This is a genomic window from Desulfoluna sp. CLI2B (genome assembly GCF_056847375.1).
Genome location: NZ_CP186557.1, coordinates 228,738 through 344,080, shown reverse-complemented (window position 1 = coordinate 344,080; position 115,343 = coordinate 228,738). Strand labels below are relative to the sequence as shown.

Genomic DNA, 115,343 nt, shown 5'->3' with positions numbered 1-115,343 from the left:
CCGACTCGTTTATACGGCTTCCGGGCTCAGGCAGGCGGAGCGGATATACGAAGCCAGGGAATCAATGGCCGACACCTCGGCATGGCAATACAGGGTGCGGCTGTTCCGCTCCTGGCGCAGAAGGCCTGCAGATATGAGGCGTGCAATGTGGTGGGACAAGGTCGAAGGCGGTACTCCCAGGGCTTTCTGAACCTGCCCCACCGGCACACCTTCCGGCCCTTCGTTGACAAGATACCGAATGATGGCAAGACGTGTTCCGTTGCCCAGTTCGGCAAGACGCTTGGCTGCCACGTCATGTTCCGTGAGCACGCTATGTGCGTTGAGTTCCATGCTCCCCCCTGTGATTAAAAAAACCTCTCCTTACATGTTTGATGACGTCCATTCAGGGCGCTTCTCGCTGCGGTCGCCCCCGGCCCTCCGCGCGAAACCTGCCCTGTCATTAACCATGTTCCCGCTAAGTTATCATTGTTTACACTTCAAGCATAGACCAGGTCAAGCAATTAAAAGAGCCGACGCCTTTCAGCCCGTCACCGTGACACAGGCATGCGTCTCCCTTCGGGGCGTTCAAATACACTTTCTACCCGGTCAATTATAGATCAATGAACTTTTTATTCAATGATTCATTTAAAAATAGGGTTCCGCCTCTCCAGTGAGGCAGGCCCTGCCGAGCTTGACCTGTTTTGCCCTGGCGATGTTTGCGGCAATTCCCGATGTCGCAGGTGACCGGAGATGACGGCACGACTTGCCGGGTAAAGGCCGCCCGGCCTCCTCAAGGGACATCACCAGGCCTGGCAACAGCCGCCACCTGCCGGAAATGATGAGAAGGGCCGTGGTACGCGCTGCGGCAGAGCGGGCGACCTCAGCCCGCCGTCGCGGCCACGGCTCACCGCGCAATCCCTAGAGAGCCGTGGCATCGGACTCCATTTCGGCACTCTAACAGACCGCATCGTCAAACATCACCACAGCATGGCACCTGACGCAAACCACGAGGCACTGTCCACGCCAGTCATCATGGCATCTTCGAAGCGCCTGAAGGGAAGCACAAGCTCACGGTAGGCGTTTCCCGGGTTGCCCAGCACCGAGCCCGTGCCCAGGGCCACCCCGTCGAGGCGGATATTCCCGTGAAGGGAGGGCCGCAGAAAAGGCAGGGCCATGGCATCGGAGCGCTCCACACCCGGCGTGTCACAATTGCCAGTCAAGGCACTGAACTGCTTTCGCCCCTTCTCCTCCCCGACCACGGCAACCATCACCGCAAGGCCAGCCAGGGGCCCATTGGAGATGTACGATTTCATGCCGGTGAGACGCCACCCATCGTCGACTCTCTCGGCGTAGGTGGTGAGCTTACCCGGATGGGCCCCTACTTTGGGTTCGGACACAGCAAAGGCCGAAGGGAAGCGCCCTTCAGCCATGGGAGGAAGCCAGGCTGCTTTCTGGGAGTCGCTGCCCAGGGCCCCCAGCATAAAATGGGCCACCAGCTGGGAAATCATCAGGGCAAGGGGAAGCCCCAGGTTCCCCGTGGCCAGGGTGAGCCGCCGTACCATCTCGGAAATCTCCGGCCCGGCCCCGCCCCTTCCACCGTAGGCCTCGGGGATGCCCACACGGCACAATCCGGCCCCGGCCGCAAGTTTCCAGAGGCGGCCGAACAGGACCTCGTCCCCAAGCCCCTCCCCATCGGCCCACAACCTGGCTGCCTGTTCTGAAAAACGCGTGATGCCCTCATCCATCCACATGGTCATGCCTTTCCCCCCGTTGCGTCATGGCGGCTCCCCCCTTTTTGCCGGAGTCCGCAGATTGATACGATATGATGATGTTGCTGCACCTACTCATTACACATATGAAATAGATTCAGGGTACCTGCAACACCGCTCCTTAGCAAGGCCCATCCTCTGCTCATAGAGATGTATTTCGCCCGTTTCTCTCAAAAAAACACCCGTATGCCAACCGGATCGCCATTAAAATCACCAATCATCCCCGGCCCATTCGCCCCCGCGTTTCCCTTTGACCCATGTTGCGGTTCAGGCTAAAATAAATGCCATCTCCACCAACAACATGTCTGCACACAGGTCGCTTGCGCCGTGTCCTCATTTGGACGCAGCGATCTCACCGCCACGCACGTCGGGGTCGAGGCCATATCGGCACATCTACTCGGCCTTCCCGGGTTCAGCCTGCGCCGTCCCTTACCCGGGATAAATCACAAGGGGCCCCATGGGTATTCGCCAGAAAACAATTCTCTCGATTCTCATCGCAGTGGTGATCTCCATCGGCCTCTTTTACCAGCTTGCCGATCGCACCATCACAACCCGCTTCAGCACCCTTGAAGAGCACAGGGCGCGTAGCCGCCTCAGCTTTGTTTTTCGTCTGTTGGACAACAGCCGAAACAACCTGCACATGCTCACCAGGGACTGGGGTTCCTGGAACGACACCTACGCCTTTATGGACCACCAGGCCCCGTGGTTCATGGAGAGCAACCTGATGGCAGACACGTATGTGGACGCCAGCCTGTGCTACATCGGTTTTTTTCCCCTTGAAGGCGAACCGCGGTGGGAAGGCTTTTACGATCACTCAGCACAAACCATGGCGCCCCCGCCACCATTTCTGGCCCAAACCATCGGCGACCTGCTCCGGGAACTCAGGGGCCTGAGGGCGGACGCCACACTGCCCCCGGTTTGCGTTTGAGAAACCACTTCCATTCATCGCTGGCACCCCGATCCTTCGAAGCGATGAAACCGGCCCGTCCCGTGGCTGGCTCATCATGGTGCAGAAACTCAGCGACACCTTCTTTGCCGACCTTTTTCCCGAACCGGACACCAGGATCACCGTTGCCGCCCACCCGGCCTCCACGGCGTCGGCCACCATCCGGTTCGCCTTCACGGACAACCGGTCCCACTACTTCTGCACCGGCTCTCTCCCCGGCAATACGGGCCGGGACGCCGTAACACTGACCCTGACGGGCAGCGCCACCATCGCCCTTGCCGGCAGGAACCTTGTCAACCTCACCGAAGGCGGCATCCTTTTTACCGGCCTGATGCTGAGCCTTCTCACCTACCTGCTCATCCAGCGGACCCTGCTCAAACGACTCCTTTTCCTGCGCCACCAGGTGGCCCCTGTGGCGGCACCGAGGACCCCGGTAGAAAACGTCCAGCCACGTGGAAACGACGAACTCTCGGCCCTGGCCATGGACATCAACGAGGTCTTCAAGCGCATCGTGGAAGAGGAGAACCTCAACCAGAACATCCTCACCGCCCTCAATGTGGGGATCCTCATGATTGATGCCCGCTCCGACACCATCCATGAGGCCAACACCTGCATGCAGAAGATGACGGGAAAAACCCGGGAGGAGCTGGTGGGACACCGAGCCGACGAGCTGTTCCACCTCTCGGGCAGCGGAGAACACAGGCCCGGAGGCCCTCACCAGGAAAAAGGCATTCTCCGGGGGGACTCGCCCCGCCACGTCCTTCGGGCCACCACTGCCACCAGTTACCACGGCACACCGTTTCGCATCGAAACCTTCACGGACATCCAGGCCCTGGAGTCGGCCCTGGAAGACGCCAAACGTTCCGAATCCCATTACCGCACCCTGTTTCACAACTCCGCCACACCCAGTGTCCTCTTCTCGGCCACCGGCCACATCGCCAAGCTCAACCGGGAGTTCCTCCGGTACTCCGGAGCCGGAAGCCCCCTGGAGCTTCAGGGGCAGCACTGGTCTGAATTTCTCAACACCGAAGCCGCGAAAGGATCGAGGCCTACCTGTCGGAAAAAAAAACGGCATCTGCTTTTTGAAGACGACGTGGTGGTTTCTTCCTACTTCCACGACCTGCCGGGGGGACGCACACGGCAGCCGCATCATGCGCCTGCCGGGGACCCGAGGAACACGTCTACGGTAGCTGAACATCGCCACAAAAGGCAGAAGAGATGCTGCGCCGCCAGGCGTTCTACGACAGCCTCACGGGCCTTGCCAACCGGCGCTTTTTTGAAGAGACCCTCACCCACGCCCTGGACGTGGCCCGGCGCAAGCAGCGCCCCATCGCCCTGTTCCTCATCGACCTGGACGGTTTTAAAAGCGTCAACGACACCATGGGCCACCCCTGCGGCGACAAGCTCCTCACCCTGGTGGCCCAGCGGCTGGTGAGCACCATGCGCACCAGTGACACCGTGGCCCGCATGGGGGGCGACGAATTCATCGTCCTGTCCGAAGAGATCCGGGGCACCCAGGACATCCTTGCCATCCTCTACCGCCTGGAGGACGCCTTCGGAGCGCCCTTTGCCCTCGGCGCCACCCAACTCCACGTCACCCTGAGCATCGGGGTCTCACGATTCCCGGATGATGCGGAAGATGCAGAAACTCTCATCCGGAACGCCGACCTTGCCATGTACCGCGCCAAGCAGCAGGGGGATACCTACAGCTTCTTTACCCACCGCCTGGACCGGGACGCCAGGCAAAGCTTTGAGATGGAACAGGACCTGCGCACCGCCGTGGAAAAAAAGGAGTTTTCCATGTACATCCAGCCACGGGTCGACATGGTGGATCACACCCTCCTCGGCATGGAAGGGCTCATTCGGTGGTGCCATCCCCAGAAAGGGATCTGTTCCCCGGCGGAGTTCATCCCCTGTGCCGAACGCAACGGCCTCATCGTGCCCATGGATATGTGGATGCTGGAAACCGGGTGCACCCAGGTGGCGATATGGAACAAAGAGCGCGAGGCCCTGGCCGGCAAGCCCCCGTTGCGCCTTGCCCTCAATGTCTCGGCGTGGCACTTCAGGGACAACAGGCTCCCGGACAGGGTGATGGAGATGTTGAAAAAGACGGGCTGTGAGCCCGGGTGGCTGGAACTTGAGGTGACGGAAACCGCCATCATGAAAAATCTCTCCGGGGCTGTGGCCGCCCTGGATCGGCTGCGGGCCATGGGCATCTCCATCGCCCTGGACGACTTCGGTACCGGCTACTCCTCCCTCAACTACCTTCGGAACATGCCGGTGGACACCCTGAAGATCGACCGTTCCTTTATCGCCGCCCTGGTCCCCGAAGACGAAAAAAGCCGGTTTCTCCTTGCCACCATCGTGGAAATCGGCACCCACTTCGACATCCACGTGGTGGCCGAGGGGGTGGAAGAGGAGTGGCAGCGGGCTTACCTGGAATCCATCGGCTGCCCTTCGGCCCAGGGCTATCTCTGGTCACCGCCGGTTCCCGTGCCGGAATTCCCCCACCTGAAGGACACCCTGCCGCCGGGCTAAGTTGCTGCCGGACGCGGCGGAACCACCCTGCAGGCAAGGACATCGCCTTCTTTGACCACGGCGTGCTCAAACAGGCCGGGCGTGTCCGCCCCCACCCCCACGGACCGCAGCCTCTCCCCGAACCGGATCTCACTCTTGAACTCCAGCTCCAGGCGGGCCAGCGCGCCGTTCATCAGCACCTCCGGGGGCACGCTCTCCAGAATCCACTCGGCGTAACGCACGTTGTTCACATGCCCGTTGATGTCCAGGTCCCGGAAGCCCGCCTGCCAGTGCAGTCCTTCCTCGGGTACCTCCATGGACCCGAGGCGTTCCGGCACCAGACCTCGTCGGCCCCCAGCTCACACACAGGGACCTTCACGGGAAAGGCCGAGGTCCTCACCATCCTGCGGGTCTCAAGGCTCACCAGGGCAAAGCTGCTCACGCCAGAGGCCAGGGGCCTTCCGTCATCTCCCACGGCTTTGAAAGCGCGATAGAACAGAAGGGGTCCCCTGCCGCCGTGCCAGGTGGTGATGTGCACCGACTCTCCTCGCATGGGAAGGGTCTCGAACTCTACCCGCATGCCGGCCATGACCCAGAAGAGGCCAAATTCGCCCACCCGGTCAAAGGCCCCGTGGACGGCGTCCGAGTGGCGCATGGCCCCCTCCTGAAAGTAACGCAGCATGGCCGCAGGAACCATGCGCCCCGTTGGACCGCAGTCCCACGAGGGAACCTGAAATGAGATCTCAAACCTCTTTATCTCACTGCCTGTCAAGGAATCCTCCTTACCAACTCTCGAATACGCCCGGAGGCAGATGCCTCCAGAAATTGCTCGCCCAAGACCTTTCCCATGGCAACGCTCGTCTCCCAGAAGGAGACGCGCTCGTCGTCCCGGCCCGCAAGACGGTTGAAGTCCCGCCTGTCCGGAATCCGCCCCAGGGGCAGGGAAGCCACAAAGGAGGGCGAAGGCGCCAGAAGCACCACATCGGACAACAGAGCCCCCCCTGCCATGCGGCTGGGACGGTTCCTGTCGAACCAGCCCAGGGTCACGTCGCTGTAAAAGTGGGGGTAAAGCACAAGGCCCTTTTCCCCGTTCATAAAATCAAAGGCGGGGTGATAGTGAAACAGCCCGCCGTCCCGGTACACGCCCTTGGGCCCTCCGGGAATGTCCCGCACCCCTTCCATGATGTAGGGGATGGAACCGCTTGCCAAAAGGGCCTGCCGAAGATTCTCCGGCGTCAGGGCCGAAGCACCGCCCGTGAATTCGCCGTTTTCCGAAAACGGCGGCACATCCCGGGGATCAAAAAACAAGGTGGGACGGCACTGGGCCCGGAACAGCTCACGGGAGATCCGATTCGCCCCCCAGGCCCCGGCAATGCCTGCGATCATGGCCAGGGGGTGGTCCGAGGCAAGGGGCCCCCGGCAGCGCACTGTGGAGAGGTGGAGCCTGCAATAGGGATGGGCCAGGATCTCCTCGGCCTTTCCCGGCCCCAGGCAGGTGTCCATGATGCGGTGGGCCTCGTCGCTCACCTGCCGGGGCGTCACCTTGCCCGAGTAATACTGGTGGATATAGGCCTGGGCCAGCCTGTCAAAGGCCCCTTCCGGGTGGGTGCGGGCGGCCAGGCCCGCTCCACACACCCATCGAGGTGCCCCGAACAGGTGAAGGGGTTTTGTTCGACCGTGAAACCACCGGCCGAAAATCGCCGACTCCAGCCCGTGCAGCACCAGCCACTTGGCCGCCCCGGATGCCCCCACCACCATGGAGATATCGTCCGGGGAGAGCCCCTCCTCCCGGATCCGCCCATAGGCCCTGTGGCCCGCCAGAATCAACAACTCGCCTGCCATGTGTTCTCCTTTCACTTAAAATCATCCCATGGATGCTGCCATGGTCTCCAGCTCCTCATTGGACATGATGCCCATGGCCCCGAACTCCTCCTTGGTAAACAGCACAAATTCTCCTTCGGACGAGGCGCACACGTCCCCCTCTTCATCGCGGATCTCAGCCACCACCCTGGCTTTTCGCTCACTGAGCCGCTCTTTGATGATGCCGCTCAGTGCCAGGGGCGTCCCCACGCGCACGGGCTTTTTAAAGGCCACGTTCATCCCCTTGGTAAGAATGAACCGCTCGGTCAGGTGGATGGCGGTCCAGCTCATCGTCTGGCGTCACGTGGTGAAGATCCCCCCGTGCACCAGGTTGCTCCACCCCCTGAACCGAGGCCTCACCGTGAGAAAGGAGCGAAGCTGCTCCCCGTTGGACTCAAAGCTCATCTTCAGGCCGTGGGGGTTCTCCGTCCCACAGGCAAAACACTCCCGATCCACCCCCTCAAGGGACTTCCACTGTGTCTCTGTCATTTTCTCTCTCCCAATTCCAAGTACAGATTCATCACGTTGGTTATATTGTTCAGCCGGTGCCATGGCACCGGCAGGGTTAACGCATTAAAAACGCCTCCGGCGGCCCTGCCGGGGGTCAACCTTTTAAAAAGGTTGATAAACAGGTTTAGCCGAAATTCCCCAAAACCTTGGCGGGTGTCCTCGCCCTGAGGAACGAAGGGAGAGGACATCCGCAACCTGGGGTCCAGGGGATCATCCCCTGGCCGCCGGAGGCCTGCTTTTTGAACCGACTTTAGCCATAGGAGGCTGCTTTTCCCTCACGTGGCCCCGAGAAGGAGCCTGGCCGATCGAATCATGTGGGCGCAGTGGGCATCAAAGGTCCCGGCCTTGAGGTGGTACTGGCAGAAGTAGTGGGACCCTTCGGACAGGGAGATCAGGGCCTCGGTGGTGGCCTGGGGGTCATCAACCCGAATCACCCCGGCTCCCGGAACAGGCCATCTGCTTGGTGAGGTATCGCCGGTAGTTGCCGTAGAGGTTACGAACCCGCTCCATCACCTCGGCGTCCCGCTGGCTCAGGGCCAGAAATGAAAACACCACGGAGAAGCTGGCAGCCTCGTACCACTCCCGGCTCCAGATCAGCGAAAGGAGGCGCTCCAGGCGCTCTTTCGGGTCCCCGCCTTCTGGGAGCCGTGCAAAAAGGGCCGCGTAGGTCCGCAACACCTCGTCCACCAGGGCCATCACCATCTTCTCCTTGGAGCCGAAGTAATGAATGATGAGGCTGGCATGGACCCCGGCCTGTTTGGCCACCTTGGCCACGGAGGCGTTTTCAAACCCCTCGGCCTCGATCACCTCGTAAAACGCCTTTAAAATGGCCGGTTTTCTCTCGTCTGCACTCTGTCGTTTCCGTCCTGTCATACCCATCCTTTGCGGTGCCTTCAGCGTCGCCTGCTTATTTATTGAACATTCATTTAATAAGCAGACACACGCCTGCTGTCAAGGCCAATGACCACGGCCAACGGCATGTAAAAACTCAGTTGCCTCCGGCGGGTCGCTTTTTGAAAAAAGCTCCGCAAAAAACTTTCCGGTAGCCAAGGCTCTTCTCTTCAGCCCCTGCGGGCCTGAAGAGACGTGCCTTGGTAAACGACAACAACAGGGACAGAAACAGTAATGAGGCCCCCAAAAAAGCGCAACATGTTTGTCAAACGTTTCAAAAACTTGGTCCCCGTCAGGGCCGCCGGGAGTTCCTGGAAACCCCATGGCGAATGCATGGAGGAAGCCATAATTTACGGGCGGAGCCCGTCAGCAAATGTGTAGGGGCTTTAGCCCCGGAGCATTTGCGAACCTGAAGGCCTGTTTTTTTCACCCATTTTAACGATAGAAGGCGAACTGAATAGTCATAAACCGCCAATACATGCGTTCCTGTCAGCTGAAATGCACCGCCACCCAGATGGTCTCCCGGTCCTCGGGAGTCCAGGTGACCCGGTGGCGGGCATGGGCCGGAATCAGGAGATGATCCCCTTCCCGGAGATGGATCTCCTCTTCGCCCTCAAAGCAGAGGCGCGCCTCGCCCTTGGCCACCATCACCCACTCGTGGGTCTCCTGGTCGTACCAGAACCCGTCCGGGGAAGCGTGGCCCTTGGAGACGATGCGCTCCACGGTGACCCCGCTGCCCGATGCAAGGGTTGTGATGAGCTCTTCGGGAAGCTCGGCCGGGATGCCCTCGAACAGGGATGCACGCACCGAACCTTCCTCTTCTTTTCGTTGCCTGTCCATTGTTTCTCCGTAAATTGTTTCCAGCCATCAGCCGGCTGTGTTATGACCCCATCGGAATTTTACCATGCCCGGACAGGTTCCACCCTTTTTCGGGCCCTTGCAACCTTTTTTCAACGGATGAACCGGCCAGTGACACATTCCCGAGGCACCACCCCACCCGACATGCTCTTTATCTATCCCCCCGCAGCCAAGATCAGCGAGCCCCCGGCGGGCATCGCCCGGCTTGCCGGGGCCCTGAAGCACCACGGGATTGCCGTGAAATCCGTGGACATGAGCCTGGAAGGCTTCATGTACCTCTTTGACAGCGCCTCGGAAGCCCACGACAAGTGGAGCACCCGGGCCCTGAACCGAAAAGACCGAAACCTGGGGCTGCTTACCTCCGGGCAGGGGTACGAAAACATCGACCGCTACCGCAACGCGGTACTGGACACCAACCGGGTGCTGAAGGTGGCCTCGGAAGGCACCGGTGCCCTGGCCTCCATGGCCAACTACAAAAGCGACACCCTTTCGCCGGTAAAAAGCGGAGATCTCCTCCAGGCCGCCCGGAAGCCCGAAGAAAACGCCTACTTTCCCTATATCAAGGCACGGTTCAAAGCGCTCGAAGAAGAGTGCGGGGGCCTCACCACCGTGGGCATCTCCATGAACTACCTCAACCAGGCCCTCACCACCTTTGCCATCATCGGTCACCTCAAAGCCGCCTACCCCCATGTCCGCATCGTCCTGGGAGGCGGCCTGGTCACCTCATGGATGCGCATGCCCTCATGGGAGAATCCGTTTAAACACCTGGTGGACGAGATGATCGCAGGGGAAGGCGAACACCCGCTCCTCAGGCTCTTCGGCAAAGAGCCCGACCAGAAGCACTACCTGCCCGACTACGACGATTTCAAGGACCTCCCCTACCTGGCCCCGGGGTTTGTCCTCCCCTTCTGCGCCGCAGGGGATGTCGGTGGCGGAGCCACCTTCTGCCCAGTGGCGGCAAACCCCTACACCCCGGTGGAGACCACCACCGCCGTCGCCCACCTCAACACCCTGGTGGAGGCCCTCAAACCCGCCCTGGTCCACATCGTGGACAACTCCGTGGGACCGGCCTTCTTGAAAAAACTCTTTGCCAGCGGGTTCAACACCCCCTGGTACGCCTTTGCCCGGGTCACCCCCCACCTCACCGACGAAGCGTTCTGCAGGGACCTCAAGGCCTCAGGGTGCCGCATGCTCAAACTCGGCATCGAGTCCGGCGATCCCGCGGTCCTTTCGGACATGAACAAAGGGGTGCCCCCGGAGATGGTCTCCCGCGCCCTTGCCACCCTGCGCAAGGTGGGCATCAACACCTACGTCTACCTTCTCTTCGGTACCCCCACGGAGACCGAAGCCGCCGCCCGGAAAACCCTGGACTTCGTGGCCCACCACCACGACGCCATCGGATTTCTCAACCTCTCGGTCTTCAACCTCCCCTACTTCGCCCCCGAAGCAAAGACCCTCAACACCAGCACCTTCTACGACGGCGACCTCTCTCTCTACAGTGAATTCAACCACCCCCTGGGATGGAACCGCTCCCTCATCCGCCACTTCCTCGAAAAGGAATTCAAAAAACACCCCCGCATCGCCCCCATCGTCCACCGCGACCCCCCGGTGTTCAACTCCAATCACGCTGCCTTTTTTTAAAAAGCATGCCTCCGGCGGGCAGGGGCTAAAGCCCCAGGTTCGCGAATGCTCCCGGCCTTCGTCCCTCAGGCCGCTCGCATTCGCTGACGGGCTGCGCCCGTAACCAGCGGTGTGAGAATATTTATCTTCACGGTTTTTCTCGCGCCAGGGATCTGCCTGGGAGTGTGGGTTGCAAGGCTCCGCCTTGCGGGGCGGGGAATAGCCGATTTATGGGCAAAATGTACAGGGTGACGGGACCTCACCATAGAGGCAGAGCCTGGGAACGAAAGGTACTCTGGTCCAGAGGCTTGCCCCTTACACTCGGTACTCAACACGGGCGAAGCCCGTCAGGGAATGTGATGAGCCTGGAACCAAGGGTAACAGCCCCATGATGTCGAGGTAATGCACTTAAATCGGCAGTAGCCAACTGGCAACAACGTATCCTGAGACCTCGAAGCTTGTGAGCCAGCCCGCATAAACCATCAACGTTTGCGTCGGGCGAAGCCCGAGCCGAAGGCCCTTGCGCGTTGCCCTTCGTTCCTCTGGGCAACGCGCAAGGGCTATATGCTTTCGAGGTGTTTTCGCTATTGTGGCTTCGCCACCCTCGCCGCCGGAGGCATGCTTTTTCCATATAGAAGGCATTTTTACTCCCCACGCAAGAAACCGTCGATGTGCTTTTTGGCGGTGCGGCGGTCGAGGCCGGTTTTGCGGGCCACTTCGCCGATGTTGTGGCAGCCGCTCCAGAGGTGGTGGCAGTAGGCCTGGAGGAGTTCGGTGGCGGTGAGGCGGCCCTGGGCCATGGCCTGCGCAAAATCGGGGGTTTCGGCTTCGGGGGCCTGGGTGGTATAGCGGCGTTTGAGGAGGATGCGACGGACGCATTGGGCCAGTTCGCGGACGTTTCCGGGCCAGGGGTAGCCTGTGCCGGGGTCTTTCTGGATGGTGGCGGTGACCATGGCGGCAAGGTCCGGGGCGGGTTTTCCGATGATGCGGGCAACGGTGAAGTCCACCAGGGCCTTGAGTTCGTCCGGGGATTCCCGGAGCCGGGTGCGTAAAGGGGGCATGACAATGAGGTCCGAGCAGAGGCGGTAGAAAAAATCGTCTCGCATGCGGCCTGTGGCAGTGAGCTCTGAGGCCGGGCGGTTGGTGGCGGCGATGATGCGGCCGGAGAACCGCTTTTCCGTGCGGCTGCCCACCGGGGTGTAGGTGCGCTCTTCCAGCACTTTTAGCAGCTTGATCTGGAGGCCCGGGCGCACCTCGCCGATTTCGTCTAAGAAGATAGCCCCGTGGGGGCTGCACCCGGCAAAAAGCCCCTCGTGGTCTTTGACCGCGCCGGTGAAGGAGCCCTTGGTGTGGCCAAAAAGTTCGGACTCCACCAGGGTTTCGGAGAACTGGGAGAGGTTCACCGAGACAAAGGAGGCGGCAAAGCTCTCGGTAAAGCGCATGGAAACGGGATCAAAAGGAATGAACCCGGACCTGCCGATGGCCTGGGCCGCGCTGCCTTTGCCGGTGCCGGTCTCCCCCAGGAGCAGGGTGGAGAAATCCTCCATGCGGTTCACCAGCCAGGACTCGTAGAGGTCGATGTCGCTGGTGAAGACGTTGTTCCACAGATCCTCCCGCAGAGCCACCATGGAGGGGCTCAGGCCGGGAAGTCCCCGGTCGATAAAGAAAAACGCCCGCCGGATCTGGAAACTCAAGGCAAAAAAACGCAGGGCATCTGCCTCGGTGAACCCCGAGGAGACGAGCTCCTTCAGGGCATCACCCGCAAAGGGCACGGGAAGCACCCGCGCCCCTTCTGCGGACTGGGCAAGGATATGGGCGTCAAAGGCCCCCATGTGGCGATGGAATAGGGCAAAGAGGTGGGCATACTTTAAAAGCTCCTGATCGGCATGGCCATACCCTGAAAGATCCCCCCGGCCCCCGGCCTTCATCTCAGCCATGCGATGGTCCACGTCCGCGATGGTCCGGGCCAGGGCATCGTCCTCGCCGCCGTAAACCCCTGCAATGCGGCGGTTGATGGCCTGGCGCTCCTCGCTGAAGGGGTTGGCCCGCACCGCATCACGCACCAGGGAAAAAAAGGTTCTCTCATCTTCGGTCAAGCGATGGCTCATCGACGAATACCTCCATTCAGATGGTGCCTTCTTATGGGCAAGGCCAGTTCAAAAAGCGTGCCTCCGGCGGCGAGGTGGAGCCACCTCGAAAGCTGATTGCCCTTGCGCTTTGTCCCTCGTTCCTCGGGCCAAAGCGCAAGGGCCTTCGGCTCGGGCTTCGCCCGACATGGACGCTGATGGTTTGTGCGAGCAGGCTCACAAGCTTCGATACAACAGGATACGTTGTCGCTACCTGTCCATTGCGGGTTGATTTAACCCAGCTGCCTCCGGTGGAGACTCAAAATGACAACCCAAAACCTGTTTATCATTTTTTGTATACACACATATCATAAATTCACAAGCCCCAACACCACATCTATACACCAAGCAGCCCCATAATAGCCCTTACCGTCGAAAATCAAGCCGTTACCAAAACACGGTAACTCTGGCACGGCTTTTGATATACATGTCCCCAAGAAAAAAACATCCGGCGAAGATCCACTCGCTATGGTATGCATAGTCAACCGTTACGAACCCCAAGGAGCCCCCATGACAACCCATGAGCACAGCCCGTTGAGCCTTCTGAAGGCACCTCGCTTCGCCCCCTTTTTCTGGACCCAGTTTGCAGGGGCCTTTAACGACAACATCTTTAAAAACGTCCTCATGCTGCTTCTGGCCTTTCGCGCGGCCCAGCCGGGCCAGACCGATATTCTCATGAACCTGGCCGCAGGGCTTTTTATCCTCCCCTTCTTTCTCTTCTCGTCCCTGGCCGGCCAGATCGCCGACAAGTTTGAAAAGGGGCGTCTCATCCGCATGATCAAGGTGGCGGAGATCGGCATCATGTGCGCGGGGGCCGCGGCCCTCATGCTGGGCAGCACCGCCTCCCTTCTGGCCCTCCTCTTTCTCATGGGGACCCAGTCCGCCTTTTTCGGGCCGGTAAAATACAGCATCATGCCCCAGCACCTGGATCCGTCCGAGATCGTGGGGGGCAACGCCCTTGTTGAGATGGGAACCTTTGTGGCCATCCTGGCCGGCACCATCGCAGGGGGGCTTTTGATCCAGCTTCCCAGCGTATACGCCGCCCTGGCCGTTGTGGTCACGGCCGTTGCCGGGTGGCTCGCCAGCCGCAAAATCCCCAAGGCCCCTGCCGCCAGCCCGGACCTTGCCATCAACTGGAACATCTTCAGCCAGACCCTCCGCACCCTGGGGTACGCAAAAAAAGAGAAGGTCGTGTTTCTTTCGGTTCTGGGCATCTCCTGGTTCTGGTTTCTGGGGGCCTGCTACGTCACCCAGATTCCGGCCTACACCAAAAACGTCCTGCACAGCACCGAAGGGGTGGCCACCCTGCTCCTGGCCATGTTCTCCATCGGTATCGGCGCAGGCTCCATGCTCTGCGAGTACCTCTCCGGCAAGAAGGTGGAGTACGGTCTGGTGCCCATCGGCTCTCTGGGCCTCAGCCTTTTCGGCATCCACCTGGCCGCTGCGGGCAGCCTGCCCGTGCCAGAGGCACCCCACACCCTCATGGGATTCCTCGGCGCAAAAGGGAGTTTTCCCATCCTCCTCGACCTGGTCCTCATCGGCATCTTCGGCGGGCTCTACATCGTGCCCCTGTTTGCCATTGTCCAGACCCGAAGCGAGGAGAGCCACCGATCCCGCGTCATCGCGGCCAACAACATCCTAAACGCCCTGTTCATGGTAGGGGCCGCCATCCTGGGCGGGGTCTTCCTTGGTCCCATGGGCCTCTCCATCCCGGCCCTGTTTCTCACCATCACCCTCATGAACATCGCCGTGGCCGTCTACATCTACACCCTGGTGCCCGAGTTCACCATGCGCTGCCTGGTCTGGGTTATTACCCACCTGTTTTACCGCATCCATCACGAGCACCTGGACAAGATCCCTGCCGAAGGCCCGGCGGTCATCGTCTGCAACCACGTGAGCTACATGGACGCCCTCATCATCGGGAGCTGCTGCAGGCGCCCGGTGCGCTTTGTCATGGACAAGGGCATCTTCAACATCCCGGTCCTCAACTTTATCTTCCGCACGGGAAAGACCATCCCCATCACGGCCAAGCGCAAAGACCCGGAGGTGTACGAGGCGGCGTTTCAGCGCATCGCAGAAGAGCTGGAAGACGGCCAGGTGGTCTGCATCTTCCCGGAAGGCAAGCTCACCCGCAACGGCGAGATCGACACCTTTAAAAGCGGCATTGAAAAAATCATCAAACGCACCCCGGCCCCGGTGATCCCAACGGCCCTCAAAGGCCTGTGGGGCAGTTTTTTCAGCCACAAGGACGGCACGGCCCTTGCCAAGCGCCCCAGGCGACTCTACTCCAAGATCCACTACACCGTGGGGGATGCTGTGACACCGGAAGAGGTCAGCGCAGGCGGCCTGCACAGCCTGGTCTCGGAATTGCGCGGCGATCACGCCTGATCGGCGGAATCCTCTGGAAGATTCCGTTGAAATATGTTTTGCTTAAAGGTATCGGAGGCAGGCACGCCCGCGGTCCGTTTGGGGCCGTCGGGTGCCCCTGGCCTCCACAACCCATCAACGAGAGGTAAAGACCCCACCCATGATTGAAGGCATAACCTGGGCGGGCATTGTGTTTTGTATTACACAGTCCGCCATCTTTTCCGGCCTGAACCTGGCCTTTTTCAGCATCAGTAAACTCCGACTGGAAGTAGAGGCCACCCAAGGCAACATCTATGCAGCCCGGGTCATCAAGATCCGCAAGGACTCCAACTTCCTTCTCACCACCATCCTCTGGGGCAACGTTGGCATCAACGTGCTCCTGGCCCTTTTGGCCAATTCCGTCATGGCGGGCGTCACCGCCTTTCTCTTCTCCACGGTACTCATCACCTTTCTGGGAGAGATCATCCCCCAGGCCTATTTTTCACGGCACGCCCTGAAAATGGCTTACGGGTTCACCCCCCTGCTCCGGATCTATCAGTGCCTCCTCTTTGTGGTGGCCAAGCCCACGGCCATCATGCTGGACCAGTGGCTGGGCAAGGAGTCCTTCCACTTCATGCGTGAACGGGACATGCAGCAGCTCATCACCATGCACATGAAGTCCGACCAGTCGGACATCGACGCCGTGGAGGGCAAGGGTGCCATCAACTTCCTGAATCTCGACGACATCCCCCTTAGCAGAAGAGGTTGCATGACCTGAGCATCATCCACCTCCCCTTCAAAAACAACGTGCCCTGCTTCCCCCCTGCGGGCACCCCGGAATTCGAGGAGTTCATCAACCAGATCCAATCCTCGGGTAAGAAGTGGACCATCCTCATCGACGACATGGGGTATCCCGGCTTTGCCCTGAACTCCGACAGCTTTCTCAGAAGCGTCCTCTTTGACACCGCGCCCATCCATCCCATGGCCCACTGCCACCGCCCCATCATCACGGCGGACGCCACCACGCCCCTGGGCTCGGTGCTTCCCAAGCTCAAGGTCCACCCGGAGCGATCCGACGACGACGTCATCGACGACGACCTGATCATTTTATGGGGAAAAACAAAGAAAGTGGTGACCGGTGCCGATATCCTGGGAAGGCTCTTGCGGGGCATTGCGGAGCGGCCGAAGATGACCTAGGGGTTTCCCAAGCCGAAATATAACGATTCTTCTCAAAATGCCTCCGGCGGCCCTGCCGGGGGCCAAACTTTTGAAAAGTTTGACAAACAGGTTTCAAAAACAGATCAGGTAAACTGAATCAATGACCTACATCCTTTTCCCCGAGGTATCCGCCTAGGCCGATGTGTTTGTGCCCCCACCTGGCCGCCGGAGGCTGTTTTTTTGAAGCGGAATAATTCCAAAAAAAATGCCGCTGCCCCTTAACCCGAGGTACAAGGGCTAAGGGGCAGCGGCAACCAGCTTTTGAGGTGTCTCACCTCGCTGCCGGGGGCATTGCTTGTCTACGTTTTTTCGGCCTTAGTTCTCTGCTTCGGGGGTTGCGGCGTCGTTGCCCAGCAGCTCCCGGGTCAGACCGTTGATATCGTTACCCTTGAGGCCGATATCGGCCAGCAGGGAGTCCACCAGGGGGGCCTGGCCGCGGTAGCGCAGGGCGCTGTTCACCAGCTGGTCGGACAGGCTGGCGTCCCCTGAGGCTGCTGCGGCGCTGCCGTTTGCAGACGCCCCGTTGAGACCGTCCACCTGGATGATCTTGATGCCGTCGATGTTCTCCATGGGCTTGACGCTCTCCCGGATAATCTCGGGGAGGTACTTGATGAGGGCCATGCGGATCTGCATGGCAACCTGGGCTTCGGACAGGGTGTTGTCCGCGTCGTTCAGGGCCCGCTTGCCCTCGGCTTCCACGGCGTAGCTGCGCTCTTCGGCGTCGGCCTTGAGGATCTCGGCGTCGGCGGCGGCCTTGGCTTCGATCATGAGCTTGTCGGCTTCGGCGGTGGCTGCGATGCGAATGGCCTCGGCCTCGTCTTCGGCGGCAAGTTTCTGGGTCTCGGCGGCCACCTTGATCTTGATGGCGTCTTTCTGGGCGGCCTTTTCCGCTTCGATGAGTTCCACGAGCTTGTCTCGCTCGGCAACCTGGCTCTCACGGACGGTGACCACGCTCTCTTCCTCTTTAACGGCCATGGCCCGCGCCTTGTCCGCCTCGGCCTGGGCTTCGGACTTGGCCTTGGATTTTTCGGCGATGGCGATGGAGCGATCCTGCTCGGCCAGTTCAACGGCTTTTTCCTGCTCGATCTTGGCCGTCTCCAGGACCTTCTCCTTGGCAATGTCCTTTTCGCGTACCTGACGCTCCTTGTCGATCTTGCCCTCTTCCACGGCACGATCCGCTTCGATGGTGGCCATGTCTACCTTCTGCTTGGCCTCGATCTTGGCCTCTTCGGCGTCACGCTGTTTCTGGGCGCGCTCCCGGGCGATTTCCGCGGCCTGGTCTGCCTTGCGGATCTCGATCTCCCGCTCCTGCTTGAGGCGGGCGTACTCCTCTTCCCTCTGGATCTCCAGCTGCAGCTTTTCCGCTTCCAGGTTCTTGTTGGAGATGGAGACCTCGGTGTCCTGCTCGATGGCGTTACGCTTCATGCGGCGCACCTGGATCTCTTCGGTGAGCTTGGTGAGACCCTCGGCGTCAAAGGCGTTGTCCGGGTTGAAAAACTCCTTGCCGGTCTGGTCCAGGCCGGTGAGGGAAACGGTTTCGAGCTCCAGGCCGTTACGGAAGCCCTTGTCGACCACCTGCTGCACCTTCTGCACGAAATCCACTCGCTTTTCATGGAGTTCGGTCATGGTCATCTCGGCGGCAACGGACCGAAGGGCGTCCACGAACTTGCCCTCCACCAGTTCCTTCAACTCGTCCGGGTTCATGGTCTTCATACCCAGGGTCTGGGCCGAGTTGGCGATGGACTCCTCCGAGGGCTTCACCCGCACGTAGAATTCGGCCATGACGTCCACACGCATGCGGTCCATGGTGATGAGGGCCTGGGTCTCGGCACGGCGCACCTCAAGGCGCAGGGTGTTCATGTTCACGGGGATCACCTCGTGAAGCACCGGCAGCACCAGGGCCCCGCCGTTCATAATGACCCGCTGGCCGCCGAAGCCCGTCCTTACAAAGGACGTCTCCTTGGACGAGCGGGTATACAGCTTGGAAAAAATAACACCCACACACAGCAAAGATATGAAAACAATACCAGCAATAATCAACATACTGCCCATTCCTCCCATCTCAATCATGCATTTCTCCTCGTTTAATTCGGCTGTGCCCATGGCACAAGCCACACACTCGTATACGTTTAGTCTTCAAGTTCTTCACAGGTATTTAAAATAGCACGAAACACCGCGCCCTTCTGCTCCACGATCAACACCGCATCTCCCTGCTCCAGGGCCTGGCCCTCCTCATCGGGTTCCACCATGATGTAATGGGTGGTGCCGTAGCGGTCTTTCAATTTTGCCTGGGCAGGGCTCGATACCTCGGCACGGCCCAGGGTGATCCGGGCCACCTTGCCGATGTAGCTCTTCTCCGAGATCACCTCGGTCTCGTCCCTGGGAAGAAACCGCGCGCAGGTGCGGCCAAACACCTTCACCACGGGAAGGGTCCCCAAAAGGGCCCCCACCGCCGCCAGGACAGAGGGCAGATAGCCCCCGGTCAGCGTCTCAGCCGCGGACTGGATGCCCAGGCCCAGGAGGCCGAAGGAGGTCAGCGAGACCACCAGCAGGATGAGAAACGGCACCCCGCGAATCTGAAGCCACCCCAGAAACCGGGTAAGGCCGGAATCGGCCACGTCCGGGGCGTCTATATCCACGGAGGCATCCACGTCCGGGAACAGGCTGTCCAGAAGATCGGAGATACCGAATCCCAGCAAAATCCCTACCCCTTCCATCACGGAGATACACAGCATCACCCCAAGGGCGACGGTGAACGGAAGGTTGGCGGGATGCAGGATCAGCTTAACCATGGGCGCCCTCACCCTTGAAGGCGGCCAGACGCTCTCTCACGCGGTTGCTCCGGGCCATATCTTCAAGCTCGGCAAGCTTCACCGCATCGGCACGCCCAGTACTTGCCGTTGCTGGAGAGCGTTCCCATGCCGCTGGCCTTGGCCGTAACCCGTTCAAAGGTCGCCTGGGCTTCGGCCACGCGCCGCGCCACATCCCCTGAAGCTGAGGCTCCCTGGGGGGCGTCGCCTGCTTCCCCTTCGGCCCGGACAGCTTCCCGGTACTGGGCCAGGACCTCGGTCATCTCCCGTTTCTGGGCCTTCAAGGCATTCAGGTAGCTCTCCAGCTCTTTTTCCTGGGCGGCGTTGTCGGCCACGGCAGTCTCCAGGATGGGAATCTGGGCTTCGATGTCCATCTGCTTGCCGATGGCCGCTTCGGCCAGGTCGTCACGGTTTTCCCGCACGGCCAGCTCGATGCTGCCGGTGAGCTCTTCGTAGGTCCGGTTCATGGCCATGAGGCGCTTGCTGGCAAGGTGCTTGCCCGCCACCACCTTGCCAAGCTCTTCACGCACCTCGTCCATGGCGCCTTCCACGTCGCGGATGGTCTCTTCCATGACGCTCTCCGGCACCGCCCCTTCCAGGGCAGAGACCACCGAGTTCACGCTGCCGCTGACGATGCGGCGTACCCGTTTCCAAAGCCGTTCACTACTCATCACTGATCTCCTTCTTGTTTTCGAGTCATGATTTCCTGCATCAGCGCCGACAGCTCCATGGTGGATGCGATGCGCGATTTCACAGCCTCAGGGTCGTAGCAGAGGCGAAAATCCGATGCCCCCATCTGAAGCGTTACGTCCATCATTCTGGATACGCGTTCGGTAAGGCCGCGCTCCAGTCCCGACAGGTCCTCGGCGCCTTCCGCCTGGTCTGCGGTATACGACAGGAAAAACGCGAGCAAATCCGGAAGCCACTCAAAGGAGCGCGTCACGAGCTCCGAGGAGACCCCGGCCCTTTGCTCGTCGGCCCGGACCTTCCGCACCGCAGGCCCCATGAGCCGCGTTATCTCGTCAAACCAGTCCTGATAGCCTTCGATCTCATTTTCGGCTGCACGCCTTTCGGCAATGAGCGCCCTGAACCGGTCACTGGGCGTCTTGGCCCCTTTAAAGTCGAGCCGACTTAAAAACTCGGCGTCATCTTCTGTGATTCGCACACTGAAAGGTACGGTTTTTGGCGGCATGTCCTCCCCCGTTGTCTTGAATTGTCCATCGGTTTTCAACCGAGTCCGTCAACATAGTTACGACAGATGAATTCATTTGTAAACATTTATTGTCAACCAATGGACAACAGCTCCAGACACACAATATTGTTATACCATCGCACCGTTACACGTCCGCCGCCCCACGTAGCCGGTCACAGGAAATCCCGTTGACACGCGACACCGGACCATGTGAGCATACATCCGCTTCACGAAGCCGACCGGCCCACGGGATGTGTTGACACGGCATCGGGAAACAGGCTAAGGCCTGATGGAGATGAAAAGACCGGAGGGCTGTTTGGCACCTTAGTGTCGACAGCCCGTACCTGAAACATCAAAAACCCTGGAACCAGCCCATGCACATATACGGACTTCACGACGCCAAGCGGGTCATCAGCACCATGCTTCCCCTTGTGGGATACATCCTCGGCTTCATCGGCCTGACCCTGTTCACCGACATCTTCTTTGCGGGAATGCGCACCGGAGAAGAGGCCCAAAATGCCCTTGCTGCACACGTCGCCGTCTCCACCGCCCTCAATTACCTGGTGATGACCTTTTTCCTGGGCCGCATCATCGAGCTGATCTTCGGCCTCCGGCCCCTTCCGGTACTTTTGCTCATTCGCAAAAAACTCCCGGGCTACCTGCTGACCACCCTGCTCCTCACCCCCGTCATGATCCTGGTGTCCGCCCTGTTTTTCCCGGGAAATCCCCAGGCCCTGTTCTACACCGTCATGGTGACCCTGAAGGTGCTGCCCATCTATGTTTTTCCCCTGGTCTTCATCACCGGCCAGGCCAGGCATGCGGTGTTCACGGGCATTAAGTGCCTTTTAGGCAACGTCTCGGACTCCCTTTTCCTCATCATCCTGAGCGTTGTGGCCTTTCTCTTTGAGGGATACATCCTGCCGGTTCTGCTCCCGTCCCTTGAAAGCAACACCCTGGCCTCCGCCGTCACGGTCAGCTGCAACATCTTCTTCAGCCTCTACATCTTCACGTCAGCGGCCTGGGTCATGAAGGAGAAAATCTACAGCGACGGGACGCCGGACGAACCGGTGACCCTCCATTAAAAAAGTGGAAAGACAGTCAGGTAAACGTGGGGCACAACAGGATGGGTGGAAGGCACTCGGAGTCCGGGTCAGGGCTTGAACCGGACAAACAGGGCACCGGAGAGGATCAGGAGCAGTCCTGCACACATCAGAACCACCGACCTGGCGTTGGTGGTGACAAAGGCCTGAAACCCCGCCGCTTCTGCGGGGTCGTAAAATGAGATGGCACCGATAAAGGCGGGAATGGCAAAGGCAATGCAGATCCAGCCGAAAACCTCAAACCACTCTTCCCTGATACTCGGCACCAGGATAACAACGAGCAGCACCCCTCCAAGGGCAGCCACAATCCCCCCGGCCCTCTCCAGGCTTCCCTGGAAGGCCCCTTCCCAAAAGAGATTGTAAACCACCCCGCACAGCAGCATCAGCAGGTGATAGTACAAAAAACCGGCAAGGGCACACAGGCCGATGGTTATAAGTTTTAAGGCGAGCCCTCCAGTCTTCCGGGGCTTTAGCGTTTGCGGAGCTGGCTCCTCCTTTGCGGCTGCGGGTTCTGCGGTTTCCTGCTTGCGAGGCTCTCCGGCGGGGGGTCCCGGCGTCGGCACGGCAACCCGGGGAGCGGGTGTTGGCTCTGCGGCCCCAAAGGAATCCACCACAGACTCCACGCGGATCCGGTCCTGAAACGTGTCTGTTTCGTCCTGGGACACCAGCACCACGACGGGCTGCCGCCCTTCGGCTGCGGGAAAGGCAAGCCCCAAAGCCACCGGCATCACCATGGCATCAAGATCCGGGATGATAAAGGCGTCAAGTCCCCGGCTTTTGCTCAGGGTCATCATCTTCCTGGCAGCGGTGTCGCCGTCCCGGCTTCTGGCATAAATGTACTCCACATCGATCCCGTCGGAAAAATCCGGAATCAGGGTACGCAGAATCACGCAGGCGAACTCTTTGTCAATGGCCTCATCGCCGGAAGAGGAGTCGATGCCGTGGCAGATCAGCACCACCTTTTCATGCTGCACACGTTTTCCGGAAGCCGGATCCATAACACTCAGTGCGTGTTTTATCTCCATTTCGCCTCCACCATTCGCCAGAAACAGGAAAAAAAGTCCGTTCCGCCTGCAGGATGCACCAGAGCGTGGCTCACCATGGAAAGGACGGCATCCCAGAGGATGTTGACCGATGAAAGGGGACTGATACCCGCCTGTGTCGTGGGAGGGGTCGAAGGGAACGAACCGACGTCAAACGGGCAATGCGGCGTGAGCGCAGGGTGCGAACCCCGCGCCTCAACAGATTGAAATTTTGCTTAAAATCCTACAGCAACACCCCCATATGTTCAATAAAAAATCATCCTTCGCCCGCCCGGCCCAAAACCGAAGGGTCGCCCCGACCCCTGCCGAGAAAAAATGCCCACCGGCAGGGTGACAGGCCCCGCAGGAGACCCTGCGGCTTCGCCCCCCGGGGGCAGAAGGGTTTGCCGCAAGTCATCCACCGGGGCCCGCTGCCTCCTTACACCCTGAAGCGCCCCACCAGGGCACTCAGCTGGTCTGAAAGGCCGTGGAGCTCCCGGGCGTTGGTGCGCACCTGGGCGCTGACATCGGACATCTCCCCGGCTGTGGTATTGACGTCCGCGATCTCACGGGCCATGTCCCGGGAGACCCCGGTGCTTTCGGAGATTTTGTCGGAGACGGTCTGGATCCCGGAGGAGGCCTGGTTGATATTTCCGGAAATTTCAGCGGTGGTCACGGACTGCTCTTCAATGGCCGCGGCAATGGTAATGACAATCTGATTCACCTGGTCCACGACCTCTGCAATGCCATCAATCTCGACCACGGTCTCTTCGGTGGAGGCCTGGACGCCACCGATGCGCTCTCTGACCTCCTGGTTGGACACCGCGGTCTGCTTGGCCAGTTCTTTGATTTCATCGGCCACAACGGCAAACCCCTTGCCCGCGTCCCCGGCCCGGGCCGCCTCAATGGTGGCGTTCAGGGCCAGCAGGTTGATCTGCTCGGAAATCTCCCCGATGGTCTCGGTGACCTTGCCGATGGCCAGGGCCGCCTCCCCAAGGTCTCCCACCTTCTCCTTGGCCTGCCGGGCCTGGGTCACCGCGTCGCCGGTGATGGTGCGCGCCGACTCCGAGTTCCGGGAGATCTCCCCGATGGTGGAGGTCATCTCCTCGGTGGCCGAGGCCATGGTGTTGAGGCTGCCTGCGGAGTGCTCGGTTTCACGGGCCACATCCTCCATGTTGCAGCTCATCTGCTCTGAGGCCGCTGCCACGGTGTGAGCCTTGGAGGAGGATGCCTCGGACCCCTGGGCCATGCGGCCCGCAAGATCCGTCAGCCCGGCCGAAGAGCGGGAGAGGGTCTCGGAGTTGCCCGCGATCTCCCGGATCATCTGCTGGAGCTTCTCCACAAAAAGGTTGAACCAGCGCGCCATCTCCCCCAGCTCATCACGGCTGGCAACGGCCAGGCGCTGGGTGAGGTCACCGTCCCCTTCGGCGATATCCCGGAGCATGTCACCGGCCTGCTTCAACGGACGCGTAATGGAGACAATAAGCACCAGGGCTGCCCCCACGGCCAGGGCTCCGCCGATGAGGATAAAAATCACGATGACGGCCTTGCCCGAGGAGGCCGACTCCACAAAGGCCTTCTTGGAACGCTCTGCCATGGTGTGTACCGTCTCGGAGGCCTCCTCAATGAGCCCCCGGGCCTCGGCGCCGGTTGCCAGCTCATGTTTGTCCTGGGCCACGTAATCGTCCCAGGTGGCCCTGTACTCTCCGGCCGATGCCCGGATGGCCTCGGTGGTCGCCTCCATCTCCATGAGGCCGTCCAGAGCCTCGGTCACCTTGCCGGGATCGGTGCGGAAAGCCAGGTAGTAAAGGGCCCCCAACCGCGCATCCACAAGGGCCTCGTTCACCTTTGCCACCTGCTCCAACCGGGTGAAACCGTTTTCGATGACCCCACCAAGCTCCCGCCCGGCTGTCTCGATGTCATCCACGTACACCCCGGCGCAGATCACCAAATCCCAGGGCTTGAAGTAGCGCGCCACCGTTACCTTGGGGAACACTGCGTCCCCCATGCCAGGCTTGGTCCAGTAGTACTCGGTCATGGACGTGCCGTCCTTGACCGCCCCGTTGACCACATCAATCATGAAACGCTTTCCGGTCTTCTTGTCCTGGATCTTGGAAAAATCCATGCCTTCCAGGCTGCGGTCCGCGCCGTGGGCCACCAGGGCAAAATCCGGCTGCATCACAAAAAAGTAGTTGCTCCCCTCAAAGTGCATCTTGCGCACCACGGAAAGGGCCGCCTTCCGGGAACGAGAGGCCTTGTACGTCCCATGCACCGCGCCACGTCCACGAGGTTTCGGACAGAGGCAAAAGCGGTCTTTTTGAGGTAGTAGGTGCTGTTCTCCAGCACCTCCCCGCGAATGGCCGACTCAATGCGACGCGCCTCTTCCTGTGTGGTGGCTCTCACCTCGGCGGCGCTCGTCAAAAGGTGTCCGCGCAATTCGGCCTTCTTATCCTTGGCAGCTTTCAGGGAGATGAGGTTCTTCTCGTAGAGCGTTCGCCCGGTGTTGAGCGTGTCCACCTCCCCGGTGGTACCGGACACCCGACCCAGCTCTTCCAGCATGGCCTTTACGATGTCCAGCCCCCTGCTCAAGGCCTCAAACTGCTCGGGTTTCCCCTCTTTGGCGTAGGCCACCTGTTCGCTTAAGGTTCCTTTAAGCTGTGTATCAAGTTCCAGGGTCATGTACCCCTCGTCCGCCTGGCGGATGACCCGGTTCAAACTGAGATAACCTGTGCCCCCAACCACAAGGAGCACCCCCACCAGCAGGGCAAACCCTGCAATCAGTTTTTTCCTCAAACTTACCGCTGCAAACATCCACCATCCTCCGTTGTCCATGGTCCGCGCCAGGGCCACATCACACACCGCAAAAAACCCTGACCGCCGAAAAACGCACTGATACATCACGTATCGACCCAGTAAACAGGGAACTTTAGGCGATTGTGACGCTGAAAAGACAGCCGAAGAATCACATTGACAAACTGTTTATAAAACGAGATGGCATGGCGAAAGACTCACAAAGGCTGCCTTTACGACGGGCCTGTTGTGAGGTAGAAAAAAGCAATGGACCACAACCGGAAGGAAAGGTGAAAGGATTGGACACCCTCAATATCGCGTTTACCGACGAAGCAGGGCACGCCCTGCGCAAACGGGGAGGGGCCGTGACCCTCCGTATGGTGAAGAAAAAGAGCTGCGGCGGCTGACGCCCCTCAGGCCGGGCACCCGACCTGACCCCGGCAGTTCGCCGGGGCGTCCCCTTTAGGAAAAACAGCTTTCGCAAGGCCCTGGTGGACGGCATCCCCGTCTGGTACACCCCGGAGGTGCTTGCCCACACAGGCCCCATCATTGTCAGTATCAAGCGATGGTTTTTTTTGCGTCGTCTCTCCGTGGAAAACCTCTGGCTTTAACCGGCCACTGCTTCAGGGCGAAAGCATGGCAAGGCAGACCTTGGTCCCCTGGACAAAATCCCTGCCCCCGGACAATTCCACCACGGGCACTCCCGCCAGCAGGTCGGCATAGGCGGAGAGGGTCGGGGCCCTGGTGTCCTGCCCCTGAAACGGGCCGTAAAAAAGGCCGGTGTCCTTGGCAAAGGCGGAGAGCAGGCTGGCGTCCCGGGGCATCTCAAGGGGCCGTGCCATGGTGGGGGAACCTCCCCCGGACCAGTTCAGGATCACCAGGCCGCAGAGGGGGGCTGTCAGGACAAAACGGCCCGGCCCGAAAAACCGGTGTATGGGCACGTCGTGCTTTTCTTCCACATCCTTAAGAACATCCCGGGGCAATGACCTGAACCGAGCCCTCTCACCGGGGGCGAGCAGGCCGGACAGCCCGGGCACGGTCAGGGCTGTCCCCGGATTGATGCGGGGGTGCTTGGCCACCCCGCACATCTCAAGGCCTTCCCCACGTCGCATCACCATCAGGCGATCATTGCTGACAAACCTTGCCCCTGCCGCCATGAGATGCAGGGCCAGGGTGGATTTCCCCGATCCCGATACCCCGGCCACGGCAAGGCCTCGATTGCCCGTCACCACCCCCGCCCCATGTCCCAGCAGGCTCCCCTGACCTAGCTTCCACTCGATAAAGCGATTGTTGATGAAGTTGATCACCTGGTTGGTGTTGGCAAGGCAAGGCCCCACCGCAAGGTGCTCGCCGCCGCCAAAGAGAAAAAGCATGCCCGTGAGCCGTTTACGCACCATGCGCCCGTCCGGGAAATCCACCCACTCCTCCTTGGTCACGGTCTTGCCGGGGGACGGTGGCTTCGGTGCAAAGGCAAAGGGGACAGACAGTACCTCGGATTCGTGGAGGCTGATGCGCACGGCAGGCGGGCCGCCGTCACAGAGGAACTCCTGAAAGTAATCGGCCAGGACCTCTTTCAAGCCTCGAGAACTTGAGGTGACCTGCACCAGGCACCCGGCAAACCCCAGCGTCAGCCCGTGGTTGGCCGGAATGCGGCTCCGCACCCGAGCCAGGAGTTCTCTGCAGGTTCCGCCGGAAAGGATCATGGCATGATCCTTTCCATCACATGGTCCACGTATCGGTCCGCTGCGTTGATGCCGGTGGTCTCCAGAATGCCCCGAAAACCACCGAACGCCGAAACTTCGAAGACAAAGGGGCCCTCGTCTGTCAGGGCCACGTCCACACAGGTAAAGCTCAGGTTGAACAGGGCCTGGGCCCTGTGGGCCAACTCGATGACCTCGGCAGGAGGGTCAAAGGCCCGGTACCTGCCCCCGGACGCCGTGGTGGTATTCCATGATCCCCCTTGCCTGCTGCGGGCGTAAGTGGCCAGGTACTTCCCGCCCACAAAGGCGATACCCAGGTCGCGGTCCCCTATGGCAATGGATTTCTGAAGATAGAGGATGGGATTTTTCGCCTTGTAGGCCCGAATAATCTCCCCTGCCCCGGGCCCGTCCTTCAAATGGACCATTCCCCGGGCCTTTGAGGTGTACAAAGGCTTCAGGATGGCCGTGCCGTAGGCCTTCAGGGCCTCCATGGCGTGTTCTTCACTCTCGGTGACAGTGGTGGGCGGCATGGGAATCCCGGCCAGTTGAAGGGTGATGGTGCAGGAGAGCCGGTCCAGCACGCGGATCAGGGACAACGGAGAGCTGAACACCTTCACCCCCCGCCCCTCCAGGTACCGAAACAGCTCCAGCCGGTCCAAAAGGTCCGGGGAGTAGCGCGCGCCGATCTTTTTAATCATCAGGGCATCGAACCCTGCAAGATCATGGGGACCGCACCGGGCCCTGCCCGAGGGCAGATCCAGGCGGATCTCGTCCGGGGAGATGAGGACACGCCGCCCGGTCCGGGCAGCCACCGCATCGGCAAGCTGTTCCGAGGACCACCCTCCCTGATTGCCGATCACGCCAATGTTCACCGCATCCCTCCTGAATCTTATGATAGGTCAGATGACGAGTTCGCCGGACACTCCGCCTTCAGGCCCCGTCAGTAGTAAAGAACCTCCTCGGGAAACCGAAACGCCGCCCAGTCCCCGCGTTGACACCCCTGGACCTTCTCCAGAAGAAACAGGGCCCGCTTGTACATGGCCCGGGCAAAGTCGGCATTAAGCTCAAAGCGGGTGGAGGTATAAAAAGACCGGGCCAGGGCAAGGGCCAACCGAACGGAAAAGGAGGCGTCGCCGCGATCCATAGAAAAGGCTTCAACCCCCTTGTGGAACCTGTGAATGGCCCCGTTGATCCGCCGACGGCGGTCGGCCTCGAACACCGGGGTGCGAAACAGGGAGACCAGAAACACCGAGGCGTCCTGAACGTAGTCGAAATCCCGGGATCGGTGCAGGTCGATGAAGTGCACACGCCCTGTGTCGTGGTTGTACACCACATTGCTCGTATTGAAATCCCCGTGGATAAACACGGACACCGGGGCTGCCAGCCCCTGTTCCATGGCCGCACACCGCGTCAGGAGTTCCTGCACGGAGTGGGCGGCGGCGCGGCCCACGTGGGTGCTCTCCCGGAAAAATGCAGGGTGCACCGCCAGCACATCGGCAAGGCGAGTCTGGATCTGATGGATGTAGTCCGTATTCCGGGGCGCTGTAACGGCAGTGCGGTCCCACACGGCAAACAGGGTACGCTCAAGGGCGTCAAGGGCGCTTTTCGCCGCAGCGTCCCCTGCCGACCGGATCACCGTGTCCAGGGTATCCCCGGGAAGAAACTCAAGGAGCAGGGACCCGTTCTCCCCCTGAGCATGAAAACTGTAGATCTCGGGCACCAGGCCCGGGCAGCAGCGCTGCCACCGGCTGTTGTTCTCCTTTTCCCGTTTTATTTTTTCCAAGGGCCCTTCTTTGTAGATCCGGCTCCCGGTCTCGGGCCGGGTGCCCGGCCCCCTGACCTCCCCCACCCGGCACCCGGACCGCGTCCCCTTAATGGCCCGGTAATCGATGCTTTCCACAGAATCGGCACTCCCTGACTTGGACAGGGTTTTCTTCAGCGCATGGAACTGCTCGATGTCGATGTGCTCACCCAGAATGGAAAAAAGGATCGCCTCCCCGATGTTGAGGAGTTCGTTTCCCACCCGGCCTAAATCCCTCAAGACGCAGAGGACGGAAACGAGGTGCCGCGGGTCGCCCCCCTCCTGCAGCGCGGCCATGAGCTTCTCCGCACCGTCCGCGCAGGCCCGGTCCAGCTCCGATCCCACCCGGCAGATGGAGAGACCGGCGTCCATCTTGCCCTTGGCCAGGGCCCTTTGAATCGGCGCAATGCCCCTTACAATCGGTAAAAAGGCCCCCTCCACATCCATTGCCGCCTGGAGTTCCCGGCAGCTATGGTGTGCGGCCTGCTCCGCAACGTCTACGAGGGTGTCCCCGATACGTGCCAGGCTGTCGCAGATTCTCTGGGCGGCACGAACCTTGTTCACAAGGGGGCGCGACAGGGAGCTTCGGCTGTGAATGAACCCGAAGCACTCGTTGTCCACCACCGTTTTCAGGTTATCGATGTACCTCTTGCGGGAGTGAAGCTTGGCCATGCCTTTCCGCACAGGGTCCAGAAAGAACATCCGGGTCCCCCGGGCCTGGGTCTCCACGGCCAGGACAAGGAATCGGAAATGTTGGTCAAGGCCCTCCGGAGTCGCCATGGGCTACCTCACCTGCAACGGGGGGTACCCTTGCCCATCCGGCGTCTCCCCGTCTCGCCAGCTCACGGTGATACTCAACTTGGTGAGGCCTGCTTTGTTTTTGGCTTTCACCGTAAAGTTAAGGAGCCCGGACGGGTGAAGGTCGATGGCGGCTCCGTTGGTGGACAACGCGATGGCCCCCTTGCGAAAACCTTCGGCAAGGGAGGTCAGAAAGGCCGTGATGGTGTCGTTGTCCTGAAGGGAATCGAAAAGGAATTTTTCGTCGGACATGGAAGGGCTCCTGAAGGTGTGAATGGATTTACCGGGCAGGCCGGAAACCGAAAACGACTCACGCTGTCCGGCATGTGGTGCCTGTTGCGCACTATTACGGTTACCCCTTGAGGCGCTCCCTGTACTCACGGATGACGGAGCGCCTGCTGACCCCGTGGATCACAAGCTTCTTCCGGATGTTGAGGTTGTCCCAGGCAGGCTGATAACCGATCTCCCGGCTTGCCTTGGCCTCGTCCTGAAGTTCCCTGGCTTTGGTTTTTTCTCCCATGTGGCAGTCATCGCCCATAAAGATGAGCTGCTTTCGCCGCGTTGCCGGGCTCTTCCGGTTCTGATCGTTCACAACGGAAATAAGAAACTCGGTGTAGCGCTGGGACTGGGGATTCCAGGTCTCGATGCCGTCCACGTCGTAGCCTGCAAGGAGGATGGGCCAGAACTCCTCCGGGTGGGGAATCACCACCCCTCCCCCCAGGGCGCGGACCTCCTCGATGACCTCGGAGGCCCGATAGAAATAGCTCAAGGGGAAATGGGTCTTGACGATCTGCTTCACCGCCTGCAGGTAAGCCTGGACCCGTCCGATGGCAAGGTCCCCCACCTCGGGGCGCAGGGTGTCGAACCAGTTTTTGAGGAGCTTGTTTTTCACGGAGATGGCCGGAACCTTGGGCCAGTTTTCATCCAGAAGGGTCTGAATCCGGGTCACCTGGGCCCGGGTAAAGGCGACCACCTCGGCATCGGCACCTGTGGCCATGGCCGCCTGGTTGATCCTCTCCTCCCGGGGCTTGATGATGGTGTCCATGAAATCAAAGAGCTGGGAAGAGCGGTACTTTGCGGTGAGCTCCAGCATGGACTTGAGCACATGGGCTTCCTGGACCTTCTCGTCGGTGAAATGGAGCAGGAGCTGCACCTTGCTGTTGAATTTTTTGGCGTAGCAGTCCACCTCCACACCGGTGTAGCCGCCCCAGCTCATCATCTGGTTGTGCTGGGTAGGAATGATCAGGGCTTCCCGGATATTGGGAAAAGCCGCCTTCAATCGCTGCTTGATCAAGGGCATGGGGACAAATTCAGGGTGCCAGTGAACCGCCAGGAGGGCCTCCTGACGATGGTGCACCACAGGGGGCCGCGTGACCTGCTCCACCTGCCAGGGGGCCAGCTCCGTGGCCACGAGGCCTAAGAAGCGCTCCAGGTCCCCTTCGGCGACTTCGGCGGAAAAGCCCTGCCGGGGAAAAAGCCTACGCCCGACCTCTCCGGATGACACGGTCTTGTCTGTCATGGCCTCTTTCCTTTGCCCTGCCCGGAGCGGGCACGGCGGCCGGTGTCCCAACAACGGGATCCCCCTTGCGGGGCATGATCCGCGGTCAGGTAAACGAGAGCAGGGCCCGGGTCAGGTGTCCTTTGTCGATGCCAGCTCCGGGGCGGTCCCCGATGAGGGGCACGTCGATGACATCGACCCCCATGGCCTCAATGGCCTGTGTGTCCAGCCCACCGGGGTATTGCCCTTTACGGCTGTCCACAAGCACGAACTGCAGGGCGTCCCGCCCCCGGGGAGCCCCGCTCTCAACAAGGTAGGCCTGCAGGGCCGCCACCTGGTCTCCCACGCTGTAGCCCAACAGTTCGGGATCTTCGAAAGGGTTGGGAACAAACACCTTGGGGCAGGGATTTGCGGCAACGGCCTTGCCCACACCCCACGGAAGGATGTTGGCGACCACACTGGTAAAAAAACTGCCGATGGGAAAACAGATCAGCTCGGCACCGGCGATGCGGTCGGCGGTCTCCCCGTCGATGGAGATCTTGACAGGAGAGGTGTCGTCCAGGGAGGGAGTCAGCCACACCCGGGTAATCCTGGACTGGATGGCCCCGCCCTCTTTGCCGGTCAAAAGGTGCTGGCCCACAACCACGGACCCGTCGGCCAGGGCCGCGGCGATATGCATGTCCTCGGCCACCACCGGATGCACCTCGCCATGGCCCCCCACAAGGGCTGCCACCAGGCTGATCCCGGATGCCATGCCGTGGCTTGAGGCAAGATAAGCTGAGGTCAGCACCAGGTTGCCCATGCAGGCGCCCCTCAGGTCGAAGGCATCGGGCATGGACTCCAGAAACCGCCGAAAGTGGGGGCAAAGGGCCTCACCTGTCCGCAGGGAGAGCCCTTGGAACAGGTGATGGGTTCCCCCAGCCAGGGCGGCGAGCTCCGAGGCCGCTTCGTCCCGGGGCATGTCCCGGGAGAATCGGTGGGAAAAAAGTGCGGCGGCGGCTTGTCCTTCACCGGTGGCCGAGTCCGACAGAGCAAGAAGGCGGCTTCGGATATCGCCCATGGCCGGTATGTGAAACCACCGACGAAGCTCCCCGCTGCTCCCGCCGGAATCAAAGGGAGTCATGATATGAATGGTGTTGTGGGTATACCGCGTCAACTCCCGGGAGACCTCACCCAGGGCGGTTCCACCACTGAAAAAGAGAATCCTCGGCCCTGTGTGTGGAGAGACTGGAGAGCTGATTTCTTTGAATCAGGGATACACATCTCGTCCTGTATTGCGTCCTGTAAGGGGGTATCAGCACTCTCGGAACATGGCCCGAATCCCTGCTGCGATGCGAGAAAGGACCACGGCAAGCCATTGGCCGGGGACCGACAGGGCACGCTCCGGCGCCTCCCGAAACCACAAGGGGATAACGCCGGTCATAGGTTGGGTAATAGATCTTAAATATATCCCAATCGGTCATGACGTGGAATGAAAAAAGGGACAAAACCCAATGCTGAGAGCAGGTTCTGCTGGCGAAGGATTTGACACTGTCGTGTATTTTGCGGTAATTCTAAAAAGTTACTTCTCGCGCCACATACAGATTGCCCGTCACCCATTGATTGCCTCCCGGCTCGCCTGCCCGAACCCGACCACCATGGCGCATCCGACGTGCCCCATGCCCCGTTGGTCCATGGGTAAAAACGGCTCGACCCTCACGTAAAGGGGGATCCATGATTGAAATCACGAAATCCATTGCCGTTCGAAGGCCCATCCACGAGGCCTTCCGCGTCATCAGCGACTTTTCCTTTATCCAGCACTGGGATCCCGGCGTGGTATCGTCCCAAAAGGTATCCGACGGCCCCGTGGGGGAGGGGACCTCCTTTGCACTGGCCCTCAGGTACGGGATCTTTTCCATGCGGATGGTCTACACCATCACAGAGTACCGTCCCCCCTTCCGGGTGGTGCTCAAGGGAACCGGAGACTCCTTTGCCGTCACCGACACCATTGTGATGAGCGAAAACAGCTCCCGAACCACGGTGACCTACACGGCCTGCTTTGACCTGCCCGATATGCCGCCCCGGCTTGCGCCGGTGGTGCGGCCCCTTCTGGAGCGCATCGGCCGGGCCGCCATGGACGGCATGAAGGCAGCCCTCTCCCCCTGCCCGGGCCCGCCCCGGTCCGTGGCCCTGTTTCACCGGGGGGTCCACCCCGTTGATGCCGTGGCCGACCGCCTGGTGCTGCCCGGCGCCTTAAGCTTCAGCAAGTGGGGCCACAACCTGGCCCAACCCTTCTGGAGACCCGGCACCGAGCTTCTCACCGGCAAAACCGTGGTCCTCACCGGCCCCACATCGGGCCTGGGTAAGGCCGCGGCACAGGCCCTGGCCCTGCGGGACGCCCGGCTCATCCTCATCGCAAGAAACCGACAAAAGGCCATGGAGACAAGCCGGGAGCTTACCCGCATCACGGGCAACCATAAGATCAACGTGGCCACCGCCGACCTGAGCATCATGGCCGAGGTTCACCGGGTGGCGGACGAAATCCTTCACGAGGCGCCCTGTATCGACGTGCTCATCAACAACGCCGGGGCGCTGTTCCCCCAGCGGGAGACCACAAGCGAAGGCCTGGAGCGCACCTTTGCCATCAACCTGCTGGGCGTGTTCACCCTCACCCGGAGGCTCCTGCCCGCCCTCTGCCGGGCAAAGGAGCCGCGTATCCTCAACGTGGCCTCCGGCGGCATGTACACCCAGAAAATCCACGTGGACGACCTGGAGAATGTGCCCCCACCCCTACGGGCCCACCGCCTACGCATGGGCCAAGCGAGGGCTGGTGATCCTGACCGAGCACTGGGCCGAGGTGTTTCGCCACCGCCCCTTTGCCGTCCACGCCATGCACCCCGGATGGGTGGACACCCCGGGTCTTGCCGCCTCCCTGCCCCGATTTCACAAAGCGATCCGGCCCCTGCTTCGAACGCCTGCTCAAGGGGCCGACACCCTGGTCTGGCTTGCCGCGGCCGAACCACCGGGCCGGTGCTCGGGCCTTTTCTGGCTCGACCGAAGGCCCCATGTCACCCATGTATTTCCCGGTACCCGTGAGACCGAAGATGAGCGCAGGCAACTTCTCACAGCCCTTGAGCACCATGAGCATGATCTGCGCCGTCAAAGGATCCATAAACGCGAGACCTAAACACCCACCCCTTTTTGCCATGTCCGGACCGTAAAAGAGAAATCGGGTCCAAGGAGAGCCATGTTGCCCATTAAACGCACCATCCTGCTCCTGATCTGCTGCCTTTGGGTCCTTCCCGCCCACAGCCTGGAGCCCACGGCCACCATCGACGGGGTCCGCTTTGACCTGGTCTACCCGGACGCACCGGTCACCCTTCACCTGCGGGGTGTTGCCACCCTGCGTTACCTCCGGTTCATCAGGGCTTATGCCGGGGCCCTCTACATGCCCAAGGCCATCCCCTCCAGTGAGGTGCTCAGCGATGTGCCCAAGCACCTGGTCCTCGAATACTTCCAGACCATCGACGCCGAGGACTTTGCCGAAGCCACCCGCGCCATGGTGGAAAGAAACACGGATGAGGCCACCTATGCCCGCATTGCCCCCGAGCTGTATCGCCTCTGCCGCGCCTTCCGCTCCGTTGGCCCCACCGACCGCTACGCCCTGACCTACGCACCGGAATCGGGCCTTTCCCTCACCCTCAACGGCATCCTGCTGGGGACCTTCCAGGGGCCTGACTTTGCCCGGGCCATGTTCGCCGTCTGGCTTGGCGACGCCCCCATCGACAAGGCCTTTCGAAAGCGGCTCCTGGGGGCGAAGTGAAGCCGGGGAACGAAAGGCTGCCCCGTCCGGTCAAGCTCGCCTACGCCCTGCCCGCCTTTGCCATGGCCGTGGTGGGCATCCCCGTCTACATCTACATCCCCAAGTTCTACACCGACGTCATGGGACTGGACATTGCCGTGGTGGGGGCGGGCCTTCTGGGGCTGAGGCTCTTTGACGCCATCACCGATCCGGTCATGGGCATGCTCTCCGACCGCACCGCCAGCCCCTTGGGCAGGCGACGCCCCTATATCGCGGTGGGGGCCGTCATTCTCTGCCTGGCCATCGCCTGCCTCTTCAACCCACCCCAACTTGGCGTCCCCTGGACCACGGCCTGGTTTTTCATCTGGCTGGCCCTGGTCTTCGTCTTCTGGACCGTTGCGGTGGTGCCCTACGAAGCCCTGGGCCCGGAGCTCACCTTTGATTACCATGAACGAACGGTTCTCTTCGGCTATCGGGACGGGTTTCTCATCGCCGGCACCATGATGGCGGCCATCGTCCCCGTCATCATCCGCACCGCCCTGCGATCCACCGGGACTTCATTTTCCGACCACACCGTCTTTTTCATCATGTCCCTTGTCTACATTCCCCTGATCCTGGCCTGCTGCGGCATCTGCGTTGTCAGGGTCCGGGAACACACCACCACCGCTTTGCCGGAGCCGTTTCATCTCAAAGAGAGCCTGGCCCCCCTCCTGAACAACAGACCCTTCGGCATTCTGGTCGTGGCCTTTGCATTCAGCGCCATCGCCGCCCAGATGCCCGCCACCCTGATCCTTTTTTATGTGGAACACGTCCTTGAATCCAATCGGGCCGAGCTGTTCCTTCTCCTCTATTTTGTCTCGGGGGTCGTCTTTCTCCCCGCATGGGTGCGGCTTGCCAGGCGAATCGGAAAAAAGGCGGCGTGGATGGCCTCCATGGCCATCAACACCGGAGCCTTCTTCTATGTCTTCTGGCTTGGGCCGGGTGACGAAGGGGTCTACGGGGCCCTGGTCTTTGTCTCGGGTATCGGCTTCGGCGCCGGCCTTGCCCTCCCTTCCGCCCTCACCGCCGATGTCATCGACTTCGACGAATCCCTCACCGGCAAACGGCGCGAAGGCCAGTACATCGGGGTCTTCTCCGTGGCAAAAAAAATGGCCGGTGCCACAGGGGCAGGCCTCGGTCTCTGGGCACTCGGTTTTTTCGGCTACGAGGCGGGCCAGCGCCAGGGACCAGAGGCCATCTTTGCCTTACGGACCCTGTACGCCCTTGTCCCCTGCCTCTTGAGCATTGTGGCCCTTGCCGTTGCCGGTTTCTACCCCCTTTCCCAAAAGCGCCATCAAGAGATCATGGCTCAACGTCCCTCCCCTTAACCCACAGATGTCATGCCTCCCTTTTTCTTCGCCCCGGCACGTCAGATAAGGTTGACATTTCTATTCTTTTCGAAATATCATACCAGAAAATTCGCCTGCGAATCATACAAAACAGGTGCTATTACAAGATGTTTCCCAACGGGTTGCCGGACACCTTGCTTCGAACCGCTTCAACGCCTCTGTGATTAAGCGTTTTATTTGCCTACCGGAAAAGTTTTTCTGATGGCCCTCCCAACTGTTGTAACCTGACGTGCCAAAGAGAAAGGAAGTTCCATGTCAAAAATTATTAAAATCTGCTCATTGATTCTCGTGGGCATTTTTTCCATTGCCCAAGCACACGCAGCCACAGGCAAAGCCTTCATTCAGCCCATCGTCACTGATTTCCCCCAGATCCAGCTGAACGTGAACATCCTGGACAGCAACGGTCACCCCGTTTACGGCCTGAAGCCTGAGCAATTCTCCCTTATGGAAGATTTAAAATCAGTTGAAATGACAGGATTCGAAGCAAAAAAAACGGAGGAGATGAAACGCAACAAGGTGGATATCGTCTTCGTCTTTGACGACACCGGCAGCATGGCATACGAAATCAAAGGACTCAAAGAGAAAACCATTGAGTTTGCCGATATCATCCAGTCATCGGGGTTTGACTATGAGTTGGGCCTGATCACCTACAAAGACACCATCAACAACCCATTTAAGCGCACAAAAAACGCCGAGGACTTCAAAACCTGGGTCTCCTCCCTGCGAGCGGCCGGAGGCGATGATGAGCCGGAAAATGCACTGGACGCCATAGAGGCCGCTTACCGTCAGCCCTTCAGAGATGATGCACGGGTCATCTTTATCCTGATCACCGACGCAACCTTCCATGCCCGGGACGCCATAAGCCCCCTCTCCATGCAGGAGATCATCACGAACCTGGCGGAGCGAAACATCCAGCTCCACGTGGTGGGCCCCAACATCGACCAGTACAAGGCCATGACCTCTGAGCTGGGCGGTACCTTCTACGACAAGGACTCAGGCCAGTTCAAGCGCATCATCACCCAGATTGCAGGGGGGAGCTCCGGCAACTACACCCTCACCTTCGCAAGCCGCCGCCCGTCCTACGATTTCACCTGGAGATCTGTCGAGCTGACCCTTGCAGGCCACTCCCTGGCAGACAATGTCACGCAATACCAGGCCCCGAGCTGGGTGACCGCATCCAGTCGACGATACAGCCTGAAGGGCAACGAAAGCCCCTACTCTCCCCACTTTGTGGTTGATGGGGACAAAAACACCTGTTGGGCCGAAGGCGTAGCCGGAAGCGGCGTTAAAGAATGGATCGCCCTGAACTTCAATGAGCCGGTTATGGCCGACCATTTTACCATCCACCCCCCGAAAAACGGCGTACACATGCCATCAAGCATCTCCGTAACCCTCAACGGAGACGACAAGCGCCACTACGAAATTGATCCCGGAAGCGGCCTTATTTCCGGGACCTTTGAAAAAGACCTGCCCATCACACAGTTCAAGGTCACCATCGAAAAGGCCAGCGGAGATACCGTCGGCTTCTCCAAGATCGAACTCTCCGGCGGAAAGCCCAGGGCATTGGTCGGCCCCCTCAAAAAGGCCCAGGAGATCCGGTTCTCCCGTAAAATCTCACGGGACATGAACAAGAAGGGCGAAGAGCTCTATCACAAGAAAAAATACGATGAGGCCATTTACTACTACAAAGAGTCCATCGAAAAAGACCCCACTTATGCCCAGGCCTTCAGCAACCTCGGGCTGGCTTACCAGCGGGCAGACGACTACCCCAATGCCATCTGGGCCAACAGAAAGGCCATTGCCCTGGCAAGGGGAAAACACAAGAAAACCGTCAGCGCCAGCTCCTACTACAACATCGCTCGAATCTTCGAGGCGCAGAACAAGTACGAAGAGGCGCTCCAGAACTTTATCTGGGCCAAGTCATTCAAAAGCCACAGCGCTTACGATTCCGGCATCGCCCGCATGAATGAGAAGCTCGGGATGTAATCCCTGCCTGCCTCCGGCGATCCTGCCGGGGGCCCTGTTTTACCTGTTCCGAAAGAGTGGGGTGTCCCCGCTCTTTCGGCACGCCATTAACATCGCTTGCAACGGTCTTTCCCTTACGATGCCAGCAGGTCCTGAGGGGAAAGGCTGTTGCCACGGAAACATGTGCGGGGACCCTTGTCAAAAAAGCGGCCCGCCCGAGGCAAGGGAACGCCCCATGAGATACATTCTGATTCTTTTACTCATCTTCACCTCCGCCGCCCATGCCGCGGGTCCCGAAAAAATAGCAACCTATGACAGAAAGACCTGGCCGGAAGCCATTGACAGCAATGCCGCCTTTGACCGGGCCTCAGCCTTCGAGGGCTATCATTTCCTCGATGTGCTGAGCACCGTGGACACAGGCAGTGCAGAGACGATCCGGGCATTCACCGGCGTCAAAGAGCCCGACATGGCGTCTGTAGGGAGGTGGGTCCGTTTTGCCCGGGACGAGCTGGTTAAAAATTTCAATGCGGCCCAAAGGCAGGACGCCAAAGGGTGGGGCGGAGGCTCAAAAATTGATTCCGCAGACGCCGCCGCCGCCACCAGGCCCCACTACCTCACCCTTCCTTCCGAGTACGATCAGTGGAAAGAGCGTTCCCGAAAATTCCATACCCGCTACGTGTACGAGCAGCTGCGCCTGGCGGCCCTCTTCCCCCGGATCACAAGTGAAATTCTGAAACTGGACCAATCCGAACGCAACGGGTTTGAACTCAGCGACAAGCAATTCATCCTGACCTTTGATGACGGCCCCAGCCCCAATGGGGTCACCGGGAAAATGATCTCTGAGCTGAACAGCAGACACCTTAAGGCGGCGTTCTTTCTTCTGGGGGAGCGCCTGGAAACATGGCCCCCTGAAAAAGCCCAAGCCCTTTATGCCGGACACTATGTGGGTTCCCACGGGTATACCCACAAGGCCCACCCCGGGTACGCCCAGTGGCAATCATCCATAGACAGGACCCATGCCCTGATCTCGGCTGTTTTTTCGACCCCTTCCAGCCGCATCGGATTTCGCCCTCCGTACGGTCAGCGAACCCCGGAGATGATCGCGCACCTTCGCACCGTACACCACAGCCACGTGGCCCTCTGGAATATCGACAGCCAGGATTGGAACCGGAAAATCGGCCCTGACCAGCTCTCCGACCGGGTGACCACCCTGATCCTGTTGTGGAGAAAAGGGATCATTCTCTTCCACGACCTGTACCCGAAATCCATTGAGGCTGTCGGGGCCCTGCATGACTTTTCACGGGAAGCCAACATTGAGTTTGTTGACCCCGGATAACAGTCGGATCGTCGACGGCCTTCCGGAAGGTCCAAACAATTCGCAAGAGCTGTGTGGCAAGCTGTTTAAACCTTTGACCCCGGAACACGACAGATCAAAACCTGCATGGATCCCGGGACGTCACCGACACAGGTAGAGTTCGTCCAAAGTTTCGAAAAGGGCGTTTCGGGCCTCTTCAAAGCGGGCCATCTCGGCCCGGGCTTCGTCGGTTTTCCCCTGGGTGTGAAGGGCCACCACCGCCTCTGCGCGGGTGTGGACCTCCTCATGGCAGGCCCCCACGGCCCGGTACTGGGGAAGGGCGGCCACGGAATCGTCCACCGAGGCATACCAGCGGCCAAAGGCGCACGCCCCGTGGCCGGGCACCTCGCCGGGCTCCATGGTCCGGATGCCCTGGAGGGCGGTCTCGATGCCCATTTTCCAGTCAAAGTGGGCATTTTTCACCTTGCCCATGTCAAAGGGGGGCGCAGAGACCTTGAACCGGCCGATGACCTCCTGCAGGACAATCCCGATATGTTTCTGTTCTCCGGCAAACCCGCCCACCTCGATGCACCGGTGTGCCGTGCCGTCGGCCGCGCCCTTCACCGACGAGATCTCCCGGGAGACCAGGTCGTTGACACCTGAGGCGCTGACCACATGCTTGTTTCCCTCCTGCATGGAGTGGGAGACGTCGTCGGCTTTGGAGACGATCTCCCGGCTGGCGTCAGCCTGCAGGGCCACGGCCGAGGCAATGGTGCTCACCATGTCGCTGACCCGGGTGCTGCTCTGGGTGATGCGGTCGATCACCTGCACGGTCTGGGTGGTGGAGTCCTGGACCCCGGATACCCGGTCCTCGATCTCCAGGGTGGCCTCGGCGGTCTGCCTGGCCAGGGCCTTGATCTCATCAGCCACCACGGCAAAGCCTTTGCCCGCCTCTCCGGCCCGTGCCGCCTCGATGGTGGCGTTCAAGGCCAGCAGGTTGGTCTGATCGGCGATCTCCTTGATGGTCTCGGTCACCAGGGTGATCTGCCCCGCGGCCTTGCCCAGCGCTTCCACGCTGGTGTTGGCCAACTCCGCCTGGGCCACGGCCTCGCGGGTCATCTCCTTGGCCTGCTCGGATTGATGGGCCACCTCCTTCACACTCGCGGTCATGGACTTGGCCGATTCGGCCATGCGCCCCACCAGGCGATCCGACTCATCGATGGCCGTTGCCATGGCATCCATGCTGGCGTTCATCTCCCCGGAGGAGGAGGCCACCTCTCCTAAGTCCGCCGACATCTGGCGGGCTCCACCGGACATCTCCCCTGCGATGCGGTCCATGTTCACCGATGCATGGCCGATGGTCTCGGCGTTGCCCCGGATGCTGCGCACCAGGCGCTCCAGATTGCCGATAAAGGTGTTGAATGCAAGGGACAGGGCCCCGATCTCGTCGGGCTTTCCCCGGCCGCCGGCCATGGGCAGCCTGGCCGTGAGATCCGCCTCCCCGGTGGCAATACCCTGAAGCATGGAGACCACCCGGTTCAAGGGACGCACGATGCCGTTGCCCGTAAAGAGCCCCAGCCCCGCAGCCACCAGAAAACAGAGGATGCACACCACCACCATGGCCACAAGAAACTCCTGCCTCACCTGAAAAAACTCATCTTCCGAGGCCGAGGTGAGCACCTTCCAGGTGAAGTCGCCGAAATCTGCGGTGGCAAATCCGTACACGGTGGCGTGCCCTTCGGTGGCATCGCTGAAAAAACCCTGGCCCACGGTCTCTAAAATGTTCAGGTTGTCCGAGCCTTCCCCCAGGCTCTCCCGGATGTTCCCGCCATATCCCGCGCTGCCCTCTTCATGACCGATGACCGTGCCGTCGGAGCGCACCACGGTCAGGGTCTTGGTTGCCCAGCCGAGATCCCGGAAGCTGCTTACCCTGCCCTCCAGCCACTGCTGCACCAGCTGCCACTTCACCCGCGCGCTCAGGGTACCCAGCACCCCGCCGTCCGCATCACGAATCACCGTGGCGATGACCATGGTGTACCGGGCATCCCCGCCAAAGGGAGGCTGGGTGAGAACCGAGCCCTCGGGCTGCTCGTGCCAGTCCGACCAGTAGGTCCCCCGGGCCAGGGTCTGGCGGTACCATGCCTCCTCCCCGTGCCGGGCACCGATGAGCCCGGGTTCGCTGGCCGACACACAGGTGCCCTCCTGATTTGTCACCATGAAAAACGAAAAGGGATTGTCCTTGTCCCGGACCAGGCCGGTGAGCAGGGTGTCCACATCCCCGTAATCAAAATCGGTGATCAGCGACTGGCCCAGGATGGGATTTGCCAGGAGCAACCGGATATCCCGGATACGATGGTCCAGAACCTCCTCCAGATATTCGGCTGCGATCCGGCTGTCCGCCACCATCTGCTCGGACTGCCGCGACTCGATAAACCCTGAAATCCTGTAGCTGGCATACCCCGCCACGAACAACGCCGGCAGGATCCCCACGATGATCATGGACAGCAGTTCTACCTTGAGTTTCACTCTCATCCCCCTCGCATCTCACGGTGCACACGCCACCGCGCAACGCCCCGCACCGAAAGGGGCATTGCGCACCTGACCCGGAACGGACCCTGTCGGCCTACTGCTGCTTCATGATGGCCTGGATGATCCGGTAGTCCCCGATGGTTGCCCTGGCAAACCCGTCGTACTTCTTGTTGATGGCCTTTATCTCCGGGGCGTCGGCGGACAGTGTTTCCAGAAGTTTCTGGAGCGTTTTTGCCTTTTCCTTGCCCAGGGCCTCGATGTTGGCGCAGATGGGAAAGTTGGGGATGGGCTTGGGAGACGGCGGTCCCAGCAGCTTCTTGGCTTCTTCAGGACCAGTTTCCCTGACACCCCTGTTGGCCTCGCCGTCCAGCATGGCCGCCACACGTTGAAATGAGCGTGAGCAGGTGGTCGTCAAGCGCGTCCAGGGTCACGCCCTGTTTGGCCAGAAGGTACCTCGGCACCAGGTAGGAGGAGGTGGAACCTTTGTCACCAAAGGCAAAGACCTTGCCCTTGAGGTCGGCAACCGATGCCAGGGGCGAGTCCTTGGGGGCCACCACGTAGGATTTGTAAAAGGGCGAGCCCTTCTTCACGACCTTGACGATGGGGATCACCGTCTTTTTCTGAGCATTCACCTTCACCGCGCCCACGGGGCCGATGTAGGCAAAGGCCAGGTCGCCGGAGAGCAGTGCAGCCTCGATGGCCTCGTAGTTCTCGCCGACACGCAGGGCCACCGGCTCTCCCAGCTCCTTGCTCAGGTACCCGGCAAGGGGCGTGAACTTCTCCTCCATAATCTGCTTATCTTCCAGGGGAATCACCCCGAAGGTCAGGGCGGCCTGGGCGGCACCCGAGAGAAAAAAAACCATCATAGCAGTGAGCAACAGGGACTTTTTCATGTCTCATTCCTTTTGGATTTCGTTGATAGAAAAGGCGCACGGGCCCTTCAGGGTGAAGACGCAACCCGTTCCCACGGATGAAGGGCACTCACACCTCCCGTTGCTCGCCACAGGCTGAAAAAGGGGGGGGGACGCAAAACGCTCACTTCGGCGGTGAGGGGATACATCATTCATTAAGGATAGCGAGTACTGGCTGATACAGGAAAAGGCGGTGATGCGGGGAACACCCGACAATAAGGAATATTCAGGGTTGGTTTCCGAATTTTTATTTCAAATTGAGCAAATAAAACATCAACAAAAAACACTACCAATTTCACCTGACAACCACGTAATACAGGAAAATCATAAGCACAAGTATATTACATGTAAAGACTTTTATATCTTTCATAGTTAGAAAAAGTAGTGAAACTGATCCATAAAGCAATCATGGCCGCCCCATTTGATTTAAACAATCAAAGCCTTAGTGGCATTTGCTCATTCATCGCAGGAAAGCAGCAAACAAACCCAGAATGGCGATACAGAAGGCGCCTCGGTGTTTCGCCGAAAACCAAAACGCGATGTCCCTGAAAAATAGGACCTGTACACAGCAGGCCCTTGAAGCACCGCCAAAGGGCAGGAATAAGAAAAGTACCTTTTTCAGAACTTGGTTGCCTCATTTATCGCTAAAAAGACAAGTCACGACAGCCGGAACCTTCTTTAGCGGCCCTTGATCAGGACCTTCATAAAATGCTCGGTGGGGATGCTCAGGGGGCTGTTCCTGTTGGTGACGATACCGATGGAACGGGAGGGAAGGGTCTCCTTGAGGTCCAGGACGCGCACCATGGGGTCGCCCTCGGGGATGGCGTCGGCCATGACAAACCCCACGCCAAGGCCGATGCGGACAAAGTCCACGATAAGATCGATGCTCTCCAGCTCGAACTCAGGGGTCAGCACCGCTTTCTGTGCCCGAAAAAAGGCGTCCAGGTACCTGCGGGTGTTGGTGTTGGAGGTGAGCGTAATCAAGGGCACGTCCTTGAGGTCCTTGATGGAAGGACGGGCCGGAAGCCTCTGGGCATAGGCATCCGTTGCAATGGCCACCTCCTGAAACCCCTTGATCTCCGTGATGTTCACCCCCTTGACGGCCATGGATTCCGGCAGGTTCACCACCCCGAAGTCCATCTTGCCCCCGGCGATCTCTTCCAGGGTCTGCATGGAGGGCTGGTTGGTGATGCTGATTCGGATGTTGGGGTAGTCCTCGTGGAAGCGCTTGATGTAATCCAGGAGAAAGTAGCGGCAGATGGTGTCGCTGGCCCCGATGGTCACCTCGCCGTAGCCCAGGGCCTTTGTGTTTTCGATGTTTCTCTCCCCGGCCTTGATCAGGTCAAAGGCCTCGGAGATGTGGAAAAAGAGCATCTCCCCTTCCTTGGTAAGCTGCATGTTCCGCCGGTTGCGAATAAAAAGAAGGGCCCCCAGCTGGGTCTCCAGCTGTTTGATGGACTGGGAAACAGAGCTCTGGGTCACAAAAAGGGCCTCGGCCGCCCGGGTGAAGCTCAGGAGCCTGGCCGCATGGTAAAAGACCTTGTACAATTCAAAATTAACGTTCACAACCCATCCTTATATTAGCCAAGACTATTATTGACGTTACAATTATTAATTACATTTATAAAACCACCTATGGTAAGTCAAGGGTGTCATCAGGAAGCGAGCCCCCAGGGCCCGCCCCACATTGAGGCGATACCGGTTCACGGTCCCCCGGGATCCGGCGGAACCGTGAACGAGAAACACATACATTATTCAGGGGTCTTTCCATGCCAAACAGAATCAGACGGGTCTTTGTTGAAAAGAGAGATAACTTCAAGGTCGAGGCCGACCACCTGCTTTCGGACCTCACCCACAACCTGAACATCGACGGGGTCTCCCATGTGCGCATCATCAACTGCTATGAGTGCACGGGCTTTGACGACGCCACCTTCGACCTGGCCAAGGCCAATGTCTTCAGCGAGCCCAACATCGATGAGGTGTATGAGGACCCCTCCCGGTTCACGGGGTGTGATTTTGTCTTCCGCATGGGCCTGCTCCCCGGCCAGTTCGACCAGCGTGCAGACTCCGCCATGCAGTGCGTGCAGCTCTTAACCGCAGGAGAGCGCCCCCTGATCCGGGCCTCCAAGGTCATTGCCGTCAACGGCAGCCTCTCCGATGCGGACAAGGCCAAGATCAAGACCCACATGATCAACGTGGTGGAGTCCTGCGAGCTGGACCTGGAGCTGCCCGAAACCATTGAGATGGACGCGGTGGTCCCCGAGGACGTGGCCGTGTTTGAGGGTTTCACCGAGTTTTCCGAAGCCGAGCTGGCCTCCTTTAAAGATGCCGAAGGCTTTGCCATGAGCATGGGGGACATCCTCTCCTGCCAGGCCTACTTCAAAGGGACCGAAAAACGAAACCCCACCATCACCGAGATGAAGGCCATCGACACCTACTGGTCGGATCACTGCCGCCACACCACCTTCATGACGGAGATCGAAGAGGTGAAGATCCGGGAGGGGAAATACGCCGAGGAGATCCAGAAAGCCTACGACCTCTACCGGGCAGACCGGGCCGCCTGCGGGGCCAAAAAGCCCGAGTGCCTCATGGACCTGGCCTGCATCGCCGCAAAATCCCTGAAAAACGACGGCTACCTCAAGGACATCGATGTCAGCGAGGAGATCAACGCCTGCAGCATCAACGTGGATGTGGACGTGGACGGCTCCGAGGAGAAGGTCCCCTACCTCGTGATGTTCAAGAACGAGACCCACAACCACCCCACGGAGATCGAGCCCTTTGGCGGGGCCGCCACCTGCCTGGGCGGCGCCATCCGGGATCCCCTCTCAGGCCGATCCTACGTCTACCAGGCCATGCGCATCACCGGGGCCGCCGACCCCCGAACGCCCTTTGAAGAGACCCTCCCCGGCAAGCTCCCCCAGCGCACCATCTGCAAGCGGGCCGCCCACGGCTACAGCTCCTACGGCAACCAGATCGGCGTCACCACCGGCTTTGTCAAGGAGTACTACAACGACCGCTTCGTGGCCAAGCGCATGGAAGTGGGGGCCGTCATCGCCGCCACCCCCAAGGATCAGGTAATCCGCGAGGTGCCGGAACCCGGCGACATCGTCATCCTGGTGGGCGGCAGAACCGGCCGTGACGGCTGCGGCGGAGCCACCGGCTCCAGCAAGGAGCACACCGAAGAGTCCCTGGCCACCTGCGGGGCCGAGGTCCAGAAGGGCAACGCCCCTGAGGAGCGAAAAATCCAGCGCCTCTTCCGAAACGAGACCGTCTCCAAAATGATCATCCGCTGCAACGACTTCGGCGCCGGCGGCGTCTCCGTTGCCGTTGGTGAGCTTGCCGACAGCATCGACATCTACCTGGACCGGGTTCCCAAGAAATACGACGGCCTGGACGGCACCGAGCTGGCCATCTCCGAATCCCAGGAGCGCATGGCCGTTGTGGTGAGGCGCGAAAACGCCGAAGAGTTCATCCGCCTGGCAGGGGACGAAAACCTGGAAGCCACGGCCATCGCCGACATCACCGACACCGGCCGCCTGCGCATCCAGTGGCGTGGCAACTGGATCATCGACGTCTCCCGGGCCTTCCTGGACACCAACGGCGTGAGCCAGTCCACCAAGATCGAGGTGGAATCCCCGGAAGCAGACGCCAGCGTCTTTGAAAGCAACAAAAGCGGTGATGACGCCGCCCTCTGGATGGAAACCCTGTCGGACCTCAACGTGGCCAGCCAGAAGGGCCTGGTGGAGCTCTTCGACAGCACCATCGGGGCGGGCTCGGCCCTCATGCCCCACGGCGGCAAGACCTACCGCACCCCCACCGAGGGCATGGCCGCCAAGATTCCAGTAGAGCACGGCGACACCAGCACCGGTACTCTCATGGCCCACGGCTACAACCCGGAGATGGCCATCTGGTCCCCCTTCCACGGCGGCCTCTACGCCGTGGTGGAGAGCGTGGCCAAGGTCGTTGCCATGGGCGGCGACTACCGCAACATCTACCTCTCCCTCCAGGAGTACTTTGAAAAACTGCGAGGCGAGGCCATACGCTGGGGCAAACCCTTTGCCGCCCTCTTGGGCGCCTACCGCGCCCAGAAGGAGTTCAAGATCGGCGCCATCGGCGGCAAGGACTCCATGAGCGGCTCCTTTAAAGACCTGGACGTGCCCCCCACCCTCATCTCCTTTGCCGTGGCCGCAACGGACCTGAACCAGCTCATCACCCCCGAATTCAAGCGGGAAGGCTCCCGCGTGGTGATGGTCCGGGCCAACCGGAACGAAGCCGACGTCATCGACTTTGACGACCTCAAGGAAAAATACGACCGCATCACCAGGCTCATGGATGAAGGGCACATCATCAGCGCCCACACCGTCAGCAAGGGCGGGGCCGTGGCCGCCATCGCCAAGATGTGCTTCGGCAACACCCTGGGCATGGAGATCACCCCCGAGGTCACCCGGGAGATCCTCACCGAAGAGGCTATCGGTTCCCTTGTCCTGGAGGTCAGCTCCGAAAAAGAGCTTGCAGAACTTTTCACTTCGGCCTATGTCGATCTTGGGATGGTCACCGGCGAGCCGACCATCTCCCACGGCGAGATGACCCTCGCCCTGGACGATCTCATCACCGCGTGGGAAGCACCCTTGAACGATATCTTCGACATCAAGGAGGACCACCACGGTCCCATCGAAACCTTAAGTCACACGGCTAAAACCGTCCATGTGGCCAACACCCGGGTTGCACGCCCCAAGGTGATCATCCCCGCCTTTCCCGGCACCAACTGCGAACTCGACACCCAGCGCGCCTTTGAACGCGCCGGTGCCGACGCCGAGGTGGTGGTCTTCAAGAACCTCACCGCCGCCTGGGTGGAAGAGTCCATCGCCACCCTGGCCGGCAAGATCAAAGGGGCCCAGATCATCGCCCTGCCCGGCGGGTTCTCCGCAGGGGACGAGCCCGAAGGCTCCGGCAAATTCATCGCCTCCATTTTCAAAAACGAGCAGGTGAAAGACGCTGTCCACGGCCTCCTGAACGATCGGGACGGTCTCATGCTCGGCATCTGCAACGGCTTCCAGGCCCTGGTGAAACTGGGCCTCCTGCCCTTTGGCGAGATCCGCACCCTCTCGGAGACAGCCCCCACCCTCACCTACAACAAGATCGGCCGCCACGTGGCCCGCTACGCCAAGACCCGCGTGGCCTCCAACCTCTCGCCCTGGCTTGCGGGCACCGAGGTGGGTGAGATCTTTGAGTCTCCCCTCTCCCACGGCGAAGGGCGATTCTTTGCCAATCAGGAGGTCCTTGACGGGCTCATCAAGGGGGGACAGATCGCCACCCAGTACGTGGACGAAACAGGCAACGCCACCTACGACGGCAGCTTCAACCCCAACGGATCCATCTACGCCATTGAGGGCATCACCAGCGCCGACGGACGCATCCTGGGCAAAATGGGACACAGCGAACGCATCGGAAACCATGTGGCCGGTAACATTTACGGCAAAACCGATATGAAGATTTTTGAGTCTGGGGTAAGGTACTTCCAGTAAACAGGCATGATCAAAGGATTCACAATGAATTGCGACAAGTTTAAAGACGAATGCGGTGTCCTGGGTATCTTCTCCAAGACTAGCCGAAACCTTTCACGCCGGGTCGCCTTCGGACTCATCTCCCTGCAGCACCGCGGCCAGGAGAGTGCGGGTATCGCCGCCTACGACGAGGGCAAGGTCCGCCACTACAAAGAGATGGGCCTGGTCCAGGACGTCTTCAACAACGACATCCTGGAAACCCTCAAGGGCACCATCAGCGTGGGCCACGTGCGCTACTCCACCACAGGGGAGTCCCATGTCTCCAACGCCCAGCCCCTGGTCATCAACTACCGGGGGGGCAGCATCGCCCTGACCCACAACGGCAACCTGGTGAACGCCGACAAGATCCGGGACGAACTGGAACTCTCAGGCTCCATCTTCCAGACCTCCATCGACACAGAGGTCATCGCCAACCTCATTGCCAAGAACTACTCCCTGGGCTTTAAGGACGCCATCCTCAAGACCGTCCGGGAGATCAAGGGAGCCTTTGCCCTGGTCATCGTCTGCGAGGGCAAGCTCATCGGCGTGCGGGACCCCAACGGCCTGCGTCCCTTGTGCATCGGCAAGCTCCCCGACGGCGGCCTGGTCCTCTCCTCCGAGAGCTGCGCCCTGGACGTGGTGGGCGCCGAGCTCGTGCGGGACGTGAAAAACGGCGAGATGGTCATCATCGATGAAAACGGCATGGAGTCCGTCATCTACGACGACAGCCAGCGTGTGGCCCACTGCATCTTCGAATACGTCTACTTTGCCCGCCCCGACAGCGTCATCGACGGGGTCAGCGTCTCCAGCTCCCGCCGCAGCGCCGGTAAAACCCTGGCCCAGGAGCACCCCGTGGACGCCGACATCGTCATCGCCGTTCCCGACTCCGGCATTGACGCGGCCATCGGCTTCGGACAGGAGTCCGGCATCCCCTACGGCATCGGCCTCATCAAGAACAAGTACATCGGCCGCACCTTTATCCAGCCCGACCAGGAGTCCCGGGAGCTGGCCGTCCGCCTCAAGCTCAACGTCCTCAAAGAGAACGTCAAAGGCAAACGGGTCGTGGTGGTGGACGACTCCATCGTCCGCGGCACCACCAGCCGCAAGATCGTGGACGCCTTAAGAAAGGCAGGGGCCAGAGAAGTCCACATGCGGGTCAGCTCCGCCTCGGTGAAATTCCCCTGCTTCTTCGGCATCGACACCCCCAACCGCCAGCAACTCGTGGGCTCCTCCAAGAGCGACGAAGAGGTACGCGAACTCATCGGCGCCGACTCCCTGGGCTACATCAGCGTAAAAGGCCTTCTTGAGTCTGTGGGCAAGACCAACTGCGACATGTGCACTGCCTGCTTTGACGGCGACTACCCCATGGACGTCCCCGAAGAGGTCAACAAACTCATGTTCGAATAGCCTGATTCGCAAATGCTCCTGGCCTCGTTCCTCGGCCGTCACATTTGCTTACGGGCTTCGCCCGTGGATTTTGCCGGCATCATCATGGGTGCAGAAGAAAATGAAACAACCAGAGCCGTTATTTACGGGCGCAGCCCGTCAGCGAATGTGAACAACCCGAGGAACGAGGGTTGTGAGCATCGCATATCAGTAGGGGATCATCCCCTGGCCGCCGGGAGGCTGTTTTTTTTACCCTAAAGAATTCCATCCTAATATTGAGGATAAAGATATGAGCGAGAAGACGAAACTGACGTATGCCGACGCAGGCGTGGATATTGAAGAGGGCGCAGCCGCCGTTGAGAAGATGAAAGCCTATGTGCAGGAGACCTTCACCAAGGGTGTCCTGGGTGGCCTGGGCGGTTTCGGCGGGCTTTTTGAGCTGGATCTGGAAGGCTACAAAAAGCCGGTTCTGGTCTCCGGCACCGACGGGGTGGGCACCAAGCTGAAGATCGCCTTTCTCACGGACGTCCACGATTCCGCCGGCATCGACCTGGTGGCCATGTGCGTCAACGACATCCTCGTCCAGGGCGCCAAGCCCCTCTTCTTCCTCGACTACATTGCAACGGGCCGCATCAGCTCCGACAAGGTGGCCGACATCGTCAAGGGCATTGCCGAGGGCTGCAAGCAGTCCGGGGCCTCCCTCATCGGCGGCGAGACAGCGGAGATGCCCGGTTTCTACACCGACGACGAGTACGACATCGCGGGCTTTACCGTGGGCATCGTGGAAAAAGAGAAGATCATCGACGGCAGCAAGATCAAGGAGGGAGACATCCTCATCGGCCTGCCCTCTTCGGGCATCCACTCCAACGGCTACTCCCTGGTGAGAAAGCTCTTCTTCGACGTGCTGGAGATGAAGGTGAGCGACCAGGTGGACGAGCTGGGCATGACCCTGGGCGAGGCCCTCATCGCCCCCACCAAGATCTACGTCAAAGAGATCCTGGAGATCCTTGCCAACCACCCGGTCAACGGCATGGTCCACGTCACCGGCGGGGGCTTTACCGAAAACATCCCCCGGGTTCTGCCCGAGGGCCTTGGTGCCGATATCACCATGGGCAGCTGGGAGATGCATCCCCTCTTCCCCCTGATCCAGGAAAAAGGCAACATCGACGAAGCCGAGATGTTCAAGACCTTTAACATGGGCATCGGTTTTATCCTCGCTGTGGACCCGAAAGAGGCCGACGCCGTCATGGCCACCATCGATGCCATGGGCGAAAAAGCCTACCGCATCGGCACCGTCACCCAGGGCGAAGGGGTCCGGTACATCAAGTAAAAAAACGGTTCAGCTTGCCTCCGGCGGCCCTGCCGGAGGCAAACAAAACAGTGGCAAAACCGGTAACAAAGTGGACCTCTTTGCCACAGAACAACAGAATGGAACCCTCCATCCCCTCGCACCCGAACCACCTTTTTTCACCATGCCACCCCCCGCCATCTGCGGCGATACGCCTTCCCAACCACTTTTTCTCCCAAGATACCCATTGAATTTTTTCTTCATTATCTTCGGTATTTTGGTATCATTGAGCGTACCGTTTCCCGGGGTGACTGTCACCACACCCGAACGTTTCTGAAACGCGTTGCCGCTCGCCAGCGCCAAAGCGCCCCGCACCCTGCCTTTTTTCCATGAAAACCCTGCGGCTCAGCCCGCGCATGGCGTGCCTTCCCACAACAGATAACCGCAACCCCATGAAAGACCACTTGCCATGAAACACTACGCTGTCGGTTTTGACATCGGTACGGATTCTGTGCACTCGGTTGTTCTAACGCCCCGGTTGGAAGTGGAGTACGCCCCGGAGGCCCTGATGCACTTCGGCAACCCCGCAGACGCTCTCAAAGAGATATTTGACGAGATCATCTCGCGCTACGGCCAGGAGAACATCGCCACAACGGCCTTTACCGGAAGCGGCGGCGAGTACTTTGCCCAGGCCCTGAAGGTCCCCTTTTTCTACGACACCCTCACCATCCCCGCAGGGGTGGGGATCATTGCGCCATGGGCCGACCACATCTTCCACATCGGTGCCAAGGACCCCTACTATTTCAGGCGTGAGACCATCCAGGAGGCAAACGGCTCCAGGGCCTTTGTGCCGGATCACGCCACCGGCACCAAGTGCGGCGGGGGCAGCGGCATCCTCATGGCCAAGCAGTGCCGCCGGTTTTTTGAAGGGGAGGTACCCGTCAGCCTGGGAGACGACCGCAAAACCAACCGGGCCCTTCTCCAGCAGCAACTGGAGACCATCTTCGGCAAAGCCGAAGGGGCCTTGGGGGCAGCCACCCGGGACATCGACGTGGGGGGCCGTTGCGGGGTGGTGATCCAGTCCGACATGATCCACCTCCAGAACCGGGGGGAAGAGATTCCCAATATCCTGAAGGGCCTGTGCGACCGCATTGTCAAGAACTACCGGTCCGATGTCCTCAAAACAAGGGCCTTTGGCGAAGCCGAGCGGGCCGTGGTCACCGGGGGGATCTTCGGCAACCACCACCTGGTGGACCTCCTTTCCGAAACGTTGAACCTCTCCATCGAAGTCCCCGAGCTGTTCCGCAGCGCAGGTGCCATTGGGGCTGTGATCTGTGCCGGGCATGTTCCGGCCACTTTCCGCAGCGATGCCCTTACCGCCCTTTCCCAGGCGGAAAAAAGCACCGTCAAGACCGCCCCTGCCCTCTCCTCGGCCCTGGACAAGGTGCGTATCTACGATGAACCCGCCCGCACCACCAAAATCAAAGATCTCTCCGTGTTCGACACAAGCGGTCCTGCCCATCGGGAGGTGATCCTGGGCATGGACGGCGGCTCCACCACCACCAAGGCCATTGTGGCCGACGCCTCAACCCTTGCCATCGTGGCCGAGATCTGCCTCAACACCAACGGCCGTCCCCTTCAGGCCGCCAAGGAGATCTTCCGGCAGATCCGGGACACCCTGGGAGACGATCTCACCATCCGGGCCGTGGCCTACACGGGCTCGTCCGGGGCCTTCTACCACAAGCTCTTCACCGACACAGGGAAAACCCCGGAGCAGGCGTCCATGGACATCGTCAAGGACGAGATCACCTGCCACGCCTACGGGGTAAAACACTTCAACGACAAGGTGGACACCATCTTCGAGCTGGGTGGCCAGGACGCCAAGTTCACCCTCTTCAACACAGACGGTACCGTCAAAAAATCCCGCATGAACTTAAGCTGCATGGCCGGTACCGGCCAGACCATGCAGAACATGGTAGAGATGATCGGCCTGGATATCGGCACGAGCTTCCATGAGTACGCCTTGAGGGCCGAGAGGACCCCTATCGTGGACGACACCTGCGGCGTCTTCACCGAGGCCGGCATCGCCCGTCTCGTGGCCCTGGGATTTCCCAAGGAGGAGGTGGCCGCGGCCATCGCCTACGGGTTCATGGGGGGCTACGTCAACAAGTTCATCGGCAACGAGCCCTTCGGGGACTTTGCCTCGGCCCAGGGCGGTCCCTTCAAGGGCACGGCCTGCCTTGCCGCCCTCTCCCTGCACACGGGCATGGAGGTGCACGCCTTTCCCCACCGGCAGCTCTTCGGCGCCCTGGGGGCCGCCATCGCCGCCCACCAAGCCTTGGAGACCTGCCGCAAAAAGGGAATACCTGCGGACTGCAAATTCAGGGGCCTGGGCCTTGCCGACACCGAGTTCACCACCTCGGAGGCCCTCTGCAGCCGCCTGATCTCCGACTCCTGCTCCTTGAAAGACTGCAAGCTCCAGGTCTACACCGTGGGCCACGACCGGGTCCTCTCCGGCGGGGCATGCCCCAAGGGCAACACGGACTCGGGCTCTGCCAAGGCGCCGGACTACGTGGCCAAGTACAAGAAGATCATGAACCGACACCTCACCCGCTTTACGAGTCCCCTGGACTCGCCGTCGGACAAAGAGCGGGTCCTCATCCCCCGAAGCCTCACCTTCCTCAACGAAAAGGGAATCTTCTACGCGGCCCTGTATCATCACCTGGGCTTTGAGGTGGCCCTCTCCCCGGAGTCCGACGACCGGATCACAAACTTAGGGATCCACTATTCCCACTCCGAGACCTGCTTTCCGGTGAAACTGGCCCATGGCCACGCCGCTTTTCTCAAAGAGCATGTCAGGCAGGGAGTCACTCCAGTCAGCGACCCCATCGGCGCCCTGTGGGAGAAAAACCGTTTCTGCCCCTATGTGGCCGGAGACGGATTCCTGGCCAAGGATGCCGTGGGCATCGACAACGGGGACGTGCTGCTTCCGGTGCTCCACTTCGACGATTCGGCCCACCCCATGGAAAAGGCAGTGTGGGAGGACCTCTCCCCAACTCTGGCACCCGCTTCGCCCTGGGCTGAGTATTGAGGCTGTGGAAAGTGCCCGCAAGGCCGAGGCCGAGTGCCTCTTTGACATCTACAGCCGGGGAGAAAAGATCATCGAAGGGCTCACGGCCAAGGGGGAGAACATCTTCATGGGCATCGGCCGGGGCTACACCCTGCTGGACAACAAGGCCGGATCCCGTATCCACGAACTCTTCGCCTCCCACGGCCTCCATTTTGTGCCCGCCTTTTTTACCAGGCCCCCGGAGTTCGATATCAGCGACATTGCCGAAAACATGTACTGGGTCCAGGGCAAAACCATCATCCGGTACACCCTGGAGACCGCCCTTGGACCGAACCTCTACCCGGTGCGGGCCACCAACTTCAACTGCGGCACCGACTCCATCCTCCTCTACCACGAGGAGGCCATCATGAACAAAGCGGGGAAACCCCACCTGATCCTCCAGACAGACGGCCACTCCAGCAACGCCCAGTTCGGCACCCGCACCCTGGCCAACAACGAGGTGGTGAAGACCCATCGGCCCAAGCCCGTTCGCCTGGCGGACTTCCGGCGAAAAATAAGGCCGGTGGTCCTCAAAAACAAACGCGTCGGCATCCCCTACATGGGGGACAACTCCCATGTGCTGGCCAGCCACCTTCCGAAGCATGGGTTTCACCGCCGAGGTTATGCCCACCCAGACCGGCAGGGCCCAGGAGATCGCCCGCAAGATGGTGGGCACCAACACCTGCATGCCCTTTGCCTACCAGGTGGGGGACTGCCTGGCCTGGCTCTACAGCCTCATGGACCGGGGCATCAACCCCAACACCGAAGCCGTGGTCTTCCAGCCCATGGCCCAGGGCCCCTGCCGATTCGGCCAGTATCACGTCATCTTAAAGCAGCTCTTCAGGGAAAACGGCCTGGGCAACGTGGACATCCTGAGCCCGGATGCGGAAAAGGATTACACCAACGTGCCCGTCTCCGACTGGGAAATCCTGAGGCAGGCGGCCGGGCTCTTCAAGGGCACCTCCTGCCTGGATATCCTGGGCAACGCCCTGCTGCGGACACGGCCCTACGAAAAAGAGGTGGGCTCTACCCAGGCCCTCTACGACAGCCTCACCGACGAGCTCTACGCCATGGTTGCCAGACGTGCGGGTTCAAAGGAGTATCTCGCCTTCATGGCCCGTGCCCAGGAAGGCTTTCAGGGCCTCATCGACCCGGGTATCCCCAGAAAACCCGTGGTGGTTATCAACGGAGAGATCTTTGTCAGGCTCCACCGAAACGCCAACCAGGAGTCCATCCTGCTTTTGGAAAAATATGGGCTGGAGGTGATGCTCTCCCCCCTGGGCCAGTGGATGGGATACACCAACAAAACAGCCATCGAAGAGTTCAAAAAAGCCTACAACTGGAAACGCCTGGTCCTGTCCATGATCAAAAAGAGCTACATGCAGAGCCGGGGCAAAAAACTTACCGCGCCCTTCCGGGACTTTCTCAAAGGCAGGGAGAGCCACGACTCCGAGCACCTCCTCAGCCAGATCCAGAAAGACCTGGTGTACGACCGGCACATCCAGGGTGAATCCCCCATTTCCATCGGCGAGGCCTACCTCTTCACCAAGGGAGAGATGCCCCGCATCAGCGGCATCTACCATGTGGGCCCCTTCGGATGCATGCAGGAGACAGCAGCCACCTCCCAGATTCAGTCCATCACCCAAAAACACAGGATGCACGCCGGCTCTCCTTCCGATCGCATCGTCCCCTTCATGGACGCGGTCTTCGGGGATTCGGAGCTGCCCAACCTGGAAGCGGAGATCGCTGCCTTTGCCCAGAAATGCTACCTGAAGCAGGAGATGCAGGGGAATCAGGGGATAGGGGATAGGGGATAGGGGATAGGGGATAGGGGATAGGGGATAGGAAAAATGCTGTATGATGAGCCCCTTTTGTAAAGAAAAAACGAGGCCATGAGAAAAAAAGATAGAGGCTTCGGGCGCCTGACCGTATACTGACGCATCAACAGCCAATAGAGAGGACCGACACATGACATTCCTACGCACCCTGGCAGCTTTCACCCTTGTGGCCCTTCTCGCCCTGCCCGTCCCCTTCGCCCATGCCGCGTCCAAGGGGCAGACCGTCTATGTTCCGGTCTACTCCCACATCTACAGCGGAAACATGGGAAAGCCCTTTGACCTGGCCGTGACCTTAAGCATCCGCAACACCGATCCCCACAGCCCCATCACCATCAGCCGTGTGGACTACTACGGATCAAAAGGTAAACTCATCAGGCGCCACATCAAAAAGCCCCAGACCATCGCGCCCCTGGCCGCCACCCGCTTCATCCTCAAGGAGTCCGACAAAACCGGGGGTTCAGGCGCCAGCTTCATCGTCTCCTGGGAAGCAGACAGCCCCATCACCCCGGCCCTCATCGAGACCATCATGATCAGCACCCGGGCCCAGCAGGGCATCTCCTTTACCTCAAGGGGCCAGGTCCTCCGGGAAAAATAACCCGGGTTCGCGAATGCTCCACCCCTCGTTCCTCGGGGTGTCGCATTCGCTTACGGGCTGCGCCCTTGGGCAGTGGCGCGGGTGTTTATGAAGCGCGATGAAATCTTCATGGTAAAGAAACGTAAAAGCCGATTCTGGTAAAGCAATAGCACCGCTTGCTCGTTCCCAGGCTCCGCCTGGGAATGCTCCCCGGAGGCTCTGCCTCCATCTTTTGATGCCACCGAAGCCTGTGAGCCCCCCACTGTTTGATTTCATACATCGGCAAGGCAGAGCCTTGCGCCCGACACTCCCAGGCGGAGCCTGGGAGCGAGAGTAATGAACACACAACTGCGTAACGAAAACATGCCCCCGGCAAATCGCCGGAGGCATTCAGATGAAAACCGATTTTGGAAAAGCAACGGCACCGCCTCCTCGTTCCCAGGCTCCGCCTGGGAATGCTCCCCGGAGGCTCTGCCTCCATCTTTTGATGCCACCGAAGCCTGTGAGCCCCCCACCTGTTTAATTTCATACTCCGGCAAGGCAGAGCCTTGCGCCCGACACTCCCAGGCGGAGCCTGGGAGCGAAACGAGCACACAGCAGCGTAACGAAAAAATGCCTCCGGCAAATCGCCGGAGGCATTCAGATGAAACCCCTTCTAAAAAAGTAACGGCACCGCTTCCTCACCCGGCCAACGCTGGTGACAATACGCATACAATCACCAGCGTTGGTGGCGGGCGAAGCCCGCGGCGAACGCCCTTGCGATTTGCCCTGAGGAACGAAGGGCGAAACGCAAGGGCAATCAGCTTTCGAGGTGGCTCACCTCGCCGCCGGAGGCTGTTTTTTCCTCCCTGAGCCCTTGTCTCACTTAGGGCGTCCACCCCAGCCCCACCCGTTTGGCCGTAATGCGTCTGTCCAGGCGTTCAGCGGCCTCTTCCGGTTCTTTTTCAATGATAAACCGCGCGCCCACAAGGTCTTCGAGGCCTTCGGTGGCGAGGTGTGTCACGGTGTCGGAGCCCAGGATATTGGGGGGGTGGCCCAGGTGGGTCTCGATGCCTGAGGCCACGGCGTAGAGACCGATGGCTGCGGCTTTTTCCGAGTACCACTCCGGGGAGGAGGCGGCCACGGGAAGATCGGAGATATCCACGCCGCAGGTTTCGGCAAGGAGGGCGCAGAGCTGGAGGATGCGGGCGTTGTCCACGCAGCTGCCCATGTGGAGCACCGGGGGGATGCCCAGGGATCCGCACACCTCTTTGAGCCCGGGCCCGGCCATGTCAATGCCCTCGGGCACGAGGAGCCCGGCCTTGCCAGCGGCGGTGGTGACGCAGCCCGTCACCAGCACGAGGATGTCCTTTTTAATAAGGGCCTTTGCAAGGCCCACGTTCAGGGCGTCCTGGGTGAACTTGGGGTTGTTGCATCCCACGATGCCCACCACGCCACGGATGGCACCTCGCTCCATGGCCTCGATGAGGGGGTCGGGGGTGCCGCCCACGGCCGCCAGGATCGCCTCGTTGGAGAACCCGGTCATGATGGGGACCTGCTCGTCGGGGATGTCTACCCTGGAGGCATCCCGCTCAGCAAAGGCATCCACGGCCATGGCAACGATCTCCGTGGCCTTTTCCATGGCGTTTTCCGGATGAATGTCAAAATGGGTGGCCCCGGTAAAACGCGCTTTGCCCGAGGTGGTGATGAACCGGGTGTGGTAGCAGCCGGAGATCTGGACCATGCTGGGCATGATGCACTGATAGTCCACCACCACGGCCTCCACGGCGCCGGTGACAATGGAGAGTTCGGTCATGAGGTGGTTCCCGGCCATGGGAATCCCCTGGCGCATCAGCAGCTCGTTGCCCGTGCAGCACAGGCCGCAGACGTTGATGCCGGACGCCCCGGCTGCCCGGGCCCGGTCCACAAGCTCCGGCAGGCGGGCCGCGGCCAGGATCATCTCCGAGACAACAGGGTTGTGGCCGTGAACCAGGATGTTGACCTGGTCTTTCTTGAGCACCCCCAGGCTGGCCGTGGACTTAGACGGCGTGGGGGTGCCGAAAATGATGTCCGAAAGCTCGGTGCCGATCATGGACCCGGCCCATCCGTCGGCAAGGGCCGTGCGCGCCGCGTGGATCAGGGTGCTCGGGGCGTCGTTGTCGCAGCCCATGTGGGTTCGGTGCATCATCTCGGCGATCTCACGGTCCACGCCCCGGGGGGTCATGCCCAGCTTGTTCCAGGTCTCGCGCCGACGCGCTGGCACCCTCTGCAAAAACGCCACCTCGGCCTTTCGGCTGCCGAAATCCCCGAAGAGCACCTCGGCGAGGTCCCCGGCGATCTCCGTGTCCGGGCGAGCCTCTGTCTCCACGCCCAGCTCCCCGGCAATGCGAATGAGCTTGTCCCGATCCCGGATCCCGTAGTCCGGGCACTGGCCCTCGGCCACCCCGGCCAGCACCTCGATGAGGTCCCGGCCGTGGTCGGAGTGACCCGCAGCCCCGCCGGCGATAAACCGGCCGAAGTTGCGGGCCACCACCACATCTGCGTCGGCGCCGCACACGCCCCGCTGCATCTTGCCGCCCTTTTTCGGGCTGATGCGGCAGGGCCCCATGGTGCAGTTTCGACACGTGGTGCCGAGCTCACAGAATTTGCAATGGGGGGTCTGCTGTTCAAGGCGCTCCCATGCCGTTTCAATGCCTTCGGTCCGGGCTTTTTTGATCATCGCCCGGGCGTCATCCCACATGGAAAGCTCTTCCACCGTCCGTTTTTCCTTTGCCATGCCGACCTCCTTCATCTCCCGGTGCCGACGCCTCGCAGAACCCTTCCGGCAAGGCCCGCGACACCCCACGGTTATACCGTCACCTTACCAGAGTCCAGGCACCGCTTCTGTCGCCCAGCCGACATAACCCACCGAAGTAAAATGAATCAGCGGGCCAGCTCTTCAAGCCGTGGGGTGTCTTCGATGCGGTAGACCCCGCGGCCCAGCTTTTGGATGATGCCGGAGCGGCCCATGTCGGCAAGGAGGGTGGAGGCTGTCTGGCGGGACATGCCCAGGTGAAGGGCAAGCTCTTCGATGGTCACGGCAAGGCGTACCACGGGCCCTTCTGGCTCGTTTCGGGCTTCGGAGAGGAGAAAAGCGGCAAGGCGGGCGGTGCTGTCGCTGAAGACGAGGCTGTCGATGATCTGAAAGGCGTTTTTCAAGAGGCCCCCCAGCACCCGGACCATGGCCTGGGTCACGGCCGGGGCCTGCATCATCTCCCGGTGAAAGGTCCCCACGTCCGTGACGAGAAGGGCCCCGTCGGTGAGGGCCACCACATGGGCGCCGGTGTGGCTGCTGTAGATATCTCCGGCCTCCAGCACCGCAAAGGTGAACTCCTTTTCCTCATAGGCCCTGAACACGCGCAGGCGCCCTTCAGCCACCACGAACACCTCGTTGGGGGAGTCCTCGGGAAAGGCGATGGTCTCGTTTTTCACATAGCGCCGCCTTCGAAAGGCTTTTTTCATGGATGCATACTCGGGGCGTTCCAGCTCCTCAAGCAGACTCATCGTTGATATTTTCATGCCGGTCCGACCTCCTCATCCCAGGGGAAAAACAGTAGATCTATGGGTGCACTCGACTCGTGAAATATCCGGGGTTACCTTTTGACTATCCACAAAAGACCAACGGGTTGTCAACTTGATGTTCCCGCTTTATTCCCTTTTTCGGGCTTTCCCGGAAAAAAACAGCAAAAGTTAAAATTGGTGGCGATTGCGTACCTGTAATTTTTCACAAAACGCTTTCATATACCGAGGAATCTATTTCTATGTGTGAATTGCGTTACTATAGATTAACAGCGTGTATTCATTGCGAATATATTGAATTTCTCTCACCTTGCGTGTATAACGGTTCCTTTATTTGTGACTGTTTTCTGGTGTAATCATTTTTATTCTCGGTGCGACACGTGGTTTTCAAGGGAACACCGTTGTTCCCGGCACACCGAACCGCAAGTAAGGAGGGCCAGATGAGCGAGCGAGTAGAGCGTGAATATGAACTGAAAAAAGCCGGCGCTGCGGAAGCCATGGCGGGAGTGACATCGGGCGACCGAATCTTTTACGGGGAGTTCACCCTCTTCCCGAGATTGTGCGATGCCGCCCTGGCCGCCCAGAAAGACCGGGTCACCGGAGTCAACGTGGACAGCGTCTGCTTCACCCAGATGCCCAAAGTGGCCGAGGTGGACCCCGAAGGCAAACACTTCATCCTCAACGACTGGCACTTCGGAGGCGTCAGCCGAAAACTTCACAAGCAGGGCCGCTGCAACTACATCCCCCTGACCTATCACCAGGGCCCCCGCATCATGCGGAAGTACCAGGACTACGACATCGTCGTCCTCACCACAGGTCCCATGGACGAGCGTGGCTACTTCAACTACGGCCTCTCCAACTCCATGAGTTCCGCGGCCGTGGATAAGGCCCGGCGCGTGGTGGTGGAGGTGAACCCCAACGTGCCCAACTGCCTGGGCGGCAACCAGGAGTCCATCCACATCAGCCGCGTGGACGCCGTGGTGGAGGGTCGCACCGACACCCTCGTGGAGGTCCCCGGAGCCAACGCCTCGGACATCGACCGGGCCATTGCAGCCCACATCATGGAGGTCATCGAAGACGGCTCCTGTCTCCAGCTGGGCATCGGCGCCCTGCCCAACGTCATCGGCAGCATGCTGGCGGAAAGCGACCTCAAGGACCTGGGGGTTCACACCGAGATGCTGGTGGACTCCTGTGTGGATCTTTATGAGTGCGGCAAGATCACCGGGGCAAGGAAAGTCATCGACAAATACAAGATGGCCTACACCTTTGCCATGGGCACCCAGAAGCTCTACGACTTCCTCCACAACAACCCCACCTGCGCCTCCTATCCGGTGCACTACATCAACGACCCCAAGATCGTCGCCTTAAACCCCAAGGTGGTGGCCGTCAACAATGCCGTGGCCATCGACCTCTTCAGCCAGGTCTGCTCCGAATCCGCAGGCACCCGCCAGGTCTCGGGCACCGGGGGACAGCTCGACTTCATCTTCGGCGCCTTCGGCTCCAAGGGCGGCAAGGGGATCATCGGTATCAGCTCCACCTACACCGACAGCAAGGGAGAGGTACACTCCCGCATCAACCCCACCCTGGCCCCGGGCTCCATTGTCACCCTGCCCCGCTCCCTGGTCCAGTACGTGGCCACCGAGTACGGCATGGTGCAGCTCAAGGGCAAGTCCACGGTGGAGCGGGCCCAGGCCCTCATCAGCATCGCCCACCCCGACTTCCGTGACGAGCTCGCCAACCAGGCAGCTGCCATGGGAATCGGATAGGGTCGCGAAGGCACTTGAACACCCTGCCCGTCCAACCTGCAGGCGGCCGTTTCCTCAAGGAACGGTCGCCCGCGGGCGTCCCCATGTGAAGTCGTGAATCCCAATAGGAAACAAAATCACCTTGTGGTATCGTGGGCCCGACACAAAGACGGCCTCAACCACAGGAACCCCACGGGATGACACACCAAACCGCCATGATTTACGACCAGGACGACTTTTACGACGAAACCTTCACCCATGTGGACGCCACGGGCGCCAACCTCTCCGGCAAGGTCTTCGAAGGGTGTGCCTTCGAGCATTGCACCTTTTCAGACACCACCCTCACCAACACCACCTTTGAAAACTGCACCTTCCACTCCTCCTCCCTGATGATGTCCGAGGTGCTGCGCACCACCTTTGACGGGGTCCGGTTCGAGGCATGCAAGATCGCGGGCATCAACTTCAGCACCCTCAACGATTTCTGCATCAACCTGGCCTATGTCAAGACCAGGCTCATCTCCTGCACCTTCACCGGCCTCGACCTCAGGAAAACCCCCTTTTCGGACTGCACCATCGAAGAGACCAACTTCCGCGAGTGCACCCTCAGGGACACCGATTTTACCAACGTCCAGTTCCGCGCCACCACCTTCTCCAGCTGCACCTTCAAAGATGCCGACTTCAGGGGCGCCGCAGGCTTCATCATCAACCCCTGCCACAACAACCTCAAAGGGGCCATCTTCGACCGGGGCAACGCCTTCCAGCTCCTCCAGCCCTTCGGCATCGTTCTCGGATAACCAACATAAAACGGTTTGAAAAATCAGGCACAGGCCTCCGGCAGCAAGGTGGGGGCACCTTGAAACCCTATGGCGAATGCATGAAGGCAGCCATTCTGCCTGCGGTATCGGGGCATTCGCGTGTTGTGTGACATCCGGCAACCGTCTTTGCAGGAGAGGCTCATTTCATTCTTCTAAAAACACGATGCAGAACTTTTGGGATTCGCTTGACTTTAACCGGAATAACTCCGACGGCGAGGTGGGGGCTCCTGGAAACCCTCTGGCGAAGGCATGAAGGCAACCATTCTGCCCGTGTTATCGGGGTATTCGCGTGATGTGTGACATCTGGCAATCGCCTTTGCAGGAGAGACCCGTTTCATTCTTCCGAAAATATATGAAAGATAGTTCGGAAAACCACCGTCTTCTGCTATCTCTATGCTGTATCAGTCGGGCATGGGGTTTCATGACCGCTACGATTTTTCGGCGGTGCGCAAGCGCACCCTACCTCACGACATCAAGGGTGACGCGTCATACCCATGTAAGGGCGCGATTGCGCAGCTTCTCACTTCGCAGAAAAAACAAAAGATATGCTCTCGAAAGGGCTGTCGGAGACTTTTATGGGTCGAAGAATAAAAGGTTTTACAGGGCTTTGTTGTTGGTGCGGTAGACAAAGGCAAGGAGTTCGGCCACCACGGCGTAGATCTCTTCGGGGATCTCCATGTCGAGGTCCAGTGCTGCCAGGACTTCCACCAGGTCGGGGTCGCTCTGGATGGGCACCCCGTGTTCCCGGGCCAGGTCGATGATCTTTTCGGCCATGGGCCCGCGTCCCTTGGCCTTGACTTTGGGCGCGTTGCCCTCGCCGGTCTTGTACCCTAAGGCCACGGCGGTCTGCCGTTTTTTATCAGATGGAGACATGGAGCCCATCCATTGCGTCCACCAGCTCATCCACCAGGGAGGTGCCCGCCATCACGGCCCGGTCCACGCGCTGTACGTTCATCTTTCTCACGGAAAAACCTCTCTCGGCCAGGCTGTGGTTCAGCATTTCAAGATCGTCTGCGAGGAGGGCTTCGGCCTCCGGGGTTGTCACGGAAAAGGTGCCCGTCACCGCCCCTTTAAGCAGAGAGATATCGGCCCGGAGTTCTCCGAGACGGGTGAGGTCCAGAAGCATGGACACCCGCGTCACCCGGTCCTTTGCGTCGCCGCCCGAGGCGCCCTCCTCCCCCCGGTCGATGAGGAGCTGGCCAAAACTTAGGTTGCCGTCCATCACAATGGGCAGGGGCAAAAGAAAACGACCGGACACCTCGCCTGTGGCGCGGTTCACCACCTGGAGTTTTTCAATGCCGTCTATAAGGGCTTTCACCGCCTTTCCGATGGGTTCTTCCCGCTTCACGGCCCGGGCAAGCTTCAGGGAGAGGCCCTTTAAGTCTTCTTCGCCTTCTCCCCCGCCCTGCATGAGGTTGTGTTCATGCATGAGGCCGGACTGGCGTACCATGCGCCGAATATCTTCCACGCCGCTCTTTCCGGGTTTTACGGCAATCTGGGAGACAAAGCGCTGGAGTTTTTCTTTCAGATGGGTGGCGGCGGTGGCTCCCTTGGCCGGAAGGTCGGTGCCGAAGAGGGTAAAAAGATGCTGGAACGGTCCCTGGCGGCCCAGGTTTCGAAGGGCCACGAGGTAGCGGCCCACGGGATGGTTTGCAAAGGTCAGGCGGCGCAGGGCGATGTGCTCTGTGCCCACATCGGTGACGCGCATGCGCATGAGGGCTCCGCTCTTCATGGGCTGGTTCACGGTGGCCTCCACCTCCCGCTTGCCGATCTTGAGGGTGGCGGTGCCGTCGGGGTTGGCCTGAACCACCCGTGCCCTCACCACCCGTCCCGGCGCCAGAGGCCGGGGCCCGGCGGGTTTTCCGCTTCCGAATCCAAAAAAAGAGACCATTGCCTGTGCCCGTCAACGCGTGTCGTGTGATCCGGCAGCTCGTGGGATGCCCCTGCGCTGCCTTGGCTTTCGTCCGTTGAAGCTGCTTTGTCTCTTTCTCTTCGGTCGTTCCTTTAAAAAACCTTAACGCGAATACCGGGTATTGCCGTGTTTTCAGACCCATGGGTATTCAGAAATGGGCTACAACCGTGCCACCAGCATCACCCCGGCGCCTGCCAGCCCGTACCAGACCATGGTTTTCACCACCCCTTCCCACCTTGCTCCGTCCCATGAACAACGAAGCTCCGCCTTCATCAACCGGGAGTCCTCCGCCGTAAAAAGGGTTTTGATCACCTGCCACACCGCTCCGACTGTTTGTCTCATACCCCACCTCAATGAAAGTAAATAATACTGTCTTTACACTACACCGGTGTGGTAATTTTCATCCAATCGTAAGAGCGGATCAGCCTCTTCACAAATCCTGATCAGGGGGAAACCGTGGAAATCTACCAGTTGAAAACCTTTGTGGCGGTGGCGGAAGAAGCCCACCTGACCCGCGCGGCCGAGCGGCTCAACACCAGCCAGCCCGCCGTCAGCGCCCACATCAAGGCCCTTGAGGAGACCCTGGGCACGACTTTGTTCCACCGCACCCCCAAAGGCATGGTCCTTACCGATGAAGGCAAGGTCTTGAAGGCCTCGGCCGAAGCCATCCTGGATGCAACCCGCGCCATGGAACTCCAGGCCCAGAAGCTGCGCCGGGAACTCACCGGGGACCTGCGCATCGGGCTCAACTCAGATCCCTCCGGACTCAGGGTCGCCCCCTTTGCCACCTGGCTCAAAAACCGGCACCCCGGGGTGCACCTCTCCTACCACCAGAGCATCTCCGGCAAAATTCTCCTGGATTTGAAAGCGGGTGTCATCGACGGCGGATTTTACTACGGGTCGTGCCCCCACAATGAGATTTCCGGCCTCTTTCTCCAAGAGATCGACCTGGTGATAGCCGGGCCCGCCGACTGGGCAGACAAGATCAAAGGAGCGTCCTGGCAAGCCATCGCCTCCCTGCCCTGGGTGGGGTTTCCGCCCCACTGCCCTTACAACGAAGCCCTGACGCCCCTGATGCAGCATGGCGGCATTCGCCCCGGCACAGCCATGCTTTCGGACAACGAATCCACCATCACCACCATGGTCCAGTCCGGCATCGGCCTCTCCATCATGCTGCGCGACGAGGCGCTAAAGGCTGAACAAGCAGGCACCCTTGCTGTCTGGGACGGCGAAGACCTGACCCTGCCCCTTTCCTTCGGGTATTCAAAAAAGCGGGAAAACGAGCCCGTGATCCAGGCGGCCCTGGAGGGCATTGCAGAAGTGTTCCGAAAAAGCGGGTAAATCAGGTGATAGGTGATAGGTGATAGGTGATAGGTGATAGGTGATAGAAAATACCCCATCGCCTATAACCTATCACCTGTTTTTCCTATCACCTGTTTTTCCTATCACTTGTTTTTCCTATCACCTATTTCCTGCCTCACCTCTCCCACCCCAACAGCACCCCGAAGGTCACCATCAGCACCCCGAAGGTCACCATCAGCACCCCGGTGATGCCGTCCATGATGCGGCGGACCTTCTCCTTCATCAGGATGGCCTTGGCGCGGTTCACCATGGCGGCAAGGCCCGTCTGCCACACCATGGCGATGGCAAAGTGCAGGCCGGCGAGCCCTAAGGCCTGTGCCAGGGCCGGACGGGCTGGGTCGATGAACTGGGGCAGAAAGGCCATGTAAAAGACAATGGGTTTGGGGTTTAAGACATTGGAGAGAAAGCCTTCCCGAAGGGAACGGCCCACGCGAAAGTCACCGAAGCCCGGAGGGATCTCGGCGCCTGTGTCCCCGTTCCCCTTGGCAACGGCAGACCGCAGGCTCACAATCCCCAGCCAGATAAGGTAAGCGGCCCCTGCGAGTTTGAGCAGCCCGAAGGCCATGGCAGAGTGCAGGAGAATCACCGAGATCCCCACGGCGGAAAAGGCGGCATGGACAAAAAGCCCCGAGCAAATGCCCAGGCTGGTAAAAAAGCCGTCCTTCACGGCGCCCCGGGTGGTGTTTCGGATCACCAGGAGGGTATCGACGCCCGGGGTGACGGTGAGCAGGGTGATGGCAATGGTATAGGCAACCAGGTTCTGTTCCATGGGGATCTCCTCAAATGAATTCAGATCAGGTGGCCATCATGGGCCAGAGCGGGACAACTGTCAATGGAGGGAAGATCCCCATAACAACACCGGCGGGCCCCAACAAAAAAAACGGACACATGAATCCATGCGCCCGTTCGGGTAAACGGGGCTTCAGCCCCAGGGCACCGTTGTGAACCGGGCCTTCTCACCGACTGTTGGAAGGCTGGGGGAAGGCCCGGAGAGAATTCTTGGCAAAATGTTCCCCGAGAGGATCAGAACCCCCAGCAGCAATCGGACCGGTTGTTGTTGTAAGCGCCGGTGGCACTTCGCCGCCGCTCGTTCTCCACCATCACGCCGGTCTGGTATGCCTTTACGCCTTCGTCATGGGGAAGGACCGCGTAACCACCGATCCAGGGCTGTTTTTCCGCCAGGACATCAAGCTCTTTCAGGGTTTGCTCCGCCTCCATGACCTGGTCGGTGTTTTCGGAGACATAATCCCGGGGGATATGCACCTTGTTGACAGCGACTCGCAGATCGCCGTTGCTCATCTCCTTGGCCTGGACCTTCATGACGTTCCCCTCACCGTTGGTGAAATAGCTGATGCCGTCCAGGCCCGACATCAATGCCTGGGTCCCCAGTTCATGGAGCTCGGTGCCGGGTTGGGCCACCGTGCCCTTGGTAAAGTCAAAAAGCCCTGCAACAGCAGGGCCGGAGGAGAAGCTGAACGCCACCATAACAACGGTCACGGTGACGATATGAAACGTTATGCCTTTGAAGGTACTCATATGATGATGCCTCTATCTTAGGATGTATCAAAGCCGGTAAAGCCCGGCCAAATGGTTTATTTCGCGATGCCCGGGGGCACCGATGCCTCTTGGGATAATGTGCGTCCGGTTGTCATGGGTTCCTGCACCACATACCGGGTTCGCGGTTGGGTTTTATGGGTAACGCCTGGGAAAGGTCAGCCGGGTCAAGGGATCATGGGAGGGGGGGATACGGAGTCGTGTGGAAGTCGTCATGCCGGGTACCAGCTGCGCTCCCTTCCTGCGGGTTGTTATTTCACGTTTTCACAACATCTTTCTCTGTTCAGCGGCAAGGGACTCCGGCCCATAAGAACGGAAACCGTGTTGCCTGTCCCTTTGATATTGGGGAGCTCCCATGGGGGGCTCCCCGGATCACCTGCAAGGCAGGGTCGACTTAGTTGTCGCGCTGGTGGTTCCTGTTGAACTCGTTTTCCACCATCACGCCGAGCTTATACGCCTTCACCCCTTCATCATGGGGCAGCACCGCGTACCCGCCGACCCAGGGCTGTTGTTCGGAGAGCGATGCCAGGCTGTTCCAGGTGCGCTCTGCCTCAAGGGTCTGATCATGGGTATCAGCGACATAATTTTGCGGGATGTGGACACGCCTGACAGCAACACGCAGGTCCCCGTTGGCCATCTCTTTGGCCCGGACCTCCACCACACGGCCCTCGCCGTTGGTGAAATAGCTGACACCGCCGAGCCCGCGATCAAGGGCCTCGGTGCCTAAAGCATGGAGGTCACTGCCCGGAGCGGCCACCCTGCCTTGGGTGAAGTCAAACAAACCGGCATGGGCCGGTGTCACGGCCATGACAAAGGCTGCAATCACGGCTGTAAAAAACACATGCACATAGGCTCTTTTCACGGTCTTCATAACGGATCCTCCCTTACTCTATACATACCGGTCAACACCGGCTGGATCGTCTTTTGGATAGAAACGCTGTATGGGTAAGAGGAGTTACACAAAGCGTGCCACGGCAGGTCTCGGGCCGCCATAAAAAAAGCGCCCCGCCGAATCGGGACATGCACGTGGGCTCAAGGCAAGGCACCCCGGCGCCCGGCACCGGGGTGGAGAATACTCTTCAAGGGCATGGGGATTATTCTTTACAGGGGGGCGTACCCGGATATGCCTTGAGAAACCAGTCAGGCCGAAGGGGTATCGTGTTGCAAGGCCATCTCAAAAAAGAGGTGGGGCATGCCGTGGTACTCGCCGTCCAGCTCCGGCTGCCTGGAAAAGCCAAAGGCGGTGAGGACATGGCCGGACCTGGCGTTTTCCGGGTCCGTAAGGGACACGATGCGGTCCGCCTTCAGCTGGTCCCGGGCAAACGCAATGCACATCCGACCGGCCTCTGGGCCAACGCCCTGCCCCCAGCTTTTCTTGCCGAGGATGGCACCCAGCTCAATGGCGTCCACCTCCGAAAGATACCGAAGTCCGCAGTAGCCCAGGGGTTCGTCGGTCTCTTTCCACGACACCACAAACATCCCGTAGCCGAACTCCCGCCAGTGGTCCATGAGCACCCAGAGGCGCTGAGCCGCCTCCTCTTCGGCAAGGGGGGCATTGTGGGGAGGAATAAAGCGCATCACGTCCGCATCACCGTAAAGGGCCACGAAAAAATCGCGGTCCGTAGGCCGGGGGGGACGAAGAGAGAGGCGATCACTGATAAGGGGGAATGAAAATGAAGTCATAGATTATGCCTTATACGTCGAGTAAAGGTGATTCCGGCATCAACACATCACCACTCACTTGCCATGGATTTCCAATAATGGCAATAGCCAGCAGGGCCATCAAAAGCAGGAAAACAGCAAGTCGCCTCACCCTTGCATGTCCAACGCATTTAGATTTTGTCTCCGATGTTCCTGTACGGGCCGACGGTTTAAGGCAAGCGACAACCAGGTCTACAGGGTTTCGAGATGGCCAACCTCCCCTGCAGGGACGCACTCCTGAAGGGGGCGGGTCTTCCAACGCCTGTGGATCCAGAACCACTGATCCGGATAGCGCCGCACCATCTCTTCGATGACACGGTTAAAGGCCTGGGTGTTTTCCACGAGGTCCTTCTCCGGGTCACCGGTCTTTAGCACGGGAACCTCCGGGCCGAACTCCGCCCGAAATTTGCCTTTTTCTCGTACCACAAAAAAAGAGATTACGGGCACGTCGGTGGCCATGGCAAAGAAGGCCAGGCCTTTATTCGCACTGGCCTTTCTCCCCAAAAAGTCCACAAAAACGCTTTGACGGGGTTTGCTGGCATTTTGATCAATAAGCAGCCCCACGAGATTTCCTTTAAAAAGCTCTTTCCGAATACCATAGACAGCCCTTCGCGTAGGGTACATACGGCATCCGAACTTTTGCCGAAGCTCCTTGGTGTATCGGTCCAAAGGCTTAAAATCTAGGGTTCGATACACTGCGGCGGACTGAAAACCGGAGGCCATAATAGCTGGGGCCGCAAGTTCCCAATTGCCGATATGAGCCATAACCAGCAAGACCCCTTTCCCTTTCTTATGGGCATTGATGACGTGGTTCAGACCGTAATAACGAAACCGATGGCAGATACTCTCCAATGGCCACCGGGTGCTCTGCCCCATTTCAAAAACAATACGAGCCGTGTTGACAAAATTCCGCTTGGCAAGTCCCGTAAGCGCTTTCTGGTCCATGGAATCACCGAAGACGTGGGTCAGGTTGTCCATGGCCACGGTTCGATGCCGTGTATCGTACTTAAACCAGGCATGTCCGACAAAATGAGCAAGCCGGTTGGCTCGTCGTGGGGGAATCAGCCCGATAAGGGTTATTAATGATTTGATAAGGTGGTAAGTCATGAACTCGATACGGCGTGAAAATTTCATACATCTTCCTTCGTACTGTAAATGGCAGCAAACCGAATGAACGGTGATCGATTCTGGCTGCACGACCTTTCAAACGATCATGTCACCGACGTTTGCCCGCATGAGCAACGTGGCAGCGGGGCGTGTACCTGCTGCTCCGGGGTGCGTTGCCATCTCTTCTGACAACGTATTAACCTGTGGGCTATCTTGCAGCCGCGCAATCACCGTTTTTTTCATCTTCGTCCCCGCGCTTCGTATTGATCGCCCTGCCCACCCCGGTCTCTTTCATTGCCCGCAGCGCAACCTTTGTGGTATGCTCGCAAAAGGTCGTAACATGAAAAGATACACCCGGTTTTACCCCGCCCCCCCCCCTCCACGGCCCGTCTTTGAAGACAGAAACACGAAAGAAGGGCCCCATGGACATCAAAACCGCATTTCCGAAAATCGTCGACAACATCCACGACGGCCTGTACATCGTGGACAAAGACCGCGCCATCACCTTCTGGAACAAAGCCGCAGAACGCATCACCGGATACGCCGCAGAGGAGGTCCTCGGCAAAAAATGCTCGGAGAATATCCTCACCCACCTGGACGGCAAGGGAAACAAGCTCTGCACCGGCCGGTGCCCCCTGGAAAAAACCATGGCCGACAAAAAGATGAGGGAAGCCGAACTCTTCCTGCACCACAAAAACGGCCACCGCATCCCGGTCTCGGTCCGGGTCAGCACCCTCAACGACCCCGACGGCAACGTGGTGGGGGGCATTGAGCTTTTCACGGACATCAGCTACCAGACCCTGACAGAGCAGCGAATCAAGGAGCTGGAAAGGCTGGCCCTCCTGGACATCCTCACCCAGCTTGCCAACCGCACCGGCATCCTCCGGGCCCTCCAGGGGGACTTGGAGGAACACAAGCGCTACGGCGTGCCCTTCGGCATCCTCTTCATGGACATCGACCACTTCAAAAGGGTCAACGACACCTACGGCCATGACGCCGGAGACAAGGTCCTGAAAGCCCTCGCAGATACCTTCGTGTCCAACTCACGGGCCTTTGACCTCTACGGGGGCGGTGGAGTAACGTTCATCGGCATCATCCTGCATCACGGCCGAGGCCCTGGAGTCCCTGGGCAACCGCCTCCGCACCCTCATTGCCAACGCCACGTGCATCCACAACGGCAAGGCCCTGCGGGTCACCATCTCCATGGGCGCCACCGTCGTGCGGCCCGACGACTCCATCGACAGCCTCATCAAACGGGCCGACACCCTCCTTTACGAAAGCAAGGCCGCCGGGAGAAACCGAACCTCCTTCCGCTAAGAAAACCCTCCGGTGGAGGCAAACTGAACCGTTACTCTGGGCCCAACACCAGAACGCGATCCTGGAACGTAAGCACCTCGACGTCTCTCAGGGTGTTGATGCCGTCTCGGTTTGGGACCCCATCCTCAACGCGGATGCTGAAGCCACTTCTCAGGCGAATGGTGTACTCAGCATAGTTTCCGCTGAACAACACGGTGTTTTCACCACGGTTGCCCGTGATGTCGTTGTTGTACCCGTTGACCCGCACGTTGCTGTTTTCGTCCCCAGTCAGGGTGACGTCTTTGAGGTAGCGGGCATGATGGGTATATGGAAGCTCGGGGTCGAACCGCAGGGAGAAGGTCCCTTCAAACCCGGGGTCGATGCGTGCGTTGTAGGTGAGGTAGGGGTGAAAAAAGGTGTTGTCCATAATGGACGCCCCCATGGGGTCGTTCTGTCGAAGGCCTTCCCGATCCTTTGCGCAGTAATGCCCGTACATGCCGCGGTCATTCCACGGCCAGGCGCCCCAGAGGCCGTACCAGCTGTCCACCACGGCGGCCAGGTACTCCTGGGAGAGGCTGTTTTCCAGGGTCCACTCGTCAACCACCTCCTCCGGCAGGTCACCCATCAGGCCGTTTTCCAGGGCATATTGCTGGGCCACACGAATTCTGGCCTGCAGCCCGGGCAAGACCCCCGGCAGGGTATGGGGTCCGTCCACGCCGATGCCGTAGTCATGGACAAGGTGAAGGATCTCTTCAAAGGTGGCGTCCCGGTGGTGCTCGTAATCCTGGTTCATGTACCACTCCCCGCCTTCCACCTGGATTTCATCCTGGTAAAGCGGTTGCCCCTCCAGCCTCACCGGAAACCACCGATCGTCGCTCCCGTTGAGCAGAAGCAACGCCGCGCCGTTGTCGGCCATTCGGTTCGCCACGGCAGATTTGTCCTCGCCGTAAAGGGACCCGGGGAAGTCTTTCAGGTAATGCTCCAGCACCCCTTTGGCCCGAAGCATTTGAAGGTCACTGATCTTGTCCTGGGCAAGGATATGAATGGGCTTTCCATTGGGCGCAACCACCTTGGTGTACTTGCAGAACACCCGTCTATACTCTGGTTCCATGGAGGCAGGCACAGCTCCGATGCCTGGTGCAGCCTCTTCGATGCACGCCCCTTTGCAGAGCGCGGGAGAGCTCCAGGCACTGCATGCGACGAGTGTGACAAAAAACAAAACAACCGCAGCTGTGTTTCCTTTATTTTTCATTCCGACTCCTTGTTGTGGTTTTTCTTTTCAGTTAACGCACGGTCGATTCCGCCGTGGCGGACGGGTCGCGTGTTTCCGGTAACCGTGGGGGTTGACTTCAAGGCGCAGTGTAGAGCCGGCAAGGGGGCACATTCTATGGAGATTGTGTGTAAAAATGTGTACAAATGTGAAGAAACAGGTTCCCATAAGGGAGGAGTGTTCCAATGACGGCAAAAACCCGTTGCCGCCACGGAAAAAACCATGGTACGACCAGACTCGTATCGTGATGTGTTTCCCCCGCCGCACCACCCGACACGGTCGGATACCGGGCGCCGAACCTCTCGGATTCCCAGTCTGAGAACTATCTTTTTCCGTTACACGCTGGAGTTGTTCACATGGAAAAGAAGATCCCCCTGCTGCTGGTTGAAGACGACAACCGCCTTGCCCCGATGATCAAAGAGTACCTTGATAAAAATGGATTTGATGTGACATGGGAACGGCGGGGAGATTGCGCGGAAAAAAGGCTGGCGGAGTGTTCGCCGAAGGTGGTTGTCCTGGATATCATGCTGCCGGGCCTGGACGGGTTTTCCATTTGCCGTGCCATCCGGCCCACATTTACCGGGCCCATTCTAATGCTCACGGCCAAGGGGGACGACATCGACCACGTGGTGGGCCTGGAGCTCGGGGCCGACGACTATGTGGCCAAGCCCATGACGCCCCGGGTGCTCCTTGCCCGGCTCACGGCCCTGCTACGGCGCACCCAGGCGGAAGCCGAGCCCCGACATGCCACGGACACCTTCACTTTCGGAAGCCTCGTCATCGACACCCGGGACCGAAACGCCTTCCTTTCAGGGACCCCCTTGAGCCTCACCACCAACGAGTTCAACCTGCTCACCCTCCTGGCCTCCAGGGCGGGCGAGGTGGTCAGCCGTGATGACATTTCAACAACAATTCGTGGTGTGGCCTACGACGGGCAGGATCGATCCGTGGATGTTCTTGTCTCGCGGGTCAGGAAAAAGGTGGGGGATGACCCCAAGCGCCCCAAACGAATCAAAACCGTCTGGGCGGCGGGGTACCTGCTTGTTACGACGGCGTGGGACGATCCTTCATAGATGGGGCCTGAACAGGCCAGGACAAACGAACCAGGGCACCGCCCAGGCGGGACTCGCCGATGGTCACGCGGCCCCTGTGGCGCTCGGCAATGCTGCGGACAATGGCAAGGCCCAGGCCGTGGTTTCCGGACTCCCTGTCCCTGCTCTCATCCAGTCGGATAAAGGGCACAAAGACATTTTCCCGGTGTTCCTCGGCAATGCCGCACCCGTCATCCTCCACGGTGAGGAAAAAGTCGTCCCCTGATCGTTCCAGAGACACCTCAACAGAGCTCTTGGCATACCGCATCGCATTGCCCACAAGGTTCCCCAGGGCCCGCCCCAAAAGGCGTTCTTCAGCCAGGGCCGTTGCCTGCTCCGGTTCCAGGAGGTCCTGGAAAGCCACATCCACCTCCGGCCTCACCACGGAAATCCCGGCTTGAAACGTCTCCAGCCACCGGGTCATGTTCACCTCTTGAAAATCAGGTTTTTCGCCCCCATGCTCCATGCGGGAAAAAGCGAGCAGCTCTTCCACCAGCCCGTCTAATTCTTCGATGCTGCACTGGATCTCTGCATTGAGTTTCTGCTTTGCCCCGGCATCGGTGGCTTCGTCCAGGAGCCCGAAGGCAAACTGGAGGCGCGCCAGGGGCGAGCGAAGCTCATGGGAGACGGCATCGGCCAGGTCGATACGGTAGGAAATCTCCCGCTGGACCTGTGCTGCCATGGCGTTGAACTCTTCTGCAAGGATATGCACGGCCGACCCCTTGGAAACCGCCACCCGGGCCGACAGGTCCCCTTTTTTGAACCGCTCGGCCACCCCGGTGAGGGCATCGAGGTCCCGCCACAGGGGCCGGGTCCAGAGAAAGGCCCCTGCGGCAATAAGGACCAGGAACATGCCAAGGACACAGTACACCGATACGTAATAGAGAAGGGCCTCCCCCTCGTCCAGGGAACCGAGGACAAGGTAACTCTTAACACCGGGGAGAGTGCACCAGGCAATGTCTGCCTCCTTGTCCACCCAGATCCCCCTGCGGGCCAGGCGGTCCACAGCCCCTTGTCCCCCGTCGGCGGGAGGAGCCTTGCTCAGCCGGACCGGAAACCCGAAAACCGGCCCGATGGCGGCAAGGGCCTCCTCGGCAGAAAGGGAGTCCTGTCGCTGAAATTCCCGGGAGATCAGAAACACGGTAAGGTCCGTGACCCGCTCGTCTTCACCTGTGTACCAGCTCGACCCGTCACGCCCCGGATCCACCAGAAGCACCTTGTCGCTCTTGCCAAGCCGCCGGTAAAAGGCGTCTTCCGAGTAATCACTCACGAGTTTACCGTCTCGCAGGCCCTGCTGTGCGTCGTCTTCCAGGCCCTTCACATCAGACAGGGGCACAATCGAGGCAAGCCTGCCGGACACCTCGCCAAAGGCCCTCACCAACTCCGGCCACCGGGAGGGGGGAACTTCCCGGAACTCACGAATGGCTTCATTACCCCTTTCATGATGAAGGCTTGTCGTTCTCTTTTTCAAGGGACTCAAGGTAGGGCAGCACAGCCAGAAACGACCCGATCCACACGGCCAGGACAAGCAGCAGCAAGAGGTATAATTTGATAAAGATCTTCTTCATGGCATGTTTTTTCTCTGATGACGGTTTGTCTTACATCATATCCGACTCTTCATCACCCGGTCGGCCTGCAAGGCTCTTGACCAGGCTGTCGTCTGCCTTGACCTTGTCCCCGGGTTCCAGGCCGGCGACGATCTCCACGTGGATGCCGTCGGAGAGGCCTGTGGTCACGGTGCGGTGTTCACAGACCAGGGGGTCTTCACCGGTGACGAGGTTCACGAAGGCCCCTTTCTCTTCAAAGGTCACCACCCCTTCATCGATCATGAGCACGTGCTTTCGCTCGGCCAGGACAATTTCTCCGGCCGCGCTGTAGCCCGATCGCAGCAATCCCTCATTGGGAAGGTCCAGGGTGGCCCGCAGGTCAAACTTCACCGCCCCGTTGGTCTGGGTGCCCTTGGGGGAGATGAACTCCGTGACCCCGGACAGGACCTTCTGGCGGTCCGCGCTCAGGGTCACGGCCACAGGCATGCCCGTCTTCACCTTTTCCACGTCGATTTCATCCACGGTTCCCTTGAAGATCATGTCCTTCATGTCCGCGATGACGGCGATGGTGGTGCCCTCGTTCATGGAGTTGCTCTCAATGACCGAGTCCCCCTGCTTCACCGGAACACTCAGGATCATCCCGTCGATGGTGGAGCGAATGAGGGTGTTGGAGGCGGTGTCCCTGTCCCCGGCCCGTCCCTCCAGAATAAGCTGGAGGTTCTCCCTGGCGGCCTTGAGCTCTGCCTGTGCCAGGTCGGCGGCAAGCTCGTGCTCGTCCATCTTGGACTCTGAGATGGAGGCGGACTGAAACAGCTCCCGGTTACGCCGAAGGGTATCCCGGCAGTTGGCGAGGTTAATGCGGGCCACCTCCACCCGGGAACGGGCCGCGCTCAACTGGATCATCTCAGGCACGATCTGGATGGTGGCGATGATCTCGCCCTTCTTCACGGACATGCCCGCCTCTTTTTCCAGGTTCTGGATGATGCCTGCCACCCGGGACTTGATGTTGATCTCCTTTCTCGGCTCAATGTGGCCCGTGATGAGGATCCTGTTGGAAATGTCCCCATAGGACGGCGAAACCGTCCCAAAAGTCTCCACCGGCCCGTGGGACTTGCCGTAGAGAAACACAAAGGTGCCGATAAACAGAGCGGCAACGGAAAGCACAGCAAGGCATGTCATTATTTTTTTCATCGTTTCATCACACTCCATAGTCGTGGCATCTTGCCCCACGAACCATCATGGGTCAGCTTAAAGCAGCCTCCGGCGGCAAGGTGTGCCACCTTGAAAGCAGGTTGCGAATGCGCTTTGCCCCTCATTCCTCGGGTCAAATCACATCCGCCTTTCAAACAAACGTCTAACGTAACTATTCGGTTGCCTCTGGCGGGTCGCTAATAGTATCGTGTAGATTTACATCCCCTCCGCCTCCCTTTGCCCCCTGGAGCGCCGCACTCCAGTGCGGCACGGGTAACGACGGACTAAAAGGCCGCTTCGGTCAATTTTTTACGGGCGCAGCCCGTAAGCAAATGAGACGGTCCTTTAGCCCGGATATTTCACGAGTCGAGTGCACCCATATTCAAGGCATCAGAGCTGCAGATGTAGTCTTTTACCTCAAGGCTCTGATAACGCAGAAGATGGGTGCACTCGGCTCGCCCGAAGGGTGAGAAAATCGACCAGAAAAAGACGAATGGCATTTTGCATTTTTCAAATATCTAAATTTCACCCACTAACCGCCTGTAATGATATTTTATTGATTTGGCTTGACCGTTTTCTCATGAAATATCCGGTCCAAGAACGAAGAGCCAGAGCATCCCGAAGACTCTTCGTCCTGGATGGCCTCCACAGGCTTGATGCGAACGGCCCGCTGGGCGGGCAGAAGACCTGCCAAAACATGCACCACCAGGACGGCAAGGGCACCCAGGGCCGCGTCCAGGCTGATGGAGGGGTTGAGGAACATACTCCCCTCTCCTCCGGCCGAGGCCTTTTTGAGCACGCGGTTGGCGGCCTCCAGAATCACCACCCCGGCAGACAGCCCAGCATACCCCGACACGCAGGTAAGCAGGGCCGACTCGCAGACAATCTGAAGCCGGACCTGAAGGGGGGTTGCGCCCAGGGCCCGCTTGATGCCGATCTCGCGGGTCCGCTCCCGGATCACCAGAAGCATGATGTTGCAGATCCCGATGACACCGGCAGCCAGGGTCCCTAAGCCCACGGCCCAGGAGAGGGCGGAGATCCCGAAAAAGAGGCTCGTCATTTTTCTGTACTGGCGCTCGATGTTCAGGTGGCCCACGGCCTGGGCATCGTCGGGGGCGATGCTGTGGCGCTCCTTGAGGATGGCGATGATGCGCTCCTCCAGGGTGGCCACGCTCACACCGTCGGCAGCGGTGACGCCCATGTAATGAATGTCGTCCCCCAAATTCAGGAGGCCGCCCAGGGTGGCAAAGGGCAGGTGAACAGTCCGACTCTTCTGGCGATCCTGGGCGGAGATGGGGGCCACCACCCCCACAACCCGGAAGTACCCGCCGAACACTTTCACCTTTTTTCCGAGGGGGTCTTCTCCGGGCAGGAAAAGCACCTCGGCCACCCGTTTGCCGATGACGCACACCTTCCGCTTGTCCCGAATGTCCAGGCCGTTGATGAACCGGCCCTTCAGGATCTTCATGGACTCGATGTCCCGCCAGCTCGGCACGTCCCCCACCACGGTAAAGGAAGCGGAACGGGCCCCCCGGGCCACATTCTTGGCCCCGCTGCCCGCGTGAAGGCGCGGTGCAATGCTTTTGAGCTCGGCCAATTTGTGCTTGAGCACGGCGACGTCCTGCAGGGTGATGTGCCACTCCCGGCCCCGGCTGTACCCGCCGCCGGGTTTCCCCGTGGGCTGGGACCAGAGATAGGCGCCGTTTTTGGCGTACCCGTCAAAATCCTTCATGGCCCCGTTTTTCAGGGCGTTTCCAGCACCGGTGAGGAGGGTGAGCATGAAAAGCCCCCAGAACACGCCAAAGGCCGTCAAAAACGTCCGGGTCTTGTTGCACCCAAGGGTGTGGAAAATCTCTTTCCAGTAATCCGCATCAAACATGGTCGTTACTCCCGCATGGCCTCAATGGGTTTCACAAGGGCCGCCCTTCGCGCCGGGAAAAAACCGGCCAGGACCCCGGCTGCAGACAGAAGCAGCAACGCCTTGACCGCAATGCCGAAGTCCACGGTGGGATTCAAAAACACGGTGAAATTGCCCAGGACGTCTGTGCTCTCGGCTGCCTTGGCGCTTGTCACCGCCATGATCCACTGCACCAGTTCCAGGGTGGCCACCCCTGCCACCAGGCCTGTGTACCCGGCCGCCACGGTGATGAGCACCGCCTCGGTCACCACCATGCCCACCACGGATGCGGGGGTGGCCCCCACGGCCTTGCGGATGCCGATCTCCCGGGTCCGCTCACGCACGGTGATCAGCATGATGTTGCTGATCCCCACGATACCGGCAATGAGGGTGCCGATGCCGGTGATCCAGAGAAACAGGCGAATGGCCGTAAAGAGCTTGCGGAACATGATGGACTCTTCCTGGCTGTTCATGGTCATGAGGGCGGCTTTGTCCGACGGGTCAAAGCGATGCTTGCCGGCCAGGGCAACCCGGGTGCCGGCTTCCATGAGGCGACTTTTTGCCAGGGGGGTCTCGCCGTCCACAAGATAGGTAAACCCCGTGATCTTCCGGTCGGTCTGAAAGAGGCGCTGTCCCGTGGCAAAGGGAATGTAGATCGTCCGGCTGCCGAAGCTGGAAAGGCGCTTGAAGACCCCCACCACGGTAAAGGGAATCCCCCCGATGAGAAGGGACTGCCCCACGGCCTCTGGATTTCCGAAGAGAGCCCGGGCGATTTCGTCGTCCACCACCGCTGTTTTGCGGGTCTCCTGCATATCCACGGAGTTCAGGTAGCGCCCCCGGATCATCTCCACACGGGTGATGTGCCGGTTCTCCGGGCAGACGGCCTCCACGTTGAAAAATCCGTACTCGCTGCCGTGGCGCACCGGGGTCTCCAGGTTCAGTTCAATGATCGGGGCCATGTGGCCGATGCCCTTGATGCGCCCGCGAACCAGCTCGGGGTCCTCCAGTTGAGAATATCCCCAGCCACCACCACCCCGTTGTGGTCCTTCTGGGTAAACCCGCCGTACACGGAGATGGCGTTCATGGCCTCACCCTTGAAGTTCTCCCGAAGGCCGTTTTCAAGGCCTGTGCCCGCCCCCAGCAGAACGATGAGGATAAAGATCCCCCAGGCCACGGAGAACCCCGTGAGAAGGGTCCTCAAACGATTCCTGTTCAGCACGCCGAAGACCTCCCGCCATCGGTCCGCGTCAAACATCTCCGCCCCCCTTGTGCTCCGGGGTGCCGGCCTCGATGCGTCCGTCCTTCAACCGGATCATGCGGTCCGTCATCTCCGCGATGTCGGGTTCATGGGTGATGATGACAATGGTCTTGCCCGTGGCGTTGATCTCCCGGAGCAGGGCCATCACCTCGTAGGAGGTGTCGGTGTCCAGGGCGCCGGTGGGCTCGTCCGCAAGGATCAGGGGCGGATCGGTGATAAGGGCCCGGGCAATGGCCACCCGCTGCTTCTGCCCGCCGGAGAGCTCTGCTGGAAGGTGACCGGCCCGGTCTGCCAGCCCCACGCGCGCCAACAGGGACCTGGCAAGACGATTTCTCTCGCGCCGTCGAACGCCCCGGTAGTACAAAGGCAGGGCCACGTTCTCTTCGGCTGTCTTGAAAGGAATAAGGTTAAAGGACTGGAATACGAAGCCCAGGTTTCGGTTGCGCAGGCGAGCGGCCCGGGTTTCATCCATGGCCCCCACGGCCATGCCGTTGAGGAGGTAAGAGCCGCTGTCATAGCTGTCCAGAAGCCCCAGGATGTTCAGAAGGGTGGACTTCCCCGATCCCGAGGACCCCATCACCGACACCATTTCCCCTTCACACACCGACAGGTCGATGCCCTTGAGCACATGGAGCCGCCCCTCTCCCAGGGGATATGTTTTATGCAGACCCTTGATCTCAATCATAGTCGAAGAACCTCTTGCCGCCGTCATAAAACAGGGGCGTTTCAACGGCCCGTTCCATCTCGGCCATGGCCCGATACATGGCATACCGCGCCTCGGCACGGCTGTTCTCCGCCTGGGTGAGCATCATGTTGGCATCCAGAAGGTCCGTGGGCGTGGCGCTCCTGGCTTTGACCATGGCCTCGGTGACGCGGTGGTTCTCCCGGGCCGAGGCCACTTCGCTGTGGGCGGCATCATAGCTTGCCACGGCGAGCCGGTAATCCTCCACCACCCGTTTCAAAGCGGTTTCAAGGGTCAACCGGGTGTCTGCAAGGGTCTCTTGAACCCGGGAGACCTCGGACCGGGCGCTTGCCAGGCGGCTCTTCCTGGCGGTGCCGTCGAAGAGGGTCCAGCTGAGATCGGCCCGCGCCACGGTATCGTCGTTGTGGCCGTAGGCCCTGCCGTCGGGCATGGCCGAGTCCCCGTAATGGGTCCACCCGGCCGACACGTCCAGGGAGGGCCACCAGCTGCCTTTGGCCGCCCGGGCATCATACCCCCTGGAGGTCAGCAAGGTGTCCAGGTATTTCAACTCACTGCGGTTGGCGTCCATCATGGCCGTCAGCTGCTCTAGGGCCGGTACCCCCGGGGTCTCCGCCGGAAAATCCGTCAAGGGCTCGGCGCCGGAAAGGGTAAGCCCCGTTACCTTTTCCAGGTCGAAGATCGCCACCCGTACTCGTCTTTGGGCTTCCAGGACCTTGCGATGGGCGGCCACGGCCCGGGACTCCACCTTAAGCACCTCGTTTTTCGGAAAGAGTCCCACTTTGTAGGACAACCGTGTGGTCTTGAGCTGTGACTGCAGGAGCGCCTCGGACTCTGTGGCCACGGCCCTCTTCTTCCGGGCGCTCAACACCTCGATGTAAGCATTGATCACCTTGAGCTTGTAGTCCTCCACCTGGCCGGTCTCCTGGAACTGACGTGCCTGATAGCCTGCCGCAGCCGACCGATAGGTGTTGAGGTCGGCCAGCCCGTTGAAGAGATTCCAGCTCACCGTCACCCCGGCCGACGAGCTGTCCCGCCCGTCACCGCCCGCCGACCGGTCTGTCCGGGAGTAGCCGTAGCGGGAGGTGACCTTCGGCATCAACGCCGCCTGGGCCGTGTCCCGTCTGTACTTGTCAATATCGGTTTCATGGGACGCCCCTTTCAGGGTGTGGCTGTTTTTCAGCCCCGCCTTTACGGCGTCCTGCAGGGTCAGGGCATAAAGAGGCCCTGAAACCCACAAACTCAGTAAAAAAACAACTGCACTGATCGCGCTTCTCATACCTAAGGTGTGCCTTCTGTGTGTCAGTCAAGATATTCTCTGGGGTTGGCTCCTTTCGGAGTCATGTCCTGCCGGGCCAGCTGACCTGAAAATCAGCCTCCGCATTGTAGGCAATGCATACAGTGAAAGCAATTTCAGATATGTCATATCAGCAGAACCACCCACGGAGTAAACAAGGACACCGGGCTTAAAAGGTATACCCGATGCCTGCCCCCACCATCAGGGTAGAGCTTTCGAAAAAGGAGATATTGCTTGTGGTCTCCCCCATGGCAGCCCTTGCCTGGAAAAAATAACGGTCGTACCCCAACGGGGCGTGGTAGGTATATTCCGTGCTGAAAATCCACCCCTTGTCCTCACGGGTTCTTCCAAACACCGGGTGGGTTGCATCGTAACGCCTCTGCTCTCCGGACACCACGGAAGAGAGGCTCCAGCGCCCCATGTCCAGGATGTGAATGAGATTCACGCGGTATCCGTCGTAACTGTTGCTTTGGCCGTCAAAATCACCCTGGACGCCCCCCAACCCTGCCAGGACCATGGACCGCTCGCCAAAAAACAGGGGAAACGACACCGTGGCTTCACCGGTCTCCCCGTCCCTTTTCAGGTCCGGGTTGTTCTTCCCGGACACGTCGTCCCGCACCCGCGTGAGGGTGTAGGCCACGTCCAGGCTAATGGGGAGGCCCAAGACATCTTCCCAGGAGAGCCCCACGGTGCGGTCCTTGGACTTGGTCATCTCTCGGGCCGATCCCACGAGGTAGGGATCTTTCCAGACATCGGTGCGATGGCGGGAAAAGCTTAAGGCCATGGTTCCCAGGTCCCCCAGGGACTGGCCCACGGTGAGGTTGCCGATGACGCTTGTCTCGAGTTCTTCGAGCCCATCCACCACGTCCATGGACACCCACGTCCCCGTGGAGTCGAAATAATATCCCCCCTCCAGGGTCATCAGGGGGATAAAGGAGGTCTCTTTATCGGCGGTGTCTTCCAGGCTGGTGATGGTTTCGTTTCCATCTTCCGCATCCAAAAGACTGGGCCGCCAGTGAGACACACCGCCCCCGAGCATGGCGGTGCCGTAAAATCCGCCCTCTTCACCCTCCGGTGCCGGGCCCTCGGCCCATACGCCCATGGGAGCGCAACAAACCATCACACACATCACAAAAAAAGCAATCCGTCCCACAATAGTCACCTCACATCCTCAAGCCTTGTGTTTGTTCTTTGCTGCCTCAGGGCAGCATGACTTCCGATAAGTCCATGGCTATCACGGGTTGTGCGTGTCATTCTGTGGAGAATGTGTGAAGAAATGTAACGAAGGGCCTGGACGCCCCCGGGCAAAGGCATGAGTTGTTGCAGCTACTTCCGTTTGGCTCCCCTTCCGGGGCCAACCTTTTGAAACGTAAAACGTAGCTATTCAGCTCCAAAAAACAGCCACCGACGGCCCTGCCGGGGGCCAAACTTTTTAAAAGTTTGACAAACAGGCCTTACGAACGACGTGACCGACCGAAAGTTTTAAACAGACGACGCAACCGGAATGTTTTTGCGGAGCTTTTTTCAAAAAGCGACCCGCCGGAGGCAAGTGAATAGTTGCCGTAAAGCAAACAGATCTTGACGACCAACCAAGAGCGAAACCCACCCGCGAATGTGATCAGCCCGAGGAACGAGGGCTGGGAGCATTCGCAACCTGGGGTCCAGGGGTGGCGAAGCCACTTAGGCTAAAAATCCCCTGGCCGCCGGAGGCAGGCTTTTCTTGCCCACGTTAACCATGGAAGGCATCGCTTTTGTTTTTTGCATCGGGCGGCCCGGCCGGTGTAAAATGCAAAAAACCGCACTCCCACGTTTTGTTTGAACGCCCCCACAAAGCCCAAAGGAGGTTCCGTGAACCCTGCACGCAAACGCGTCATTGTGGACTCGGACATGGGATGGGACGACATCCTCTCCATTCTCTGCCTCATGAAGCACCCTTCGGTGGAGCTCCTCGGCATCTGCGTCACCGGGTGCGGGGAGACCGACCTCCGGTGGGGCTCCCTCATCGCCAAGACCCTCACAGAGCTGGCCAACCGGCCCAGGGTCCGGGTCTGCGCCGGCACCAGCACGCCCATGGGGTTTGATCACCGTTTTCCCCAACCCTTCAAGGATGAGATGAACAGTGTCATGGGGCTTCTGGGGAGCCTCAACCCCTCCGTCAGCTTTGAAACGGACCCGCGCCCGGCCTGGCAGTTCCTGGCCGACACCCTGGAGGCGACCGACGAAAACATCACCCTCCTCTGCCTGGGCGGGTTTACCAACCCTGCCCGCATGATGGACACCTTCCCTGCCCCACGAATCGACAACATTGAAAAAATCGTCGCCATGGCCGGGGCTGTTTATGTGGACGGGAACGTGGCCCTGCTCAACAACGCCAGGGACGAGTGGGACCAGGGCCCGGTGTACGCCACCAACCACGGGGCCGAGTGGAATGTCTTTATCGACCCTGTGGCGGCAAAGCGTATCGTGGACTCCCCCATACCCCTCACCCTGGTTCCCCTGGACGCCTGCAACCACGTGCTCCTGGGCCCGGACATGGCAGAGGCACTTACCGCCGTCGATCCCCTTGCCACCCTGGCAAAACGCATCCTCCTTGAGAAAACCGGTCGCCACAACGAAGGCATCCCCGTGCCCGTCTTCGACCCCCTGGCCGCCCTGGTCATGACCGGGGACATGCAGAGCTGCCAGTCGTACCGGGCCTTCCTGGACATAGACATAACGGAGAGCGAAACCGACAACCGGTGCGGCACAACCCGGGTCAGCCGAACCGGCTCCCGAAAAGTCACCGTCATCCAGGGGGGCTCCCGGCAGGAGTTCAAGGCCCGGTTTGCAGCCATCCTCAACGGAACAGGCAAAACCTGACAAAATGAACATATGACGACTTTGTTCATTGCACTTCCCCCCGCCTTTCTCTATACTTCAGGGTATCCCACCTCACACAACGCGAACGAAGGGCTCACGCATCTGCATGCCCGGATTGCGCACCCGCTGTTTGAGCCCTCTTGCCGGTCTCGGTTTGTGCAAACGATTTGCCAACCATAACCATCAAGTCAGGGGGAGACGTCATGAAAAAAAACAGTTTCGTGCTTACGATTTTTCTGCTTTTCACCCTCATCCCATGCACCGCCCTTTCGGCGGAAACCTTCGAGGACCGGGTCTGTTTCCGGGGCAACCAGGCATCGTTCAACACGAGGTACGACGTTAAACTCAAAGACGGCGACATCTGGATCAAGGAGAGAACCGGGGTCAACACACCGGAGCCGCGGGTCAAACTTGAGCTCCCGGAGGGCCTTGCCGGCCAGGTCACCGAGTTTGCCATGGACGATGAGCACATCATCGCCTTGAACGGTGAGCGACAGATCTACACCATGTGGAACGGGCTTGATGACATATCGGACTTCACCTGGCAGAAGGAGTGGGGCATTCCCTTCTGGATGGGCCCGGGCATGAAACTCACCGACGAGATCATCACCTGGGATTTTTCCGTGGTGTCGAGGCGGGAAGACGGATACTGGACCGACCCGGCGGGCAATCTCTTTGAGGTGGGGCTGGCCAAATGCTCCCATATCTGGATGCTGGGACCCAACGGCCAGGACCTGATCTACAACGACCCGTGGCTGCCCACGGACTACAGCTACGGCATCTGCGGCCCGGAAAGGGGGGCCTTCCAGGCCGTCAACCTGAGCACCAGCGGCTCCCACCTGTTCCTCATCAACAAATACGGGGACATGTACACACGGTTCTACGACTTTGATATCGGAGGTGCCGACGCCTTTCTCCCCTCTTCTTACGAAGACCAGCGCGACAAGCTCATCCCCCTCATCCAGATCCCCACGGACTGGATCCGCCACCCGAAAATCTCCGGCACCATCACGGACCGCATCAGCATCCACAAAATCGGACGTAACTGCATCCATCGCACCCTGCGGGTGGAAGGCGTAAGCGAAGGCGGAGAAACCGGGTACTTTGAAAAGGACATCACCGAGGTGGACGACACCACCCAGTGGACCTTCCACGCCACGGGTGCCCCCCTGTCCGGCACCATCCTGGACAACCGGGAGGGGGACACCACCCACCTGACCCTGGGGGAACGGGACGACCGGTACTACGCGAAAAACATGGATAACCTGGGCTCCCTCACCCCGGGGCTGCCCTGGTACCACATCATCAACGGCAATGACTGGGCCGCAGAACTCACCAACTTCAGCTGCTACAACACCCCGGTGGACCTGGTGGTGCACCTGAGCCCGGAGGAGTCTCTCAACCTGAAGCTGCACACCAAGGAGACCATCCGCGTCAGCCCGCGCCCGCGGGGCCTGACCGACGATCCCCGGTACATCCCCGGGGCCATTGAAGTCCCGCAAGAGCTTCTGGACAGGTACTCCGAGCTGCCCGTAAAATCGCGAAAATTCATTTCAAGCTACCTGATGAAGCGGGAGTTCACCCGCGTGGATATCCAGGCCACTCTGGACAAGGTCACGGTCACAGGCACGGCCGGGGGCCTTCTCATCGTGTGGACCTTCCGGCATTGACATCACGATAAAAAAAGCCTCCGGCGGCCCTGCCGGGGGCCAATTTTTTGAAAACCAGGCAACTATTCAGCCCAATCCACCTCTGATTGCCAGAATAATATTTACAGCTTGTTATGTGACATCCCGTAGGGTGTGCTTGCGCACCATTTGTTCGGAAAACCACCATCTTTTGCCATGTCTATGCTGCGTGAAGATCACCCGCACATTGGTTGTTATGACCGTTACGATTCTTCGGCGGTGCGCAAGCGCACCCTACCTCACCTACACCGTCGGTAACGCGTCATGCCCACATAAACTGAATAGTTACAAAACCGCTGGATTCCTTCTGCCTTGAGGCCAAGGATACGTAAAGCACGCCCCGTCATGCCCCTTCCGAAGACAAGCTTCCTCCACGTTTTTCGATTGACAGGTGGCGCCAATACGCGTAATCAAAAAGGGAACTTTTATTCTCAAGGAAACCAGAATGAACAACGCTTGCCACATATTGGCGGCGGCAGCGGCCATGGGGTCAACCCATTGTCGTTTCGCTGCCTTCTGATTATATTGACCGCAGTAAGAACGCCATGGGTTGACGACGACAACCCGTGGCTTTTTTTTTGCCCCGGGCTGTCCCCGGGGCCCCGCCCTCACATACCGACCCATTGAGCCTTCTTACCCCAAACCCAACCGGAGGCGACACATGACGGAAGAACCACTCATCAAGTATTCGGAACGAATGGGCCACCTGCCCCCGTACCTGTTCGGCATGATCAACAAAATGAAGATGGACAAGCGCAGGAAGGGGCTGGATGTCATCGACCTGGGCATGGGCAACCCTGTGGATCCGGCACCGGACAAGGTGACCGAGATGCTCTGCAAGGTGGCCAAGGATCCCAAGAGCCATCGCTACCCCGTGGCCGGGGGCATCAAGCATCTGAAGCAGGAGCTGGCCCTGATGTACGACAGGGACTACGGGGTCTCCCTGGATCCCGGCTCCGAGGTCATCACCACCATCGGCTCCAAGGAGGGAGTCTCCCACCTCTGCCTGGCCCTTTTGGGGCCCGGAGACACCATCATGGTGCCCACCCCGGCGTTTCCCGTCCACATCTACGCGGCCATCATCGCTGGGGCCAACGTGGTGCGCTTTCCCATGGCCTCGGATGAGGACATGCTCAGGCAGATCTCCGACCTCTGCGAGTCCATGTACCCCGTGCCCAAGATGCTGATGCTTAACTACCCCCACAACCCCACGGGCCAGGTGACAAGCGTGGACTTCTTCAAAGAGGTGGTGAAACTCGCCAAGAAATACCGCTTCATGGTGATCCAGGATTTCGCCTATTCGCGCATCACCTACGACGGCTACAAGGCCCCCAGCTTCTTCGAAGTTCCCGGGGCCAAGGACGTGGGCGTGGAGTTCGGCTCCTTTTCCAAGTCCTACAACATGGCCGGATGGCGCATGGGCTACTGCGTGGGCAACGCCGAGATGATCACTGGCCTGGAGAAGATCAAGGGCTACTACGACTACGGCATCTTCACCGCCATCCAGGCAGCAGGCATCGTGGCCCTTCGCGACTGCGAGGCCAACATCGCCGAGCAGGTGGAGGTCTACCTGAAACGACGGGACACCATGTGCGACGTCCTCAGGCGCATGGACTGGGAGGTGGAGGCCCCCAAGGCAGGCATGTTCCTAGCATCGAGTTCCGAACGCTACAAAAACAGCCACGACTCCATGGCCTTTGCCATGGAACTCATGGAAAAAGCCCACGTGGCCGTGGCCCCCGGAGCGGGCTTCAGCAAGGAAGGGGAAGGCTACCTCCGCCTGGCCCTGGTGGAGAACGAAGAGCGCATCCGTCAGGCCCTCCGGCAGATCCGGCAGGACGTCGACCTCAGGTAAAATAGGTGATGAGATGACGTTAAGGGCTGGGGTTTTTGTGGCTCGCCGGGCCATGGTCATCGTGTGGGCCACCAGGGTGTTATTGATGACACCGTCTCAAGTGGCCCACGACCCGAAGGGTGCACTCTGTGCACCGTGTCCGGCTCACCCAACACCTCGATTTTACCGAGGCGTGCGGGGCATGGCTGGCTGATAAACCGGCTCAGTATTTGGCGATGCGGCGGTCCATGAAGGCCGCGGCCTGTGAGAGGCTGAAGGTGAGAATAAAATAGAGGCAGGTGACGGTGAGCCACACCTCAAAGGTGAGAAAGGTGGCGGCCATGACCTCCATGCCCTGGAAGGTGAGCTCCTGGATGGAGATGACGCTCATGATGGCCGAATCCTTGATGGTGGAGATGAACTGACCGGCCAGGGGCGAAATGATTTTTCGCAAGGCCTGGGGCAGGATCACGTAGCGAAATACCTGTCCCTCTTTCAGGCCTGTGGCCCGGGCCGCCTCCTTCTGCCCAAAGGGCACTGCCAGGAGGCCGCCCCGGACGATCTCCGTGACGTAGGCCCCTTCGTAGATGGCCGGGTCTGGGAGATGACAGCCAAGGGGAACACGTTTCATCTGGGCCTCACCGGCAAAGAGAAAGGAAAAAATGGCCCGGGTAATCTCTGAACGCCCCCTGAGCCAGGCATCCACGCCCAGCAGATCCAGGAACTGGCTGCTGATGAAAAAGTAAAAGAGAAACACCAGCACCAGGGACGGGATGTTCCGGATGGTCTCCACGTACACCCAGCCCAGAAGCTTCTGGCCCGGGCTGCCCTGGGCCCGCATGGCCCCTGCCGGGATACCGATGACCGAGGCCAGGAGGCTCGCCCAGAGGCTGAGTTTTACCGTGGTGAAAAAACCCGTCAAAAGCAGATTGGGCACCCAGCCCCCCTCATCGGTCCGCCTCAGGATGTACGAGGGCACCGCCCCCCACTCCCATCCGTAATCCAGCACCGCCCCCACCCGGTGGAAAAACCACAGAACAAGCGCCCCCACCAGCAGCAGGGCCGCGGCGTCCACCATGCCGAATCGATATCTCTTGTTGCCAAAACCAATCATAGAGCTTACTTCACCCGTTCTGCCCAATCCCGGGTCTCAAACCAGTAGTGCTTGGTTTCCGCGAAGAACCCGTCGGCCTGTTTGGCTCGAATCCAGTTGTTGAAAAAATTGAGGGCGTCGTGGTCCCCCTTTCGAAGGGCAAAGCCGATGGGTTCCCTGGTAAAATCCTCTTCCAGGGGAACCGTCAGCTTGTTCGGATATTTCAGGGCCTGGAACCGGGGGAGGGGAGCGGAAGACACCACCCCGTGGACCCGCCCCAGGTGAAGTTCCTGAAGGGCCTGGCTCTCATTTTCAAAAAGCTTAAAGGAAGCTTTGGGCAGGTACTTTTTGGCGGCCATCTCGGCGGTGGTGCCCATGCGCACGGCGATGGTCACCTCCTTTTTGTTGAAATCCGCAAGGGAGGAAAACCCTTGTGCCTTTTTCCGATGGGCCACGATGGACATGCCCGTAAAATCGTAGGGTTCGGTAAAATTCACCTTGAGGTTCCGAACCGGGGTGATGCCCATGCCGCCGATGATGACGTCGAATTTACCCGTAAGAAGGGCCGGGATAATGCCCGACCAGTTGCGTCAGCTCAGCTCCACTTTCCCGCAGTAGCCTTCCAGCTTCCCTTGGCCACCTGGATTAAAAAGCTCCATCCGCGCCTCCCGGTCTTGTCCATGACGCAGGCCACAAAGGTGGACATGCCCGCCCGGATCACCCCTTCTGAATCGTCTCGATCACGCTCTCGCCCGCCCAAAGAGGCCCGCAGCCAAGCAGAACCCATACCATCATCACACAAGCCAGCCATCGTCTCATCATTCTCTCCTTCGGTGGGTTATTATTCGATAAACCCCGGCAGCTCCGCCGGTGGCCATGTCCCAGATCAATTAGGCCCCTCACCCTTGCCCTTTAACCTTTAGCCTTTAGCCCTTCGCCTTTTACCTATCCCCTCATCCTGACCCTCGCCTCCCACCGGGCAATGCAGGCGGACAGGGTGGCTGTCATGCCCAGATAGCAAAAGGCCACGGTGAACCAGATCTCAAAGGTCAGGAAGGTTTCGGCCACAATGCTCTGGCCCTGCATGGTCAGGTCAAAAATGGAGATGGTGCTCACCAGGGCCGAGTCCTTGATCAGGGAGACCCCCTGGCCTGCCAGCATGGGGAGCATCTGCCTCAGGGCCTGGGGTAGGATCACCTCGGCAAAGGTCCCCAAGGGGGTCATGCCGAGGCTGAAGGAGGCCTCCCACTGTCCCTGGTCCACGGCCGCAATGCCGGAGCGGATGATCTCCGAGGCGTAAGCCCCTTCAAAAAGCGACAGGGCAATGACGGCCGAGGCGAACGCAGACAGGTCGATGACAGGTGAGATCACGAAGTACATCACAAAAAGCTGGATCAAAAGCGGCGTGTTGCGGATGGTCTCCACATAGCCCACCACCAGGGCGTTGAGAACCGGAGAGGAGGTAAGGCGCATAAATGCCGTGGAAAATCCGATCACAAGGGTCGCCGCTCGCCCGAAATCTTCAGGGTCACCAGGGCCCCTTTCAGGAGCACTCCGGCCCGGAAGCCCTCATCGGTGACCGTCACCAGATAGGGCCAGACCCTGTACCACTGCCAGTTGTAGTTCAGGTTATGGTATCCGTAAGCCAAAAGGGCCAGGAGACCTGCGAGGAACATCGCGGTTTTTCCGTACATCCTGGTCCAGCGTTTCCATGCGTGCAAAGGCTCTCCGTTTCGTCACTATTCAGTTGTCTCCGGCGGGTCGCTTTTTGAAAAGAGCTCCGCAAAAACGTTCCGGTTGCCTCGCCGTAGCCCTTGGGCGAAGGCGGATTGAAAGTTTGACCCCCGGCAGGGCCGCCGGAGGCGCTTTTGAACTGAATAGTTACTCCGTTTCTTTATTTTCACCAGATTGGGGTGGGGGTTTCGGTGGTGTGCGCATCCGCCGACGGGGTTCGCCGGGCAGCGGGTTGAGGCCTCGGACATCGCGGCTGCCCCATGGCCCGAATGGAACTCGTGTTCCTCGAGCAGCAACCGTCATGAAGCACTATCAAGGATCTTCAACATGTCTTAATGGGAGGCATATCCGGATCCTGTAAAAACAACACCCTTCATTTGACATCTGCCACCAGGAGGGGTAGCTTCATTTTCCCGGTGTGAGCAACCGGAAAAAACCGTTTCATCAGGAGCCCCCATGCAGGACCAAAACGCCAAAATCCGGGAACTCACCCAGCGCATCCATGAACTGGAGCTCAACGACCGTTTTATGGGCCTTCTGGAGAAGGCGCTGGATGCGGTGTACGTCATCGATTTTTCAGGAAACTTCATCGACGCCAACGACACGGCCCTGATGATGCTGGGTTACCAGCGCCACGAACTTCCCGGCCTCAACTTCTTCGAGCTGATCCGGGAAGACCAGAAAACCCATGCCACCGGCATCCTCGGCAACCCGGAAAAGCGAACAGGCTTCACCGAAGCCCTGGAGTTTCGCGTCCGGCGAAAGGACGGTTCCCATATCTGGATCTCCACCCGGGCCCGGCTCATCAAGGAGAACGATGTGCCTGTGCGGCTCCACGGCATAGCCGTGGACATCACCGACCGGAAAAAACGGGAAGAGGACCTGAAAAACCGGGAAGAAAACCTGATCATGGCCCTGGAAGGCGCAGAGCTCGGTGTCTGGTACTGGCGGGTGGACAAAAAAGTGGTCACCCTGGAGCGGGGCTGGGGCCAGCGCTTCGGCGTAAAGAACGGAGAATCCATGCCCCAGGCCGAATTTCTGGACCGACTGCACCCGTCGGAGCGCCCCTTTGTCTCCGGTTCGTTTACCCTGCACCTTAAGGGCGAAACAGATGCCGTGCACGTACGCCACCGCCTCAAGGGACGCGACGGTGCATGGCTCTGGATGAGCACCCGCGGAAAAGCCGTGGAAAAAAGGCCCGACGGCCATGTCCTCACCGTGGCCGGGACCTTTCTGGACGTCACCCGCCAGGTGCGCATGGAAAAGGCCCTGAAACGCCGCAAGGCGGAAGTCGAAGAAAAGGTAAGCCGCCTGGAAGAGAGCCAGGCAGCCCTGAGGGCCCTTCTGACCCAGCGGGAAAAAGACAAGGAAGAGCTGGGTGAAAACATGACCGCCACCCTGCGCCACCTGGTGCTCCCCTCCCTGGAGAAGGTCACCGACCACCCCCTGACCCCCACCCAGAAAAAGCACCTGGACGCTGCCATGACAAGCCTGTCGGAGATCATCTCCCCGTTCACCCGGCGCCTGGCCTCCCCCTTTATCAACCTCACCCCCATGGAACTCAAGGTTGCCGAGTTTATCCGGCAGGGCCACACCTCCAAGGAAATGGCCGCCATGCTCCACCTCTCCAAGGGGACCATCGACTTTCACCGCAACAACATCCGCAAGAAACTGGGCCTCAACAACAGCGGGGCCAACCTGCGCACCCAGCTCCTCTCATTGACCCGGTAGGCACCGATTCATCCATAGCTTTGTATACGTGGGGCAGCCTGCGGAGCGAGGACCCCTTAAGGTGCGGAGCTGGTTTGGAATCGGTTCGCAGCTCGGTAGGGGAAGGAACTGGCTGCCGAGCCCTCTTCAAGGAAACACTCAAAAACCCGTTCGAGTGAAATCACCGTTCCCACCTGCCGCGGCAGAAAAAAGAATGCCACACAACTTCGTAAACCTACGCGGTGACAAAACATCGTTCGCGGCATAACACAGCCACCTCGATTTCCCATCTTCACTAACACCCTGCCAGCCAAAGCGATTCCATAGAATAGCCATTCTAAAATATAGGTTTCAACCCTGTATTACCCCTCTATTCTTTCCATATTGCCTTTCCATGGGGCTCTGGCATGCTTTCTGAGTCATACCGGTGCACCGCACCGCAACAGATTGGAAAGACCGGAACCACCCGGTGCACCCACGAACTTTTTATGAAAACATGTCGAGGCCCCATGAAACGAACCCTGACCATCCTCACTGCCCTGCTGACCCTCACTTCGGCACTCCCGACGTGGGCCGGCATGGTCGACACATACGGAATCGGCTCCCGGGCCACTGCCATGGGAGGTGCTGTCAGCGCCGCCCCCTCCCCCGTTTTTGCGCCCTACTACAACCCGGCGGGTCTTTCCCGGGCCACCACCGCCACCATGTCCGCCGGTGTCCTGACCACCACACCGGACATTGAGGTGGAGGACTACAGCGTTGCGGGAATTCCTCACCTGGAAACCCCCACCAACTTCTCCGACGACACCGGGACCCTTGTGGTTCCCCACCTGGGGGCAGCCATGCCCCTGTCCGACCGCCTGGCCGCAGGAATCACCCTCTGCGTGCCCTGGGGCATGCACGTCAAATGGGACAAGAACCCGCAAACCAACCCCGGGGCCCACAACAACTACGAGGCGTATTACCAGCGGGTCACCGTCACCCCTGCCCTGTCCTACAAAGTCAGCGAAAAGCTTGCCCTGGGTGCCGGGGTCTCTTTGGGGCGCTCCGAAACCGGGGCGGATTTCATACACCTGACATACGGTAAACCCTTTGAAGCCGAGCTCACCGACGACTTTAACGTGTCCTGCAATATCGGCGCCCTCTACCAGGCCACGGACCGTCTCTCCATGGGCCTGACCTATCGGAGCCGAACCGATGCAGACTTTGAAGGGGATCTCAAGATGAGCGGCATGAACATCGGCAAGGTCACTCTGGACTACGATCACCCTGAGCAAGTTCAGGCCGGTGTGGGGTATCGATTTGGTGCCAAAAAAGGATTGCTCGTTGAAGCGGACGCCACCTGGACCCGGTGGAGCATCAACGACACCCAGAGCCAATACATCACCTACACCCAAACCATCCCCGGTACCCCGCTTAAGGCCGGAACTACCGAGGCCATGATTATCCGCCGCGACTGGGACGACACCACCAAATACAGCATCGGCATGGAGTGGACAGTTAACCCCACCGTGACCCTTCGCGGCGGCTATGTCTGGGATCCCACCCCCGTGCCCGACGAGAGTCTTGACTTCATCTGGCCCGACGGGGACAAGCACACCTTCTCCCTGGGCGCGGGATTCACCTTCGGAGACTTCACCCTGGACATTGCGGCAAGCTACGCGGACATCCCCAGCAAACGCACCATCAACGGGGAGAGCGAGGCCCTGAACCCCAGTTACGGAGGCGCCCCGGTAAGCCTCGTGGCCGACGGCACGGTGCTGAACGTGGGCACCACCCTCTCCTACCGGTTCTAAGCAATCTGAATAGTTACACCGTACCTTGAGTTAAAAAAGCGCGCCATGGTTTCCCATGGCGCGCTTTTTTTGTTGATCTTACATGGCCCAGCCCCGACACGCCCCCCCAGGCATCTCCTTTGCCGCGGCATGGAACCTTACCTTAAAAAACCTGTTTGACAACTGTTCCGAAAAAGTGTCCCTGGACAGGGCCTTGCCCGGATGGTGACCACCTCACCGGGAACTGTCTCTTTTCCCTTGACAGGCACAGAGCTTGCAGGATACTTTGCGCACAAATCAATCATAGAAACACTTCCGAAAGCCAACAACCCACATTTCCAGACATCAGACGCCAAGCCACCGCATGCGCCGGGCAGGATATCAGGTGTGCGACCCGGCTTTTGGCGGCCCCGATTACACCCGACCAACGGACATCACCATGACTGCAGAAATTACGTACAACGAATGCATTGTCTTTCTGCTGGCAAAAGCCAACCAGAAAGCCCAGAGAAACCTGAAAAAACGCATGAAGCCCTATGGCCTCACCACGGTCCAGGGGCTCGTCCTCGGTGCCATCTACGAAAACAACGGACTCACCGCCAGCGAAATCGGCCAGCGTCTCGTCCTGGACAACGCCACGGTCTCCGGGGTCCTCGACCGGCTCATCGACGGTGGCTGGATTACCAAGAAAAGCGATGAGAACGATCGCCGGGTCCAGCGTATCCTCCTGACCGAACAGGCCAATTCAAGCATCGTCAACGATCTTTTCAAGGTCCGTGCCGACGCCAACGAAGAGACCCTTGCCCACCTGAGCCTGGAAGAACGGGTCCTTCTGAAACGGCTGCTTCGCGACCTTGAGTAGTCACTTTGTATACAATATATAATGTGCGCGAACGTGCCACAATTCCCCCCACAACGCAAAACACCCTGAGCATTTGACAGCTCCGGGTGTTTTCGTTCGTACGCATTCTTTCGCGGCGATAAAATCAAGTCTCCCCCGACGATCACATCAGGGGATAACCTATTGAAAAACATAAGTTTGACCCTTGTTTATCGCTGTTTCGTACGATCTCTTTCAAAAATAGAGTCTCTTTACAAAAAGCGCCCCCTGCCGGGACCTCACCGACCACCCTTGCCGAGGCAGGGGTTCCCTGTGTCCGTGATTCTCAGGGTTTCACGTACGCGTAGCCATCCCGCTGGAGTTCCACCAGCTTGAGGACCCCTGCCCTCGTCACCTTGAACGCCGGATGGAGTACCTCGGGGGTGATATCGTACTGGACCAGGGAGTTGTTGCAGACAAAAAAGACGATGCCCTGATTCGCCAGCCTGGTAACCAGCTCCGAAAGCTCCATGTCCATGCTCGCCGTCACCTGCTGAGCCCCGGGCCCGTTCACCACAACGGCCCCGTCGATGGGACGCCCCTCCATGGCCGCCAGAAGGTTCTTCATGTTGTTTAACGTCAGGCGCAGGCGCCTCTCCTTATCGGAATCTATATGCAATACGACTTTCATAAGCTCCCCTTTCGCTGAACACTCCAGGGAGGTACGCGCCCCCCGGATTGTCGTAAAATAATGTGTTGTGGCATGGGATGCATTCGTCTACAGTCTACGTTACAAAACATGGGATCGGCCCGCCTCGGTGAAGTAAAACCAGACCGAGCCGCCCCCGAATCATGTGCATCCCCGTTTGTCTCCTGTGCTCATAGTCTACCATAAAGCAGGTGACGGATCTCGGATTTTACGCTCCGAAAATAAACACACAAGGAGAGCCCATGACCACCGGCGCACTGTCCGGCATCACCGTCCTCGACCTGTCCCGGCTCCTTCCCGGCCCCTGGTGCACCATGATGCTCGCCGACCACGGCGCACGGGTCATCGCCATTGAAGATCCGCGCTACGCGTCCCAAGGCGCCTTTCCAGACCTCATCAACCGCAACAAAGAGCACGTAAGTCTTAACCTGAAGTCCGACACAGGCAAGACCATCTTCCTGGAGCTGGCAGCCCGGGCCGATGTCATCGTCGAGGGCTTCCGCCCCGGCGTCACCCATCGCCTGGGTGTGGGATACGACCACGTCAAAGGCGTCAACCCCGGTATTATCTACTGCTCCATCACCGGCTACGGCCAGACCGGCCCCCTTCGCGATGCACCGGGACACGACATCAACTACCTCAGCACAGCAGGGGCCCTGGATCTGATGGGATCCAAAGAGGCCCCGCATGTCCCCGGATTTCAGGTGGCCGACGTTGCCGGAGGGAGCTTAAGCGCTGTCTCCGGGATCCTTTTGGCCCTCTTCCACCGGGAACGCACCGGCATGGGCCAGCACATCGACATCTCCATCACCGACGGCACCCTGGCCCTCATGCACCTGGCCCTTAACATCGGCCAAGAGACGGACACCGAGCCTTCTCGCTGCGACACCCTCCTCTCCCACCGTTACGCCTTTTACAACACCTATGAAACCGCCGACGGAAAATTCATCGCCCTGGGCGCCCTGGAGCCCAAGTTCTGGAGCGCTTTCTGCCGCGCCACGGGCCTTGACCGCTTTGAGGCCCTGCAGTTCGACGACGAAAAACGGGAGGAGATCATCCAGGCCGTTGCCGCCCTTATCAAATCCGAACCCCTGGACCACTGGTCTGAGCGATTCAAGGCCATGGACCTCTGCTGGAGCCCGGTAAGCTCCCTCTCCGAGGCCATGGACAGCAGGCTGTTCAGGGAACGGGGCATGGTGGTGGAGTCACGCAACCGCAACAACAAGCCCGTCAAAACCATCGGCGTGCCCGTCAAACTCAGCGAAACCCCGGGGAGCATCCGCACCGCCCCCTTCTCCTTTGGCCAGGATACAGAGACAGTGCTTGCGGAACTGGGCTACCCCCCGAAAGAGATCCAAGCCCTTAAAGAAACGGGCGTCACCTGAAACCGGCTCAAAATAGACAATAAAAATGAGAGAGTGAGAGGGGAAGGCTCTTTATGCTGTTCGTACATGAACATCTTACGTTACGCATTGTGCCGAACCCGCCGCCACGGTGCAGCAGGCCCTCCTCGTTGAGCTCGGCGTCGGCATAGCTCAATCGTTCAATAAGGAATGCATCTTTGTATATTGAAACCCACAGGCTTAAATTAAAGCCCTTTCGCCTTGACTATGCGGAAGCATTCGCAAAAGCGCTTCATGATCCGAAGATTTATACTTACCTTCCGGAGGGTGTGCCGTCCCTTAAGGATATTGAGGAAATCATCACATGGTTCATCAAAAGAGACCAAGGCAATATTGAGACGGGTTTTACCGGAACAAACCTGTCGATCCACATGAAAGAGACCCGTGAAATCATAGGCTGGTGCGGATTGCAGCCCTTTGAGCCGGAGCCCGATAAAACAGAAATTTTTTATGGACTGACACCGACCCACTGGAACAAAGGCATCATTACCGAAGCGGCCAGCGCTGTTCTGGATTATGGGTTTTCCAACCTGCAACTTGAAGAGATCGTTGCCGGAGTCAAGCCACTAAACATCGCCTCCATACGGGTTTTGGAAAAAATTGGGATGAGGTACCGGAAAACCCTCCACTCGGTTCCAGACGGGTCGGAGTTTTATGCAGACGAGTGGGTCTACGCATTCACAAAGACCCGATATTTTGGTACGAAACCGTAACAGGGCCCATATGGCGACAGACTCATCACGCTCCACGCGAGAGGCATCATGAAGATCTTGATTGTCTGTTATTCCCGAACCGGTTGTACCGAAAAACTTGCAGACCATATTGCGCGCGACCTCACATCCCGAGGCCATGGTGTACAACGGGAGATCCTTGATGTGGTCAACCCGAAGAGTTGCTGGAACCTCCTTTTCCGGCAGATCCACCAGTATCCTCTGGTCGGGCTGTCGCTAATCTGCTCCAATTTTTACCGCCGCTGGGTAAACAGCTACCATCAGCCGGAAGAAGCGATCCGGCCGCCTGTTTTTACGGATGTATCGGCCTTTGATCATGTATGCATCGGCGGCCCCAAGTGGGCCTACACGTCTTACCCTGTTGCAAGGTATCTCAAGCAGATCAAGGGCCTGCGGCACAAGCCGGTGAGTGCTTTTGCCACCTTCGGAGGGCCGCCCCTGAACGTCTTTGAACTTGATTTTATCTTTACCCCCATGGCCCGGCAAATCAGAAAAACAGGGGGAGTCCCTGCGTCCACACTGGGGCTTTCCAGCAATTACCATGAGCTCCATTTAATCGGAATCTTCAGGCTGTTTTCCCGCCTTGTTCTCCGGCGCCCCCTTCGCTCCTTTACCGTCGAAAGCCATTACGGCGAACAGCAGATCGCATCGTTTTGTGAGGCCATTGATCAGGAAACCCCGCAGTAGCCACAGAGGCCTGCGCCAACCGTGATCATCCCCGCCTCCTATGGATCCCCCTGCCCAAATTTTCTAGCAGGGAGACTGAGGTGATATCCCTGTGTAGCTATTCAGCCTGCCTCCGTCGGGTCTCTTTTTGAAATAATCCCTGCGAGACTGGAGACAAGTGCCTTGATAGACAACAACATGGAAATGATGATGCACTGCTGGGGCACGCCCCAATAACGAAGCCTGATTGTCAAACTTTTCAAAGTTTGCCCACCGACAGGGGCTCCGGAGGCTAAAATATATTAAGGCGTTAGCCCTGGCGACAGTCCCCTTGCCTGCAGTCTCTCCTTATGCTAAACCGCTGTAAGTCAAAGAAGATAAACCGGTGCAGGGCGTGTGACACGCGCACCATGGCACGCATCAACATCTCTTCACGTCCCGGCTGATATCGAAAGCCCAAAGGGCAAGTGGATCAGCTCGTAACCAACCCGACAAGCAAATCGGTGACTACCCATGACGGACCCGTCCAAGAAACACGGCTTTTTCAGCCTGAACGAGCTCATCACAACCGACCTGGAAGCTGCCAAAGCGTTTTATGGCAACCTGTTTGGGTGGCGCTTTGCCGAGACCAAAACGATCTACGGAAACCGATACCTCACGGCTTTTAAAGATGGTGCCTTTGTGGGAGGGATGATGCTCAAGGAGGGCAACGTCCCCGATGACGTTGCCCCATGCTGGGACCCGTATCTTTCGGTTGACGATGTCGAGCTGTCGGCAAAACAGGCAGAAGAACTCGGTGGTGAGATCGTTCTTCCGCCCACGGACATTCCCAACGTGGGTCGTTTTTGCGTCGTAAAGGATCCGCAAGGGGTCAGGCTTCCCGTGAGCTGACACAAAGACCATGAAAAACGACAAACCGCCCAGCCCTGAGCCCCTGGCAACGCCCTCCTTGCCTACTGGCGGGGGGACAGGGATGCCACTCAACCATGAATACAGATCCGGGCGCATCGTCTCCATCCCGGTTTCCGAGTTCTTCCGAAGCCCGGAGGCGTTCTATCCCACGGAAAAGGTTCTCCCGTGGTGTCGCGGCCGGATTCTGGTCGTGGGCGCCGGAAGCGGGGTCCATGCGGTGACGCTTCAGGCCTCAGGGCATGAGGTCACGGCCGTGGAGGTCAGCCCCCAGGCCGTTGAAATCCTTGCAGAACGCGGGATAACAGACATCAGGCAATGCGATTTTTTCGAGATGCCGGAAGAGGCCTTCGACACCATCCTCATGCTGGGGCACACCATCGGCATCTGCGAAACCGTCAGCCGGATCCCCGTATTGCTGAGCACATGCGCCTCCCTTCTCGCCCCCGAAGGGCAGCTGCTGGCCAACTCCGTGGACGAAGCCCTGAACCAGGGGAGCACCGACAGCCCCGGGTACCCGGGGGAGCTGGAATTCCGCCTCTCATTCAAAGGCCGCACCGGCCCCTGGATGCGCTGGCTGCACGTGGATTTCGATACCTTGTCAGAGAAGGCCTCTAGCTGCGGGTGGCACACGGAGAAACTGGAGAAAACAGAAAACGGGGAATTTCTGGCCCGGCTTTACCCCGTGTCGCACATGGCCTCACTGAAACACCTCTGACGCCCCAGACCTAAGGAATAAACATGCGAAAGTTCAAGGCTGTCATTTTTGATATGGATGGGCTTCTGCTTGATAGCGAGAGGCTCTACTAGCATCGTTCCCGGAGACATGCTCGTACTTTGGGCTCGGGGACCTGTCTGATGTATTCAAAAGTTGCCTGGGAACAAACGCTGTGACGGGCAGGGCCATTCTCACGAAAGCCCTTGACGGCCTTGTTCCCTATCACGCCTTCAGCTCAAAATGGGAACAGCTCATTTCAAGAGTCATGAACGAAAAACCCGTGCCCCTGAAAAAAGGAGCGGATCAACTTTTGACGGCACTACACCAGTCGAACATCCCCATGGCTGTGGCCACCTCGTCAGATACAGAGTTGGCTCGCACAAGGCTCTTGGATTCAGGAATTTTAACCTACTTCCAATGTGTGGTGGGAGGCGATCTCGTGAGTAAAGGAAAGCCGGACCCGGAGATATATGCCATCGCAGCGACCAGGCTCAACGTGTCTCCGCCCGACTGCCTCGCCCTGGAAGACTCCAGCAACGGCGTTAAATCCGCCGTATCAGCCGGAATGACCGTGGTACAAATTCCGGATATGATACAGCCGACCGAAGACCTCCTGGCCCTTGGGCACATTGTCCTGGACGACCTGGCTGAGGTGCTCCGGTATCGTTTTTGAAGTCACAAAAAACGCCATATGGTTAAGCTTACGACACGCAACACACCCCAAAGACATGCATGAAAAAATGAAACCTGTCATTCAGGAAGAGACAACGGGATGCGGCATTGCTGCCTGTGCGGCCTTAGCCGGGATCGGCTGTGAAATTGAAGCAATCGCCAACCGCATGGGTATTTTTGCTGGCGACAAGGCATTATGGTCTGAAACAGGGCATGTCAGAAGGCTCCTCTCTGAGTTGGGGGTACCGGTGGGGCAAACCGAAATTCCCTTTACCGGTTGGGAGGAGCTGCCGGACGCGGCACTGCTGGCTATCAAATGGCGCATGGAAAACGGCAAGCCGTTCTGGCACTGGGTGGTGTTTGAACGGCAACACACCGGTGCCTTTGTCCTTGATTCCAAAAAGGGGCTCACACACAACCTGCGCCGCGACTTTGGTCGCATGAAACCCAAATGGTACATTCCGGTATGTTCGTAGCCCCCAAGGCCTCACCTCTTCTTTACAACCCTGGCGGGGTTTCCGGCGGCGACACTGTACTCCGGGATATCCTTGGTCACCACACTGCCTGCACCGATGACACTGCCTTTTCCGATAGTCACACCTGCCAGGATGATCGCTCCTGCACCGATCCAGACATCATCTTCGATGGTGATGGCCCCTTGCTTGCCTTCGCCCTGGAGCATCATGGGGAGCCCTTTGTTGGAGATATCATGGTTTCCCCCGATGATCATCAGCGTTATCGCCGGTAGCGCGTAATTTCCAATGGTGACGGGGCTGTACTCGTTGGTGATGATGGATGTGTTGTTGGAAATGAAAATATGGTCCTTGAAATGGATATGCTTCAGCTTGCTCAGGGTCACATTTTTGCTTATGTTCAAATCGGTTCTCGAGTTTTCAAGTAAACCGTACCTGTCCAGGCCTAAACAGTACTTGATGATATTTCTTAATCGGTTTGATCTCTTCCTAATTTTTTTGCTCGTCTCTCTCAACCCCATACACATCCTCAATACAAAAGGCGCATTTCCATAAGGTGCCATACCATCTCACCTTAAATTAGGTTGAGAGGAATCCATTTACCCATATTCATCACAGAAAAAACGAACCATAACACCCATCTCTTTGCCATTCAATACAGGCCCCTCATTTCTCTCCCCGAAAACGGTCTATCACGTTGTATATTTGCAGGTATGACTCCCGCTGGCCACTGCCCTGCCAGGAAAATTCTGTCAAAAGCAACCGCAATCCGGATAGTACCTTCCTTTTTTCCTCCGTATCCATTTCCAATGACGGCAAGATGCGCAGATCATTTGCCCCATGGGCGGAAAACAGGTAAACTGTAAAATAGGTCCGGTTTTCTGTTCAAGCCGGCCAACCATCCCACCAGCTCTTCGGCACCCCTTGCGATGCGCTTTCCGGTACTGGCCAAAAACGCCGGGTTTGCATCAATGTCCGACGGGGTCCCAAGAACCTGGGAACACGGTGTGACGAAACCACCCCGTACCCATTGCCCCACGATCACCCCTCTCATCCTTCGTGTTCGCTGTCTTTCGATTTCGTAACCGGCATCCCCGGCGCTCCGCTCAACCGCCTGTAACGGTGCCTCCTGCTCCCGTGTCGCCTCATGCGGCCCGCGCTTCTGCCCTTTATCACGGTGTTACATGCCACAGCCTCGCCTTGGGGGACCGCTTTTCCTGTCCACCGGAACGGCATATGACGGGTTGCAGTATTCGTCACACACGGGCCGTTTCTCTCCATCCCTGGTAAGTTGCACATGAACCCCGGAATGAAAGGAGGCACCCATGAATATTGAACACATGGCAAATTACGGCAACGGGCTCGTGGACTCCCTTGCAGGCCCTGAGTTCCAAAAGATCGAGAAAAAGATGTTCTGCCAGATCTTGGGCGTCCTGCGCCGCGAGGTGGGAATCAGGGGCATTCCCAAGGTGCTCTACCGGTGGCGCGACGAAGTGAGGCACATGAAACAGGCTGACTGGCTCGACTTGGAAAAAAGAGGCGCGCCCCGGGCGGTCATTGAATCAACCTTTGACTTCATCGCCCTCATGAAGGTGTTGGATGAACGGTTCGGCATGGAAAAAGCCAGGGACCTGGTGACGGATATCCACGAACGGACAGAGGCGGCACTGCTGAAAACAGGGTCCGCCGTCAACCTCTTTGCTGTTCCGGTGAGCGACCTCAAGGCATGCAATGACAGCTTCCGCTCCTTTGCCGAGTATACCAAGGCCCAGGTCCAGGCAGCGGTTGAGGAAGGGCTCCACCACACGGAGATCATCGAAGACACACAAAACGCCCTCTCCTTTCACATCCATTTCTGTGTTATCCATGAGGTTGCCAAAGCTTATGGGAACCCTGCCTGGAGCTTTCCCTGGTGCAGGATCGACAACGTCGTGTACCCCAAAATGGGCGACCGGCTCAACTTTACCTTTACCCGGCGGGGCACCCTCCCCACCGGTTCACACACGTGTGATTTTCGGTTTGAACGCAGCAATGGATACAGCTGTAAAGGAACAGAAGCGTGAACCTCATTATGTTTGACATCGACGGCACCCTTATCCAGTCATGTGGATTTGACGCGGAATGCTATCTCCAGGCCGTCAAAAAAGTAACCGGCGTCGCATTGAACACCGACTGGACACGGTATACCCACATCACGGACGCAGGCATCCTGGATGAATTCCTTACCATGAAAGGGCTCCATGAAAACCGGGCGACCCTTCTCCGACAGGTCAAAGAGGAGTTCACCCACCTGGTGGCCTCCCACCTGAAGAGTTCGCCTGTGCGGGAAGTGGACGGAGCCGTGGATTTTCTGGACCTGTTGCGGGCACGGGATGATGTGGAGATCGCCCTTGCCACGGGCGGTTGGGAAGAGACAGCAAAGGCCAAGCTCCGGTCAGCAGGGTTCGATTCGTCGGACGTGGCCTTTGCCTCCTGCTCCGACCACTTGGAACGGACCCGGGTCATGCAGACCGCCGAGTCCCGCTGCCGGCACGCCGGATTTTCCACCAAGACCTATTTCGGTGACGGGCCCTGGGACAAAGAAGCGAGCAGAAAGCTCGACTACCAGTTTATCCTCGTGGGCAACGGCCTCTCCCACACCAAACAGGTGGACCATTTCAGGGATGCCGAATCCGTGTTGTCGCTTATCGGCATTTAACCCGGAGATAGATCATTGATCGTTTGGTGACGATTTTCCGTGGAGAGCAGATACGGGCTGGTTAAAGCGGCCCGAAAAAATCACCCCAATTCAAAGGAGGTGACGCCGTACAGGCGATGCAGGGGAATGTCGGGGGCGGGCCCCGTGTACATCCGCGCGGTCTCAAAAACGATGTCCATTTGGTGGCGCGCTGCAAGGGACACGGCCTCACGGTTTACTTCCGGGACATCGAGATACACAGGTTGCGAAGGCGGCACCCCGGCTTTCAGGGCAAGAAAAAGGGTCTCCGCCACCTCGGGCGTGTCCGCCATGAGGGGCCCCACTTTAAACCCTTGCCGGCAGGGCCTGATGACTCCGTAACCCGCAAGGTCCCCGTTCAGGACAACGCCCAAAGCGATGCCCTGGGGCTGATGAATCCAGGAAGCGAGAAACCGGGTCCTGTTCTCCGGGAAACAGGGCCGATCATACGCCTCAATGGCCTGGAACGGCAGTGCGGTAAGGGGTTGAAGCCCGCCGTGTGTGGGAAGTTCCCCGCCACCGCGCCCCTCGTAGCGGATATTTCGATACGCCAGCTTAAAACCGGACTTTTTGTAATTGTCCTGCTGGGCAACCACGCCGTCCAGCCCCACGTTCCGGCCCTGAAGCCAGCCCAGCCCGGCATTCCAGATCTGCATGCCGAACCCTTTCCCGCGGTGTTCCGGCTTGACAATGTAAAAACCAAGGAACCCGAACCTTTCCCCATAGGAGACCGCTGAAAGGGTTGCCACCGGCTCCCGGTTCACTTCCCCTATAAAAAAACCGTTGGGATCCGCCGCAAAAAAACTCTCGGCGTCATGTATGCCGGGGTTCCACCCCTCCATGGCCGCCCACGCAACGGCCATATCCATATCTCGTCGGGTCATGATCCTGACGGCAAACTCTGCTGAAGACATAAGCCCCCTCCCTCATGTGTTTCCGTTTACCTGCCCACACTGGTTACTATCCAGCTAAAAATGCCCACGGCGGCCCTGCCGGAGACCAACCTTTAGAAACGTTTGACAAACAGGTTTTGAGCCGTCATTTCGAGGCTCCTCCGACACAATTCAAATGCGTTTTCATCAGGAACGGTTTTTACGGAGCTTTTATTCAAAAAAGCGATCTGCCGGAGGCAAGCTGAATCGTTACCCACGCTGTAACGATTCGAACGGGTTCCATCACATCCGACGCCCTCGTGTAACTATATATTTTTTAACCATTTACGCAAGACAGAGAATCAAGGATCAGATAGAGAGAACCAGGCCTGGGAAAGCTGGGAAAGGATTCCTCCGGGCACCACAGACGCCCCAGCCTTTCCGGGCCCCTCCCTGTTTCCTATTTCCTGTTTACTATTTCCCCTTCATCCCCCAGGAAACACTTGCCAAATACCTCAAACATGCCTACGCTGTCTCCCACCTTTTTTTCACACGATCACGCCCTTGCCCCTGCATCCGGGAACAGGGGCTGCTGACCTAGCCAACACGGATATGACCATGGATATACGTTACAGAATCATGAAAAAGGGCGATGAGCGCCGCGCCTGTGCCCTTGTTGAAAGAGTATTCAATGAATTGGTGGCCCCCGGCTACAGCCCCGAGGGCATCCGGGAGTTTTTCAAATACGCCTCCCCGGACGCCATGGCAGCCAGATCCGGTGCAGGCCAGGTGGTGGTTGTCGCAGAACAGGAAGACGAGATGGTGGGGGTCATCGAGATGGTCGCCTGCAGCCATGTCTCCTTGCTCTTTGTGGGCCGCCGCGGCCAGGGAATCGCCAGGGAGCTGTTTCGCATCGCCCTGGAGGCGTGCCGAAGCATGAACCCTGAGCTGTCAGAGATCACGGTCAACTCGTCGACCTATGCACAGGCGGCCTATGAAAAACTCGGATTCACCCCCACAGGCCCGCAACAGGAAAAAAGCGGCATCGTCTTTGTACCCATGGTCTGCAACGTGAATTAACCTGCGCCATCACCGTCATGTTTTCATCGAGATGACAAGGCATCACAGAAACGTCCCTTTCATCTCTCCTTACAGTTCATCTGCGATTCATGCCAAAAAGAGAGGCGGACACCATGAACCCCATAACCATCCCCATCAGCCAGTCCACGTCAGACACGCCATCCGTTCCGGGCACCCTGCATGGTTCGGGAACAACGGCCGTCATCCTCTCCAACATGGACACCAACGATCAGGGGGAGTGGGAACCTGTGTTGGAGGCCCTGTCCTCAGGCCCCCACATGGTCGTGACCTACGACTATCCCGGCTTTTCCCTTGAGCAGTCCCCCATCCTTGAAGCGGCCATCGCCCATGTGACTGACATGGGTGCCACCCGCATCTTCCTTGCCGGGGCGAGCAGGGGTGGTGTTGCGTCTCTCAAGGTGGCCGCAAAGCATTCCAATGACGAAAGAATCGTGGGCGTCGCAGCCCTTTCATCGCCCATTGAGCATGAAGGGACGATTTTTTACACCGAGGAAGAGTTAAAAGCCATCTCCGTTCCCAAGCTGCTGATCAACTCCGAAGGGGATGACGGCGCAGCCGACAACCATCGCATGCTCGCCCTGTTCAGCGCGCCGAAAACCCTCGCCATCTACCCCGGTGACGGCCATGGCACCCAGATATTCGACGAGCATAAAGACGCTGCGGTTGAAACGCTGGCAACCTTCATCAACCGTGCTTTTTCAGCATAAACGACTACCAGCACGGGAGCCGCCACAGGGTGTGGTCGGATTTCACAGGCTCCCAACCTCGAATCAACCGTAACGCTGTGTCCAACAAAAAAGACCCCAATGCCAGTTTCGCTTTCATGGCATTGGGGCCATTCCTTTTCCTCTCTTTTTTATATTGAGACAGATTTCATGAAATCGATTCCACGTTTCACATCAGCCTCGAACCCCACATCATAAAAAAGAAACACCAAACAAAATAAGCACTTGACCTCCCACACCATCGTATGTGAAGTATACATTATCAACAACAGCCTGCCTTATTTCATCACCAAGCAACACTTCCATGCACGTGTACCCAGAACCCGTTTTACGGGTCACCAGACAGGAGGACCGCACATGAAACGCCATCTCGTCAAAGTTGGTATTCTCATCATGGTTTTGGTTGCATTGCCTGTTTTTTCCCTGGCAGTAAAGGAAGATTCATCACGCTGCGATTGCTGGTATTATGGCTATGACGCCCAGAAAAAAGGCCACGGTCTGGAAGGCGACGGCCCAGGAGGGACAAAGGACGACTGCGACCTCATCGGTCAAAAAATGGAGTGGGAAGACGGCTGGTTCACGGCCAAGGCGCGAGAGGGAAGAAAGTGCCCATACAAAACACGATAAGTCCCTTACCGACATCATGATCCAAGGGGCAGGCATAGCACGCCTGTCCCTTGTGATGCCCCGCCCTTCCGCGACCCTGCACCCCCTCCCAGGTATTTCCCTGCTCCCCAGGGCAACCGCATTTAGATCTTGCCTCCGGCGGCCCTGCCCTGCTCCCATGCCAACCTTGCCAAAGCCCTAAAAGGGCAGTAAACTTCAAGTCATCGTCATGGGCACTGGCCCCATACTCACTCACAGGCAAGGCATCAGGTAAACACCTGATGTTTCTGAACGCCATGGGCCACAAGGAGAGTTATGCAACCGCGAGACATCGTCAAGGCATGGGTAGACGCCTTCAACAAAGGGGACGCCCACCTTATCTCAAATTTTTATGCAGAAAATGCCACCAACCACCAGGTTGCAAACGAGCCTGTAACGGGCAAAGCGGCCATTGCCGAAATGTTCGCCAAAGAGTTTGCAGGCTCTGAAATGGTCTGTATCGTGGAAAACATATTCCAGGACGGGGAGTGGGCCATTCTGGAATGGAAAGATCCCATCGGATTAAGGGGGTGCGGGTTTTTCCATGTCGTGGAAGACAAAATCGTATTTCAACGAGGGTATTGGGACAAGCTGAGCTTTTTGAAAGCACACAACCTGCCCATCCCGGACTGAACGGAGGCACCGACATGCCCCAGGACCCCATCAAGGACTTTGACAGGTACAGGCAACTGTTCGTTGAGCATGTCATTGACATGGAGCGCAATGAAACGGGCCGAACGCCGACGCTCTCCCCATTGGAGGTGTGCTTTCTGGGCAGGGCAGATGTTGAAGAAGGATTCCCCTACACCGAGCTGGTCTATGGCATCCGCTTTGACTCCGACATTCGGTATTACCCGAAAACCATCCTGGCCATTGAAAAATGGGTGGATGTCTCCTCCTGCAGGCTGGTGAGCCACGACCCGTCCACCGACACCTATCATTTTGAGATCAAGCTCCTTCGACGCAACCCGGAGTAATAACAAGCCATGGAGCCCTTGGCGGCGGGCTCCGTTCTGCTCATTTGCAAAGGACACAGCATGAACATACGTTGCTTTACGGACTCGGACGCCCAAGAGGTCATTGCCCTCTGGGAGGAATGCGGACTCACCGTCCCCTGGAACGACCCGAATAAGGACATCGAGCGCAAACTGGCCGTCAAGGCCGACCTCTTTCTCGTGGGCGAGCTGGAGGGCAGTATCGTGGCCTCGGCCATGGGCGGATACGACGGCCACCGCGGTTCCGTCAACTACCTGGCCGTGTTGCCGCACCACCAGAAAAAAGGGTTCGGGATTGCGCTCCTCAAGGAAGTGGAATCGCGCCTTGTGGAGTTGGGATGCCCGAAAATCAACCTCATGGTCCGGGACACCAATGAACCGGTCATCTCCTTTTACGAGGGATGCGGCTACAAAAAAGACCCGGTGGTCTGCATCGGCAAACGGCTGATACCCGATGGTGCCCCGGCAAAATAAGAAGGAGGTCCCATGGACCAGCGACTGAGCGTCATAACACTGGGCGTTGAAGACCTGGACCGATCCCAGCGGTTTTACGAAACAGGGCTGGGCTGGACCGTGGGGTCTGCGGAGGAGCAGATCCGGTTTTTTCAGCTCAACGGGGTGATTTTTGCCCTCTACCCCTGGGAGGCCCTGGCCGAAGATGCCGAGCTTCCGGCCCGCGGCTCCGGCTTTTCCGGCGTAACCCTTGCCTACTGCGCCCGCTCCCGGCCCGAGGTGGAAGAAATCCTGAAACGGGCTGACCAGGCAGGGGCGCGCATCGTCAAGCCTGCCCAGGAGGTGTTCTGGGGCGGCTACTCCGGCTATTTTGCCGACCCGGACGGCCACCTGTGGGAGGTCGCCCACAACCCGTTCTGGCACCTGGACGCCAAGGGCAATGTCACCCTTGAAGCCCCCGACGCCTGATCGTCACCAGGGCCAACGCATTTAAATTTTTGCCCAGTTGTTTTCTCATGAAATATCCGGGTACATGCGTTGGCCCTATGATCGTCACCTTGACACCTCCCCTTTCCGGGTATACATATCGGACATCCGATACACCGGCCTGACGGCCGTAACGGTGCCAGGCACCGAAAGGAGTTTTTTTTATGTTCGGAACATTCCAGGAGCTTGTATCCCCCGTTGCCGCCCGGTAACGACTGGAGCAGGACTCACATCGAAGGCCCGGTTTATCTTATCTTCCGGACCATCGACTCAACGCGGGTCACACCTGCCGCATCAAGGCCCCTCAAAGGCACCGGCACCTTTTGACCCATCCCATGCGTTTGCGTAAGCCCCACCTTTCGTTGCACGCCCTCACCAGGTGTGTACCCTCCGGACCGGCAACGGTTTCCACCTAAAAATCAATAACTTGAAAATGCAGGAACGGCGATCGACCCGTCATCCCAAGGATGGGGGCGCGCCCTTCCCCACCACGATTTTTATGTGCTGCACCACCAAACAGGTGCAGACCCTTTGGAGGGATAACCCTTGGATACCCACAACCACAAACAGACCGATATCAACCAGAACCCCATAGAAAAAACCGTCAGGGTCACAGGCGTCCGGAAGAATTTTTTCCTTGTCAGCGACGGAGAGACCGAATCGCTGACCACCGCCTCGGGCAGACTTTACAAACAAGCCGATGAAAACGGGCTCTTCCCGGCCACCGGGGACTGGGTCCACCTCACCGACGGCAGGATCACCTCGGTGCTCCCCAGGAAAAACGCCCTGTCCAGAGGAGCTTCCGGGCGACAGGGCAAAAAAGAGAACACCCCCGTCCGCACCCAGATCATTGCCGCCAACCTGGACTGGGTCTTTATCGTCTGCGGCCTGGACAGGGATTTTAACCTGCGCCGCATCGAACGCTACCTCACCCTCGTCTACAACTGCGGATGCACCCCGGTGATTATCTTGAGCAAGGCCGATCTCCACGACTCGCCCGAGCCCTTTGTTCTCGAGGTGGAGTCCGTGGCCTTCGGCGTTCCCGTGCACCCCGTCTCATCGGTTCACAAGGATGGCATCGCTGCCCTTGCCCCCTACCTGGGAGAAGGCCAGACCGTTGCCCTCCTGGGCTCCTCCGGGGCGGGAAAATCCACCCTGGTCAACTGCCTGGCGGGGTAGGGGAACAGTTACCCGGGAGGTGAGCAGCCATGTGGGCAAAGGTGTCCACACCACCACCACCCGGGACCTCATCCGCCTTCCCACAGGGGGCGCCCTCATCGACAACCCCGGCATCCGTGAAATCGCCTTCTGGGATGTGGACGACGGATCGGACAGCGCCTTTCCGGAGATCGAAGCCTGGGCTGAGTCATGCCGGTTCTCGGACTGCACCCACACGGGAGAGCCCGGATGCAAGGTGCAGGAAGCCTGCCGCACCGGCGAACTGGACGAAGAGCGCTTGGAGAGCTACCTCAAGCAGAAACGCGAGCTGGCCTACCTCTCCGACAGGCAGACCAAGAGCGCGGACCGCATAGAAAAAGAGCGGTGGCAATGGGTGGCCCAAGAGATGAAACAGATGAAAAAAAGGGGGCAGATCAAACGATGAGGCGTGGTACCTAATTCAGTTCAAAAGCGCCTCCGGCGGCCCTGCCGGGGGACAAACGTTTAATCCGCCTTCGCCCAAGGGCTACGGCGCGACAAGAAAGTTTGGCAAACAGGTCCGACGAGCGACTTCTGCCGGCCTTAAGTTACCGACAAGTGACTTTTCTAAACATAACGGACATACCTCGCCTTCTGCCCTTCAGCCCCAACCGGGCTAAACGGCAGAAGGCGAGGCAACCTGCTTTGATCAGGCTGTCCATGGCCTTGTTCCCCGGGATGGGGCCATGGGCAATGCCCACCGGCTGTCGCTCCGCCCTGACACGTTCACCGTTTCTGCAGCACCCCAAGCACTTCCACGTGGGGGGTATGGGGAAAAAGGTCCAGTGGCTGGACTTCGGTGAGGGAGAATCCTTTTTTACGGGCCTGGGCAACATCCCGGATAAAGTGGGGAAGATCGCACGACACGTAAAGAATCATACGGATGGAAGGAAACATCTTGAGGAATCGGGGAAGACCTGAAAATCCGGCCCGGGGAGGGTCCATGACCAGGATCTCGGGGTTGGGTATGGCCCCGGCAAGGGCGGCCCATCTCCGGGGCTTGAACAGATCGACGGCCACCACGGTAACACCGGGCAGGCCCCGTTCGGCAAGGGGCAAAACCGCGTTGCCCGCCACCTCCGAGGCACACACCTGAGAAAACCCCATGGCCGAGATCACTTCGGTGAAATTCCCGGAGCCTGCAAACAGTTCCAGGATAGGCACGGCGCGGTCTTCGGCGTGGAGGCGGTCCCTCAGCCACGCCTTCATGACCCGGTTCTGGGCCTCGTTGCCCTGCCTGAAGGGGCGTCTGCGGTTCAACGGAAGGGTATCAAGGGTGGTATCGCTGTCAATGTCGAGGTAGTTCCAGGCAAACCCTGCTGGCGAAGCCCAGCAGTGGGTCAGTGGGAAGTTCGCCTTTGAGGCGGTGAAACAGGGCCCGGGTGGGCCCGTCCAACACCGGGCAGTCGGACACGGGAACCAGGGTGCGGGTCACGGGCGAGACATACCCGATTGCCCTCCCGTCGGTCTTGAACTGGGCGCGGTTGCGGTACCCGAGGACTGCCCGGGATCCCATGACAGGGCGGATCGCCGTTGAATCTGACGAAAACCCGGCCCGATCCAGCTGGTACCGGACCTGGTGCTCTTTCTCCCGAAGCTGGGCCTCGTAGGAAACGAACATCCAGGGACAGCCCCCGCACAAACCAACGCCAAAGCCGTGGTGGGGGCAGGCCGCATCCACGCGATGGGGGGAGGGCCTCCTCAAGGTAATTAGCCGGGCGTGGCCGTAGCGCTTCTCAAGGTCCGTAATTTCAAACAGCCCCTCATCCCCCGGCCAGGTCCCGGGCACGAACAACACGCCGCCCCCGGGGTGGTCGCAGACACCAAACCCTTTGCTCCCCAGGGACCGTATCGTCCCTTCAAACCGTGACCCCACGCCACCGCTCATATCACAGCCCCTCTGCCCTGCCCCCCTCGCCCTCGCCTTCCACCTTGGCCTCCACCCCTCACGCTTAGCCTTTAGCCTTTAGCCCTTAGCCCTTCCCCCTTAGCCTTTCGCCTTAAAATATCCCTCAAGCCGATCCATGGCCCGCTCAATGTTCTCAAGGGAGTTGGCGTAGGAGAAGCGCAGGTAGCCCTCGGCGTTTTTGCCGAAGTCAATGCCGGGAGTGACCCCCACGTGGGCATTTTCAAGGATGTCGAAGGCGAGTTTGTAGGAATCCATGGAGATGTGCTTGGCGTTGGCAAAGACGTAGAAGGCACCGGTGGGGGGCACGGTAATCCCCAGGCCCATGGCCCGGAGGCGCTCAATCATGTAGAGGCGCCGTTTGTTGTAGATCTCCTTCATGCGATGGGTGTCGGCCTTGGCCTCTTTCAGGGCGGCGATGCCCGCCACCTGGGCCGAGGCGTTCACCGAGATGAAAAAGTTCTGCTGGATCTTCTGCAGGGGGCGCATAAAGGCTTCCGGGGCGATGACGTAGCCCAGGCGCATGCCGGTCATGGCGTAGAGCTTGGAAAAGCCGTTGAGGACAAAGGCGTTATCCGTGAACTCCAGCATGGTGTGCTCTTCCCCTTCGTAGACCAGGCCGTGGTAGATCTCATCGGAGACGATGGCCGGTCCGAGCTTTGCGATACGCTCCATACGGTCCGTGGAGAGAAGGTTGCCCGTGGGGTTGGACGGGGAGTTAAGAAAAATGGCCCTGGTGCGGTCCGTCATCCGCTTTTCGATCTCGGCCACCCGAAGCTCAAACCCGTCGGCTTCGGTGACGGGAACTGCCACGGGCACCCCCCCGACAAACTTGATGAAGTTGGGGTAGCAGGCGTAACCGGGATCCGACAGGATCACCTCATCGCCGGCCTCCAGCATGGCAGAAAAGACGGAAAAAATGGCCGGAGAGGTCCCCTGGGTCACCATCACGCGATGGGGGGACACGCTCACCCCGTAGGTCTCATCGTAGTACTCGCAGATGGCTTCCCGGAGTTCCATCATCCCCAGGCTGTGGGTGTAGTGGGTGTGTCCCTCGTTGATGGCTTTGCAGGCCGCGGCCTTCACGCAGTCCGGGGTGTCGAAGTCGGGCTCGCCCACCTCCAGGTGAATGACATCCACGCCGTCGCGCTCCATCTCCTTGGCACGTTCCAGTACATCCATCACGATAAACGAGGTCATCTCCTCGGCTCTTCTGGCGATCATCACTCCTCCTGCTCAGCTGCGTCATCTCGGGTCAAAGGGCGGTCGCCCCACACGGTTCTAAACCCTTATTTGTAGCATATCCGGGCCTCTGGTTCTACGATTATGGATGGACGACGGCCAAGGCTTTGGCCTCCGGCGGCCCTGCCGGGGGCCAAACTTTTGAAAAGTTTGACAAACAGGTTTAGGCCAATCGCCCCAAAGCCTTGGCGGAGGCCCTCACCCTGAGGAACGAAGGGAGAGGGGCCGTAACATAGTCGGATCGTCCCTGGCCGCCGGAGGCCTGCTTTGTGAACCGACTTTAACCATAGAAGGCATTGTTTTATTTTTTCCTGAACACTGACTGCCCCGTGAAGCGCCCGGGCCCACATGCTTTTTGTCTTCGGTTGTGATATATACAGTGACTTTGCACAAACGCATGATTGTGGACTGAAAAGGGTGAGGATTTCATGGAAGAAAAAGGGTTTCCCGCATTCGGGACCGGATGTGCGTCGCTTCTCAGCAGGCACCTGACCCGCCGTGTGTGGGAGGAGTTGAAGGATCTGGAGACAGGGTCGGGCTACACCGCCGCCGACCTCATCCGCTCCGGCGTGGAACAGCAGGAGAGCTCCGTGGGTGTCTACGCAGGGGACGCGGAGTCCTACGACCTGTTTTCCCCATTGCTCACCCCGGTTGTCCGGGAGTACCACGGCAATGCAGGCCCTCATCCCGCCCCGGACTACTCCCTGGCCCACCTGCCCGAACTCAGCGCTTCGGCAGCAAGCAAAATCATCTCCACCCGGGTGCGGGTGGGGCGGAACCTTGCGGGCTTCCCCCTGGGGCCTGCCATCTCTCCCGGCCAGCGCCATGAGGTAGAAGAGAGGATCAAGGCCGCCCTTGCCCGGCTCCCCGAGCACCTCCAGGGCACCTACCATCCCCTGCCGGAGATGGACCCGGCCCTTCGCGACGACCTCATCGAGCGCCACCTTCTCTTCAAGAACGAGGACCGCTTTCTC

105 protein-coding genes and 2 pseudogenes (1 of these 107 only partly in view) are annotated in these 115,343 nt (G+C 59.2%); 49 read left to right on the top strand and 58 right to left on the bottom strand.

What is annotated here, in order from left to right; translation table 11 throughout:
- Positions 1-9: 9 nt before the first annotated feature.
- Positions 10-330 carry an ArsR/SmtB family transcription factor gene (locus ACOYW2_RS01670; RefSeq protein ID WP_482414951.1) on the bottom strand — a complete coding sequence of 107 codons (321 nt, stop codon included), beginning with the start codon at positions 328-330 and terminating at the stop codon, positions 10-12.
- Between the two features lie 626 nt (positions 331-956).
- The gene (locus ACOYW2_RS01665; protein WP_482769174.1) at positions 957-1,736 is read right to left on the bottom strand and encodes an acyl-CoA dehydrogenase family protein; all 780 of its coding nucleotides are present in this window, start codon (positions 1,734-1,736) and stop codon (positions 957-959) included.
- Between the two features lie 469 nt (positions 1,737-2,205).
- Between ACOYW2_RS01665 and ACOYW2_RS01660 the strand changes: the two genes are divergently transcribed.
- The 3 genes and pseudogenes from ACOYW2_RS01660 (at position 2,206) to ACOYW2_RS01650 (ending at position 5,232) form a co-directional block, all read left to right on the top strand.
- Complete coding sequence (locus ACOYW2_RS01660; RefSeq protein WP_482769173.1) at positions 2,206-2,676, top strand: CHASE4 domain-containing protein; 471 nt, start codon at positions 2,206-2,208, stop codon at positions 2,674-2,676.
- A gap of 76 nt (positions 2,677-2,752) precedes the next feature.
- Positions 2,753-3,712, top strand: a pseudogene (locus ACOYW2_RS01655) (PAS domain S-box protein); the annotation flags it as partial.
- Between the two features lie 200 nt (positions 3,713-3,912).
- The gene (locus ACOYW2_RS01650) at positions 3,913-5,232 is read left to right on the top strand and encodes a putative bifunctional diguanylate cyclase/phosphodiesterase (RefSeq protein ID WP_482769172.1); all 1,320 of its coding nucleotides are present in this window, start codon (positions 3,913-3,915) and stop codon (positions 5,230-5,232) included.
- Here the strand turns inward: ACOYW2_RS01650 and ACOYW2_RS01645 are convergent.
- The 8 genes from ACOYW2_RS01645 to ACOYW2_RS01610 all read right to left on the bottom strand — a co-directional run bounded on the left by ACOYW2_RS01645 (position 5,229) and on the right by ACOYW2_RS01610 (position 9,312).
- Entirely contained in the window at positions 5,229-5,462 is a 234-nt protein-coding gene (locus ACOYW2_RS01645; protein WP_482769171.1) for a hypothetical protein, read from the bottom strand. The genes ACOYW2_RS01650 and ACOYW2_RS01645 overlap by 4 nt on opposite strands.
- Positions 5,459-5,983, bottom strand: coding sequence for an acyl-ACP thioesterase domain-containing protein (locus ACOYW2_RS01640; protein WP_482769170.1), 525 nt, complete (start codon positions 5,981-5,983; stop codon positions 5,459-5,461). Before ACOYW2_RS01640 ends, ACOYW2_RS01645 begins: the two co-directional genes overlap by 4 nt.
- Complete coding sequence (locus ACOYW2_RS01635) at positions 5,980-7,053, bottom strand: patatin-like phospholipase family protein (protein WP_482769169.1); 1,074 nt, start codon at positions 7,051-7,053, stop codon at positions 5,980-5,982. The genes ACOYW2_RS01640 and ACOYW2_RS01635 overlap by 4 nt, the downstream gene beginning before the upstream one ends.
- Positions 7,054-7,074: 21 nt before the next feature.
- Positions 7,075-7,362, bottom strand: coding sequence for a PaaI family thioesterase (locus tag ACOYW2_RS01630; RefSeq protein WP_482769168.1), 288 nt, complete (start codon positions 7,360-7,362; stop codon positions 7,075-7,077).
- Between the two features lie 9 nt (positions 7,363-7,371).
- Complete coding sequence (locus tag ACOYW2_RS01625) at positions 7,372-7,560, bottom strand: hypothetical protein (RefSeq protein WP_482769167.1); 189 nt, start codon at positions 7,558-7,560, stop codon at positions 7,372-7,374.
- A gap of 296 nt (positions 7,561-7,856) precedes the next feature.
- A complete protein-coding gene (locus tag ACOYW2_RS01620; RefSeq protein WP_482769166.1) occupies positions 7,857-8,015 on the bottom strand; it encodes a hypothetical protein in 159 nt (52 codons plus the stop codon).
- A complete protein-coding gene (locus tag ACOYW2_RS01615; RefSeq protein WP_482769165.1) occupies positions 8,002-8,454 on the bottom strand; it encodes a TetR/AcrR family transcriptional regulator in 453 nt (150 codons plus the stop codon). Before ACOYW2_RS01615 ends, ACOYW2_RS01620 begins: the two co-directional genes overlap by 14 nt.
- Before the next feature lie 507 nt (positions 8,455-8,961).
- Entirely contained in the window at positions 8,962-9,312 is a 351-nt protein-coding gene (locus ACOYW2_RS01610) for a cupin domain-containing protein (RefSeq protein ID WP_482769164.1), read from the bottom strand.
- Positions 9,313-9,441: 129 nt separating this feature from the next.
- Between ACOYW2_RS01610 and ACOYW2_RS01605 the strand changes: the two genes are divergently transcribed.
- Positions 9,442-10,971, top strand: a complete 1,530-nt coding sequence (locus ACOYW2_RS01605) for a B12-binding domain-containing radical SAM protein (RefSeq protein ID WP_482769163.1) — start codon at positions 9,442-9,444, stop codon at positions 10,969-10,971.
- 623 nt (positions 10,972-11,594) lie between these two features.
- On the opposite strand, the gene ACOYW2_RS01600 is transcribed toward ACOYW2_RS01605, so the two are convergent.
- Positions 11,595-13,058, bottom strand: coding sequence for a sigma-54-dependent transcriptional regulator (locus ACOYW2_RS01600; RefSeq protein WP_482769162.1), 1,464 nt, complete (start codon positions 13,056-13,058; stop codon positions 11,595-11,597).
- A gap of 528 nt (positions 13,059-13,586) precedes the next feature.
- Between ACOYW2_RS01600 and ACOYW2_RS01595 the strand changes: the two genes are divergently transcribed.
- The 3 genes from ACOYW2_RS01595 (at position 13,587) to ACOYW2_RS01585 (ending at position 16,619) form a co-directional block, all read left to right on the top strand.
- Positions 13,587-15,464, top strand: a complete 1,878-nt coding sequence (locus ACOYW2_RS01595) for an MFS transporter (RefSeq protein WP_482769161.1) — start codon at positions 13,587-13,589, stop codon at positions 15,462-15,464.
- Positions 15,465-15,633: 169 nt separating this feature from the next.
- Positions 15,634-16,200, top strand: coding sequence for a DUF21 domain-containing protein (locus ACOYW2_RS01590; protein ID WP_482769160.1), 567 nt, complete (start codon positions 15,634-15,636; stop codon positions 16,198-16,200).
- Positions 16,188-16,619: a hypothetical protein gene (locus tag ACOYW2_RS01585; protein WP_482769159.1), complete on the top strand. Its 432-nt coding sequence runs from the start codon at positions 16,188-16,190 to the stop codon at positions 16,617-16,619. Before ACOYW2_RS01590 ends, ACOYW2_RS01585 begins: the two co-directional genes overlap by 13 nt.
- Before the next feature lie 336 nt (positions 16,620-16,955).
- Here ACOYW2_RS01585 and ACOYW2_RS01580 read toward each other — a convergent pair whose 3' ends face one another.
- The 4 genes from ACOYW2_RS01580 to ACOYW2_RS01565 all read right to left on the bottom strand — a co-directional run bounded on the left by ACOYW2_RS01580 (position 16,956) and on the right by ACOYW2_RS01565 (position 20,642).
- Positions 16,956-18,710 (bottom strand): flotillin family protein, encoded by a 1,755-nt coding sequence (locus ACOYW2_RS01580; protein WP_482769158.1) that lies wholly within the window; start codon positions 18,708-18,710, stop codon positions 16,956-16,958.
- Positions 18,711-18,769: 59 nt separating this feature from the next.
- Positions 18,770-19,432 carry a YqiJ family protein gene (locus ACOYW2_RS01575; protein ID WP_482769157.1) on the bottom strand — a complete coding sequence of 221 codons (663 nt, stop codon included), beginning with the start codon at positions 19,430-19,432 and terminating at the stop codon, positions 18,770-18,772.
- A 62-nt stretch (positions 19,433-19,494) separates the two neighbouring features.
- Positions 19,495-20,121, bottom strand: a complete 627-nt coding sequence (locus tag ACOYW2_RS01570; protein WP_482769156.1) for a PspA/IM30 family protein — start codon at positions 20,119-20,121, stop codon at positions 19,495-19,497.
- Complete coding sequence (locus tag ACOYW2_RS01565; RefSeq protein ID WP_482414938.1) at positions 20,121-20,642, bottom strand: hypothetical protein; 522 nt, start codon at positions 20,640-20,642, stop codon at positions 20,121-20,123. The genes ACOYW2_RS01570 and ACOYW2_RS01565 overlap by 1 nt, the downstream gene beginning before the upstream one ends.
- A 374-nt stretch (positions 20,643-21,016) precedes the next feature.
- Between ACOYW2_RS01565 and ACOYW2_RS01560 the strand changes: the two genes are divergently transcribed.
- Positions 21,017-21,724: a hypothetical protein gene (locus ACOYW2_RS01560; protein WP_482421430.1), complete on the top strand. Its 708-nt coding sequence runs from the start codon at positions 21,017-21,019 to the stop codon at positions 21,722-21,724.
- A gap of 68 nt (positions 21,725-21,792) precedes the next feature.
- Here the strand turns inward: ACOYW2_RS01560 and ACOYW2_RS01555 are convergent, their stop codons facing one another.
- From ACOYW2_RS01555 to ACOYW2_RS01515, 9 genes are all read right to left on the bottom strand, one after another.
- The gene (locus ACOYW2_RS01555; protein WP_482769155.1) at positions 21,793-22,767 is read right to left on the bottom strand and encodes a hypothetical protein; all 975 of its coding nucleotides are present in this window, start codon (positions 22,765-22,767) and stop codon (positions 21,793-21,795) included.
- Between the two features lie 436 nt (positions 22,768-23,203).
- Positions 23,204-24,988: a methyl-accepting chemotaxis protein gene (locus ACOYW2_RS01550; protein ID WP_482769154.1), complete on the bottom strand. Its 1,785-nt coding sequence runs from the start codon at positions 24,986-24,988 to the stop codon at positions 23,204-23,206.
- Positions 24,943-25,575 carry a hypothetical protein gene (locus ACOYW2_RS01545; protein WP_482769153.1) on the bottom strand — a complete coding sequence of 211 codons (633 nt, stop codon included), beginning with the start codon at positions 25,573-25,575 and terminating at the stop codon, positions 24,943-24,945. The genes ACOYW2_RS01550 and ACOYW2_RS01545 overlap by 46 nt, the downstream gene beginning before the upstream one ends.
- Positions 25,576-26,177: 602 nt before the next feature.
- The gene (locus tag ACOYW2_RS01540) at positions 26,178-27,257 is read right to left on the bottom strand and encodes an HprK-related kinase B (protein ID WP_482769152.1); all 1,080 of its coding nucleotides are present in this window, start codon (positions 27,255-27,257) and stop codon (positions 26,178-26,180) included.
- Entirely contained in the window at positions 27,254-28,126 is an 873-nt protein-coding gene (locus tag ACOYW2_RS01535) for a GAK system ATP-grasp enzyme (protein WP_482769151.1), read from the bottom strand. The genes ACOYW2_RS01540 and ACOYW2_RS01535 overlap by 4 nt, the downstream gene beginning before the upstream one ends.
- 68 nt (positions 28,127-28,194) lie before the next feature.
- On the bottom strand, positions 28,195-29,835 hold the full coding sequence (locus ACOYW2_RS01530; protein WP_482769150.1) for a phosphotransferase: 1,641 nt from the start codon (positions 29,833-29,835) through the stop codon (positions 28,195-28,197).
- A gap of 3 nt (positions 29,836-29,838) precedes the next feature.
- Positions 29,839-30,105 carry an amphi-Trp domain-containing protein gene (locus ACOYW2_RS01525; protein ID WP_482421422.1) on the bottom strand — a complete coding sequence of 89 codons (267 nt, stop codon included), beginning with the start codon at positions 30,103-30,105 and terminating at the stop codon, positions 29,839-29,841.
- A 100-nt stretch (positions 30,106-30,205) separates the two neighbouring features.
- On the bottom strand, positions 30,206-31,372 hold the full coding sequence (locus tag ACOYW2_RS01520; protein WP_482769148.1) for a hypothetical protein: 1,167 nt from the start codon (positions 31,370-31,372) through the stop codon (positions 30,206-30,208).
- A gap of 85 nt (positions 31,373-31,457) precedes the next feature.
- On the bottom strand, positions 31,458-32,555 hold the full coding sequence (locus ACOYW2_RS01515; protein ID WP_482770967.1) for a GAK system CofD-like protein: 1,098 nt from the start codon (positions 32,553-32,555) through the stop codon (positions 31,458-31,460).
- 509 nt (positions 32,556-33,064) lie between these two features.
- Here ACOYW2_RS01515 and ACOYW2_RS01510 point away from each other — a divergent pair.
- The 5 genes from ACOYW2_RS01510 (at position 33,065) to ACOYW2_RS01490 (ending at position 39,821) form a co-directional block, all read left to right on the top strand.
- A complete protein-coding gene (locus ACOYW2_RS01510; protein ID WP_482769147.1) occupies positions 33,065-34,426 on the top strand; it encodes an SDR family NAD(P)-dependent oxidoreductase in 1,362 nt (453 codons plus the stop codon).
- 151 nt (positions 34,427-34,577) lie between these two features.
- The gene (locus ACOYW2_RS01505; RefSeq protein ID WP_482769146.1) at positions 34,578-35,153 is read left to right on the top strand and encodes a chalcone isomerase family protein; all 576 of its coding nucleotides are present in this window, start codon (positions 34,578-34,580) and stop codon (positions 35,151-35,153) included.
- Positions 35,150-36,499, top strand: coding sequence for an MFS transporter (locus ACOYW2_RS01500; RefSeq protein WP_482769145.1), 1,350 nt, complete (start codon positions 35,150-35,152; stop codon positions 36,497-36,499). The genes ACOYW2_RS01505 and ACOYW2_RS01500 overlap by 4 nt, the downstream gene beginning before the upstream one ends.
- Before the next feature lie 273 nt (positions 36,500-36,772).
- Positions 36,773-38,506, top strand: coding sequence for a tetratricopeptide repeat protein (locus ACOYW2_RS01495; RefSeq protein ID WP_482769144.1), 1,734 nt, complete (start codon positions 36,773-36,775; stop codon positions 38,504-38,506).
- A gap of 214 nt (positions 38,507-38,720) precedes the next feature.
- Entirely contained in the window at positions 38,721-39,821 is a 1,101-nt protein-coding gene (locus ACOYW2_RS01490; protein WP_482769143.1) for a polysaccharide deacetylase family protein, read from the top strand.
- A 120-nt stretch (positions 39,822-39,941) separates the two neighbouring features.
- On the opposite strand, the gene ACOYW2_RS01485 is transcribed toward ACOYW2_RS01490, so the two are convergent.
- The 4 genes from ACOYW2_RS01485 to ACOYW2_RS01470 form a co-directional block, all read right to left on the bottom strand.
- Positions 39,942-42,305: a methyl-accepting chemotaxis protein gene (locus tag ACOYW2_RS01485; RefSeq protein WP_482769142.1), complete on the bottom strand. Its 2,364-nt coding sequence runs from the start codon at positions 42,303-42,305 to the stop codon at positions 39,942-39,944.
- Between the two features lie 97 nt (positions 42,306-42,402).
- Positions 42,403-42,681, bottom strand: coding sequence for a hypothetical protein (locus ACOYW2_RS01480; protein WP_482769141.1), 279 nt, complete (start codon positions 42,679-42,681; stop codon positions 42,403-42,405).
- The gene (phnD, locus tag ACOYW2_RS01475) at positions 42,635-43,201 is read right to left on the bottom strand and encodes a phosphate/phosphite/phosphonate ABC transporter substrate-binding protein (RefSeq protein WP_482769140.1); all 567 of its coding nucleotides are present in this window, start codon (positions 43,199-43,201) and stop codon (positions 42,635-42,637) included. Before phnD ends, ACOYW2_RS01480 begins: the two co-directional genes overlap by 47 nt.
- 696 nt (positions 43,202-43,897) lie before the next feature.
- The gene (locus ACOYW2_RS01470) at positions 43,898-44,785 is read right to left on the bottom strand and encodes a LysR family transcriptional regulator (RefSeq protein WP_482414921.1); all 888 of its coding nucleotides are present in this window, start codon (positions 44,783-44,785) and stop codon (positions 43,898-43,900) included.
- Between the two features lie 203 nt (positions 44,786-44,988).
- Between ACOYW2_RS01470 and ACOYW2_RS01465 the strand changes: the two genes are divergently transcribed.
- From ACOYW2_RS01465 to ACOYW2_RS01440, 6 genes are all read left to right on the top strand, one after another.
- Positions 44,989-48,744, top strand: a complete 3,756-nt coding sequence (locus ACOYW2_RS01465; RefSeq protein WP_482769139.1) for a phosphoribosylformylglycinamidine synthase — start codon at positions 44,989-44,991, stop codon at positions 48,742-48,744.
- Positions 48,745-48,768: 24 nt separating this feature from the next.
- Positions 48,769-50,169, top strand: coding sequence for an amidophosphoribosyltransferase (purF, locus tag ACOYW2_RS01460; protein WP_482769138.1), 1,401 nt, complete (start codon positions 48,769-48,771; stop codon positions 50,167-50,169).
- A 268-nt stretch (positions 50,170-50,437) separates the two neighbouring features.
- Positions 50,438-51,478 carry a phosphoribosylformylglycinamidine cyclo-ligase gene (purM, locus tag ACOYW2_RS01455; protein WP_482769137.1) on the top strand — a complete coding sequence of 347 codons (1,041 nt, stop codon included), beginning with the start codon at positions 50,438-50,440 and terminating at the stop codon, positions 51,476-51,478.
- Positions 51,479-51,905: 427 nt separating this feature from the next.
- Positions 51,906-54,527 carry a BadF/BadG/BcrA/BcrD ATPase family protein gene (locus tag ACOYW2_RS01450; RefSeq protein WP_482769136.1) on the top strand — a complete coding sequence of 874 codons (2,622 nt, stop codon included), beginning with the start codon at positions 51,906-51,908 and terminating at the stop codon, positions 54,525-54,527.
- Between the two features lie 593 nt (positions 54,528-55,120).
- The gene (locus ACOYW2_RS01445; protein WP_482769135.1) at positions 55,121-56,362 is read left to right on the top strand and encodes a hypothetical protein; all 1,242 of its coding nucleotides are present in this window, start codon (positions 55,121-55,123) and stop codon (positions 56,360-56,362) included.
- A 151-nt stretch (positions 56,363-56,513) separates the two neighbouring features.
- Positions 56,514-56,978 (top strand): DUF3124 domain-containing protein, encoded by a 465-nt coding sequence (locus ACOYW2_RS01440; protein WP_482769134.1) that lies wholly within the window; start codon positions 56,514-56,516, stop codon positions 56,976-56,978.
- Positions 56,979-57,822: 844 nt separating this feature from the next.
- Here the strand turns inward: ACOYW2_RS01440 and cooS are convergent.
- Together cooS and ACOYW2_RS01430 are read right to left on the bottom strand one after the other, a co-directional pair.
- Entirely contained in the window at positions 57,823-59,712 is a 1,890-nt protein-coding gene (cooS, locus tag ACOYW2_RS01435) for an anaerobic carbon-monoxide dehydrogenase catalytic subunit (protein ID WP_482769133.1), read from the bottom strand.
- Between the two features lie 146 nt (positions 59,713-59,858).
- Positions 59,859-60,494: a Crp/Fnr family transcriptional regulator gene (locus ACOYW2_RS01430; protein WP_482414914.1), complete on the bottom strand. Its 636-nt coding sequence runs from the start codon at positions 60,492-60,494 to the stop codon at positions 59,859-59,861.
- 440 nt (positions 60,495-60,934) lie between these two features.
- Here ACOYW2_RS01430 and ACOYW2_RS01425 point away from each other — a divergent pair, with 440 nt between their 5' ends.
- Both ACOYW2_RS01425 and ACOYW2_RS01420 read left to right on the top strand, forming a co-directional pair.
- A complete protein-coding gene (locus tag ACOYW2_RS01425; protein WP_482769132.1) occupies positions 60,935-62,260 on the top strand; it encodes an acetyl-CoA hydrolase/transferase family protein in 1,326 nt (441 codons plus the stop codon).
- A gap of 176 nt (positions 62,261-62,436) precedes the next feature.
- Positions 62,437-63,033 (top strand): pentapeptide repeat-containing protein, encoded by a 597-nt coding sequence (locus ACOYW2_RS01420; protein ID WP_482769131.1) that lies wholly within the window; start codon positions 62,437-62,439, stop codon positions 63,031-63,033.
- A 618-nt stretch (positions 63,034-63,651) separates the two neighbouring features.
- Here ACOYW2_RS01420 and ACOYW2_RS01415 read toward each other — a convergent pair.
- From ACOYW2_RS01415 to ACOYW2_RS01405, 3 genes are all read right to left on the bottom strand, one after another.
- The gene (locus tag ACOYW2_RS01415; RefSeq protein ID WP_482769130.1) at positions 63,652-63,927 is read right to left on the bottom strand and encodes an EscU/YscU/HrcU family type III secretion system export apparatus switch protein; all 276 of its coding nucleotides are present in this window, start codon (positions 63,925-63,927) and stop codon (positions 63,652-63,654) included.
- Complete coding sequence (gene fliK, locus ACOYW2_RS01410) at positions 63,914-64,945, bottom strand: flagellar hook-length control protein FliK (RefSeq protein ID WP_482421402.1); 1,032 nt, start codon at positions 64,943-64,945, stop codon at positions 63,914-63,916. Before fliK ends, ACOYW2_RS01415 begins: the two co-directional genes overlap by 14 nt.
- 180 nt (positions 64,946-65,125) lie before the next feature.
- On the bottom strand, positions 65,126-65,308 hold the full coding sequence (locus tag ACOYW2_RS01405) for a hypothetical protein (protein WP_482769129.1): 183 nt from the start codon (positions 65,306-65,308) through the stop codon (positions 65,126-65,128).
- 114 nt (positions 65,309-65,422) lie between these two features.
- Here ACOYW2_RS01405 and ACOYW2_RS01400 point away from each other — a divergent pair, with 114 nt between their 5' ends.
- A complete protein-coding gene (locus ACOYW2_RS01400) occupies positions 65,423-66,307 on the top strand; it encodes a LysR family transcriptional regulator (RefSeq protein ID WP_482769128.1) in 885 nt (294 codons plus the stop codon).
- Between the two features lie 136 nt (positions 66,308-66,443).
- Here ACOYW2_RS01400 and ACOYW2_RS01395 read toward each other — a convergent pair whose 3' ends face one another.
- The 5 genes from ACOYW2_RS01395 to ACOYW2_RS01375 all read right to left on the bottom strand — a co-directional run bounded on the left by ACOYW2_RS01395 (position 66,444) and on the right by ACOYW2_RS01375 (position 70,717).
- Positions 66,444-67,097: a LysE family translocator gene (locus ACOYW2_RS01395; protein ID WP_482769127.1), complete on the bottom strand. Its 654-nt coding sequence runs from the start codon at positions 67,095-67,097 to the stop codon at positions 66,444-66,446.
- Positions 67,098-67,351: 254 nt separating this feature from the next.
- Positions 67,352-67,864 (bottom strand): hypothetical protein, encoded by a 513-nt coding sequence (locus tag ACOYW2_RS01390; RefSeq protein ID WP_482769126.1) that lies wholly within the window; start codon positions 67,862-67,864, stop codon positions 67,352-67,354.
- 412 nt (positions 67,865-68,276) lie between these two features.
- Positions 68,277-68,753, bottom strand: a complete 477-nt coding sequence (locus tag ACOYW2_RS01385; protein WP_482421398.1) for a hypothetical protein — start codon at positions 68,751-68,753, stop codon at positions 68,277-68,279.
- Positions 68,754-69,022: 269 nt separating this feature from the next.
- Complete coding sequence (locus ACOYW2_RS01380; protein ID WP_482769125.1) at positions 69,023-69,565, bottom strand: GNAT family N-acetyltransferase; 543 nt, start codon at positions 69,563-69,565, stop codon at positions 69,023-69,025.
- A 210-nt stretch (positions 69,566-69,775) separates the two neighbouring features.
- Positions 69,776-70,717, bottom strand: a complete 942-nt coding sequence (locus ACOYW2_RS01375; protein ID WP_482769124.1) for a lysophospholipid acyltransferase family protein — start codon at positions 70,715-70,717, stop codon at positions 69,776-69,778.
- Between the two features lie 395 nt (positions 70,718-71,112).
- Here ACOYW2_RS01375 and ACOYW2_RS01370 point away from each other — a divergent pair, with 395 nt between their 5' ends.
- Positions 71,113-72,183, top strand: a complete 1,071-nt coding sequence (locus ACOYW2_RS01370) for a sensor domain-containing diguanylate cyclase (RefSeq protein ID WP_482769123.1) — start codon at positions 71,113-71,115, stop codon at positions 72,181-72,183.
- A gap of 1,429 nt (positions 72,184-73,612) precedes the next feature.
- Positions 73,613-74,329, top strand: a complete 717-nt coding sequence (locus ACOYW2_RS01365) for a winged helix-turn-helix domain-containing protein (protein ID WP_482414901.1) — start codon at positions 73,613-73,615, stop codon at positions 74,327-74,329.
- Here the strand turns inward: ACOYW2_RS01365 and ACOYW2_RS01360 are convergent.
- From ACOYW2_RS01360 to ACOYW2_RS01320, 9 genes are all read right to left on the bottom strand, one after another.
- The gene (locus ACOYW2_RS01360; protein ID WP_482770966.1) at positions 74,301-75,725 is read right to left on the bottom strand and encodes an ATP-binding protein; all 1,425 of its coding nucleotides are present in this window, start codon (positions 75,723-75,725) and stop codon (positions 74,301-74,303) included. The two genes, ACOYW2_RS01365 and ACOYW2_RS01360, sit on opposite strands and share 29 nt — an antisense overlap.
- Before the next feature lie 61 nt (positions 75,726-75,786).
- The gene (locus ACOYW2_RS01355; protein WP_482421393.1) at positions 75,787-75,915 is read right to left on the bottom strand and encodes a hypothetical protein; all 129 of its coding nucleotides are present in this window, start codon (positions 75,913-75,915) and stop codon (positions 75,787-75,789) included.
- 30 nt (positions 75,916-75,945) lie between these two features.
- Positions 75,946-77,073: an efflux RND transporter periplasmic adaptor subunit gene (locus ACOYW2_RS01350; protein ID WP_482414899.1), complete on the bottom strand. Its 1,128-nt coding sequence runs from the start codon at positions 77,071-77,073 to the stop codon at positions 75,946-75,948.
- Positions 77,074-77,638: 565 nt separating this feature from the next.
- Positions 77,639-78,964, bottom strand: a complete 1,326-nt coding sequence (locus ACOYW2_RS01345; protein ID WP_482769122.1) for an ABC transporter permease — start codon at positions 78,962-78,964, stop codon at positions 77,639-77,641.
- A gap of 5 nt (positions 78,965-78,969) precedes the next feature.
- Positions 78,970-79,989: an ABC transporter permease gene (locus tag ACOYW2_RS01340; RefSeq protein ID WP_482770965.1), complete on the bottom strand. Its 1,020-nt coding sequence runs from the start codon at positions 79,987-79,989 to the stop codon at positions 78,970-78,972.
- Complete coding sequence (locus tag ACOYW2_RS01335; protein WP_482769121.1) at positions 79,920-80,237, bottom strand: ABC transporter permease; 318 nt, start codon at positions 80,235-80,237, stop codon at positions 79,920-79,922. Before ACOYW2_RS01335 ends, ACOYW2_RS01340 begins: the two co-directional genes overlap by 70 nt.
- Positions 80,230-80,925, bottom strand: a complete 696-nt coding sequence (locus ACOYW2_RS01330) for an ABC transporter ATP-binding protein (protein ID WP_482769120.1) — start codon at positions 80,923-80,925, stop codon at positions 80,230-80,232. The genes ACOYW2_RS01335 and ACOYW2_RS01330 overlap by 8 nt, the downstream gene beginning before the upstream one ends.
- Positions 80,918-82,219 carry a TolC family protein gene (locus ACOYW2_RS01325; RefSeq protein ID WP_482769119.1) on the bottom strand — a complete coding sequence of 434 codons (1,302 nt, stop codon included), beginning with the start codon at positions 82,217-82,219 and terminating at the stop codon, positions 80,918-80,920. The genes ACOYW2_RS01330 and ACOYW2_RS01325 overlap by 8 nt, the downstream gene beginning before the upstream one ends.
- A 187-nt stretch (positions 82,220-82,406) precedes the next feature.
- Complete coding sequence (locus ACOYW2_RS01320; protein ID WP_482769118.1) at positions 82,407-83,339, bottom strand: DUF2860 family protein; 933 nt, start codon at positions 83,337-83,339, stop codon at positions 82,407-82,409.
- Positions 83,340-84,085: 746 nt separating this feature from the next.
- On the opposite strand from ACOYW2_RS01320, the gene ACOYW2_RS01315 reads away from it, so the two are divergent.
- The 3 genes from ACOYW2_RS01315 to ACOYW2_RS01305 all read left to right on the top strand — a co-directional run bounded on the left by ACOYW2_RS01315 (position 84,086) and on the right by ACOYW2_RS01305 (position 88,639).
- Positions 84,086-85,096: a nucleoside hydrolase gene (locus ACOYW2_RS01315; RefSeq protein WP_482769117.1), complete on the top strand. Its 1,011-nt coding sequence runs from the start codon at positions 84,086-84,088 to the stop codon at positions 85,094-85,096.
- 203 nt (positions 85,097-85,299) lie between these two features.
- Positions 85,300-86,766: a hypothetical protein gene (locus ACOYW2_RS01310; protein ID WP_482769116.1), complete on the top strand. Its 1,467-nt coding sequence runs from the start codon at positions 85,300-85,302 to the stop codon at positions 86,764-86,766.
- Positions 86,767-87,445: 679 nt separating this feature from the next.
- Complete coding sequence (locus tag ACOYW2_RS01305) at positions 87,446-88,639, top strand: aminotransferase class I/II-fold pyridoxal phosphate-dependent enzyme (protein ID WP_482769115.1); 1,194 nt, start codon at positions 87,446-87,448, stop codon at positions 88,637-88,639.
- Between the two features lie 202 nt (positions 88,640-88,841).
- Here ACOYW2_RS01305 and ACOYW2_RS01300 read toward each other — a convergent pair whose 3' ends face one another.
- From ACOYW2_RS01300 to ACOYW2_RS01280, 5 genes are all read right to left on the bottom strand, one after another.
- On the bottom strand, positions 88,842-89,732 hold the full coding sequence (locus ACOYW2_RS01300; RefSeq protein ID WP_482769114.1) for an amino acid ABC transporter permease: 891 nt from the start codon (positions 89,730-89,732) through the stop codon (positions 88,842-88,844).
- A 5-nt stretch (positions 89,733-89,737) separates the two neighbouring features.
- Complete coding sequence (locus ACOYW2_RS01295; protein ID WP_482769113.1) at positions 89,738-90,238, bottom strand: transporter substrate-binding domain-containing protein; 501 nt, start codon at positions 90,236-90,238, stop codon at positions 89,738-89,740.
- 68 nt (positions 90,239-90,306) lie between these two features.
- On the bottom strand, positions 90,307-90,498 hold the full coding sequence (locus tag ACOYW2_RS01290) for a hypothetical protein (protein WP_482769112.1): 192 nt from the start codon (positions 90,496-90,498) through the stop codon (positions 90,307-90,309).
- Between the two features lie 158 nt (positions 90,499-90,656).
- The gene (locus ACOYW2_RS01285; protein WP_482769111.1) at positions 90,657-91,208 is read right to left on the bottom strand and encodes an amino acid ABC transporter permease; all 552 of its coding nucleotides are present in this window, start codon (positions 91,206-91,208) and stop codon (positions 90,657-90,659) included.
- A complete protein-coding gene (locus ACOYW2_RS01280; RefSeq protein ID WP_482769110.1) occupies positions 91,205-91,432 on the bottom strand; it encodes a hypothetical protein in 228 nt (75 codons plus the stop codon). The genes ACOYW2_RS01285 and ACOYW2_RS01280 overlap by 4 nt, the downstream gene beginning before the upstream one ends.
- Before the next feature lie 469 nt (positions 91,433-91,901).
- On the opposite strand from ACOYW2_RS01280, the gene ACOYW2_RS01275 reads away from it, so the two are divergent.
- From ACOYW2_RS01275 to ACOYW2_RS01265, 3 genes are all read left to right on the top strand, one after another.
- Positions 91,902-93,176: a helix-turn-helix transcriptional regulator gene (locus ACOYW2_RS01275; RefSeq protein ID WP_482414887.1), complete on the top strand. Its 1,275-nt coding sequence runs from the start codon at positions 91,902-91,904 to the stop codon at positions 93,174-93,176.
- A gap of 488 nt (positions 93,177-93,664) precedes the next feature.
- Positions 93,665-94,951, top strand: a complete 1,287-nt coding sequence (locus ACOYW2_RS01270) for an OmpP1/FadL family transporter (protein ID WP_482769109.1) — start codon at positions 93,665-93,667, stop codon at positions 94,949-94,951.
- Between the two features lie 418 nt (positions 94,952-95,369).
- Positions 95,370-95,792 (top strand): MarR family winged helix-turn-helix transcriptional regulator, encoded by a 423-nt coding sequence (locus ACOYW2_RS01265; protein WP_180137000.1) that lies wholly within the window; start codon positions 95,370-95,372, stop codon positions 95,790-95,792.
- 304 nt (positions 95,793-96,096) lie between these two features.
- Here ACOYW2_RS01265 and ACOYW2_RS01260 read toward each other — a convergent pair whose 3' ends face one another.
- The gene (locus ACOYW2_RS01260) at positions 96,097-96,441 is read right to left on the bottom strand and encodes a DsrE family protein (RefSeq protein WP_482414884.1); all 345 of its coding nucleotides are present in this window, start codon (positions 96,439-96,441) and stop codon (positions 96,097-96,099) included.
- A gap of 260 nt (positions 96,442-96,701) precedes the next feature.
- Between ACOYW2_RS01260 and ACOYW2_RS01255 the strand changes: the two genes are divergently transcribed.
- The 7 genes and pseudogenes from ACOYW2_RS01255 to ACOYW2_RS01225 all read left to right on the top strand — a co-directional run bounded on the left by ACOYW2_RS01255 (position 96,702) and on the right by ACOYW2_RS01225 (position 102,034).
- Positions 96,702-97,844 carry a CaiB/BaiF CoA transferase family protein gene (locus ACOYW2_RS01255; protein WP_482769108.1) on the top strand — a complete coding sequence of 381 codons (1,143 nt, stop codon included), beginning with the start codon at positions 96,702-96,704 and terminating at the stop codon, positions 97,842-97,844.
- Between the two features lie 176 nt (positions 97,845-98,020).
- Positions 98,021-98,575 (top strand): GNAT family N-acetyltransferase, encoded by a 555-nt coding sequence (locus ACOYW2_RS01250; RefSeq protein WP_482769107.1) that lies wholly within the window; start codon positions 98,021-98,023, stop codon positions 98,573-98,575.
- A 48-nt stretch (positions 98,576-98,623) separates the two neighbouring features.
- On the top strand, positions 98,624-99,280 hold the full coding sequence (locus ACOYW2_RS01245; RefSeq protein ID WP_482769106.1) for a flavodoxin family protein: 657 nt from the start codon (positions 98,624-98,626) through the stop codon (positions 99,278-99,280).
- Positions 99,281-99,772: 492 nt separating this feature from the next.
- Complete coding sequence (locus tag ACOYW2_RS01240; protein WP_482769105.1) at positions 99,773-100,150, top strand: VOC family protein; 378 nt, start codon at positions 99,773-99,775, stop codon at positions 100,148-100,150.
- Between the two features lie 82 nt (positions 100,151-100,232).
- Positions 100,233-100,886 (top strand): class I SAM-dependent methyltransferase, encoded by a 654-nt coding sequence (locus ACOYW2_RS01235; RefSeq protein WP_482769104.1) that lies wholly within the window; start codon positions 100,233-100,235, stop codon positions 100,884-100,886.
- A 97-nt stretch (positions 100,887-100,983) separates the two neighbouring features.
- A pseudogene (locus ACOYW2_RS01230) lies at positions 100,984-101,559 on the top strand (HAD family hydrolase); the annotation flags it as partial.
- A 67-nt stretch (positions 101,560-101,626) separates the two neighbouring features.
- A complete protein-coding gene (locus ACOYW2_RS01225; protein WP_482769103.1) occupies positions 101,627-102,034 on the top strand; it encodes a hypothetical protein in 408 nt (135 codons plus the stop codon).
- An 11-nt stretch (positions 102,035-102,045) separates the two neighbouring features.
- Here the strand turns inward: ACOYW2_RS01225 and ACOYW2_RS01220 are convergent, their stop codons facing one another.
- Positions 102,046-102,594 (bottom strand): acyltransferase, encoded by a 549-nt coding sequence (locus tag ACOYW2_RS01220; protein WP_482769102.1) that lies wholly within the window; start codon positions 102,592-102,594, stop codon positions 102,046-102,048.
- Between the two features lie 762 nt (positions 102,595-103,356).
- Between ACOYW2_RS01220 and ACOYW2_RS01215 the strand changes: the two genes are divergently transcribed.
- Positions 103,357-104,094, top strand: a complete 738-nt coding sequence (locus ACOYW2_RS01215; RefSeq protein WP_482414876.1) for an L-2-amino-thiazoline-4-carboxylic acid hydrolase — start codon at positions 103,357-103,359, stop codon at positions 104,092-104,094.
- On the top strand, positions 104,091-104,729 hold the full coding sequence (locus ACOYW2_RS01210) for an HAD family hydrolase (RefSeq protein ID WP_482769101.1): 639 nt from the start codon (positions 104,091-104,093) through the stop codon (positions 104,727-104,729). Before ACOYW2_RS01215 ends, ACOYW2_RS01210 begins: the two co-directional genes overlap by 4 nt.
- 80 nt (positions 104,730-104,809) lie before the next feature.
- Here ACOYW2_RS01210 and ACOYW2_RS01205 read toward each other — a convergent pair whose 3' ends face one another.
- On the bottom strand, positions 104,810-105,661 hold the full coding sequence (locus ACOYW2_RS01205) for a GNAT family N-acetyltransferase (RefSeq protein ID WP_482769100.1): 852 nt from the start codon (positions 105,659-105,661) through the stop codon (positions 104,810-104,812).
- 576 nt (positions 105,662-106,237) lie between these two features.
- Between ACOYW2_RS01205 and ACOYW2_RS01200 the strand changes: the two genes are divergently transcribed.
- From ACOYW2_RS01200 to rsgA (ACOYW2_RS01160), 9 genes are all read left to right on the top strand, one after another.
- Positions 106,238-106,699, top strand: coding sequence for a GNAT family N-acetyltransferase (locus tag ACOYW2_RS01200; RefSeq protein WP_482769099.1), 462 nt, complete (start codon positions 106,238-106,240; stop codon positions 106,697-106,699).
- A gap of 113 nt (positions 106,700-106,812) precedes the next feature.
- Positions 106,813-107,427: an alpha/beta hydrolase gene (locus ACOYW2_RS01195; protein WP_482769098.1), complete on the top strand. Its 615-nt coding sequence runs from the start codon at positions 106,813-106,815 to the stop codon at positions 107,425-107,427.
- Positions 107,428-107,802: 375 nt separating this feature from the next.
- Positions 107,803-108,072, top strand: a complete 270-nt coding sequence (locus tag ACOYW2_RS01190; protein WP_482414871.1) for a hypothetical protein — start codon at positions 107,803-107,805, stop codon at positions 108,070-108,072.
- 294 nt (positions 108,073-108,366) lie between these two features.
- A complete protein-coding gene (locus ACOYW2_RS01185; protein ID WP_482769097.1) occupies positions 108,367-108,723 on the top strand; it encodes a nuclear transport factor 2 family protein in 357 nt (118 codons plus the stop codon).
- A gap of 14 nt (positions 108,724-108,737) precedes the next feature.
- A complete protein-coding gene (locus tag ACOYW2_RS01180; protein ID WP_482769096.1) occupies positions 108,738-109,067 on the top strand; it encodes a hypothetical protein in 330 nt (109 codons plus the stop codon).
- Positions 109,068-109,127: 60 nt separating this feature from the next.
- The gene (locus tag ACOYW2_RS01175; protein ID WP_482769095.1) at positions 109,128-109,559 is read left to right on the top strand and encodes a GNAT family acetyltransferase; all 432 of its coding nucleotides are present in this window, start codon (positions 109,128-109,130) and stop codon (positions 109,557-109,559) included.
- Positions 109,560-109,571: 12 nt separating this feature from the next.
- Positions 109,572-110,006 (top strand): VOC family protein, encoded by a 435-nt coding sequence (locus ACOYW2_RS01170; RefSeq protein ID WP_482769094.1) that lies wholly within the window; start codon positions 109,572-109,574, stop codon positions 110,004-110,006.
- Positions 110,007-110,570: 564 nt separating this feature from the next.
- Complete coding sequence (rsgA, locus tag ACOYW2_RS01165; RefSeq protein ID WP_482769093.1) at positions 110,571-111,203, top strand: GTPase RsgA; 633 nt, start codon at positions 110,571-110,573, stop codon at positions 111,201-111,203.
- On the top strand, positions 111,097-111,627 hold the full coding sequence (rsgA, locus tag ACOYW2_RS01160; protein ID WP_482769092.1) for a GTPase RsgA: 531 nt from the start codon (positions 111,097-111,099) through the stop codon (positions 111,625-111,627). Before rsgA (ACOYW2_RS01165) ends, rsgA (ACOYW2_RS01160) begins: the two co-directional genes overlap by 107 nt.
- Positions 111,628-111,947: 320 nt before the next feature.
- Here the strand turns inward: rsgA (ACOYW2_RS01160) and ACOYW2_RS01155 are convergent, their stop codons facing one another.
- The 3 genes from ACOYW2_RS01155 to ACOYW2_RS01145 form a co-directional block, all read right to left on the bottom strand.
- On the bottom strand, positions 111,948-112,481 hold the full coding sequence (locus ACOYW2_RS01155; RefSeq protein ID WP_482769091.1) for a class I SAM-dependent RNA methyltransferase: 534 nt from the start codon (positions 112,479-112,481) through the stop codon (positions 111,948-111,950).
- A 28-nt stretch (positions 112,482-112,509) separates the two neighbouring features.
- Positions 112,510-113,109, bottom strand: a complete 600-nt coding sequence (locus ACOYW2_RS01150) for a class I SAM-dependent RNA methyltransferase (RefSeq protein WP_482769090.1) — start codon at positions 113,107-113,109, stop codon at positions 112,510-112,512.
- Between the two features lie 99 nt (positions 113,110-113,208).
- Positions 113,209-114,351 carry a pyridoxal phosphate-dependent aminotransferase gene (locus ACOYW2_RS01145; RefSeq protein ID WP_482769089.1) on the bottom strand — a complete coding sequence of 381 codons (1,143 nt, stop codon included), beginning with the start codon at positions 114,349-114,351 and terminating at the stop codon, positions 113,209-113,211.
- A 446-nt stretch (positions 114,352-114,797) separates the two neighbouring features.
- Here ACOYW2_RS01145 and ACOYW2_RS01140 point away from each other — a divergent pair, with 446 nt between their 5' ends.
- Positions 114,798-115,343 carry the 5' portion of a phosphagen kinase gene (locus tag ACOYW2_RS01140; protein WP_482769088.1) on the top strand. Its footprint extends 495 nt past the window's final position, so 546 of the gene's 1,041 nt are visible here — the first part of the coding sequence; its start codon is at positions 114,798-114,800; the stop codon falls past the right edge of the window.

Coding starts and splice junctions, on each gene's coding strand:
- ACOYW2_RS01670 (WP_482414951.1), bottom strand. CDS start 330: ATGGAACTCAACGCACATAGCGTGCTCACGGAACATGACGTGGCAGCC.
- ACOYW2_RS01665 (WP_482769174.1), bottom strand. CDS start 1,736: ATGACCATGTGGATGGATGAGGGCATCACGCGTTTTTCAGAACAGGCA.
- ACOYW2_RS01660 (WP_482769173.1), top strand. CDS start 2,206: ATGGGTATTCGCCAGAAAACAATTCTCTCGATTCTCATCGCAGTGGTG.
- ACOYW2_RS01650 (WP_482769172.1), top strand. CDS start 3,913: ATGCTGCGCCGCCAGGCGTTCTACGACAGCCTCACGGGCCTTGCCAAC.
- ACOYW2_RS01635 (WP_482769169.1), bottom strand. CDS start 7,053: ATGGCAGGCGAGTTGTTGATTCTGGCGGGCCACAGGGCCTATGGGCGG.
- ACOYW2_RS01630 (WP_482769168.1), bottom strand. CDS start 7,362: ATGAGCTGGACCGCCATCCACCTGACCGAGCGGTTCATTCTTACCAAG.
- ACOYW2_RS01625 (WP_482769167.1), bottom strand. CDS start 7,560: ATGACAGAGACACAGTGGAAGTCCCTTGAGGGGGTGGATCGGGAGTGT.
- ACOYW2_RS01615 (WP_482769165.1), bottom strand. CDS start 8,454: ATGACAGGACGGAAACGACAGAGTGCAGACGAGAGAAAACCGGCCATT.
- ACOYW2_RS01610 (WP_482769164.1), bottom strand. CDS start 9,312: ATGGACAGGCAACGAAAAGAAGAGGAAGGTTCGGTGCGTGCATCCCTG.
- ACOYW2_RS01600 (WP_482769162.1), bottom strand. CDS start 13,058: ATGAGCCATCGCTTGACCGAAGATGAGAGAACCTTTTTTTCCCTGGTG.
- ACOYW2_RS01595 (WP_482769161.1), top strand. CDS start 13,587: ATGACAACCCATGAGCACAGCCCGTTGAGCCTTCTGAAGGCACCTCGC.
- ACOYW2_RS01580 (WP_482769158.1), bottom strand. CDS start 18,710: ATGATTGAGATGGGAGGAATGGGCAGTATGTTGATTATTGCTGGTATT.
- ACOYW2_RS01575 (WP_482769157.1), bottom strand. CDS start 19,432: ATGGTTAAGCTGATCCTGCATCCCGCCAACCTTCCGTTCACCGTCGCC.
- ACOYW2_RS01570 (WP_482769156.1), bottom strand. CDS start 20,121: ATGAGTAGTGAACGGCTTTGGAAACGGGTACGCCGCATCGTCAGCGGC.
- ACOYW2_RS01565 (WP_482414938.1), bottom strand. CDS start 20,642: ATGCCGCCAAAAACCGTACCTTTCAGTGTGCGAATCACAGAAGATGAC.
- ACOYW2_RS01560 (WP_482421430.1), top strand. CDS start 21,017: ATGCACATATACGGACTTCACGACGCCAAGCGGGTCATCAGCACCATG.
- ACOYW2_RS01555 (WP_482769155.1), bottom strand. CDS start 22,767: ATGGAGATAAAACACGCACTGAGTGTTATGGATCCGGCTTCCGGAAAA.
- ACOYW2_RS01545 (WP_482769153.1), bottom strand. CDS start 25,575: ATGTTTGCAGCGGTAAGTTTGAGGAAAAAACTGATTGCAGGGTTTGCC.
- ACOYW2_RS01540 (WP_482769152.1), bottom strand. CDS start 27,257: ATGATCCTTTCCGGCGGAACCTGCAGAGAACTCCTGGCTCGGGTGCGG.
- ACOYW2_RS01530 (WP_482769150.1), bottom strand. CDS start 29,835: ATGGCGACTCCGGAGGGCCTTGACCAACATTTCCGATTCCTTGTCCTG.
- ACOYW2_RS01525 (WP_482421422.1), bottom strand. CDS start 30,105: ATGTCCGACGAAAAATTCCTTTTCGATTCCCTTCAGGACAACGACACC.
- ACOYW2_RS01520 (WP_482769148.1), bottom strand. CDS start 31,372: ATGACAGACAAGACCGTGTCATCCGGAGAGGTCGGGCGTAGGCTTTTT.
- ACOYW2_RS01510 (WP_482769147.1), top strand. CDS start 33,065: ATGATTGAAATCACGAAATCCATTGCCGTTCGAAGGCCCATCCACGAG.
- ACOYW2_RS01505 (WP_482769146.1), top strand. CDS start 34,578: ATGTTGCCCATTAAACGCACCATCCTGCTCCTGATCTGCTGCCTTTGG.
- ACOYW2_RS01495 (WP_482769144.1), top strand. CDS start 36,773: ATGTCAAAAATTATTAAAATCTGCTCATTGATTCTCGTGGGCATTTTT.
- ACOYW2_RS01490 (WP_482769143.1), top strand. CDS start 38,721: ATGAGATACATTCTGATTCTTTTACTCATCTTCACCTCCGCCGCCCAT.
- ACOYW2_RS01480 (WP_482769141.1), bottom strand. CDS start 42,681: ATGCTGGACGGCGAGGCCAACAGGGGTGTCAGGGAAACTGGTCCTGAA.
- phnD (WP_482769140.1), bottom strand. CDS start 43,201: ATGAAAAAGTCCCTGTTGCTCACTGCTATGATGGTTTTTTTTCTCTCG.
- ACOYW2_RS01465 (WP_482769139.1), top strand. CDS start 44,989: ATGCCAAACAGAATCAGACGGGTCTTTGTTGAAAAGAGAGATAACTTC.
- purF (WP_482769138.1), top strand. CDS start 48,769: ATGAATTGCGACAAGTTTAAAGACGAATGCGGTGTCCTGGGTATCTTC.
- purM (WP_482769137.1), top strand. CDS start 50,438: ATGAGCGAGAAGACGAAACTGACGTATGCCGACGCAGGCGTGGATATT.
- ACOYW2_RS01450 (WP_482769136.1), top strand. CDS start 51,906: ATGAAACACTACGCTGTCGGTTTTGACATCGGTACGGATTCTGTGCAC.
- ACOYW2_RS01445 (WP_482769135.1), top strand. CDS start 55,121: ATGTGCTGGCCAGCCACCTTCCGAAGCATGGGTTTCACCGCCGAGGTT.
- ACOYW2_RS01440 (WP_482769134.1), top strand. CDS start 56,514: ATGACATTCCTACGCACCCTGGCAGCTTTCACCCTTGTGGCCCTTCTC.
- cooS (WP_482769133.1), bottom strand. CDS start 59,712: ATGGCAAAGGAAAAACGGACGGTGGAAGAGCTTTCCATGTGGGATGAC.
- ACOYW2_RS01430 (WP_482414914.1), bottom strand. CDS start 60,494: ATGAAAATATCAACGATGAGTCTGCTTGAGGAGCTGGAACGCCCCGAG.
- ACOYW2_RS01425 (WP_482769132.1), top strand. CDS start 60,935: ATGAGCGAGCGAGTAGAGCGTGAATATGAACTGAAAAAAGCCGGCGCT.
- ACOYW2_RS01420 (WP_482769131.1), top strand. CDS start 62,437: ATGACACACCAAACCGCCATGATTTACGACCAGGACGACTTTTACGAC.
- ACOYW2_RS01415 (WP_482769130.1), bottom strand. CDS start 63,927: ATGTCTCCATCTGATAAAAAACGGCAGACCGCCGTGGCCTTAGGGTAC.
- fliK (WP_482421402.1), bottom strand. CDS start 64,945: ATGGTCTCTTTTTTTGGATTCGGAAGCGGAAAACCCGCCGGGCCCCGG.
- ACOYW2_RS01405 (WP_482769129.1), bottom strand. CDS start 65,308: ATGAGACAAACAGTCGGAGCGGTGTGGCAGGTGATCAAAACCCTTTTT.
- ACOYW2_RS01395 (WP_482769127.1), bottom strand. CDS start 67,097: ATGGAACAGAACCTGGTTGCCTATACCATTGCCATCACCCTGCTCACC.
- ACOYW2_RS01390 (WP_482769126.1), bottom strand. CDS start 67,864: ATGAGTACCTTCAAAGGCATAACGTTTCATATCGTCACCGTGACCGTT.
- ACOYW2_RS01385 (WP_482421398.1), bottom strand. CDS start 68,753: ATGAAGACCGTGAAAAGAGCCTATGTGCATGTGTTTTTTACAGCCGTG.
- ACOYW2_RS01380 (WP_482769125.1), bottom strand. CDS start 69,565: ATGACTTCATTTTCATTCCCCCTTATCAGTGATCGCCTCTCTCTTCGT.
- ACOYW2_RS01375 (WP_482769124.1), bottom strand. CDS start 70,717: ATGAAATTTTCACGCCGTATCGAGTTCATGACTTACCACCTTATCAAA.
- ACOYW2_RS01370 (WP_482769123.1), top strand. CDS start 71,113: ATGGACATCAAAACCGCATTTCCGAAAATCGTCGACAACATCCACGAC.
- ACOYW2_RS01365 (WP_482414901.1), top strand. CDS start 73,613: ATGGAAAAGAAGATCCCCCTGCTGCTGGTTGAAGACGACAACCGCCTT.
- ACOYW2_RS01355 (WP_482421393.1), bottom strand. CDS start 75,915: ATGAAGAAGATCTTTATCAAATTATACCTCTTGCTGCTGCTTGTCCTG.
- ACOYW2_RS01350 (WP_482414899.1), bottom strand. CDS start 77,073: ATGACATGCCTTGCTGTGCTTTCCGTTGCCGCTCTGTTTATCGGCACC.
- ACOYW2_RS01345 (WP_482769122.1), bottom strand. CDS start 78,964: ATGTTTGATGCGGATTACTGGAAAGAGATTTTCCACACCCTTGGGTGC.
- ACOYW2_RS01335 (WP_482769121.1), bottom strand. CDS start 80,237: ATGTTTGACGCGGACCGATGGCGGGAGGTCTTCGGCGTGCTGAACAGG.
- ACOYW2_RS01330 (WP_482769120.1), bottom strand. CDS start 80,925: ATGATTGAGATCAAGGGTCTGCATAAAACATATCCCCTGGGAGAGGGG.
- ACOYW2_RS01325 (WP_482769119.1), bottom strand. CDS start 82,219: ATGAGAAGCGCGATCAGTGCAGTTGTTTTTTTACTGAGTTTGTGGGTT.
- ACOYW2_RS01320 (WP_482769118.1), bottom strand. CDS start 83,339: ATGGGCGTATGGGCCGAGGGCCCGGCACCGGAGGGTGAAGAGGGCGGA.
- ACOYW2_RS01310 (WP_482769116.1), top strand. CDS start 85,300: ATGAAAAAAAACAGTTTCGTGCTTACGATTTTTCTGCTTTTCACCCTC.
- ACOYW2_RS01305 (WP_482769115.1), top strand. CDS start 87,446: ATGACGGAAGAACCACTCATCAAGTATTCGGAACGAATGGGCCACCTG.
- ACOYW2_RS01300 (WP_482769114.1), bottom strand. CDS start 89,732: ATGATTGGTTTTGGCAACAAGAGATATCGATTCGGCATGGTGGACGCC.
- ACOYW2_RS01295 (WP_482769113.1), bottom strand. CDS start 90,238: ATGGGCATCACCCCGGTTCGGAACCTCAAGGTGAATTTTACCGAACCC.
- ACOYW2_RS01290 (WP_482769112.1), bottom strand. CDS start 90,498: ATGGGTTCTGCTTGGCTGCGGGCCTCTTTGGGCGGGCGAGAGCGTGAT.
- ACOYW2_RS01275 (WP_482414887.1), top strand. CDS start 91,902: ATGCAGGACCAAAACGCCAAAATCCGGGAACTCACCCAGCGCATCCAT.
- ACOYW2_RS01270 (WP_482769109.1), top strand. CDS start 93,665: ATGAAACGAACCCTGACCATCCTCACTGCCCTGCTGACCCTCACTTCG.
- ACOYW2_RS01265 (WP_180137000.1), top strand. CDS start 95,370: ATGACTGCAGAAATTACGTACAACGAATGCATTGTCTTTCTGCTGGCA.
- ACOYW2_RS01260 (WP_482414884.1), bottom strand. CDS start 96,441: ATGAAAGTCGTATTGCATATAGATTCCGATAAGGAGAGGCGCCTGCGC.
- ACOYW2_RS01255 (WP_482769108.1), top strand. CDS start 96,702: ATGACCACCGGCGCACTGTCCGGCATCACCGTCCTCGACCTGTCCCGG.
- ACOYW2_RS01245 (WP_482769106.1), top strand. CDS start 98,624: ATGAAGATCTTGATTGTCTGTTATTCCCGAACCGGTTGTACCGAAAAA.
- ACOYW2_RS01240 (WP_482769105.1), top strand. CDS start 99,773: ATGACGGACCCGTCCAAGAAACACGGCTTTTTCAGCCTGAACGAGCTC.
- ACOYW2_RS01235 (WP_482769104.1), top strand. CDS start 100,233: ATGCCACTCAACCATGAATACAGATCCGGGCGCATCGTCTCCATCCCG.
- ACOYW2_RS01225 (WP_482769103.1), top strand. CDS start 101,627: ATGAAACCTGTCATTCAGGAAGAGACAACGGGATGCGGCATTGCTGCC.
- ACOYW2_RS01220 (WP_482769102.1), bottom strand. CDS start 102,594: ATGGCACCTTATGGAAATGCGCCTTTTGTATTGAGGATGTGTATGGGG.
- ACOYW2_RS01215 (WP_482414876.1), top strand. CDS start 103,357: ATGAATATTGAACACATGGCAAATTACGGCAACGGGCTCGTGGACTCC.
- ACOYW2_RS01205 (WP_482769100.1), bottom strand. CDS start 105,661: ATGTCTTCAGCAGAGTTTGCCGTCAGGATCATGACCCGACGAGATATG.
- ACOYW2_RS01200 (WP_482769099.1), top strand. CDS start 106,238: ATGGATATACGTTACAGAATCATGAAAAAGGGCGATGAGCGCCGCGCC.
- ACOYW2_RS01195 (WP_482769098.1), top strand. CDS start 106,813: ATGAACCCCATAACCATCCCCATCAGCCAGTCCACGTCAGACACGCCA.
- ACOYW2_RS01190 (WP_482414871.1), top strand. CDS start 107,803: ATGAAACGCCATCTCGTCAAAGTTGGTATTCTCATCATGGTTTTGGTT.
- ACOYW2_RS01185 (WP_482769097.1), top strand. CDS start 108,367: ATGCAACCGCGAGACATCGTCAAGGCATGGGTAGACGCCTTCAACAAA.
- ACOYW2_RS01180 (WP_482769096.1), top strand. CDS start 108,738: ATGCCCCAGGACCCCATCAAGGACTTTGACAGGTACAGGCAACTGTTC.
- ACOYW2_RS01175 (WP_482769095.1), top strand. CDS start 109,128: ATGAACATACGTTGCTTTACGGACTCGGACGCCCAAGAGGTCATTGCC.
- ACOYW2_RS01170 (WP_482769094.1), top strand. CDS start 109,572: ATGGACCAGCGACTGAGCGTCATAACACTGGGCGTTGAAGACCTGGAC.
- rsgA (WP_482769092.1), top strand. CDS start 111,097: ATGGCATCGCTGCCCTTGCCCCCTACCTGGGAGAAGGCCAGACCGTTG.
- ACOYW2_RS01150 (WP_482769090.1), bottom strand. CDS start 113,109: ATGAGCGGTGGCGTGGGGTCACGGTTTGAAGGGACGATACGGTCCCTG.
- ACOYW2_RS01145 (WP_482769089.1), bottom strand. CDS start 114,351: ATGATCGCCAGAAGAGCCGAGGAGATGACCTCGTTTATCGTGATGGAT.